The sequence below is a fragment of the Methylophilus sp. 13 genome, from assembly GCF_015354335.1.
Classification (GTDB): Bacteria; Pseudomonadota; Gammaproteobacteria; order Burkholderiales; family Methylophilaceae; genus Methylophilus; species Methylophilus glucosoxydans.
The window spans coordinates 1-115,022 of sequence record NZ_JADKYR010000005.1; the positions used below are offsets into that span (position 1 = coordinate 1).

Consider the following 115,022-nt stretch of genomic DNA (forward strand, 5'->3'; position numbering starts at 1 on the left):
AGCAGAGAGCTAGTTTCGGATCGGCTGGAAATTTTGAAGGTTATTGAATGGATACGAAGTTTGACTACTGAGGACTTTTGCTCAAAAAACTTACATTTATGACCTTAGAATATGGAGTCATATTCGGAAAATTGTATGGCAATCCTTAAAAGATTTAGCCAATAAGTGTTACCCAGAATAATAGTTATCTCAGTAATCACGCTAATTTAGTGTATTTGAATACATCTTACGATCAATTTATATTTGAAAGAAATAATGGCCAAATATACTTTCTCTTATGTGTAGCAATTTTGAACCGATTAAACATACTCAAGTAGCATGGGTTAAACATCACTTTGACTGTCAGTTGCCTGCGGCTGATTGGCCAGCAGAGACATATCCAACGTATGCTGCTCCATTCGTATATGTTGATCAAGGAAAACTAAAATGCGAACTGGCACAATTTGGTTTAGTGCCACACTGGGCTCAAGACAAGAAAAAATTTGGTCTCAAAACGTATAATGCGCGGTCAGAGACTGTGAGTGAAAAGCCATCGTATCGCATGGCCTGGCGTGAGCGGAGATTTGGTCTTATCTTAACTGAACGCTTCTATGAACCCTGCTACGAGTCCGGTAGAGCTGTCAGAACTGGCATCTATCGATCAGATGGGCAGCCCACAGCCATCGCCTCCATTTGGGAGCGGATTATTGACCGTGAGACTGGTGAAGTCCTCATGTCATTCTCGATGCTGACAGTGAATGCAGACGCGCACAGTTTCATGAAGCGTTTTCATAAACCCGAGGATGAAAAACGCTCTGTCGTGGTGGTAGAAAATAATCACTTCATGAACTGGCTACATGCTACAAACGAGCAAGCCAAAGGTTTGCTGATGCTTAGTCGGGATGGGTATCTGGAGGCAGATTTTTCTAATGCACCGGCAAGCTTGTTTTAGCATAAGCTTTAATTTGATATTGGGGATTCGTAATGAAAACTGTTGAATTTACGATTGAAAAATGCAGGGACACCAACCAGTACGTCGGCATCATTCCAGGTATTTCTGGGGCGCATACTCAAGGCGAGTCGATAAAATCACTATTGGATAATTTGAAAGAGGTTTGCGAGCTTTTGGAAGTGAAAGGCGTATTGCTGACAGGGCAATACGAAGGCGCTGCTTACAGAGTGGCTCTATGAATCTGAGCTATTCATCATTCATTTGACTAATTATCCAAACTACTTTTACAAGACTATCAATCATGTAACATGATCGTGCACAACTTTTTACTTTATAGAAGAGCTATACTTAATTTCGAATTTAGTATAAATCTCGGGAGTTATTGCAGCATGATTACAACGAAGTCTTAGTTGCATACAGATAACTAAATAAAAGCTGTCACTGTGAAAAGTGAATAAAAATAACAATTCAAGGGGGCAAGGTGAGTAGTGTAACGGAAGAAAGCTATCCAGATAGTGCAGTATCCTCATGGAGCGGCTTCGTCTATCAAGGAAAAGTTGCGCTATATCACTGCTTATGCCTAATCAATAAAGGTGATACGGATTTCGAACTTCAATTAGATAGCAGTGACGACTTCGCAATTTATAAAAATAGTGCATTGGTAAGCGCTCACCAGGTAAAGGCAAAGATAGGAAGGTACCGAAGCGGTTACGTCGCCGCTTTAGAGAAATCGTCCCTTATAGAGTTTGATAGAATCAAGGGCGTTTCTCGTTTTTTCCATGTATCCATTCAACTGGACGACACTAGCGACTACTCGGGCGGGAATGGTGAGCTTGTCAAATTTTATGAATACGGCAGCAATAAATTCTGCGGTCTGGGAGAAATAGAAGTCCTGACAAAAGAAATTATTGAACAGATCTGTAGGAGCAAGTCGATTCTACTAAGTGCAAACCTCCTAGATTACAATTATTGCCTTCTGTCTGAGAAAATAAGCACAAAGGCTTTAGAAATACATCGCTTAGTACAAGAAGATCGCGTGCAGGCTAACCAAGCTGCTTACCAGAGCCGAATTACAGCACAGAGCATAATTGATGACATTTTGGCTCAGAATCCTCACGAAGATGTGGAGTACTATGCTGCTGATCTAAAATCCAAGTTGTGCAGCCATTTAGAAGACAGGCTTGATCAGGCTTTACCAAGCTTGAATGATGAATTGTACGCCCGATCCCGACGTCTTTTTGACTATATCCGTGAAAAAAAAGCCAGCGAACTGAAAACGTTATGTCAGCTAATTAAACCGTCCGAGCGATTTTCAAGCATTCAGAAGGCAGATATAAGGCGTTATTCAGGCCTGATTGATTCCATGAATATAGAGCCTATATTGATACAATTTCCTCACTATCTAGATTCCGATAATAAATTCTACTTGCCCACTGCTCTTGATCTACCAGAACTAGCAGACGAGGAAGGGTGCACTGCAGATCTATTGGGTGAAATGCAAAGTAATGGAGATCTTCTCAATCTTCTCTATGAATACAATCATCTTATCGCGAGCAGATCTATACAGACTTTCGTTGTCAATACTAAATATACACGTCCTGACGACCTAACCAATCCAGATCTAGTAGATCGCATTGATAGTAAAATTACCAAATCACTCTGCCTTAGCATAATGACTAAGGCGGATGCAGAGGCTAAACTTAATGATAAATAAGATAATTGATGAGGCTCTGATAGCCCATGGCTTTAAAAAAGAAAATGTGAACGAGGTCACAAGCTTCTACATACGTGAATCAGGTTCTGAGATTAGATTTGCGATTCTGCATCAACTTTCCACACTTCTCACACCAGCTGAACTTAATACTGCTATCAACAAATCGGCGCCCTCTGCATTTCTTGGTCACCCCGCATTCAAGAAAAATTGTGACTTAATTTGTATCCATCGACTGAACAAGCTGGCAGAGTTTAAAAATTACGAAGAGCAAATTTTTGCGATCGAAGAAGATCCTCACTTCTTTAAAAAGTACATTTTGTATTACAGCGATACCGAAGAAGAGGCTATTAAGACTTATACCTATGATGATCTAAAAGCAACTATCTCGGATAAAAGCCAATTCAACAGCTACAAGAATGATCCACTTGCTGCAACACAATATAGCGTGGCAGCAAAGATCTACATTAAGCTTCCCTTCCTTGAGCTTCCCTTTAAGCGAAGTGATCTAGTTTCATTACGTCTTCAAGCAAATGAAGCAGTAGCTGAAGCAGGTCTCGATACGACATACTCAACTATTCAAAGGCTGACCCCGAAAAATATAGATGAACTTATGAAGGAGCTAATCGGCAATGAGCTGGAAAATAACGCGAATTGAAGTTTCTAGCTTCAAAGCTTTCAAATATATAAATTTGGATTTAGGCACAGCCTCTCTTTTGACCCTTGATGGTCCAAATGGATATGGAAAGACAAGTATCTTTGATGCATTAGAGTTGCTGCTGACCGGACAAATCAAAAGAGTTCATAATCTTTTCTCAACGCTGATGACAGCGAACAAAAAAAATTATGATGACAATTTGCTGTGGAATACACGTTCCGGAAAAAAAGACCTTTCAATCAAAATCGAGTTTGTAAGTGGCGACCGTAGGCTAGTTCTAGCCAGGTATGCGCCAGTCAGTACACTCGAAACGAAAGCGAATAACCGAGCAGACAAATTCCAGCATTTCTCGCTACACGAGCTGCCCAACTTTGAATCTGAGGACTATACCTCCTCCAATAAAAGAGATAATGAGTTTCTGGATAAAACCTTTGGAAAGAATTTTAGAGAGAATTTCTCATTCTTAAATTACCTCGAACAAGGGCAAAACAAATTGCTCCACACTAGAGTAGATGAGCGGAAGGATGCCCTCGGAAACCTATTTAACATTAGTGATGTTGCCGCAGAAATTGAAAATTGTCGCTCGTTAGAGGCAAGACTTACCAAGTACATACGTGATGACACTCGTGTAGCAATAGCGACCTCATTAGAAGACGAGTGCGTTGCTTTGCGTGAAATGGTTCAGGCTGACCTCTCAAATGTTGAATATAAAAAAATAACTAATGTTGAACTTGAGCCAAGTTGGGACAAGGAAAATCCATTTCCCACTTACGATGCAGGTTTGTATGCCCAATATATTGAGTCAATTCGTAAACTGAATGAAATACTTCCACTAAAAGCAGCGATACGCACCAGAGCCGGCAATGAAGCTATCGAAGCTGAAATCAGGATTCATGCAGAGTCAATTGCCGCTCTGGCTAAGTTGGGGTCGAATATAAGTGACTTAGATGATTTGGATCAAGCCAAAAAAGAAATTGACCAACTGGGCAAAGCCTTGTCCGTCATTAAAAAGGGTGCTTTGGCCATTACAATTGAGCAACTTCACACGCTACCAGGATTGGGGAGTGAACGGCTGAAGTGGTTTGAAGAGCAGATTACGGCGCGGAATAAACTTCAGACACAAAACACTGCCAATGAGAGCGCGGCAGCCGAACTTGCTCGATTGAAACAACAGCTTTTGGAAGAGCATTCCAGAATTTATCCTGATGATGAGTTTTGCCCCCTTTGCGGTACTGATTGGAATTCTCATGCATCCCTACTCGAAGCTGTTGAAGTCAGAGCGCATAAGATTGGTGAGGCATTGAGCAAGGATGGTCGAGACTTAGTAGCTCTGACTACGTCGTTGTCCTCAGAACTCTCCGTGATAGAAGCGTATATCCATGAGCGCGAGGCCGAATTCAACGTTGGGTATAACGATGCGCTGCATAAAGCGCTTATAGAAGTTAGAAGCCGTCTATCTACAATTCAGCAAATGGGTGAACGTCTCAAGTCTGAAGGCATCGAGACAAACTTCATATTCAGCGACGACCAAACAGTCATTGCGGCTCGCATTGAATTTCTACGTAGTTCGATGCAAGCCAAAAAAACGAGCGAAACCGTAGATCTCCCAGATGATTGGCACCAAATCATTGGAGCAGCCTTCAGGGATTTGGAGAGCTTTTACATTCTTGATCCTCAAGATCTCAAAGACAAAGAACTTTATATAAACATTAAAGCTAATGAAGCCCAAAGCACCAAGCTTCAGAAATGTTTGGTTGAGTTACAGAAAATTCGACGCGAAAATGAGGCGGCCAACAAAGCAAAAGATAAGTTGACTAAGCTCCGTACAACTTTAGAGAAGGCTGAACAAAAGTATGCCGATCAAACTATCTCAGAAATTGAGCTTATTTTTCATATCTACAGTGGTCGGCTCATCCAAAACTACCAACGTGGCCTCGGATTATTTATTGAGAGCCGTGACGGCAAGCAATTACGGTTCCTGACAGCAGAAAAGTCTGACCACGATGCAGTGATGTCAATGAGTTCTGGCCAAGTGTCAGCCCTCAGTCTTGCCTTTTTCCTATCATTAAATAAAGTTTATGCGGACGTTCCTCTAATCCTTATTGATGATCCATCTCAGTCTCTAGACGATGTAAATATTGCCTCTCTTACAGACTTACTCCGCTGTGAACTAAAGCATTGCCAACTAATTGTATCGTCCCACGAAGAAGATATTTCAGCTTACATGCGATATCGCTTTGATCGGGCTGGATTGACAACGACCTCGCTTAATATGCAGCTCTTAGCAAAAGAAGGAACATAATGCAGCTGCCTTCAGTAATTCAATGAATACCTAAGGTGATATAACTAGCTGAAGGCGAGTCGATAAAATCGCTATTGGATAATTTAAAAGAGGTTTGCGAGCTTTTGGAAGTGAGAGGTGTATTGCTGAGAGGGCAATACGAAGGCCCTGCTTACAAAATGACTCTATAAATCTGAGCTATTCATCATTCATTTGACTCTTAACAGGTCATTCCAATTTCCAGTGTAATTCGGGCTGAGATAGTTACGCTGCATCTTCCATGATTGCACCTCTCCTTCAGCAGCAGTTTTAACGGTCCCTTTAGAATATTTTTTATTAATTTGGTCCATGACGGTCATCAGTGCTTGAGATTTCGGGTCGTCACTGGAAAAGCCAAACATATCATTCTGCAATCCCTTACTTGAGACAGTCTCAAGCATCATCACGCCGCATTTCTGATAATAAATCCCAGGCCGGTATATTTTCTTCAAAATCCACAAGGCGGCTTTAGTGATCTTGGGCGTAGAGTTGGTCGGTGCAGGAAAGCCAATTGAGAGGCTATTCGCGTAATAAGGTGCTTGGTCGTGCGGGCTATTCATGATGAATACGTATACACCATTCGCATGCAACCCTTTACTGCGCATGCGTTCTGCTGCAATGCCCGCATGAAAAGCTACTGCCTGACTGAGATCTTCGAGAGTAGAGGCTCGCACGCCAAACGAGCGTGAACTCATCACCTGTTTGGCCTCGGGTAGCTCGTCTTCCATTTCTATCCAAACTTCACCACTCAGTTCTCGCGCAGTACGCTCCAGTAGCACCCCAAACTTGTCGCGGATTCGCTTGTGGTCGGCTTTCTTTAACCGTAGTGCGGTAAAGACACCTACCTCATTTAATTTTGCCTCAAGCCGTCTACCCACGCCCCAGACTTTAGACACAGGCAAATCAGCAAGGATGCCATCCACTTCAGATTCTGACAGGGAGGTGAAATCGCATACTCCGTTCCACTGGGGCTGCTTTTTGGCGCAATGATTGGCGAGTTTTGCCAGGGTTTTACTATGGCCAAAGCCTACGCAAATGGGTAAGCCGGTCGAATCACGGACATCTCGCCTAATTTCCTGACCATAGTCAGTGTAGTTGGCTTTGATGCCGGTCATTTCCAAGAATACCTCATCAATGGAATATTTCTCCATGCGAGGTGAATATCTTGATAGCACTGCCGTAAAGCGATTGCTCATATTGGCATAGAGTTCATAATTGGACGAAAACACGACTGTACCCAGCTTTTCCGCCACTTCCTTAATCTCAAACCAGGGGCGCGCCATATAAATATCCAGAGTTTCTTTGGCGAGCTTATTTTGTGCGATTACGCATCCATCATTATTGGATAGGACAACTACAGGTTTTCCCTGGATATCAGGACGGAACACCTCCTCGCAGGAGGCATACATGGAATTCACGTCAGCGAGCGCAAAAACGCGTTTACGTGAATGAATTGATGACATGTTGCACTACACCCCAGATAACCAGCTCTTGCCCTTCAGTAAACTCAATAGGTGGGTACGCCTTAGCCTTGTTCTCAGACAGGAGGCGGACAATTTTAAAGCGTTTGTATAGCCGCTTTACGACGAACTCGCCATCAACAATGGCAATAACAATATTCGATGATTTGGCTTTAGGTCCCAGCGCCCGGTTCACCACGAGTTTAGAACCAGGAAGAATGCCAGCATCGATCATGGAGTCGCAGTCGTGATCCACTTGTACAATAAACGTGGCGGGTGGGTCCGTGACTAAAAGCTCGTTCAAATCGAGCTCTTTCATTTCATAATCCTGCGCGGCAGACGCAAAACGTGACTGCCCAGCACGCACTTTACCCTCATAAAAAGGGATTCGGACGATAGACGGGTTTTGGCTAATTGGAACAGGCTGGTTAATCATGAAAAATCATGCCTCAACTTTAATCGCTATCTGATTATTGTAACAACAATCAAATTATTATTGTTACAGAAATAAGGTTGTATTTTTTGTAAAAGAATTGAATGCGAGCTTGTTTCCACAAGATCTGTGGATAAGGTCGTGGATGAGGTCTTGGTAAAATAAATAACTACTTGAATGTAAAGCATTTTGGCAGGCTGCTCAAATAATGAACTTTCAAATTAATCAGCCATGTATTTCAAGCCATCAAAAGGTCCGTGAAGGACCTTTAATGGCTAATGGGCTTACCCAAAGGGCGCTCTCACTAAAAATTACGTGAGAGCATAAAAAGGGTTTAAAGGTTTAAGGGAAACAAGCCAAAGGATAATCAAAGGTAATGGAGCCTACAAAATTTAAACTTTATGCTGGATAACGAAAATGGCATCTAGATCATGATATTGCTTGTTTGAATTGACCAGAAATGACTTTGAAGGATAAATGAAGCTACAATGTGGCTACTAAACACTTAGAGATTTTTATGGTAACAAGTGCTGTCTTTAGTGCTCAGATTTACTGGAAAAACAAAGAGGAAACTATCAACGTACTGTCTGGGATGGATTGGTGCATGTCAGATGTGATCCGGATGTTGCTGACGAGAGTAGCGATCGATAGGGCTCTTACAATTGATGTAAATCATGCACAACATCATTTTGATACCTAATAAGCCATAAGGTATAACCTGAAAATAACTAAAAAATAAATATTGGGCCAGAATCCATGGATCGCATACAGCAACTCAACTTCGAAAAAGACTTTCGGATTGCCTTTTTAGAGTCTAAGGGAGATAGTTTTCAACGTCTGTTCGAGAAACTGATGTCGAAAGCGCATCCCAATGACTTCATGGCGTGCCGCCCATGGGGAAATGTTGGAGACCGGAAGAATGATGGATACCTGCCCTCGGCGCGCATCCTGTACCAAAGCTATGCCCCCAATGAATTGACTGCCGCCGAAGCGGTCAAGAAAATCAACGAGGATTTCGACGGCGCTAAAGAGCACTGGGAAAAGTATTTCGACGAGTGGACCTTTGTCCACAATGCGCCCGATGGCCGCTTGGGTCCTCACATCATCAAAGCATTGGCGAGACTCGGACAAGAAAACCCAAAAATCAAAATCGGCCACTGCGGGTATGAGGAAATGCTGGCGAAGTTTCGCAAGTTGAGCTTGCTGGATCTCGAATCTTGGTTCGGCCCGTCGCTGACGATGGAAGCGAATGTCAATTTGGGATTTGGCGACTTGGTGGCCGTCCTCACCCACATCAGCATCACGCCCGTGCCCACGGCCAGCGAAGTGAAGGATGTGTCGCGCGGCAAGATCGAGGCAAACCTGCTGTCTCTGGCCGTCGCCGAATTTCTGAAGATCGGTATGCAGAAGTCAACGCTCGTGGCGCAGTTCTTCAATAACTGGAGGAACCCGACCTATGGCGAGCAGATCGCGCAGGCGTTCAAAAGTGAATACGTGACGCTGCGAGACCAAGTTCCCGCACTGCACCCCGATGAGATATTCGGCCGGCTCGAAACGTGGGCCGGGGGCACGGCCAACACCACGCCGACACATAAGGCGGCAGTGCTGGCCGTCATGGCATATCTTTTCGATAAATGCGAGATTTTTGAAGACGCTCAAGCGGTGGGGGCTGCATGATCCTGCCCTCCAAACATCTTCAACAGGATCGCGCGCTGTTGACCGTCGGCGCCCATGTATTGACCTACCTTGTGCGGCCGAAGACCGTCTCTGCATTGTGGGAGGAACTGAACAAGCATGACGCAAGCGTAGCCACAATGCCTCGGAAAATAACCTACGACTGGTTCTTGCTCGCGCTCGACCTTCTTTATGCCATGGGGACCATTGAACTCGAAAGCGGCCTCGTGGCACGGAGGGCGCCTTGATTCATCACATTTTCAGCACGCTGCCCAGCTTTAAGAGCCTTGAAGACCTGAAACCTGGTCTGAATGTCTTGCTTGCTCAGAAAACCGAGGGTGCAAGCAGCAAGCAGACGCGCAATCGGGCAGGAAAAACCAGCTTCGTAGAGTTGGTGCATTTCCTGCTCGGTGCCGACGCTGGTCCTGAATCAATTTTTCGCACCAAGGAACTGGTTGATCAATCCTTTGGAATGGACTTCGACTTGAAGTCGGAGCGCACCGTCGTTGATCGCAGCGGCGGCACCAAAGCCAAAATTTTTGTGACTGCCCCGCCTGCGGCGAAGGTCAAGTTTTCGGCTACCGAGTGGTGCGCATTCCTCGGCGAGCAGATGTTTGGTTTAAGCAGCTTAGAGGCCGCCGGTAGTAAGCCGCCATCGTTCCGGTCGCTGTTCGCCTACTTCGTGCGCCGGCAAGCGAGTGGAGCCTTCATGACGCCGGAAAAGCAGGCCACAATGCAGGGCACCGGCGATATGCAAATGGCACTCATGTTCCTGCTCGGATTGGACTGGCAGATCGCCCGTGATTGGCAAGCTGTTCGTGATCGAGAGAAAACGCTGGAAGAGCTTAAGAAGGCGGCAGGGAATGGCGCGTTCGGCTCGATCATCGGCAAGGCGGCCGACTTGCGCACTGAGCTGACGCTGCAGGAGGCCCGCCTCAAGAAGCTCTATGCTGAAGTCGAGACTTTCCACGTCCTGCCTGAATACCGTGAGCTGGAAGTTGAAAGTGCCGCGCTTACGCGCCAGCTCAGTGAATTGGCCAACGCCAACACCATCGACTTTTCAGCGATACGGGATCTGGAAGGCGCGCTCGCGTCCGAGGTTCCCCCTGACCTTGAAGATCTGCAGGCCGTCTACCAAGAAGCGGGCGTAGTGCTTCCCGGCTTGGTGAAGCGCCGCTATGAGGACGTGAAGAGTTTTCATGAATCGGTGGTGCGCAACCGCAAGGACTACCTATCCAGCGAACTGGAGGCTGCAAAGCTGCGGGTCGAACTGCGCGACGGCAAAAAGGCGCAGCTCGACCATCGCCGTAGCGAGGTGCTGGGCATCCTGAAGAGCCATGGCGCGCTAGAACAATTCCTCAAGTTGCAGGGAGAGCTGGGTCGCCTGGAGTCAGAAGTGGAATCGTTGCGGCAACGCTTCGAAGCAGCAGAACAGCTTGAAGGCATCAAGAACGAATTGGAGATTGAGCGTAACCGCCTCACCATACGCTTGCGGCGCGACTTTGCAGAGCAGAAGGATCGACTAGCGGAAGCCATCGTTGCTTTTGAAGAGACTTCGCAGCGGCTTTACGAATCCGCCGGCAGCATGACGGTGGACGAAACATCCAACGGCCCAATGTTCAAGTTTCCGATGCAGGGGCAACGTAGCAAGGGCATCAAGAATATGCAGATTTTCTGCTTCGACATGATGCTGATGCGCTTGTGCGCCAAGCGGCAAATGGGGCCCGGATTCTTGATTCATGACAGCCATCTATTTGATGGCGTCGATGGGCGCCAGGTAATTAGCGCGTTGCGCCTAGGCTCGGAGATCGCACAGGAGCTTGGTTTTCAGTACATCGTTACGATGAATGAAGATGATGCCTTCAAAGAGACCATTGATGGTTTTGATTTGAACCAATTTGTGTTAACTAAACGCCTGACTGATGCCACTGAAGACGGAGGCTTGTTTGGCATCAGGTTTGGTTGACGCAATAATAAACACGGATTTATCTATCTAATCATTGGAATCTCGCATCTCGCAATATGAAAGTCTGACTGCGAAGAGCTGAGGGAAGTATTGATGCAACAAAAACAACAAGACCAAAGCCAGATCAAGTGGATTTCTGACTTCATCTGGAACATCGCTGACGACCGCCTGCGCGACGTTTACGTGCGCGGCAAGTACCGTGACGTCATACTGCCCTTTACCGTGTTGAGGCGGCTTGATGCCGTGCTCGAAGCGACGAAAGACGCAGTGTTGGAGCGCAAGAAGTTCCTAGACACCCACAACGTGGCCGAGCAGGATGGCGCGCTGCGGATGGCGGCTGGCCAAGCCTTCTACAATGTCTCGGAATTCACCCTAGCCAAGCTGAAGGCCAGCGCGGCAGGCCAGCGCCTTCGCGATGACTTCATTGCGTACCTGGACGGCTTCTCGCCGAACGTGCAGGAAATCCTCACCAAGTTCAACTTTCGCAACCAGATCCAGAAACTGGTGGATTCCCACGTTCTCGGCTACCTGATCGACGACTTTCTCGACCCCGAGGTCAATCTCGCGCCGCTGCCCGTAAAGGATGCCGACGGCCGCATCAAGCTGCCTGCGCTGGATAACCACGGCATGGGTACTGTGTTCGAGGAGCTGATCCGCCGCTTCAACGAGGAAAACAACGAAGAAGCGGGCGAGCACTTTACCCCGCGCGACGTGGTCAGCCTCATGGCCAAGCTGCTGTTTCTGCCGGTGGCCGACCGGATCGAGTCCAGCACCTATTCGCTCTACGACGGCTCCTGCGGCACCGGCGGGATGCTCACCGTGGCCGAGGAAGCGCTACACGAACTGGCTGAGCAGCACGGCAAGGAGGTGTCGATCCACCTGTTCGGGCAGGAGATCAGCGACGAAACCTACGCCATCTGCAAGGCCGACCTGCTCTTGAAGGGTGAAGGCGCGGAGGCTGAGAACATTGTCGGCGGCGCAGACAAATCCACCCTGTCCGCCGACCAATTCCGCAGCCGCGAATTCGATTTCATGATCTCCAACCCGCCCTACGGCAAGAGTTGGAAGACCGATCTGGATCGCATGGGCGGCAAGAAGGAATTCAACGATTCGCGCTTCATCGTCAGCCACGCGGGCAATGCCGAGTTCAAGCTCATCACCCGCTCCAGCGACGGGCAGCTCATGTTCCAGGTGAACAAGCTGCAAAAGATGAAGCACAACACGCCGCTGGGCAGCCGCATTGCGTTGGTGCATAACGGCTCGGCGCTGTTCACCGGCGACGCAGGCCAGGGCGAGAGCAATATCCGCCGCTGGGTGCTGGAGAACGACTGGCTCGAAGCCATCATCGCCCTGCCGCTCAACATCTTCTACAACACCGGCATCGCCACCTACATCTGGGTACTGGCCAACAAGAAGGCCGAAGCGCGGCGTGGCAAAGTGCAGTTGATCGATGCATCGCAGTGGTTCCAGCCGCTGCGCCGCAACCTCGGCAAGAAGAACTGCGAACTCTCGGATGGAGACATCCAGCGAATCCTCGATCTCTACCTCGGCGATGCGCAGGAAACCGCGCAGTCCAAATGGTTCGACACCCAGGACTTCGGCTACTGGAAGATCACCGTCGAGCGCCCGTTACGCCTGAAAAGTCAGCTCTCTGACGAACGCATCGAGCCCCTGCGGTTTGCCACCGGCGACGAAGCGCTGCGCGCCGAGATCTACGCCACCCACGGCGAGGCGCTCTACAGCGAGTTCGCCAAGCGCAAACCGGCCATCGAGGCGTGGCTGAAAGGCGAGGACGAAAACGAAGACGACGACGGCGAAGACAGCGGCGATGACGGTGAAGCCCCCGCCGCCCGTAAGGCCGTGCCCGCCAAGCGCCGCAAGAAGTTGCTCGATGCATCGACCTGGCAGCGTGACAAGGGGCTGATGGAGGTGGCGCAACGGGCGCAGAAGGCACTGGGCAGCGCCGTGTTCGACGACCACAACGAATTCCGCTCCCGCTTCGATGCGGCGCTGAAGGCGCAGGGCGACAAGCTCGGCGCGCCGGAGAAGAAGGCCATCTATAAGGCGGTGAGCTGGCGCGTCGAAACCGCACCGCCGGTCGTCGCCAAGCGCAGCAAGCTCAAGGCAGGGGAACACTTCGAGCCCGGCTTCGACGGCGCGTACCTGGAAACCATGGGCAAGGATCGATTCATGGTCGAGTACGAACCCGACAGCGAGCTGCGCGATACCGAGCAGGTGCCGTTGAAGGAACCGGGCGGCATCGACGCCTTCTTTGCACGCGAAGTGCTGCCGCATGCGCCGGATGCCTGGATTGCCACCGACAAGACTCAGATCGGCTACGAGATTTCCTTCGCCCGCTATTTCTACAAGCCCGTGCCGCTGCGCACGCTGGCAGAAATCCGCGCCGATATCCTCGCGCTGGAGCGCCAGAGCGAAGGGTTGCTGCACAAGATCGTGTGGGGTGCGTAATGACGGTGGCGAGCGCGTACCCGAACTACCGGCAACCGAAGATGCGCTGGTTGCCCGCTGTGCCGGAACACTGGAACGAGCAACGCGCCAAGACCTTTTTCCGCGAGGTGGATGAGCGCTCGAAGACCGGACAGGAAGAACTGCTGTCGGTGTCTCACCTCACTGGCGTTACCCCGCGCAGTCAAAAGAAGGTCACGATGTTCAAGGCTGCGAGCTACGTTGGCTCCAAACTGTGCCGTCCCGGTGACATCGTGATCAACACGCTGTGGGCGTGGATGGCGGCGCTTGGTGCGAGCAGGCACGTGGGCATCGTCAGTCCGGCCTATGGCGTCTACCGCCCGCACCACGCCGACAGCTTCAACCCGGCCTATCTCGATTACCTGTTGCGCACCCGCGCCTACGTCGCCGAATACATCGGGCGTTCGACTGGCATCCGATCCTCGCGCCTGCGCCTGTACCCCAACCAGTTCCTCGACATTGCGCTGATCCAGCCCCCGCGCCCCGAGCAAGACCAGATCGTCGCCTACCTGCGCGCGCAGGACGCGCACATTGCCCGCTTCATCAAGACCAAGCGTGATCTGATCAAGCTGCTCACCGAACAGAAGCTGCGCATCATCGACCAAGCAATCACTCGCGGTTTTGATTCATCTGCCCCTCTAAAACCATCTGGAGTCGAATGGTTGGAAAAGGTGCCGCTTGATTGGACCGTTTGTCGGTTGAAGACCCAACTCGCGGCTAATGATGGCGGCTGCTGGGGTGATGACCCGGTCGGCAGCGGCGGCACTCCCGTATTGCGTTCGACGGAACAAGCGGTAGATGGCAGCTGGCGGATTGATTCACCGGCATTGAGGCAATTGTCTGGGGATGAAATACGCTCGAAAAAACTTCGAGTTGGCGATCTTGTAATTACAAAATCTAGCGGCAGTGAGAAACATATTGGAAAAACCAGCTTGGTCACGAAAGAGGTCGAAGAGCTTGGCTGCTGTTTCTCTAATTTCATGCAACGCTTACGCCCCAAACCTTCAGTGTCCTCAAAGTGGGTTTGGTATCTATTGAATAGTCGAATTGGACGCGATCAGATGGCGTTCGGTTCGAATAGCACTACCGGGCTGGGAAATCTTACTCGAGAGGTTATTGGCAACGTCTGGTTCGCTCTTCCACCTCAAGAAGTTCAGGATCAATTGATCGACCTGTTAGAGAACGAGTTACACCCGATTGACGCTGCAATAGAACGAGAGCAGAAGCAAATTCAGCTTGCTCGTGAATACCGCGACCGCCTGATTGCCGATGTGGTCACCGGTCAAGTGGACGTGCGCGGCTGGCAGCCCGGCCCGGACGACGTGGTGGACGACGCGGCACTGGCCGCGCTGGGCGATGAAAACGAAGATGTGACCGAAGAGGAGGATGGCGATGGCGAAGACTGACACCAGCGAGCGCTGGTTCGAGGCGCGCGTGGTGCGCGGCTTGACCGGTGTGCCGCAGCCCGAGTACAGCCATGCGCTAGCTCCCATGGACTTCGCCGCCACCCATAACGGCTACGTGCAGGGCAAACCCACAGACTACAACCGCGACGTGGCGCTGGATGTGGCGCAGTTGCTCGCCTTCTTGCAGGCCACCCAGCCTAAGGCGGTGGACACGCTGGAACTTGCGGCGGAGGGCATCAAGCGCACCCAGTTCCTACATCGGCTGCAGGGCGAGATCACCAAGCGCGGGGTCGTGGACGTGCTGCGCAAGGGCGTCAGCCACGGGCCGGTACACGTCGATCTCTACAAGCTGCTGCCCACGCCGGGCAATGCCGCCGCAGCGGATGCCTTCGGCAAGAACATCTTCAGCGTCACCCGGCAGGTGCGCTACAGCAACGATTCCGGCAATGAGCTGGACTTGGCTATCTTCATCAACGGTCTGCCGGTACTGACGTTCGAGTTGAAGAATTCGCTGACCAAACAGACTCTGGCCGACGCCATCGTCCAGTACCAAACCACGCGCAGCCAACAGGAGCTGCTGTTCCAGTTGGGGCGTTGCGTGGCGCACATCGCAGTCGATGACGCGGAGGCCGCGTTCTGCACTGAGTTGAAGGGCAAAGCCTCTTGGTTTCTGCCGTTCAACCAGGGCTGGAACAGCGGCGCAGGCAACCCGCCCAACCCGGATGGTCTGAAGTCCGATTACCTGTGGAAGCAGGTGCTGACCCGCGAGTCGCTGGCCAACATCATCGAAAGTTACGCGCAGGTGGTGGAGGAAGAAGAAGCAGACGCCAGCGGCAAAAAGAAGAAAAAGCGTAAGCAGATTTTCCCGCGCTTCCATCAGCTGCGCACGGTGCGCGCCCTGCTTCGACGCTCCCATACCGACGGGGTGGGTAAGCGTTATCTGATCCAGCATTCGGCAGGCAGCGGCAAGAGCAACACCATTGCCTGGCTGGCGCACCAACTGGTGGAGCTACGCCGCAAAGACGACCCGATGACGGCGCAGTTCGATTCCGTCATCGTCATCACCGACCGGCGCGCGCTGGACACACAGATTGCCCGCACCATCAAGGGTTACGACCATGTGGCGGCTATCTTTGGCCACTCCGACAACGCGCAGGAGCTGCGTGAGTACCTGCGCCGTGGCAAGAAGATCATCGTTACCACGGTGCAGAAGTTCCCGTTTATTCTCGATGAGCTGGGCGACTTGAGCGACCGGAAGTTCGCGCTGTTGATCGACGAAGCGCATTCCAGCCAAGGCGGCAAGACCACGGCGCGGATGCACGAAGCTCTCGGCGGCAAGGTGGCCGAGGAGGAGTTCGAAGAGGACAGCACGCAGGATGCGGTGAACGCGGAAATTGAGAAGCGTATCGCCTCGCGCAAGCTGCTGGCCAACGCCAGCTACTTCGCATTCACGGCCACACCCAAGAACAAGACGCTGGAGTTGTTCGGCGAGAAGACCCTGGTCGGCGACAAGGTGCAGTTCTGCTCGCCCGAAGAACTGACCTACACCACTAAGCAGGCCATCCAGGAGAAGTTCATCCTCGACGTAGTGGAGAACTACACCACCTACGACAGCTTCTACCAAGTGGCCAAGACGGTGGCGGACGATCCGGAATTCGACAAGGTGAAGGCGCTGAAGAAGATTCGCCACTACGTCGAATCGCACGACAAGGCCATCCGCCGCAAGGCCGAGATTATGGTCGATCACTTCATCGCGCAGGTGGCGGGCAAGCAGAAGATCGGAGGCAAGGCGCGGGCGATGATCGTGTGCAACGGAATCGCGCGGGCCATCGACTACTGGCGCGAGGTGTCGGACTACCTCACCCAGATCAAGAGCCCATACAAGGCCATCGTGGCGTACTCGGGCGACTTCGAGATTGGCGGGCAGAAGAAGACCGAGGCCGATCTCAATGGGTTTCCGAGCAAGGACATCCCGCCCAATCTCAAGCAAGACCCGTATCGATTCCTGATCGTTGCCAACAAGTTCGTCACCGGCTTTGACGAACCTTTGCTGCACACGATGTACGTGGACAAGCCGCTAGCGGGCGTGCTGGCGGTGCAGACCCTGTCACGCCTGAACCGGGCTCATCCACAGAAGCACGACACCTTCGTGCTCGACTTCGCCGACAACGCCGAGGCGGTGAAGGCGGCCTTCCAGGACTACTACCGCGCCACCATACAGACCGGCGAAACCGACGCCAACAAGCTGCACGACCTGAAGGCTGAACTAGACGGGCAGCAGGTGTACAGCTGGCAACAGGTTGAAGACTTGGTTACGCTTTACTTGAGCGGCGCAGACCGGGACAAGCTCGACCCCATCCTCGATGCGTGCGTGGCCGAATACACAGACAAGCTCGGCGAGGACGATCAGGTCAAGTTCAAGGGCAAAGCCAAGGCCTTCGTGCGCAGCTACGGTTTCCTCGCAGCGATCCTGAGTTACGGTCACCCGACGTGGGAGAAGCTGTCGATCTTCCTGAACTTTCTCATTCCCAAGTTGCCCGCGCCCAAGGAGGAAGACCTCTCCAAAGGGGTGCTGGAAACCATCGACATGGACAGCTACCGGGTGGAGGCCAAAGCAGCGCTGAAGATGGCTATGGCAGATTCCGATGCCACAGTTGAGCCAATACCGCCTGCCAGCGCTGGCGGCAAAGGCGAAGCCGAGATCGACAGGCTCTCTGCGATCATCAAGACCTTCAACGACCTCTTCGGCAACATCGAGTGGAAGGACGAGGACAAGATCCGCAAAGTCATCGCCGTGGATATACCGTCGCGAGTTGCGCAGGATAAGGCGTACCAAAACGCGCAGGCGAACTCCGACAAGCAAAACGCAAAACTGGAGCACGATAAGGCCCTAAACCGCGTGGTGTTGGAGTTACTGTCTGACCACACCGAACTCTTCAAGCAGTTCAGTGATAACCCCAATTTTAAGCGCTGGCTGACTGAAACAGTCTTCGACGCGACCTACAAGTCGAGCGCGTTTACTTCAAATGAGCCGTCGTTTAATAGCTCTTCCGCTTAAATTTTGTCCTCCGGCTCTAGGAGCTACTTTTGTTGGAGTAATGTTATCCAGAATTACTTTGGTTAAAATATGGGTTAAAACTAGTTAGGGCATCATTTCTTTAATTTAACCCATTGATATTTATGCTTTATTTTACTTGTCATGTTATGTCATAGCACTATGATTTGTATTTCAAAACACAATAGTCAATATTTCAAAACTCGTTAACTGCCAATTAGATTTATATTTCAAAACACAATACCCATTTTTCTTAAGGGCGTATGAAATTTACTACAAACATCTGCGGATTTAAGTGTTGTCGTTGGTAATTCAACTAGAGATTTTTTGCAATTCAAGTTGAGAGTGTCGTTTCAATAAAATCATATATTTAATAATGCAGTTGTCGTTTGTAATTCAACTTGAGATTTTTGTAATTCAAGTCGAGAGTGTTATTTAAATTAAATCATATAGTTAATGAAGCTCTTATCCTAACCAATTCATAAAAGGGGCTTTTTACTAAATTTGAGATCTAAGTTAATAAATAGGTTAATTGCAATCCGACATCAATCAGATCGCATTGGGCAATCCATGATACGGTATCGATTAACTTACGCTAATTTAGGTACCACTACACAAAGGACAAGTCGAAATAGGCTCTCATATAGCGCATGATCTTTGCCATCTGCATCCTAGAAGACTGGGGCCACTTTCATTTGCGACCATGCTAGACGGGAGACTAGATTGGGGGCCATTGATGAGAGAACAGCTTTCACTGCTTCGAAGTAGTAGCCGGGAGCGTATGGATCAACGAATATCTGCTCGGCGAAAGCTTCGATGTCCCATGGTATCGATAGGCTGGATGGAGGGCTATCGGGCTCTGGCGGCGACCCCCAGTACCAAACCAGTCTCACTTCTCGCTCGTGAGCGAACGAAGCTCTTTTGTGCATGACCGGATAGAAGGCATTCGCGTCAGGAAACCAGGCAGTGGAGTAGTCAATGTAGCGAACAAGACCGATATAGACTTCGCCCACTTGTTCAATTGACTGGACCAACTTTGCGTAGGTCGTTTGTATTGCCACCCCGCCGCTTAGCCCACCATAGAGTCGCCACATTGCCTCGGACTCGTGCTCGTTCGCATGCCAACACGATACGAAGGTTGACTGCCGCGACTTTCGATAGAAGCCTTTGAGGTCCTTGTAGCCATTCTCTGAGCCGACATTCTTGAGAAATCTGTCGATTCCAGTTGCTGTGAGTTGAGTAGTAGATCCTTCGTACGGATCTGCTAACTGATCAAGTCGCGCTAAGTATAGCTTTCGCGATTGAATGAGAGAGATGAGCTTGGCAAGATCCATATAGCGCCAGACCTTGACGTTCGCATCTCGCGGCTGAGGAAAGCACGGATGGGAGAGCCGTTTCGGCAGAGCATGCGACTCTGGAATGGGTGGTGCAGATTGACTCATAGATGGCTGAAAATAATTATAGAGACAAAAATTAACCTAACTGTATTTCAAAACACAATAGACCACTTTATTTTCGTTTCACATGAACAAGCTCACCATTAATTTTCCATGACTCTAAGAAATCGACTTTTACAAGTAGATTTAGTGCAATTTCAAGATTTTGTCTCAAAGATGATTTGCTCTGAGTTGTCAGGCCTGCGCCTCTTTTTAATGTACAGATTTTTACTGGAAATGGTTTATTATGGCTTGCATAATAACAATGTAGCCATGTTGATAAACCTTCTGGCAATGCCAACCGTTGAGCCCACTCAATCCGTGTGTAATAAACTTCTCCAAATAGATTAACTAATTCTGGCGCAATTCTAACTTCATACTGACAAAGCGTATTACCAGCTTCATCACTCCATCTAAAAAACGGAAGCATTGATAGGCTTACACCTTTTTTGAGCCGTGTTGACGTAATTGATAACGAGGTTGCTTGCATACGGTTGAGACATAATCTAAGTCTGATGTAGCTCTTTCCATTGACAGACCATCCAAGATTTTTGCAGAACCAATAGGGTGTGAATTTGACAATGCTCCCTATCGGATACTCGCGGGCTAAGTGTAGTAGTTGCAACCAAACTGTTTGATCATCTTGCCTTAACTCTTCGCCAGTAAATGAAATACTTCCCGCACCAATTAACCCAATTTCAGCTTGTCTTAAATAAGCACGGGGTTGATTTCGATTCTTTGCTGAGAAAAGTGAAGATTGGGCGATTTCATTTGGAATGCAGCGAAAGTTATCCCTCCAAAAAGGAATTAACTTATTTTTATGGGGAATTGGCTCTAAAGTCTGATTTTTTGTGGAGTGAGTTGAGCGCCCACTAAATATATCTATGTAATATCTAGTTGAAGGGAGTCGATTATTCATTTGGCATCCTTCAAATTCGGGATGCGATTTCTTCGAGCTATTTGATCTGCTTTAGTTGGTCGCCCTGGCCTAGACTTAATATCACTGGGTGTTTGGTTGTTAGTCGATAAATCTGGCTCCAAATTTATGTATTTTCGAATCCACGATTCAACATCCTCTTCACGCCAAAGCAACCTCTTAGTGCCAGGTAATTTGCAGATTGGAGGTAGAGCCTTGGGGTTACGCGTTCTGTCGCTGCGAATGCTTGTTACAGATTTATTAATGAGTAGAGATAATTCCTCAATTGTGATCAGGCTTTTCATGGGCGAAGTCTTTCGTTCCGCATCAGGTTTGATACGGTTCGAATGAGTCCGCGGCAGCCATGCAATGTTATTGTTTAAACTTCCACCAGCTCCGCCAAGTGGTGAGAACTATCGCATGACGGGGTTGTGCCCCTATTCGCCCTGCTCTCCTAATATTTTGTACACTTTATACTCCAGCCTCATTCTGACTGGTTGTAAAAACATTAGGCGATTGCTTTGCAGCATCCTTTCTTTTCACCTAACTATGCTCGCTTATAGAATAAGTGAATACTGGACAGCGCGCGCCTTCGTTATGTTGAATAAAATTTGTTTGCGATCAAATTTTAAACTTTGTTTTTTTACGAAGATCTTCTTACGTTTCCCCAGTGCATTAGGGTTAATGTACTTGAAAAACATACCAATGTCTAGCATTGTTATGGCACAAATCTGGCACAATAAGTGTGCTTAACTGTGCAATAGTGTGCAATGAAGTGCAATTAATTTATATTTTAACTCATTGATTTTAAATGATTATGTGGTGCGCCCGGCGGGAGTCGAACCCACGACCCTTGGCTTCGGAAACCAATACTCTATCCAGCTGAGCTACGGGCGCAATCCTGCCATTATATCAAATTAAGTGCGGCTGGCTTCGCTTGTCGCCGCTCAATTTTTAGGTGTGTTTGATTCAAAGCGTTTCTCGCTGTTACTTAAACTTGATCTTTTTGATCAAGTTAGTTTCGCCTCTGTAGTAATAGGCTTCGTATGAGATTTTCTTCAGAGAGTAGACTTTTTCAATGACAATCTTGTCAGCGCCTATATTCTGCGCGTTTACATGGGCTTGTCTTGGCGCGTCCAGCGCTGTGAATGGAATAATCCTTTCAAATTCAAAGCCTTCGCCGTATTTGAACTCGATGGTGTAGATTAAATCATCCCAGTTTAGCGTGGCGTCATAGCCCTTGGAGACGCGGACGATATGTACGTTGGGGTCATGTGCTTCTTGAATGCGGATGATGGCACTGTTGAGCAAGACGACGCCTGACAAGACCATGGCACCGTAGCCAACTTTGCTGAAGAGGCTGATGGAGATTTTAGGCAGCACGTATTTCATCAGGTAGGTGGCTGCGACGGCGGCAATGGCAACAAGCAAGCCGATGGTTAGTGCTTTTAGCGTAAATAATCCGAAATAGGCATATAGGCCCAGTTTGACGATGTGCAGAAAAATCTCATTGGCTGCGCGGGTGGCGATGATTTCTTCTTTGCTGAGCCCGTATCTGAGGTAAACACCATTGAACAAGACGCCGACTGCGCCGGTGAGGGCGGAGATAAAGCCTGCGAGAAAACCGATGAATTTAAGAAAGTGGTTGGATAGCGCGGGTTTGTCTGCACTGGGGGCGGCGGTTTTTTTGAAGAGGTAGGGCAGGTTGCAGACCAGAAAAATGGCCATGCACAGCTCGATGTACATCGGCGCCAGGTAGCTGAGTAGCCAGGCGCCGACGATCACCCCCAGTAAGGCGAGGGGCAGAAAGTGCCTGACGATGCGCCAGTTAATGTGCTGGAAGAACAAATAGAGCTTGGTCAGTGAACTCACTGAGGTGCCTACCGATAGCGCCGCTGGCACCTGAGACGCCGGGAGCACGTGGCCCAGAATGGGGATCAGTAGCAGGCCTGCTCCGCCGCCGCAAACCATACTGATTGCAAATGCGATGAAGGCAATGAGGAAAACATTTAAATAAATCATGTGGGGCAGGGCAGGCGTTATGTTTGTGGTTGCATTTGAAACGCTTAAATCATAGCCCAAATGCCTGGGCTTTTAGTAAGCATCACTAAAAAAGCGGCAGTCGTTTGGCGGGCAGGGGGGTAGCGCTCACCTTGCCTTGACCCGGGGAGCGTACTAAAGGTTGCAATAATCGTGTCATAGAGCGTGACTATGCTTGGCTGATAAATCTAAACATATGAGGATATAGCACGATGAAAGCCATGATTTTAGCAGCGGGGAAGGGCACTCGCGTTCGGCCACTGACTTATGATTTACCCAAGCCGATGATTCCGGTGCTGGGCAAGCCGGTGATGGCTTATCTGGTGGAGCACCTGGCATTGCATGGGGTGGCGGATATTATGGTCAATGTCAGTTATCTGCACAAAAAGATTCAGGATTACTTTGAGGATGGTCATCGTTTTGGCGTGAATATCGGCTACTCGTTTGAGGGGGATATTGTGGATGGCCAGGTGGTGCCGCATGCAGTGGGCTCAGCCGGTGGCATGCGCAAGATTCAGGACTTTAGCGGTTTTTTTGATGAAACGACGATCGTGTTGTGCGGGGATGCGATTATTGACCTGGACATTACGCGTGCGGTGAAAGAGCACAAGGAAAAAGGCGCACTGGCGAGCCTGGTGACCATGCAGGTGTCTATGGACAAGGTGTCTGGCTATGGCGTGGTGGTGACCAACAATGAAGGGCGCATTATTTCGTTTCAGGAGAAGCCTAGCCAGCTGGAGGCGCGCTCTAACTGGGCGAGCACTGGCATTTATATTTTTGAGCCGGAGGTGCTGGACTTGATCCCTTCTGGCAGCGAGTTTGATATTGGCTCGGATTTGTTTCCATTATTGGTGCAAAAAGGCTTGCCGTTTTATGCGATCCAGCATCCGTTTAACTGGATTGATATTGGCGTGGTGACCGATTACTGGCTGGTGATGCAGCAAATGATGCAAGGCTTCTTCCCGTCGATGCCGATTCCGGGCACGCAGGTGAAACCGGGTGTGTGGGTGGGCCTCAATGTGCATATTGACTGGGAGCACACGCAGATTGAGGGGCCGGTATACATTGGTTCTGGTAGCCGGATTGATAAAAATACCCGCATTGTTGGCCCAACCTGGATTAACTCGGGTTGCCATATCCAGCGCGACAGTACCGTGATCCGCTCCATTTTGTTTGATTACACCCGTATTGCGCAGGGCTATGAAATTGTTGAGCGCATCGTCTGTGGCGAGTATTGCGTAGACCGTAATGGCCGCATGGTGCATATGGATGATGATAGCTGCGACATTATCTGGACTGATGCACGGGAAAAAGTGGTGTATCCGCAAAACTACGCTTATGCGAGGTTGTAATTTCAGCGCGGTTTGATTTTAAATGACTAGTCCGTTTTCATTTGATTGACATTTAACTGTCAAGGATTTGTCATGCATGATGCCTATGCTTTTCTCACTTTATGAGGAGAGTATACACATGAAAAAAATGACTTTAATGATTGGCTTGCTAGTGGGCAGCATGGGCGTGGCTGAGGCTGCAACCAGTTACCAGATTAGCAAAGAATGGACCTTTAGCCATAGTGGGAGTGGTTATTTGTCTGAAATTCCGGCATTTGATGCCATGACCAATACTTTATGGGTCGCAGGCGTCAAAGGCGTAGATGTTTTGAATGCGGCTACTGGCAGCCTGGTGCAGCATATTGACACCAGTAGCTTCGGTAACATCAATAGCGTCAGCATCAGCAATGGCATGGCGGCATTTGCCATCGAAAACAGTGCACGTACTCAACCGGGGATCGTGCAGTTATATAACACCACAACCAGAAGCCTTGCGTCTGGGACTAACACATTTACGGTCGGTGCATTGCCAGATATGCTGACTTTTACGCCGGATGGCAGCAAGATTTTGGTTGCCAATGAAGGAACCCCAGATGTGTATGGCACACGTAAAGGCAGCACGGTGCCACGCGTATTCAATCCGGCAGCCAATGATCCAGTCGGTAGCGTGACTATTATTGATGTAGCCAAGCGTAGCGTGGCGGCCACTGCCACGTTGTCTGGAGTGCCTACTTCTGGTAGCCATATTCGCAATAATACTGGCATGGATTATGAGCCTGAGTATATTGCCGTCAGTGCAGATGGCAGCAAGGCTTACGTGACCCTTCAAGAGGCGAATGCCATCGGCATTTTGGATATGCACACCAATTCGTTTACCCAGGTGGTTGGCTTGGGTGCCAAAGACTTCAGCCTGCCAGGCAACAGCATAGACCCGCTTAACAATGGTAGCGTTAATTTTATTAGTGCCAACGTAAAAGGGTTGTACATGCCTGACGGGATCGCGACTTACAACGTCGCTGGCAAGGACTACTTGGTGACTGCGAACGAAGGTGATTTCCGTGAGGATGATGGCGATCGTTCTAATGCCAGTTCATTAGGCGCGACTGGGGATTTGGCCAATATCCGCGTATCAAACACCGATTCATCTGCAGGCGATCTGTACGCCGCGGGCGCGCGTTCTTTCAGCATCCGTAATGCCGATGGTAGTCTGGTTTACGACAGTGGCGATATCCTTGATAAAGAAGCTTTTGCACGTGGGATTTATGATGACGCCCGTAGCCGCGACAAAGGGGTTGAGCCAGAAGGTGTGGACTTGTTTACCCTGGGTGGCCGTACCATCGCTGCTATCGGTTTGGAGCGAACTCTAAAAGGGGCCGTAGCGCTGTTTGATATCACTGATCCTACCAAAGTCAGCTTTATTGATATGATTGTCTCAGACGGCGACAAAGCGCCAGAAGGCTTGGTTGCGTTTGAAAAAGCCGGACAGATTTTCCTGGCGTTCTCGAATGAAAGCTCCAACACCACTTCCTTGTTCAAGGTCAGTGCTGTCCCTGAACCCGGCTCCGCAGCGATGCTGGGGATGGGCTTGCTCTCATTGGCGATGTTGCGTCGTCGACAAAAGTAGTACGGTTTTATCTGTGCGAATGTCAGCCGGGTCTGGGAATCAGCCCGGCTGTTTGTTTTGCATGGCAGTAAATACCGGTGCGCGTTTCCTGTCTGGCGGTTCTGCGCTATAATCACGTGGAAAATTTTTCTAACGCAACGGGATGCAGATATGTCGGGTTACAATCAGAGTTCAAGCATTAAAGAGTTAATTATTGCCATTCCAGGCGCCATTATTGCTTTCACATTGCTGGTTTCGCTGCTGGCATATCTTTTTGGCGTGTTTGGTGCCGAAAAAGCGGCCCCAAGCAAAGAAGCGGCTGAAGCAGCAGAGCAAAAAGTGCTGGCCAATATTGCCCCGGTTGCGACAGTGGCCGTGGCTGAAGCAGGTGGCGCGCACGTTGAAAAGAGCGGTGAAGAGATTGTTAAAGGCGTGTGTATCGCTTGCCACGGTGTGGGTGCCTTGGGTGCGCCAAAAATCGGTAATGCCGGTGACTGGGGTCCACGTATTGCACAAGGCTATGAAACCTTGGTAAAACATGCCATCGAAGGGATTCGTAGCATGCCAGCGCGCGGCGGTAACGCAGAGTTGACTGACCACGAAGTCGCGGATGCGGTGGCCTATATGGCGAATCAGGCAGGGGCCAAATTTGATCCTGCCAGCTTGAAAAAATAAACAGCAATATTGCGATAAGCCGCTTGAATCTCAAGCGGCTTTTTTATTGGTCAGGGCGCTTCTACACCTTCAAATCGCTAAGCCAGACAAGGCGCGCATGAAAAAATTTGATGCTGCATATAGTTGATATGGCAGGAGAAATTTCTTGATGAGCAACGCCGTATTGCGACGGAAGTTGTGTGTGTAGCAGTGCCCGTAAATCGATTTCAGATAGGTGCATAGCCATGGCGAGATACGCAATTGGCGACCTGCAAGGTTGCTATCATTCTTTTATGCAGTTGCTGGCAAAGCTAAACTTTGCGCCTGGGCGCGACCAGTTGTGGCTGGTTGGCGATTTGATCAACCGCGGCACGGGATCACTACCGGTATTGCGCTGGTTATATGCGCATCGCGAGCATATCAAGGTGGTGCTGGGTAACCATGATTTGCATGCCATTGCCGTCGCACACGCCGTGCGGCCACCGCATCGCTTTGACACTTTAGCGCCTTTATTGGCAGCCGAGGATGGCGAAGCGTTATTGCACTGGTTGCGGCATCAACCATTGATGGTGCTGGAAGATGACTATGCCATGATACATGCCGGCTTGTATCCGCAGTGGTCGTTGCTGCAAGCCAAGGCGCTGGCTGCCGAGGTTGAGGCGGTGTTGCAATCGCCCGACTATCTGGGCTTTTTGCAACAGATGTACGGTAATCAGCCTGCCGCCTGGCACGCGGACTTGACCGGCATGGACCGCTTGCGGGCGATTACCAATGCGCTGACCCGCATGCGTGTGGTGGATGCGGCTGGCGCGATGGAGTTTGCGTTTAAAGGCGAACTGTCTGAGCTACCGGCCGGGTATCTGCCCTGGTTTCAGGCGGCCGGTCGCCAGTCCGCCCAGGCCAAGCAGCCCATCCTGTGTGGGCACTGGTCGGCGTTGGGCCTGTATCAAGCGCATGGCGTGATCGCGCTGGACACCGGTTGTTTATGGGGGCGAGAACTGACGGCATACGCCCTGGACACTGGCGAGGCGACGCAGGTGGCGCTGGATCCGCGTGATCAGCCGCCCGGCCTGGGTGGCGATTAGTCCGGAGACGGGGGTGGAGCTCTGGTGGGTGATCCTGGCCGCTTTTGGGGCGGGCGTGGTGGATGCCATGGTGGGCGGCGGTGGACTGGTGACCGTCCCCGCTTTGCTAACCAGCTTTCCGAATACCGCGCCCGTGCTGTTGCTTGGCACCAATAAATGTTCCAGCGTGTTTGGCACCAGTGTTGCCGCCTGGCGCTATAGTCGGCATGTGCGTCTGGATTGGGCCTGGTTAGTCCCTGCAACGCTGGCTGCATTTTTAGGCGCTTGCCTGGGGGCATGGACCTTGACCTGGGTCGCGCCAGATTTTTTGCGCAAGCTATTGCCAGCGGTGTTGTTGCTGGTGTTGGTGTATACGCTCAAGTCTCCGCAGTTTGGGGTCGAACAGGGTGCCCGGGGCCACAGTGTGCGGCAGCGATGGATGATTGCGTTGGCCATTGGGGTCAGCATCGGCTGGTATGACGGTTTCTTTGGACCAGGCACCGGCAGCTTTTTTATTTTTATGCTGGTGCGTTTTCTCGGCCAGGATTTTTTGCATGCTTCTGCCTCTGCTAAAGTGTTAAACGCCAGTACGAATCTGGCAACGTTAGCGGTGCTGGGCTGGAGCGGTGCAGTCTGGTGGCAACTGGGCTTGGCCATGGCGGCCGCCAATATCGCGGGCAGCCTGTTAGGCAGTGCACTGGCGCTAAAGCATGGAACCACGCTGGTGCGCCGGGTGTTTGTGGCAGTTGTGACGCTTTTGCTGCTTAAAACGGCCTGGCAGGCATATGTCTAACGATGGGCTGAGCCATCACAGTCAGGCTTGCTTTTGCACCGCTGGTTCGCTGACGGTTTCAGGCACGGTCGCCCAGGGTAAGCGCGCCATGATTTCATTTCTTGCCTGGCTGGCCAGCGTTTGCCGGTCCAGCAGGCGCGCCTCTATCGGCGTACAAAAATGCAAATGCACTTTGGGTGACTGCATGTTCAGAAAAGACAGCATGGATTCGATCATGCTGGTTTCGCCGGCATACGCTGCCGCCAGGTTAGGGCTGCCGTCAGGCATGGGATAGTGGATCGCAATCGGGATCACCGTCGCCTCTGCATCAATCGCGGCCTGAATCAGGCTACTTTTAAACGGTAATACTTGCTGTCCATCGGTGGTGGTGCCTTCGGGAAACACGCACAGATTGTCCCCCAGTTTCATCGCCTGCGTGACTACTTTCAGCACGCGTGCCGCATCACGTTGGCGTGTCCGGTTAATAAAAATGGTGCCAGACTTTTTGACCAGATAGCCAAACACTGGCCAATCCTTAATTTCAACTTTTGCGACAAAACGCACTGGAATCAGGCTGTTCAAGGCATGGATATCTGACCAGGAAATATGGTTGGCAACAAACAGCACATGCTTGGACTGCGGCGCCGGGCGTACGCCGCTCACCGATAACTGCAGGTTAAAACAGCGCAATAGTTTGGCACACCACCAGCGAATCAGCTGCTCGCGGCCACGACGGCCACACACAGGCAACACGAGCGTTGCCAATGTGAGTCCGGTGAGTGTGTGGAGAAAAATGCGGGCGGTGCGCCAGCAGAAGGTAAGAAAATTTGTTTTTGGCAAGTTATTTCAAGAAATGCGCAGCATATCTGGGATTGATTCTGGATAAAGGTAACAATACCAGCATATCGGCCGTATTAAAAGCCGGATCCCAGGCAGGTTCGCCACAAATATAAGCCCCCAGGCGCAAATAGCCTTTCACCAATGGTGGGCAGGTCACTTCGAGTGACTGATCCAGGGCCTCGATCGGCAATGGATGGTGCGGAAACACACGATATTCCGCGGGAGACAGATAGTCTTCGCGCAGGCTGTTGAACAGCGAGGCAGCGGTGTGGCCACCATCGTGCATGGAAATACTGGCGCAACCAATCATGTATTCATACTGACGGGCCATCATGTATTTGGCCAGGCCTGCCCACAACATGGTGATGGTGCCACCGGTGCGGTAATCGGCATGCACACAGGCGCGGCCCACTTCTACCATCCGGTCAGACAAGGGGGCCAGACGACTCAAATCAAACTCTCCGGCAGAGTAGTAACCGCCTGCCAGCATGGCCTGCATCGGGTTCAGGATGCGGTAAGTGCCCACCACTTGCTGCGTGGCATCATCGCGGACCAGCAAGTGATCGCAAAAGGCATCGAAGCCGTCTACATCAAGACCATTCTGGCTCTTGATCTGCGCGCCCATTTCTTCAGCAAACACCTGATAGCGCAGGCGTTGCGCTTCCATGATTTCTTCTGCGGTTGTTGCCAGAGCAACACTCAGCGTTGAGTTGACTTTACGGTTGTTCTCGGTCGTTGGCTGAATTTCGGCTTGATATAGGCCATGTTCCTGCAAATTGCGTTCTAACATCACGCGACTCCTTGGTTGAGGTTTAGGGTGATATTAGAAGTGTCACATGAATGATTGGTGACGTTCACATGACAATTCTGTGACGTTGACTATGGTGGCGGACATGCCCCATGCACTAATAAAAAGAGCAGCCTAGGCTGCTCTTTTTAAGGACCACACCCCAGAAGGGGATGGTTGCCATGCGGCGCTTAACGCCAGCTTCTGTTAGTGGGAAACGCGTGAGGTGCCGCCGTTTTCAACGATGCGTACACGGTCGCCCGCATTAAACTGTTCGTCCGCTTCCTGCACGATGGCCACCAGGCCGCCGCCATCCAGTTTGACGGTGATTTCCAGTGCGTTTTTGCGGGTAACGGCTTCTTCGGCGGCTGAACCAGCCAGGCCACCGGCGACGGCACCAATGACAGCTGCAATCGCGCTGCCGCGACCACCGCCCACTGAGCTGCCAGCAATCCCACCAATTGCCCCCCCTGCAATCGTGCCGACAGGGGACTTGGTGCCTTCAAGTTTGACGGCACGCACGCTTTCCACTACCCCGGTTTTCACCGTTTGTGCTCTGCGTGCTTCATCACGCGAATACACACTACCAGAGTTAGAGCTCGCGCACGCGGCCAGAATGCCGGTGACCAATACGACAGCAAGCCATTGCAATACACGTGTTTTCATTTTTTTCTCCAATATTGAACAAGCTTCTTTTAATGGGTAGCCTGGCCCAGACTAGGATCCTCTTTCAAGGCATCCTGTACCAGGGCGTGACTGTAAATGTTTTCAATCTCGGCCCGGCTCGGCTGATGATTTTGCCCGCCACGGCTCGCAATCTTGATCGCGCCCATGGTAGACGCCAGCCGGCCACAGGCTTTCCAGTCCCAGCCACGCACAATGCCATACAGCAGGCCAGCACGGTAAGCATCGCCACATCCTGTTGGGTCTACAACCTTATCTGCTCTAACGCACGGAATGTCATGGCGTTGACCATCAGCATAAATATGCGAGCCCTCGCTACCCAGGGTCACAATCAAGGCTTTGACCTTGGCCGCCAGTTGTTCCAGACTGAGCCCTGTTTTGTCTTGGATGACTTGAGACTCGTAATCGTTCACTGCCAGATAGTCAGCCATTTCAATAAAGTGCATGAGCTCTTCGCCATTAAACATCGGCAAGCCCTGGCCCGGATCAAACATGAAGGGAATCCCGGCCTCATGGCACTCTTTTGCGTGCTGGAACATGGCATCGCGACCATCCGGGGCAATGATAGCCAAGGCAATATCTTTGGCGTCGTTCACGCTGTTGGTATGCGCATATTGCATGGCCCCGGGGTGAAACGCGGTAATCTGGTTATCATCCATGTCGGTGGTGATAAATGCTTGAGCAGTGTAGGTGCCGGCAATCGCCTTGATGTGCTGCGTATCAATATGATGTTGGTTCAGCCATGCCTCATAGGGGGCAAAGTCATCCCCGGTTGTCGCCATGATCTGCGGCTGGCCTTCGAGCAATTGCAGGTTGTAGGCAATATTGCCCGCGGTGCCGCCAAATTCGCGGCGCATTTCAGGGACCAGAAATGCCACGCTCAGTTTATGGATTTTGTCTGCCAGAATATGATTTTTAAACTGGTCAGGGAACACCATGATGGTGTCGTAGGCGAGTGAGCCGCAAATAAGAATTTTCATTAAGTGAACACGGGGTTGGATAAAAGTAGGGCTATTATTGCTGTGCGCCAGCAGTGTGGCAAGTGTTACGAGCGGCGAAGAGTGGTCACGACTGCTTGATGGCCAGATCAATCAGCGTTTTGGCGGCCTTTTTGGCAGACTTGATGGCGCCTGAGCCGCGTTTGATTTGCTCGGCCTGTACGGCACCTTCAAACAGAATGGAGAGTTGCAGCGCCAGGCCTTCGGCATCTTTGATATTGGCTTCTTGTGCCAGCTTGGTAATAAATTGCCTGAATTCACGGGACTGTTGCGAAGACAGCTGATGAATCCGGTTTTCTTCATTGGGGAACTCGGCGGAAGCCTTGATAAAAGCGATCCCGGTGAACGAGGGGGAAGTCACCCACTCTTCAATAAACTCAAACAGTTTCTGGATTTTTTCATTTGGGCTGCCACCAAGGCCGCCCAGTTTTTCATTCATCCAGTCCTGAAAGTCCTGATGGCTCTGTTGCAACACGGCCAGGATCAGTTCTTCCTTGTTTTCAAAATACTTATAAAGCGTCATTTTGGTGGTGCCTGCGACAGCCACAATCGTGTCTACCCCCGTGGAATTAATGCCACGCGTCTGGAACAGATCCGTCGATACCTGCAAAATTTTTTGCTTAAGCGCATTCATGCCTAAAATTATAACACCCTATACAAGTTTGTATACCCCCAGAACTTTCAGCCAGGGAACAAATCCTATTGTTTGACTTTGCTTGTCGTGTTAAATATACTATACCGTATAGTATACATTTATGGTCAATTTATTTACAATGTACTTCATCTACAACAAGGAGAAAATCATGCGTCAATTATTATTAGCTAGCCTGTTCGCCCTCTCAAGCACGGCATTTGCGGCCGAGCCACTGTATGTCGTTAAATCTGTGGAGCTGAATCAGCCGGTAGACGTGGTCTGGAAAAAAGTCTCTGACTTTGGCGATTTGGGTGCCTGGCATCCCGCTGTAGCGAAAACCGAGATCGTTTCGGGTAAAAATAACAGCGTGGGCGCCAAGCGCGTGTTGACGCTCAAGGATGGCGGCAAAGTGAATGAAACACTGACTGCTTACAATCCAAAACAGAAAAGCTATGGCTACAAAATCACTGATGGCGTGTTGCCTGTGAATGACTACGCATCCACCGTGAGTGTGCATAGCAATGGGGATGGCAAGTCTGTGGTGGTGTGGGAAAGCCATTTCTTGCCAAAAGCGCCTGCAGATGAAAAAGCAGCCTCTGACGCGATTAAAGGCGTTTACGATGGTGGTTTGAATCAGCTTAAAACCCTGTTCCAATAAATCAGCGTTTGCTGTAAAAAAGCCGTCACGAGCAGTGGCGGCTTTTTTGTTATGCAACGACGGCCTGTTTTATTGTCAGGCAGTCTACTGTCTGGAGTTGGCCATCAGTTTGGGCGTGTAATTGCACTGCACCTGATCAAGCAGCTGGTTGACCAGTACTTGCTCGTCACGGTTGGTTGTGACGTGACCATTGATGATGTTTTCGATGTAAACGCTTTTCAAGCGTTCTGGCAGTTGAATCGCTTCGATCAGTCGGCAATCGCCATGTTTCATGGTTTCGAGGCGGCTGTAAATGGCTGCGGTTTCGGTGGGACTGGCCTCGAATGATAAGGGGTGGGGCGGAGGCTGATGCACCGCTGCGGTCTGGAGGCTGGACGCTGATTCGAGCTGCATATGCCAGTAATAACCACCCAAGACGCCACAGACCAAGGTCACCGCCACCACGCCATAGTTGCGGATGGCCAGCCAGTTGATTTGCAGTTTGGTTTGCTCGTCGATAAGTGCTTTTGCTGCCTGTTTTGCATGTTGCAGGGCGCTGGATTGTCTGTGTGCCAGCTTTTCCTGACAGGCGCTGAGTGCCATGAAATATAACTGGTTAGCGAGCATGTCAGGCAGGCGCGCGCCTGCCAGTTGTGCCTGTGTGCTCAGGTATGCCTGCAGTCGTCCAGGCTGGGTCGATGTTGTCGCGGGCGTGGTTTGCGCCTCTGCGAGCGGGCTGGAGAGCAAGTCATCCAGAATATTGAATAAGCCTAGCAGCTTGTGCGCGGCCTGCTTGCCGGACTTGTCCAGCATGGTTATCAGCCAATCTGATTGTAATAATGCGTGCAACATACCTGCTTAAAATGGCTTGACGACCACCAGAATCACCACGGCGAACAGGATCAGCACCGGGACTTCATTAAACCAGCGAAACCAGACATGACTACGCTTGTTTTGCTGCGCAAGAAATTGTTTAAGCAGTTTGCCGCAATAGTGATGGTAGCCAATCAGCAGGATGACCAGGGTCAGTTTGGCATGCATCCAGCCGCCGGTGATGCCGTAACCCAGCCATAACCATAAGCCAAATGCGAGCGCCAGCAGCATGAGGGGCTGCATGAAACGGTAAAGTTTTTGCGCCATGAGCAGCAAGCGCGCATAGGCGTGAGTTTCTGTTTCCATCGCCAGGTTGACGTAGATACGGGGCAGGTAAAACAGGCCGGCGAACCAACTGGTGACAAAAATAATATGTAGCGCTTTGACCCACAACATTTAGCTGGCTTTCTGATTCAGGAGTTTGCGTAATTCGGCAAAGTTAAGTTCGCCTATGGTTTTCTGGATGCGGTTGCCGTTGCCGTCAAAGATAAAGGTGGTCGGGGTCAGGTTGACATTACCAAACGCCTTGACCATTTCGCCGTAACCATCATGCATGACGGCAAACGGCAGCGCTTTTTCCTTGGTGTAATTGAGCACTTGCGCAGGCGGGTCATACGGCATCGCCACGGCAATCACCACCAGGTTTTTGTCTTTGTACTGCTGGTAAGTGTGGATGAGGTCAGGCATCTCCTTGATGCAGCCAGAGCAGTCTGTTGCCCAGAAGTTGACCAGCACCGTTTTACCGCGCAGGCTTTGCATGCTGATTTTCTGGCCATCCAGCGTGGTGAAGGTGACTTCTGGAGCCTGCGGTTTTTGCATGACAGCAAATACCAGGCCTGCGATGAGCGCCAATGCAACTATTGCTACGCCCCATGTTCTGAATATTGATTTCAACTTAGCCTCTTAAAAAACGGATGACTCAAAAATGCACGCTAAAAACCATAGGCCGTGTAACGTGTTTGTGCTGTATACGACATGGTATAATTGACTTTTGTTTTTGATAAATTATCAATGAACGCACCTGTCAACGCAGATTTGTTAAAGCGCAATTCTACCCCTCTCGCACGATTACGCGAAATTCCGTACAACTATACCTCCTTCTCTGACCGCGAAATCGTCATCCGGTTTCTCGGCGAAGAAATCTGGGAGATCCTCAATGTGCTGCGCGCCGAGCGTAAAACAGGCCGCAGTGCGCGCATGCTGTTTGAGGTGTTGGGCGATTTGTGGGTGGTGTCACGCAACCCTTATCTGCAAGATGACCTGCTGGAAAACCCCAAGCGTCGCAAGGCCTTGATCGAGGCGCTATATCATCGTATTTCTGCCATTCAAGAACGTAGCGGTGGCAATGAAAAAGTACAAAAACTGGTCTCTGCTGCGACCAAAGCGGTAGAGAAGTTTGCCGATGATTTCAAGCAAACGGCCGACTTACGCAAAAAAGCCCTGGCCAAACTGACCAAGTACACTCGCAAAGACAATGTGCAGTTTGATGGCTTGGCACGTGTCTCACATGTGACAGACGCCACCGACTGGCGCGTCGAATATCCATTTGTGGTGATCAACCCGGATACTGAAGCCGAGATCTCTTATCTGGTGCGCGCCTGTATCGAATTGGGTCTAACCATTATTCCACGTGGGGGCGGAACGGGTTACACGGGCGGCGCGGTACCTTTGACGCCATTGTCTGCAGTCATCAACACCGAAAAACTGGACCAACACACAGGTGTGCAAATGCGCACCTTGCCCGGCGTCTCCCGTCAGGTGGCTACGATTGAGTGCGGCGCGGGTGTGGTGACCCGTCGCGCCATGGATGCGGCCACGGCTGCCGGCCTGGAATTCGCCTGCGACCCGACCTCTGCCGATGCCTGTTGCATTGGCGGTAACGTCGCCATGAACGCCGGTGGTAAAAAAGCCGTGCTGTGGGGGACTGCGCTGGATAACCTCGCCTCATGGCGCATGGTGACGCCAGATGCGACCTGGCTGGAAGTGGAGCGTCTGGATCACAACCTGGGCAAAATTCACGATATTGACATGGCGCGCTTTAAAATCAGCCGCTACGACATCGACCATAAAAACCTGCTGTCAGAGCCTGAGATTCTTGAAATTCCGGGGCCGAGCTTCCGTAAGGTTGGCCTGGGTAAAGACGTGACCGACAAGTTCCTGTCTGGCTTGCCTGGTGTGCAAAAAGAGGGCTGTGACGGCCTGATTACCTCTGCGACCTTTATTTTGCACCGCATGCCCAAACATGTACGCACCATTGCGCTGGAGTTTTTTGGCAATGTGTCGCATGCCGTGCCCGCGATTGTCGAGATCAAGGATTATCTGGACGCTACTGCCAAGCAAGACCCGTCGGTGATCATGGCCGGTCTGGAGCACATGGATGAGCGCTATGTGAAAGCCGTCGGCTATGCGACCAAGGCCGCACGTCAGCAACGGCCAAAAATGGTGTTGTTGTGCGATATCGCGTCTGATGATGAAAACGCCGTCGGTGAAGTGGCTTCTGCCGTGGTGCGCATGTGTAATGCACGTAACGGCGAAGGCTTTATTGCCGTCTCGGCCGAGGCCCGTAAAAAATTCTGGCTGGACCGTTCACGCACGGCGGCAATTGCCCGCCATACCAACGCCTTCAAGATTAACGAAGACGTGGTGATTCCATTGCCGCGCCTGGGCGAATACTCCGACGGCATTGAGCGGATTAATATCGAGCTGTCTATCAATAACAAGCTGCGTCTGGTGGATGCGCTGGAAGCCTTTGTCGCTGGCGACCTGCCTTTGCAGCCGGATGAAGACGGCAACTCCGACCCCGAAGGTGTCAAATCCAAACAAAACATTGCCTTGCAGTTGTTGCGTGATGTGCGTGCCAAATGGCGTCTGATTTTGAATACCCTGGACGAGCCTGTCACCGTGCTGGGCGAGATGGGCAAGGCCTATGCCCAATATGAAAATGTGTTCCGCGCCGTGCAGTCTTACGATTTGCGCGTTTCCTGGAAGCGCGAGCTCAAGCGGCCAATGGCGGATATTTTTGCTGGCCGTGAATACCAGAAGATTCTGGACAAGCTGGATGAGATTCAGAAAACCGTGTTGAAGAGCCGCGTGTTTATCGCGCTGCACATGCACGCCGGTGACGGTAACGTGCATACCAATATCCCGGTTAACTCTGACGACTACGGCATGATGCAAGACGCCCACGCCGCTGTGGCTCGTGTGATGGCCCTGGCACGTAGCCTCAATGGCGTGATTTCTGGCGAGCATGGGATCGGTATCACCAAGATGGAGTTCCTGGATCAGGCCACCATTGATACCTTTGCCGCTTACAAAGCCAAGGTAGACCCCGAAGGCCGTTTCAACAAAGGCAAACTGATGATGGGTTCCGGGCTGGAAAACGCCTATACCCCCAGCTTTGGTCTGCTCGAGCAAGAGTCCATCATCATGGAGCAGTCTGCCATAGGCGAGATTGCCGATGATATTTCTGACTGCTTGCGTTGCGGCAAGTGTAAGCCCGTGTGTTCTACCCACGTGCCACGCGCCAATTTGCTGTATTCCCCACGTAACAAGATTCTCGGCACCTCCTTGCTGATCGAGGCCTTCTTGTACGAAGAGCAAACCCGTCGTGGCATTTCGCTCAAGCACTTTGACGAGTTCAACGATGTGGCTGACCACTGCACGGTCTGCCACCGTTGTGAAAAACCTTGCCCGGTCAATATTGACTTTGGTGATGTGTCCGTCAAGATGCGTAACTTCCTGCGCGAGCAAGGCAAGAAGAAATTCAACCCTGGCACGGCTGCGGGTATGCTGTATCTGAATGCCAAAGATCCGGCCACCATCAAGTTCTTGCGTGCAACCATGATAGGCATGGGCTATAAGGCGATTAATCTTGCTAACAGCCTGGCCAAGAAATTTGGCCTGCTCAAGGACAAAAAAGCACCACCGGCGACGGTGGGCAAGCCAGAGATCAAGGCGCAGGTGATTCACTTCATCAACCGGCCGATGCCGAAGAAAATGCAGTCCAAGACCTCACGCGCCATGCTGGGCGTGGAAGATGACACCATGATTCCGGTCATCCGCAACCCGCAAAAGGTGAACGAGGATTCCGAAGCCGTGTTCTACTTCCCGGGCTGCGGCTCCGAGCGCCTGTTCTCCAACGTTGGCCTGGCGACTCAAGCCATGTTGTACGAGGTGGGCGCGATTACGGTCTTGCCGCCAGGCTACCTGTGCTGCGGTTACCCGCAAACAGCCTCAGGCAACCACGACAAGGGCCAGGAAATCACGGCGGACAACCGCGTGCTGTTCCACCGTGTCGCCAATACCTTGAACTACCTGGATATCAAGACCGTGATCGTGTCTTGCGGCACCTGTATGGATCAGTTGCAGAAATACGAGTTCGAGAAAATTTTCCCGGGCTGCCGTCTGCTCGACATCCACGAGTACCTGATGGAAAAAGACATGCGCCTGCAAAGCGTGACCGGTACGCGTTATATGTATCATGACCCATGCCACTCGCCGATGAAGACGTACAAGCCATTGGAAGTCACCAACAAGCTGATGGGCACCGAGGTGGCGTTGAATGACCGTTGCTGCGGTGAGTCAGGCACTTTTGCTGCGGCGCGTCCTGACATTGCCACCCAGGTCAAATTCCGCAAACAGGAAGAGCTGGAAAAAGGCATGGAGAAAATGGGCTTGACCGTGGGCGCCCCCGAGCAGCCAGTCAAAATCCTGACGTCTTGCCCAAGCTGCCTGCAAGGTCTGTCACGCTATGGTGATGACACTGGCATTGAAGCTGACTATATTGTGGTGGAAATGGCCAAGCACGTGCTGGGTGAGAACTGGATGGAAAATTACATCCAGAAGGCCAATAACGGTGGCATTGAGAAAGTATTGCTGTAAACCCGCAAACCCCGCGCAAGCGGGGTTTGTTCAAGTGGCGGCGTATCGTGTCAGTGCAGAGAATTTATGATTGTCGCGCTTTGACATAGACATAAATCCCCGCCCAAATCATGACCACTAAAATCACAGCAATCACGATAAAACTCATTAAACCGTAGTCAGTCGATAACAAATCAATCAAAATTTTCATGGGTTTCCTCCAGTAAGCGAATCATGTTGCACGCAATGAATCTGTAGAGGATTTTGAACCCTTATGACATCATGGTTTTTGATGTAACGCAAAAGTCATGTCAGCGACACCTGGTGACTGTATTGTCCAGTAGTCACTGCTGGCAAAATGCAACGATAGAGTTGGAAAATTAAAAGTTCAGGAATCAAACGGATGAATGTTTACTCGATGCTTAAACCTCTGCTGTTTCAACTGGATGCAGAGCAAGCACACGATATTACTTTGCAATCGCTCAAACGTGCAGAAAAGCTCGGCCTGCTCACGCTCGCCGCCTGCCGTTTACCTGCACAACCGACGCAGGTCATGGGCCTCACGTTTCCCAACCCGGTCGGCCTGGCGGCCGGGCTGGATAAAAATGCCGCTGTGATTGACGGCATGGCCGCGCTAGGCTTTGGCTTTATTGAGGTGGGCACCGTCACGCCACGCCCGCAGCCTGGCAACCCCAAACCACGCTTGTTCCGTTTGCCACAAGCCGAGGCCATTATTAACCGCTTTGGCTTTAACAACCTCGGTGTCGATCAACTGATCCAGAATGTGAAGGCGTCCAAATTCAAAGGCATCCTGGGCATCAATATCGGCAAAAATTTCGATACGCCGAACGACCGTGCCGCTGAAGACTACCTGAGCTGCATGCGGAAGGTGTATAACTATGCCAGCTATATCACGGTAAATATTTCCTCACCCAACACCAAAAACCTGCGCGCCCTGCAAGAAAAAGAGGCGCTGGGCCAACTGCTCGCGACGCTCAAAGCTGAGCAAAAAATCCTCTCGCAACTGCATGGCAAATATGTCCCCGTTGTGCTCAAAATCGCCCCCGACTTAACCACCGAACAAGCACAAGAAATCGCTGAACTGCTTATGCAGCACCAAATGGACGGCGTGATTGCCACCAACACTACCTTGTCGCGCGATGCTGTGGCCGGCTTGCCAAACTCGGAAGAGGCGGGTGGGCTGTCAGGCGCACCGGTAAAAGCGGGTTCTACACGCGTGATTCAAACACTGGCGGCCAGCTTGCAAGGCAGCCTGCCGATTATCGGCGTCGGTGGTATTCTGAATGGCGACGATGCCAAAGAGAAAATGGCGGCCGGTGCCAGCCTGGTTCAACTCTACAGCGGACTCATCTATAAAGGCCCGCAACTGATTAAAGACTGCCGCAAAGCCTTGCTCTAATGGCATTGCCCATCCTCTACTCCTACCGCCGCTGCCCGTACGCCATGCGCGCCCGTATGGCGATCTGGGCGGCAAATATTCAGGTAGAAGTGCGAGAGATTTCCCTGCGAGAGAAACCTGCGCATTTGCTACAGATTTCCCCCAAAGGCACCGTGCCGGTATTACAACTGCCAGATGGCACCGTGCTAGAGCAAAGCCTGGATATTATGCAGTGGGCACTTGTCCAGAGCGATCCGCAAGGTTGGCTGAATGCAGACCCTGAAGCAGTCAACGCGCTGATTACGATCAACGACGGTGACTTTAAAAAAGCGCTGGACCGCTATAAATATCCCGACCGTTACCCCGAGCAAGCACAACTGGTTTATCGCGAACAAGGTGAGCAGTTTTTGCAGAGGTTAGAAGCTGCATTAGAGCAGCATGACTATTTGCTTGGCGATTCTGCCAGCATGGCCGATGTAGCGATTTTTCCGTTTATCCGGCAGTTTGCAGCGGTCGATGCGGAGTGGTTTGCCAGCAGTCCTTATCCGAAACTGCGCATATGGTTAGAGGGGTGGTTGGAAAGCGCGCTATTTGCAGAAGTGATGCAAAAGTTTCCAACTTATATTGGATAGCATTTGTCAGGGAGGCTACATTTTAATGCAGCTTTCAAGGTCATTCTTTATCTCTGAGCCATTCCGGCGGTGGCGGGTATCTAGACGAGGTTAATACTTGGCTTGGTTACAATCGAGCGCCACAGCCACATTTGCTGCAAGTACTTGGAAATGTTTTTTGAACTCGAACATTCTTTTTCGCCCTAGGCGAGGTACTTTTCTTTGCTTGCACAAAGATAAAGTAACCAAAAGAAAGTGCACCCCAGCTTCCGCTTGTTTCCTGTGCTACTCGGCTTGCCGGGCGGCCATCGAAACTCGCCCTGGCGGCTTGCATAAGACGCAAGCCACTGCGGAACTCGAACAGCCGATGGCCGAGTGCTCCCGTCAACCCTGCGTTGCTCGGCGCGGCAGATGGGGACCCCGAACACCATGCGAGCGCAACCGTAATTTGTTTCAACAAAAGAATTGGATTTTCAAACCGTCCAAATTTTAACGATGCAACTTTGGCGAGATAAATCCCATTCCATCACGCTGAGTAGCGGAGACAAAATAAGAGTAGAGGGAGCGACTGTCCGAATCCCGCAGCAGCTCACGTAGTGTGTGAGCTGCTAGGATGAGTTTCGTGACCGGCTTATTTTGTCGAGCAACGCAAGGGAGCCGAAGGCCTTGATGGCTGGGTGTCGTCCTCTTTGGTTACTTTCTGGGGGACAAGCACCAGAAAGTAACTCGCCTAGAGGCGAAAGATGCCGTCAAATTAACGCAAAAAAGTAGTCAATAAATCATTAAAGAATAACTTTTTCTACTTTTTTGGACTGTCTCAACTTGGCAAATAAACTGCTAAATTCAGAATGATTAGTCACTTTTTTGCGTATTCTGCTCAAACCTTTCATACGCATTAATAATCTTCTGCACCAACGGATGTCTTACCACGTCTTGGGACATAAACTGAGTAAAAGCGATGCCTTTGACGTCTTTGAGAATTTTCTGCGCTTCTACCAAGCCACTTTTCTGGTGACGTTGCAGGTCAATCTGTGTCACGTCGCCGGTAATCACGGCTTTAGTGCCAAAACCAATGCGGGTTAAGAACATTTTCATTTGCTCGGGCGTGGTGTTTTGCGCTTCGTCCAGAATAATAAAACTCTGGTTGAGCGTGCGGCCGCGCATATAGGCGAGCGGGGCGACTTCAATTGCGCCGCGTTCGAACATTTTGTTCACGGTGTCGTAACCGGCCAAGTCATAAAGTGCGTCATAAAGCGGGCGCAGGTAGGGGTCGACTTTCTGGTTGAGGTCGCCGGGCAAAAAGCCCAAGCGTTCGCCTGCTTCTACGGCCGGGCGAACTAACACGATTCTTTTCACGCGGTCACGTGTCATGGCATCCACTGCACTGGCGACAGCCAGATAGGTTTTACCTGTACCCGCTGGGCCGATGCCAAAGGTGATGTCATGGTCTTGTATCTGTTGCAAGTAGCTGACCTGACGCGGGGTGCGACCATGCAGGTCGCCGCGGCGCGTCATCAGTACAGGCATGGCACTGCTGCTGACTTCTTCGGGTTTGAGTTTGTCGATTTCTACCAGGCCGAGTTGAATATCTTCGAGCTCAATTGGCTTTTTTGAGCGGGCGTAGAAGTTTTCCAGCATTTGCGCGCCCAGCCGCATATTGGTTTGGTTGCCGCTCAAGTAAAACGTGCTGCCGCGGCGGTTGATGTCGATATCGAGACCATTCGCCAGTTGGCGGATATTTTCATCAAGCGGGCCGCACAGGTTGGCCAGCATCAGGTTGTCTTCGGGGCTGAGGGTAATTTCCATGCTTAATTCACAATTTCGCCAACCAGGCGTTTTGGGTTGTAGACGTCGGTGATTTTGACTTGTACCATCTGGTGGATATAGCGGGCATCGGCAGCGATATCCACCACGCGGCCGTTATCGGTTTTGCCTGCCAACAAATTGGGGTCTTTCCACGACGGGCCATCGATCAGCACGCGTTGCACGGTCCCCAGCATGGCGCGGCTGATGGCGTCACCATTGGTTTCGTTCTCGGTTTGCAGTTGCTTGAGCCAGGCCGCTTTGTCGGCTTGCGGGGTTTCGTCGGGCAGGTAGCTGGCCGGTGTGCCGGGGCGCGGGCTGTATAAAAAGCTGAAACTGTAATCAAAACCGACATCGCGCATGAGTTTGAGCGTGGCCTGAAAGTCTTTTTCGGTTTCACCGGGGAAGCCGACAATGATGTCGCTGGTGATGGTCAGGGCCGGATTGGCAGCTTTCAGTTTGCGGATCAGGCCTTTGTATTGCAGCGCGGTGTAGTTGCGCTTCATTGCCATCAAGATACGGTCACTGCCTGCCTGCACTGGCAGGTGCAATTGGTTGGCCAGCTTGGGCACCGTTGCATGGCACGCAATCAGGCGCTCACTCATTTCGTTGGGGTGGCTGGTGGTGTAGCGGATACGCTCGATTTGCGGGATTTCTGCGATGGTTTCAATCAACAGTGGCAAATCGGCTTCGATGCCTTGATAAGGCACGCGGTAGGCGTTCACGTTCTGGCCGAGCAGCGTGATCTCTTTGACGCCTTGCTCAGCCAACTGGACCGCCTCGGTGATGATGTCTTCAAACGGGCGCGAGAACTCTTCACCGCGGGTGTAAGGCACTACGCAAAAGCTACAATATTTGCTGCAGCCTTCCATAATGCTCAAAAATGCAGTCGCCCCTTCGACGCGGGGCGGCGGCAAATGGTCAAACTTTTCAATCTCGGGGAAGGCAATGTCTACCTGTGGCTTGTCGGCAGCCTGTTTTGCTTTGATCAGCTCGGGCAGGCGGTGCAGGGTTTGCGGACCAAACACGACATCGACATAGGGCGCGCGCTGAATGATGGCTTCGCCTTCCTGGCTGGCCACGCAACCGCCAACCCCAATCACCAGGTTGGGATTTTTTTCTTTGAGCGGAATCATGCGGCCCAGGTGGCTAAAGACTTTTTCTTCGGCTTTTTCACGGACTGAACAGGTGTTGAGCAAGATCACATCTGCTTCTTCCATGTTCTCGGTTTGCGTCATGCCTTCATGCTCGCGCATCAGGTCTATCATGCGTGATGCATCGTATTCGTTCATTTGGCAACCAAACGATTTAATGAATATCTTTTTTCCGCTTTCGTGCTTCATCGAACGCTAAATTTCTCACAAAAACAGTATTTTAGCGTATTTGCAAGGGAAACCCCAGCTAACACTGGGGACTGCGGTAAAATACACTTTTCTTGTCGAAGCCTTCTTTGCATGCAAGCTTTACCGATTTTTTTCAATATTGCACAACGCCCTTGTATCGTCATCGGCGGTGGCGATGTCGCGACGCGCAAGGTGATCATGCTACGCAAGGCGCAAGGGCAGGTCACCGTGATCTCGCCCGAGTTGTGCGATGAGTTACGCGAGATGCATGCGCAGGGCGAGATTGACTATGTGGCTGCCGAGTTTCAGGCCGAACAATTGACCAGTGCTTGCCTGGTGATTGCAGCCACGGATGATGAAGCGGTGAATGAAGCGGTGTCGGTGGCGGCAAAGCGGCTGAATATTCCGGTCAACGTCGTCGATGCGCCTGCGCTGTGCACGTTTACCATGGGCTCGGTGATCGACCGTAGTCCGGTGGTGATTGCGATTTCGAGTGAAGGCAATGCGCCGGTGCTGGCAAGGCATATCCGTAGCAAAATCGAAACCATGCTGCCCGCGGCTTATGGCCGAATTGCCGCCATTGCGGGTGAGTTTCGTGACCAGGTGAAAGCCAAATTTTCCAATCTGCCCGCGCGGCGCCGATTCTGGGAGGATGTGTTGAATGGTCCGCTGGTGGAGCGCGTGTTGTCCGGGCAGGAACAGGCAGCGCGGACCTTGCTGGCCGAGTTGCTCAATCAGCGTGAAGATGCGCCTACGCGTGGCGAGGTTTATCTGGTGGGCGGTGGGCCGGGTGACCCGGATCTACTGACATTCAGGGCATTGCGACTGATGCAGCAATGCGATGTCTGTGTCTATGACAAGCTGGTGAGCAAAGAGGTGATGGAGTTGGTGCGTCGCGATGCCGAGCTGATTTACGTGGGTAAATCACGTGACCAGCACACCTTGCCGCAAGAAGAAATCAATGCCTTGCTGGCCAGGCTGGCGCTGGAAGGCAAGCGCGTATTACGGCTTAAAGGCGGCGACCCGTTTATCTTTGGGCGTGGCGGCGAAGAGATCGAAACCCTGATGCAGCATGGGGTGCCATTTCAAGTGGTGCCCGGCATTACCGCGGCCAACGGTGTCTCTAGCTATGCCGGGATTCCGCTCACGCACAGGGATTACGCCCAGGCCTGTTTATTTATTACCGGCCACCTTAAAGATGGCACCATTGATCTGGACTGGCAGGCCATGGCCAGACCCAAGCAGACGGTGGTGATTTATATGGGCCTGGTAGGGCTGGAGCAGATTTGCAGCAAGCTGATGGCACAAGGCGTGTCGCCGGACATGCCGGCGGCAGTGATCCAGCAGGGGACAACGCAGAAGCAACGCGTGGTGGAATCAACCTTGCAGCATCTGGCAGCAGAGGTGGCGGCCGCGGGCTTGAAGCCGCCCAGTTTGACGATTATTGGCGAAGTGGTGAAATTGCGCGAGCGACTGAACTGGTTTACGCCGTCGGCGGATTAATCGCTGCGCTCAACCAGCTTAAGTGTTGGGCCAGATTAAGTGTTAGGTAGGATAGGCAGTGAAAGCCTGGCTTCCAGCCCGCCTTCCGGGCGGTTGAGCAAGGCCAGTTGGCCGCTATGTAAAGCGGCAATGCGGTTGCAAATCGCCAGCCCCAGGCCGCTGCCGCCTTCGTATTTGTTGCGTGCGCTGTCCATGCGCTCAAAAGGTCGCAGCAAGCGGTCTGCATGTTCAGGCGGGATGCCTGGGCCGTTATCCAGCACACTGATGACGATCTTGTCGGCCATGACCTGACTGCGCACCTCGACCTTGCCTTTGCCATAGTTGTAAGCATTGCCAACCAGGTTGTCGAGCAGGCGTTGCATGGCTAGCGGACGGATGGGAATAAAGTATTTGGGCCCCAGCGAAATTTTGAGCTCGCGGCCCGCGCGACGCTGACGTTCTGCCAGTGCATTGAGCAAATCGTTAATATCCATCATGCGCGTGGGCTCGCCCTCTACGCCGCGCACAAAGTCCAGAAACTGGTGAATGATATTGTCCATATCGGAGATGTCTTCAATCATGCCCTGTTTCATATAATCGGCTTCTTGCGGCAGCATTTCTACCGCTAGCCGCAACCGCGCCAGCGGCGTGCGGATGTCATGTGAGACCCCTGCCAGCAGCAGCGTGCGTTCCGCATCGAGGCGGGCCAGGGATTCCGCCATCTCGTTAAAGGTCTGCGTCACTTCGCGTAACTCTTCGACGCTGTCCACCGGCAGTTTAGGCGCGGGCTCGCCATTACGCAGCCGTTCTGCGGCATGCACCAGCATGGTCAGCGGCCGGTTGATGCGGGCCGTCAGTAAATAGCCACCCACGAGTGAGAGCAAGCCGACTACGGCCGCCCAGCCCAGCCAGTGCCAGGGGAAAGGGCGGTCTACCTGAATTTTGGGGATCACAACCCAGAAGTCATCCTGGCCGACATTAAAGCTGATCCACAAGCCAGGGATATCATAATGATTGACCGTGATAATGGTTTCTTCGCCCAGCCGTTCGCGGATTTTGAGTGCGACCAGATTAATAAAAGGGTCTGCGGGTAAGGGCTCGATGTCTTCAAGAAAGTCGGCGGCATAGACTCGCACGCCTTCACGGCCCGATAACTCGGACAACAAGGCCAGGCGGCGGTTTTCGTGCGAGGCGATCAGTGAGGCGCGGGTGTAATTGACGATGGTGACGGCTTGCAGGGCAGCGGCGGTTGCGCGTGGTTCGCGGTCAAAATAATCAAAGATTTTGAGCGATGCATAGATACTGACCGCCAGTAAGATGGCGATCAGCAACATGATGCGGGACAGCAGTCGGCGGGGCAGTAAGCGCACGGGGATTAAAGCTTGGCCGGATTATTGTGGTGCTTCACCATCTGGAATAAAGACATAACCAAAGCCCCACATGGTTTGCAGGTAGCGAGGATGTGCCGGATCAGGCTCGATAATGCGGCGCAGGCGAGAGACCTGCACGTCTATGCTGCGATCAAATACATCCAGCTCACGGCCACGCGCCAGTTGCATGAGTCGGTCACGTGACAGCGGTTGGCGTGGGTGTTCGGTGAAGACTTTCAGCAAGGTGAATTCACCACTGGTAATCGTAATGGGTACGCCGTTTTTACTTAGGCTGCGGGTACTGGTGTCGAACACAAACTCGCCAAATTGGAACGCAGCGGATTTTTCTTCAACTGCCTGTTTGGGCGAAATCTCGTGACGGCGAAGGACCGCATTGATTCTGGCCAGCAGTTCACGTGGGTTGAAAGGTTTAGGCAAGTAGTCATCTGCTCCCATTTCCAGGCCGACAATGCGGTCCACTTCATCGCCGCGCGCTGTCAGCATAATGATGGGGGTTATGTGGTTGGCTCCACGCAGTCGGCGGCAAATGGCGAGGCCATCTTCGCCCGGCAGCATCAGGTCCAGAATCAGCAGGTCGAAATGTTCATTGGCCAGCGTTTTGTCCATCTCCTTGCCATCTGATACGGACTTGATATTAAAACCTTGTTCAGTCAGGTAGCGCTGTAACAGCTCGCGCATACGTAAATCATCATCGACCATCAAGATTTTTTTTAACTGTTCTGACATACGGACCTTTGTTATTTGAAGCAAGTGTTTGCTTAACGCATTTTATTGCGATCAGGATGACCGCAGGAAGATAAATACGGCAAGGCCAAAAACTTATCCTTGATAATTATACTCCAAGCATTGGAGCGCATGAAGTGTGCCAGTTACAACTTCGTTACAAATAGCGTTGGGGATGAAATATTGCAGTTACAATCCTGATGCATGATTGCCTTCTGCTATCGGCAGGGGCATCCGAAAACGCTATTTTTTGTTAAATTTGTTGCCGCTAAAGTTGCAATTGCGTTAATGTGATCGACCTGATTTTAAAATCGGTCCCTCGTTTGCCATGAGATTCATGCTTGAGAGCACCCAATAATAGCTTAAACACAAGTGCTTTCGATGGAACAGGAATAAAGGTATTGCGTTTGGATGTGTAGAGCGATTAAACATTTGAAACGAATTGTATTGCTGACAACCTCCATGTTGCTGGCATTCCCTGCTTTGGCTGATCTTAAATTGCCAGTCCGATTGACAGAGATCCGTCTGGCTGACAATGATGATGCCGGCCTTTCCAAAACGCTAGAGCACAATTTTAGCCCTGAAGACCGTGCACGTTTGCGCAAGGCCCTTTCTGATTACGCCCGTAACACCGATCCCGACCACCAGTTGATGTTGCAAAAGCGCAAGGCCATGCATGACAGCATCGCGCAGCGGTTCAATGAGTGTAACCGCGACAATGACGACTCGCTAGACCGCGAAGAGGCGACGCTGTGTTTGCCACAGGTAGCCCGCCATTTTTCCTACGTTGATCTTGATGGCAATGGCGTGATTACGCTAGACGAACTTGAAACCGCCTATGCCAAAATGGTCGAGCGTCAACGTGAAGCCGAAGCCAGAACCGAAGCAAAAATCGAAAACCAGCAAAATATCGTCAGCGACTCAGAGCCTGATGCCAAGTCCAGAAACAAATCCAAAGCAAGCTCGGCAGTGATTCCTGCCAATAGCCCTGTCAATTCAAGCGGTAAAGACGTTTCGGTCATACGCAAACGTCCCAGTTAATTTCCTTTGTCTCAACATGCACATGCCATTCAGCGTTTCGGCGTGTCAAACCAGCAGATTGCCTTCATTATTTTTGCTGTTTAGTGGCTTTGTCGCTGACTCTGGACCCGCTTGATGCTGCTCTCGCAATTATCCTTTGTCTGGTCCCGTGGCTTGCAGGAGATAGACCCTGCCGACTGGCAGCGCCTGGCGGGCATGCATCCCATGCTCGACTACCAGTTTTTGCTGGCGTTTGAGGCCACCGCTTGTGTCGGTGCGCAGACGGGCTGGATGCCCTATCATTTAACTGCGTTTGACCAGGGGCTGTTGGTGGCAGCCATGCCTTGTTATCTCAAAACGCACTCTTACGGCGAATATGTCTTTGACTGGTCATGGGCCGAGGCCTATGAGCAAGCGGGTGGGCAGTATTACCCCAAGCTGATCTCCGCCATTCCTTTCTCACCCGTCACTGGCCCACGCCTGCTGATAGACCCGGCCTGTGACGTACCTGAAGCAATCGCCGAGGCCATGCTCAAGCAGCTGCAGGCTTTTTGTCAGGAACATGCCCTGTCCGGCGCGCATCTGTTGTTTCCCGATGCGATGTCGGCTGACTTTTGTGAACAGCAGGGGTGGTTGAGGCGTGAGGGCGTGCAGTTCCGCTGGGAAAATGCGGGATATGCCGACTGGGACGCTTTTATGGCCGTATTGAGCCGGGACAAGCGCAAAAAAATCCGGCAAGAACGCCAAAAAGTTGCGCAACAGGGCGTGACCTGCCGCGTGGTGAGTGGTCATGACATGACTGCGCAAGATTTGGCCTTGTTTTATCAATGCTATTGCCAGACGTATCTCCGCCACCATAGTTCACCTTATCTGACCCTGGCATTTTTCGAGCATTTGCAGCGCTACCTGCCCGGGCATTTGCAGTTATTTATTGCTTCGCAGCATGGCGAGGATGTGGCGGCCAGTCTGTGTGTGCTGGGTGAAGCGACGCTATATGGCCGTTACTGGGGGAGTTTGCGCGATATTTCTTGTCTGCATTTCGAGTTGTGCTATTACCAGCCGCAGCAATTCTGTATCCGCGAGCAGATCCGCTATTTTGAAGGCGGTGCACAAGGCGAGCATAAGCTTGCCCGAGGCTTTGTCGCTTACCCCACCTGTTCTTACCACTGGCTCAGCCATCCCGATTTTCACCAGAGTGTGGCGCGCTTTCTGCGCCGCGAGGCAGAGGGCATGCAGCAATATGTCAATGAGCTAGAGGAGCGCAGTCCATACAAAAACATGCCGGATATCAATGACACTGGCCTGCCGCATATCCCTTTATCGACGTGATTGCGTTACCAGGGAATCGGTTTGCCATCATAGGCGATAAACTGGCCCGATTGTGCAGGGGTTAAACTGGCAATCACCTGGCGCAGGCCTTGCACGCTGGTTTCGGTATCAATCAGGCCGTTTGGACCGCCCATGTCTGTGCGCACCCAGCCCGGATGCAGTGCAGCAACTACAATGTTAAAGCCGCGCAAATCGATAGACAGGCTTTTGACAACCATATTCAGCGCAGTTTTGCTGCTGCGATAGATATATTCACCGCCACTGCCATTGTCTTCTATGCTGCCCATTTTGCTGGTCATGGCGATCAGCTTTGCCTGCGGGGCACGTCGCAGCTGCGGCAAGAAAGCCTCTGCAAGATAGTAAGTGCTCAGCGTGTTGACCTGAAAAGCCTGTAACCAGGCTTGCACGTCGGTCTGGCCAAAGCTGCTCTCAGGATAGGTGCCCGCATTGCTGATCAGAATGTCCAGCGGCAGTGCTGACAGCTGGCTTGCCAGCGCCCGGATTGAATCGACATCGGCCACATCCAGCGCAAGCAGCTGCAGGTTGCTATGTTGACTGGCCAGTTGTTGTAACGCGGGAGCCTGGGCGGGATCGCGTACCGTGACGTAGACCTGCTGGCCGCTTTCGGCATATTGCCTGGCATATTCGAGGCCGAGGCCGCGATTGCCGCCAGTGATTAAGATGGTTTGTGTATTCATGCTGTGAACCTCGCCTTCTTGCAGTGGTTTAATTTAAGTTATGATGTCATTCTACGCGGGTTGAAATGACAGGCGTAGTATCTTTGCAATCGCAATGGAGTGTTGAGTTGAAGGCAGTAAAGCAGTGGCTGATCAGTCAGTGGGGGGCAGTGGGTATCTGCCTGCTTTTTATGGTGAGCAGTGTTGCTGGCGCGGTAGACCTCAGCAAGCAAATCCCGTTGCGGCCCTCATTATTAAAGCCGGAAGATGTGGCAGTGGTGTATAACCTCAATGACGCGCAAAGCGAAGAGGTCGCCCGTTACTACCTGCAAGCTAGGCAAGTCCCTGCGGAAAATCTGATCGGGGTGGAATTGCCCCGCCATTTTAAAGATGCGCTGACGGTTCCCGAGTTTGAGTCACTCAAAGCCCAGTTGGACGCCAAGTTGACCACGCAGCAAGTGGTCTTGCTGGTCTGGCGCACCCCGTTTGCCGTGCAATGTAACAGCCTTACCAGTGCGCTGACGCTCGGGCTGGATCTCAATCAATGCCGCAAGACCTGTGACCCTGGCCGCGACAGCCCTTACTTTAACAGCCCCTCATTGCGGCCATGGACGGATCACCATTTGCGTTTGTCCATGTTGTTGCCCATCACCAGTGTCGCTGCGGCCAAGGCACTCATAGACCGTGGCGTCATGAGTGAATTCAGTTTAAATGACGCGAATGGGTTTTTTCTAAAAACCCAGGATGCGGCACGCTCCAAGCCACGTGAACCTTTTTTCCCGCAAGAGGGCATGACGGTCAAATCCAAAAAACTGACCTTGCATACCTTGAGTCAGGAGACGATAGAAAAACAGCCCTCAGTCATGTTTTATTTCACCGGGCAAAAATCGGTCGATTATCTGCTTACCAACAATTATTTGCCCGGCGCCATTGCCGATCATTTGACCTCGACCGGAGGCATTTTGTCTAATTACAATCCGCAAATGCCCGCCTCGCGTTGGCTGGATGCGGGGGTTACCGGCAGTTATGGCACTGTGTCTGAGCCTTGTAATTATTGGCAAAAATTCCCCAACCCGCAGGTGTTAATTGGCCATTATCTGGCCGGTGAAACCCTGATTGAGGCCTACTGGAAAAGCGTGAAATGGCCGATGCAGGGCGTGTTTATTGGCGAGCCGCTGGCCAAACCCTACGCCAAAAGCGTCCAGGTGGTGGATGAGTGAGCGATGGTCATTGCACCTGCGCTTACGTCATTTTCCTGTCATTGTGCCTGCATCGTTGTGTCGTATAATCGCTGCCATCTATCCGGTGAGATTGGCTTGTGCAAGATATTCGTTTAAAAGCGTTTTGGACTTTGTTTCTGTGGGCATTTGGTTGCCTGCTCCTTGGCTGGTTCACAAATGCGCATCTGGCGTGGTTGACTTATTTATGTGGTGTGCTGGCCTATCTGGCCGGACATTTATACTGGATACACCGTCTGTACCAGTGGGCCCTTAAGCCCAGCCTGAATTTCATCCCCAACGGCAAAGGTATCTGGGAAGACATTTTTGCCAATCTCTATCATGAAATGCGCCGCCATTCGCGTAGCCAGAGCCAGTTAAGCAGTACCTTGGAGCGCTTGCGTCATGCTACCAGTGCTTTGCCGGATGGCGTGGTCGTGCTCAATAATCGTAATGAAATCGAATGGTTTAATGAGCCTGCCGTACAACGCCTGGGTCTCAAGCGCCACCATGACGAAAGTCAGCCGATTTATTATTTATTACGCCAGGCCGAGTTCGTGGAATACCTGCAAGCCGAAGAGTACAGCGAACCACTCAAGCTTAAATCCTGGCGCAGTCCCGATATCACGCTGGAGTTGCAGATTATTCCGTTTGCCAGCAAGCAGCGACTGCTGATTTGCCGAGATGTATCCGCCATTGAGAAAACCGAAGTCATGCGCCGCGATTTCATCGCCAACGTGTCACATGAGTTGCGTACACCGCTCACCGTGATTGGTGGCTTTCTGGAAACCATCAGTGACATGCAGGGGGAGATTTCTCCCGATATCCAGCCTTATTTTGACATGATGCAGGCGCAAACGACGCGCATGCGCCGCATTATCGAGGACTTGCTGACCTTGTCACGCCTGGAGAATAATGTCACGCTCAAGGATGAAACCGAGATTGACATGAAGGCCATGCTGCAGCAGTTGCATCGCGATGCCCAGGCATTGAGCCAGGGGCAGCATCAGGTCACCTTGCATATGGAGGCGAACGTTAACCTGACGGGCAGTTATAATGAACTCATGAGTGCCATGAGCAACCTGACCACCAATGCTGTACGCTATACCCCGCCACAAGGCAAGATTGATATTTATTGGCAAATGCGGGGGGAGGACGTGGTGTTCAGCGTCCAAGATAATGGCATCGGTATTGAAGCTCACCATTTACCCAGACTGACCGAGCGTTTTTACCGTGTGGACAGTGGCCGGAGCCGCGACACAGGCGGCACAGGTTTGGGCTTGTCTATCGTCAAACATATTCTGCATCATCATCAGGCCAGCTTGCAGGTGGAGAGTGAGCCTGGGCTGGGGAGCTGTTTCCGTATTGTGTTTCCTGCGCAAAGGATCTTGCCTGCATGAGTTGCATCGGCTGCAGTGGCCTGATGTTGCTATTGCTGCTGGTCGCCTGTACGACCTCCCCTCATTCAGGTTATGTCGATTCGCCGAATGGACGTCCGGTGCCAGTGCGGCAAGACCGGAATGCCTTGCATCAACTGGTGAAAACCGATCTGGATCGCCTGGCGGATATTGAATATGCCGAAAACGTCAGCACCTTGCGCTTGCTGATGCTCAAACTGTATAAACGCAACCCGGCTGAAGCGCAGAAATCTGGCTTGGGCGGGCCCGAACAGATCGCCACCTATGTGTTTGAGCAGGCTCACGTGCATGGCTGGCAACTGGAGGCGCTTGGGCATGCGCAAGACACCGCTGCGATCAAGCTGGCATTAAACCCGCAATTTGGTGGCGATCGCGTACTGGCACTGGTGGTGGGTATCCAGTCCATGCTTTACCGCGCGCATGGCAGCAAGGCGTCTTTTTTCTTGCTGGATAGCATAGATCCGCAAAACCTATACAATGCCGCCAGAAATATTGAAATCGCCATGTGGAAACTGGCGAATGCCAAAAATGCCCAGGGCGAACTGTTGTTGCTGACCAATAGCCTGACAGGTGAAGTACAGAATCTGAGCTTTGAGCGCGAGTTTAGCAAGCTGGTTGCCCGCACAGATTTGCTGGCCTTGACCTTGGCCGAGAAGTCGCAGCGCTTGATCTCGCGGCTGACACAAAGCATCACGACCGCCCCTTTTCTTCCTTTTAGATAATCTTCATCATCATGCATCAAGCCCTGACCCTACTGAACGGATTAAGCCCTGCGCAATTCATGGCAGACTACTGGCAAAAGAAACCATTATTAATCCGGGGTGCTATCCCTGGTTTTGAGGGATTGCTGACGCCAAGCGAGCTGGCGGGGCTGGCCTGTGAGGCTGAGGTGCCGGCCAGATTGATACAGTTTGATTCTGAGCGCATGAACCAGGGAGATGGCTGGCAGGTCAGGCAAGGCCCTTTTGATGATGAAGACTTTACCAGTTTGCCTGCACGCGACTGGACCCTGCTGGTGCAGGGGGTGAACCATGTGCTGCCAGAGGCGCAAGCCTTGCTGTCGCAGTTTAGCTTTGTCCCCAACGCCAGACTCGATGATGTCATGGTCAGTTATGCGCCGACTGGTGGTGGCGTCGGGCCACATATCGACAGCTATGATGTCTTCTTGCTGCAGGGCGCGGGGCACCGCCGCTGGCGTATCAGCCAGCAAACGGATTTAAGATTGATTGCCGATGCACCCTTGCGCATTTTGTCGCACTTTGAATGCGAGCAGGAGTGGGTGCTGGCGCCGGGCGACATGCTCTATCTGCCGCCCAATGTCGCGCATTGGGGCATTGCAGAAGATGATGATTGCATGACCTACTCCATCGGCTTCCGGGCGCCCGCCGCGCGTGAACTGGCCATTGAGTTTCTTGAGGCCTGCCGCCAGGAGATGCTGCCTGACGAACTGTATCGCGACCCCGAGTTGCAACCCGTTCAAGATGCCGCAGCGATTAACCCGCAGATGGTCAGTCAAGTGGCTGGCATGTTGCGCCGCTTGCCCTGGGAGGCTGAGCAACTGGGACCGTTTCTGGCAAAATATTTTTCAGAGCCCAAAGCTTATGTTGTGTTTTCGCCCAACCGCAAACTGAGTGCAGAGAAGTTTTTGCAACGCGCCCAGCAATCTGGACTGGTGATGGACTTGCAGACACAGATGTTGCATTGGCAAGGCCAGTACTTTATCAATGGCGAGCGCGTGAGTGTGTCAGCGGAGGCGGGGCCTTTGCTCAATACATTGGCTAACCAGCGGCTGTTGACGGCCGCAGACTGCCAAACAGCAGCCATTCATCCCTTGTTGCCCTGGTTACAGGGGATTTACCTGTCTGGATACGTGCATTTTTCTGATTGAGCCGGTTAATTTTGCATTGATTGCAAAGGATTTGGCGGATTTTTTGTGAAAAAAACACAGAGTTGTTGTTCTGACACAAAAAAATCCTTTCTTTTTCACTGGTTTTTCGTTCTTTTTTTAATCAATTGCTGATACAATTTTTTCACTCGGTTGATTCTGCACCCGCAGCGTTACCCGTACATAATTTTTTGCTCATACATACTAAGGAAATAAAGATGACACGTTCTGCATTGTTGGCTGCATTGTTGGCTTTGGCTTTGACTGCTTGTGGTGAAAAACCAGCTGAAGAAGCACCTGCTGCTGAAGCGCCTGCTGCTGAAGCCCCAGCTGCTGAAGCTCCTGCTGCTGAAGCTCCTGCTGCTGAAGCTGCTCCTGCTGAAGCTGCACCTGCTGAAGCTGCACCTGCTGAAGCTGCTCCTGCTGAAGAAGCTAAGTAATCCAGACATCCGTAATCTGGTTTTACTTGGATGTAGAAAAGCCGACGAAAGTCGGCTTTTTTATTGGCTGCGCGCTGAGCACCTCAACCACTCAGGGGCGGGACGGTACGTGTTTTCAGGCAGCTGACTTGAGGGAGGATAACTCGTTGGCAATCTGGCAGATTTGAATAAAGTCTTCGACGATCAGCGATGCACCGCCGATCAGCCCGCCATCGACATCTGGCATGCTCATTAATTGCGCAGCATTACCGGGATTGACGCTGCCACCATAGAGCAAGGTTATCTGTTCTGCAACCTGTTCATCCAGTAGCCCAATGTGGCCGCGGATGAAAGACAAAATTGCTTGGGCATGTTGCGGACTGGCGGCTTTACCCGTGCCGATGGCCCATATCGGCTCATAGGCAATGACGCCTTTGGCGAGCGCTTGGATGCCTACATGTGAAATGACGGGGTTCAACTGCCTCACTACCACGAGATCGGTTTCGCCCAGTTCGTATTCTTCCAAGGTTTCGCCTATACAAAGGATGGGCGTCAGCCCAGCCTTGAGGGCTGCTTCAAAACGCTCTCCGCAGCTTTCATCGCTTTCGTGCCCACGTAAGCGGCGTTCAGAGTGGCCGATAATGACGTAGGTGCAGCCAAACTCTTTGAGCATGAGCGGCGACACGGAACCTGTGTAGGCACCACGCTCAAAGCGGCTCATGTTTTGTCCGCCCCAGGCCACATGGCTGTGTTGCAGTAATTGTTGCGCCTGCTGCAAATAGGGATGTGGCGGGCACACCGCATAGCGCGCCCGGTGATGGCGCGTCTCTTGCAACACACTTTGCATAAAGCGGGCATTGTCTGGCAGGTTGCCGTTCATTTTGCGGTTGGCAACCACCAGCTTGGGGCGATTTGTCATCACACCATTTCCTTTGAGGGTTTTCTTTCTATAATGTCGGATATTGTACATAAAACTTGATGCTATGCCTCAACTCGATTTTTCATTACAAGTGGCGACACCTGCGGAAGATGTGCCCAGCGCGTCGCAATTCAAGCGCTGGATCCGCGCCAGCTTGCGCGTAGATACCAGCCTGACGATCCGTATTGTCGATGCTGAAGAAGGCCAGCAACTGAATGCGAGTTACCGCGGCAAGGATTATGCGACCAATGTGCTCACCTTCCCGTTGGCGGAGGAGCCCTGCCTGATGGGCGACATTGTGATCTGCGCGCCGGTGATTAGCAGAGAGGCTGCTGAGCAGGGCAAGTCCGTGCTGGCGCATTATGCGCACATGACGGTGCATGGCGTCCTGCACATGCATGGCTACGACCATGAGGTTGAGGCGCAGGCGGCGCTGATGGAGGCGCTGGAGATCGGCATCCTGCAAAAGCTGGGCTTCCCCAACCCTTATGCAGAATAAGCTTTAAGCGCCGGCGACAAGTCGCTACAATCCGTGCATGGAGCTTTCCGTCAACAGCACCCAGATCAGAATCAATGGCGAGCCGCTCTCGGCTTTGCCGCAAGATTTGTATATTCCGCCGGATGCGCTGGAAGTGTATCTGGAGACCTTTGAAGGGCCACTGGATTTGCTGCTGTACCTGATCCGCAAGCACAATCTGGATATTCTCGACATCCCCATGGCTGAGCTGACCACGCAGTACATGGGCTATGTGGAAAAAATGAAAGCGGTGAATCTGGAGTTGGCTGCCGACTATTTGCTCATGTCAGCCATGCTGATTGAGATTAAGTCACGCATGCTGTTGCCCAAGCCGCAAGAGCTGGAGGAGGAAGACGACCCGCGCGCTGAGTTGGTCAAACGGCTGATGGAGTATGAGGCGATCAAGCAAGCTGCACAGCGGCTGGATGCCTTGCCCAAAGTCGGCGTAGACATTGAGGTGGCTGCGGCGTATTACGAGCGGCTGTCACTGGTCAAGCCGCCTGAAGTCAGTCTGGACGATCTGGTAGAGGCGTGGCGCAATGTGCTCAAGCGTGCCAGGCTCAATCAGCACCATAAACTGGGGCGGGCGGAACTCTCTGTACGCGAGCATATGAGTCTGTTGTTGCGGCGCTTGTCGGCAACGCCGGTATTGCGGTTTGACGAGCTGTTCGATGTGGGGACTGAGGGCGTGCCCAAGCTGGTGGTGAATTTCCTGGCCATGCTGGAGCTGGCCAAAGAAGGCTTGATTCTGATCACGCAGCAGGAGGCTTTTGGTACCATTTACCTGCAAGCCAATACCACTGGCCGGGAGACTTGACGTGCATACTCCGGAAAACATTACCGAGATGAAACAAGTGCTGGAGGCTGCCTTGCTCACCTCGCCGCAGCCGCTGTCTCTGGACGATTTGCTCAAATTGTTTGCCGGACGCATGGAGCGTGCGACATTGCGCATGTTGCTCGATGAACTCAAGGCCGACTGGTCGGATAAAACGCTGGATCTGGTACAAGTGGCCAGCGGCTACCGCTTTCAGGCCAAAGCTCAATACAGCGAATACCTGGCGCGTCTGAATCCTGAGCGGCAGCCAAAATACTCACGCGCAGTGATGGAAACACTGGCGATTATTGCCTATCGTCAACCGGTGACGCGGGGCGATATCGAGCAGATCCGCGGCGTGGCGGTGAATCCGAATGTGATTCGGCAATTGCAGGAGCGTGACTGGATAGATGTGGTCGGCCAGCGTGAAGTCCCCGGACGCCCGTCACTGTATGCCACGACCAAACATTTTCTCGATGATTTGAACTTGCGTTCGCTGGCCGAGTTGCCGCCTTTTGAAACCTTTGTGCAAACAGATATTCAGTCAGAGTAGTTTACCTATGTCCGCCTCACTGCTTAAAATCAGGATCAGCCATCAAGGCCACATCGCGCTCGGTCCAGGCAAAATCGAGTTGTTGCGGCACATTGTGCAATACGGTTCCATTTCGGCCGCTGCCAAGCAAATGCGCATGTCTTATCGCCGGGCATGGGAGCTTGTTGATTTGATGAATCATTGTTTTGACGAGGCGGTCGTCATCAGTGCCGCTGGAGGCGCGCACGGCGGCGGCGCACAGGTCACGGCCTTCGGCTTGGCGCTGATCCAGGCCTATGAGCACATCCTGCAAAAGTCTGCGCAAGCGGCGGCGGATGAGCTTGGCTTTATCACCCAGCACCTGCAAAAAAACTGATTTTTTCAAAAAAACCGTATTTTTCAAGTTTCGTAACATTCATTTGAATATAACGATGACAGCATCACAGCCTTGCTTTATCGCCTGCCATCAATCAGGCGCGCATGATTAATATCTGGGATGCGGCACACTCTACAGGAATAAAGTGCTATGGCTGGTCGCCGGCCTCATCCGCTTGATGACACATGTATTGCTCAGCAGGGCTGAAGAAAAAACGCATGATATTCATGGCAGCCAGCCTGACGGATGCATGAACCAGTTTTTAGACAATATAGCCAGTAAATAGGTATGCGAGTTATGACGATATAGAGGGGTCGGGACTTTGGTCAAACAGCTGGCACTCGCGCGGTATCCTGCCCGTTCCGGTTGGAATTTATGTCAAACAGTCGCTGACCAGCCTGGGCTGGTGGGATAAGCTTAAAAATCGCCTGGGCTGAATTAGCAGAGATTGCCGATGATGTGCTGGCGCAGGGGCAGTTGCGCCAGCCAGAAGCGATAGGCCAGCTTGCGCTGGCGGGTTGATTAGTGGTGATGACCACCGGCACCATGCACATGCTGGTGCTCGATTTCTTCTTGATTGGCTGAGCGTACGCTGGCAATCGTTGCCGTGAACAGCAGGCGCTGGCCGGCCCAGGGATGGTTGCCATCGACCACGACTTTACCATCTGCAATATCGGTGATGGTGTAAAGGATCACGTCGCCGGTTTCGTCTTCGCCTTCAAACTGCATACCGACTTTAAGGTCTTTGCTCGGAAAGGCGCTGGCCGGTTCAATTTGCACCAGATTGTCGTCGTACTCACCAAAGGCGTCTTCAGGGTCCAGGCTCACTTCTACCTTGTCACCGACATTTTTGCCATGCATGGCTTCTTCTACTTTGGGGAAAATGTTGTCATAACCGCCGTGCAGGTAGGCCACCGGCTCCTGGCTTTCTTCCAGAATGTCGCCATCGCTATTTTGCAGTTTATAGGTCATGGAGACCACGGTGTTCATTGCTACTTGCATGTGTTGAATCCTAAAGTTCGCTGTTAAAACAATATTCTAAAGGATATTGTGGCGACAGTGTCAGTCTTGGTGACGATAATGTTGACCGTATAATTTTCGCCATTGCCAGGGTGGCATCGCCTCGCTTGATTGCCACAACCCCAAGCCTTGTTGTTGTGCCTGCTGTTGCAGGGCCTGCAAGTCGGTGCGTTTGGAGTAGCGCGCATTAAACCAGGCCATCCCTTGCGCCACCTGAAACTGGCTGGCTTCCGTGCCATCGCAGTAGAGGTGGCCCAGTTGCCTGCCGTATTGATCTTGGTCTTGGGTGTTGACCGTAATCTTTGCGCCGGTACACAGTTGACTCAGGCTGCGGCGGGATTGCTTGCCAAATGCTTGGTGCAGCTCAGGCGCATCAATGTCCAGCAAACGCAAGCGATAATGGCTGCCTTGCGCCTGTATCAATACCGTGTCGCCATCAATGATTTTTTCAAGTTCTGGGGCGGCAATACTGCTATTGCAGAGCATGAGCCACAGGCAGGGGGCCAGCCATCTGCACAACACACGAACGCGAGTGGCCATACGCTAATCAAGCAAGCTGGTATAGTTGTCCGGGGTGAGGACGGTAGGAATGGCTTCGGGCAACAGGTCTGGGTAGTCTTTGCTGTAATGCAAGCCACGGCTTTCATGGCGTTCGATGGCGCTGCGGACAATCAATTCCGCCACCTGTAACAGGTTACGTAGTTCGATGAGGTCGTGACTGACTTTAAAGTTACTGTAAAACTCATGTACTTCATCGCGCAGCATATGGATGCGATGCAGTGCGCGGCTCAGGCGTTTGGTGGTCCGCACAATCCCTACGTAGTTCCACATGAACCGGCGCAACTCGTCCCAGGTGTGGGTGATCAGTACTTCTTCATCGGCGTCGGTAACGCGGCTTTCGTCCCAGTCCGGCAAGGAAATGGTCGGTTGCTGACCCTGTGACCGGATATCTTCGGCGCAGCTGCGACTGAAGGCCAGACACTCCAGCAAGGAGTTGCTGGCCAGGCGGTTGGCGCCGTGCAGGCCGGTGCAGGCGGTCTCGCCAATGGCATACAGGCAGTCAATATCGGTGCGGCCATGGATGTCGGTCATGACGCCGCCACAGGTGTAATGCGCTGCAGGCACCACGGGAATCGGTTGCTTGCTGATATCAATGCCCAATTGCAGGCAGCGCTGGTAAATATTCGGGAAGTGGGACTGGATGAAATCCAGTGGTTTATGGCTGATGTCCAGGTAAACGCAATCCAGTCCGCGCTTTTTCATCTCGAAGTCGATGGCGCGCGCAACTACATCGCGCGGGGCCAGTTCCGCACGCTCGTCATGCCAAGGCATAAAGCGGGTGCCATCAGGCAATAATAGCAAGCCGCCTTCGCCACGCAGCACTTCTGAAATCAAAAATGATTTGGCGTGCGGGTGATAGAGGCAAGTAGGGTGAAACTGCACAAACTCCAGGTTAGCCACGCGGCAACCCGCACGCCAGGCCATGGCAATACCGTCGCCGGTGCTGATGTCAGGGTTGGTGGTATACAAATAGACTTTACCCGCGCCCCCTGTGGCCGTCACTGTGTATTGGGCAGACAGTGTGATTACTTTGCCGGTCTGGTTGTTCAGCACATAGGCCCCCAGGCAACGGTTGGGGCCATCATTCTCGGTTTGCTTGAACAGTTTGTGTGTGGTGATCAGGTCCACCGCAATATGGTGTTCCAGAATGGTAATGTTGGGGTGGGCACGTACGCGATCGGTCAGCGTAGTTTGCACCGCCTGGCCCGTGGCATCGGCCACGTGGACGACGCGCCGGTGGCTGTGCCCCCCCTCGCGGGTGAGATGCAGGCGGTCATCTTGAGCTTCACGCGTAAAATTCACGCCTTGCTGCAATAACCAGTCTATGCTGTCGCGGCCACTGGTCACCACCATGCGGGTGACTTCGCTGTCGCACAGGCCCGCGCCAGCGTCCAGCGTGTCTTTGATATGCGCCTCTACCGAATCTTCGCTATTGAGTACCGCCGCTATGCCGCCCTGTGCCCAGTTGCTGGCACTCATGGTCAGTTCGCGTTTGCTCAAGATACATACCCGGTATTGATCGGCCAGTCGTAAGGCCAGCGATTGGCCAGCCAGGCCACTACCAATAATCAAGACATCAAACACTTTATTCATAAACGGGCGTGGTCAACGGAACTTTTGAAGAGGGCGGTCAGTCGTACTAGTGTTCGCATTGCGTGTTGCAACTGCAAACAATACTAAGGGATGAGACGATGTTACACACAGCAAATTTAGAGGCGTTAACGCGCACTGGGTTCGTCGAAAATAACACAAAAGCGTATACTACTCCCAATCATAAAATTACCCAAGGGAGTCATCGCGATATGACTGTTCAGGCGGCGAGCGCCAAACAGCAAGAGAATAAAGAGTTTGACCAGATGCTGGTTGAACGCGCTCAACAAGGCGATAAACGCGCCTTTGGATTGCTGGTGGAAAAATACCATCGCAAGTTGGGCCGCTTGCTGTCGCGTATGATCCGCGATCAGGCAGAAGTGGAAGATGTGGTGCAGGAGTCTTTTATCAAGGCTTATCGTGCGCTGCACAGCTTCCGTGGGGACAGTGCGTTTTATACCTGGCTGTACCGGATTGGCATTAACACGGCCAAGAATTATCTGGTGTCCATGGGGCGCAAGCCGCAGGTGATGCAGGATGTCGAAATTGAGGATGTCGAGAATTTTGATGAAGGTGAAGACATGCGTACGATGGAGACGCCTGAAACATCCCTGATGACCAAGGAGATTGCGCAAACCGTGAATGATGCGATTGCTGCGTTGCCAGATGAGTTGCGCACTGCGATCACCTTGCGTGAGCTAGAGGGTTTGAGTTATGAGGACATTGCCAGTGTCATGCAGTGCCCGATTGGCACGGTGCGATCCCGTATTTTCCGTGCCCGTGAGACCATTGCCGCGAAATTGAGGCCGTTGTTGGATACGCCACACAATAAACGCTGGTAGTGGCATGATTTGTTATAAAAATTTGATTGGGTGTGTAGGTGTTATGACAAATTTTTTGTTAAATGCTAACATAAAAACATTGATTGATTTGGGGTTATTATGAAGCAGCAATTATCTGCCTTGGTCGACGGTGAGGTCGATGTTGAACGCTGTGAACATATATTCTTGGCGGCCAAATCTACTGGCGAGGTTGCACAAGCCTGGCGCGAGTATCACGTGATCCGTGACGTCATGCGCGATGAGCTGTGGATGCAGTCAGACATGACCAGCCGCATTATGACCGCACTTGAAGATGAACCGACACTATTGGCGCCGCAAGCCATCGCCAATGCCGACAAAGTGACGCGTATCCGCCCGCGTTTTGACAAGTACACCTGGTCTATTGCCGCGTCTGTGGCTGCTGCCTTTTTTGTTGGCATGTTTGTGCTTAATCAACCTGAGGCGCCTGCCCCTGCGCAGATTGCCGACAATGATACCGAGCAATATGTATTGGCTCATCATAATTATGCGCCGAGTAGTGTGACTTATTACACGCATAATGTTGCCTATACGGCTGGCGAATAAAATTTCTTTCACTCATCATTTGGTTGTTGCTACTGCTATGTTTTGGCGGATTGTTGCTTCGATTTCATGCCTGTTCATGGTGCAGCAGGCAGCCTTTGCTGAAGAAGATTTATGGTCAACCATGCAGAAAACCGCCTCTGCTGCCAGAGAGCTCAATTATCAGGGGCTGTTTGTCTATCACAATGGCTCCATGATCCGTTCGGTTCAAATCACCCACATTTATGAAGGTGGCCGCGAATTCACACGTAATGTGGTGCTGGATGGCCGCCCGCGTGAAGTATTCAGTGAAGGCGATGATATCGTCATTTTTAATGCCAAAAATGACAAGGTCGTGATCGAGAAACGCCGTGGCCAAAACCTGTTCCCGGCCATGCTGCCCACACAGCTGTATCCCCTCAAGCAAAATTACAAGCTCAAGTTTGTCGGACAGGAACGCATTGCCGGGCGTCTGGCACAGGTCATCGACATGGTGCCGAATGACAATTTGCGTTACCAGTACCGCATTTGGTCGGATACTGAATATGGCTTGTTGCTCAAAATGAGCATGATGGATATGCAAGGGCATACCTTGGAGCAAATTGGGTTTAACCAGGTGTCTATGCTGCATACCAAAGATCTGGATTGGTTTCAGCCCAAGATTGATGCGACCAAGCCTTATGTGATGGATGACACCACCGAGCTTACGCACGTAGAAGATAACGTGGTGGTGCCGAATTTACCGACGGGCTATAAAAAAATTGACCAGATCAGTTTAAAAGTGCCCGGCAGGACTGCCCCCGTGCAGCAATGGATTTTTTCTGATGGATTGGCTTCGGTGTCACTGTTTGTCGAGCCGATGGTAAAAGGCATGCAGCCCCGCGTCGGTAAGAAAAATATGGGCTCTACCAATGTGTACGCCCATGTCCTCAATGGCTACCAGCTGGTGGTGGTGGGGGAAGTTCCGGCGCAAACCGTGGAACAGATTGCGCAGCAAGTGACCTTCAAAAAGTAATGGCTGCCTGTCTGTTTGTGCCTGCCTTGGTCCCGCCTCCTTGAAATCATGCCGCAATATTTCGTTGCTATCCTCTTTCATTCGCTGTTATGGTGTGCTTTGGCGCGTGTGAGTTGGCGCTTGTATTTATCAGCAATGGCACCATTTACATGCAATAGCAAACGCATGCTGGTCAGGGATGTTCGGCGTGTACAATCAACAACTTAATTTTTAATAATCATTAAATGATAGGAATAATCATGATGAGACGATGGATGTCTGGCCTCATGTTCGCGTGTGCCATCACATTGACCCAACCAATCTTGCATGCCCATGCTAAGGACTTGCCTGATTTTACCGAACTTGCAGAAAAACAAGGTCCGGCAGTCGTGAATATCAGCATTACTTCGGTGGTGCACGGCGGCGGTACCATCGGTTTTCCAGGCATGCCCAACGATGAGAACTTGCAAGAATTTTTGCGCCGCTTCGGCATTCCAGGCATGCCCGGGATGCCAGGTCAGGAAGGTGGGCAGGATTATAAAACCCAGTCACTGGGCTCGGGCTTCATCCTGAGTAGCGATGGCTATATTTTAACCAACGCGCATGTGGTGAACGAGGCCGATGAAGTGCTGGTGAAGCTGTATGACAAGCGTGAATTCAAAGCCAAGATTATTGGTGCTGACAAGCGCACCGATGTGGCCTTGATTAAGATCGAGGCGACCGGCTTGCCCAAGGTGACTGTAGGTGACCCGAATGCGTTGAAAGTCGGGGAATGGGTGGCAGCGATTGGTTCGCCATTTGGTCTCGAAAACACGATGACGGCCGGTATTGTCAGTGCCAAGGGTCGCGCCTTACCGCAAGAAAACTATGTCCCGTTTATTCAAACCGATGTCGCCATTAACCCGGGTAACTCGGGGGGGCCATTATTTAACTTGCGCGGTGAAGTGGTCGGCATCAACTCGCAAATCTACAGCAAGAATGGCGGTTCCATGGGCTTGTCATTCAGTATTCCGATTGATGTTGCCATTGATATTTCCAACCAGCTCAAGGCCAATGGCCGCATTTCACGCGGCTGGCTCGGGATTGGTATTCAGGAAGTGACCAAGGACCTGGCTGAGTCCTTTGGCCTCAAGCAAACCAGCGGTGCCTTGATTGCCGGCGTCGAGAAAAACAGCCCGGCCGACAAAGGCGGGCTGGAAGCCGGTGACATTATTCTCAAGTTTGACGGCAAGCCGATTACGACATCGAGTGATTTGCCTCGTGTGGTGGCAGCCACCAAACCGGGTAAAGTGGTGCCGGTAGAAATCCTGCGTAAAGGCGCCAGTAAAACCTTGCAGCTGGGCGTTGGTGAAATGCCGAGCGAGCAACCTGAAGCTGCCGCAACCAGCAAAGAACCCACTAAGGCAGAGTCCAACAAGATAGGCTTGACCTTGCGTGAATTGACGCCACAGCAAAAGAAAAAGCTCAACGGCAAGAATGGCCTGCTTGTGATTGAAAGTGTGGGTGCGGCTGCACAGGCCGGGATCCGTCGCGGTGATGTCATTCTCGGTCTGAATAACAATGAAAGCCAGAGCGTGGATGCCTTTAACAAGCAGATCAATGCGGTTGCCAGTGGCAAAACGATTGCTGTGCTGGTGCAGCGTGGAGATAGCACGCTGTATGTACCGATTAAAGTAAAATAAGGTACGGCTGCTTGCAGTGAACAAAAAAAGACAGGTCGCCCTGTCTTTTTTTGTTTTTGAGGCGGGGGTTAGTAGGCGAGCATGGAAATATTGTCACTGCTGAGTTTTAATTGATTCAGCGCTTCAATCACACTGCGAATATTTTCATGGATGGCACCCTCGTTAGCAATTTTGATGCGAATAAAGCCAATCGCTGAGTCGCTAAACGTCGCAGTGTAGGGCGTAGAAATGATTTTTGAGTAAAGGACTTTTTGGGTTGCGCGTTCTGTCAGGGTGTACTCCACGGCAGCTGTCACTGTCATGTCCAGCCCGGCAACCGGTTGATCCAGGCTTAGTAATTTGGCGTCCAGTGTGTATTTGCTGCTTTGTCCTGAGTTGCTCAGTAACAGTGCATTACGCAAAGACTCCTCAAGTGCCTGCTTGAATCCATCATTGCCCACCTTGGAAACCCACAGGGGATTGGTCGATTTTCCGCCAGAAACTGATTGAATGGTGACGTTTTCTTTAAGTTGAGCATTAGGCAAAGAGCTGTTATTAGCCGGTTTGACTGTCATTTTGTCAATGGCGGCGGGTGAGGCACAACCAGCCAAGAGTGCTGAAGTGAGTACAAGCACGACTTTGTACATAAGATTAACTCCCTGAAATATGTTTTTAGTGAATGCAGCGTCCCCATAAGCGTGGACGTTTGCAAACTTTAATGCAGAACGGTCAGGCGAGCATGCTGTTCGCATTAAAAAGCGATTAATTGGGAAATTTTCCTGGGTTTGGCTGTGCGCTTTACAGGGCCGCCCGCACTTGCCGCAAACAAAATAAATCACTGATATTCATGCATTTGCTGTAAAATACGCACGATTTGAAAGGCGCTTCAAGCGCCTTTCTTGCTTGTAAATAACGCATAACAGAACATGAAAAATATTCGTAATTTTTCGATCATTGCCCACATTGACCACGGCAAATCCACCTTGGCTGACCGCATTATCCAGTTGTGCGGTGGCCTGGAAGCACGCGAGATGGAAGCGCAAGTGCTTGATAGCATGGATATCGAGCGTGAACGCGGCATTACGATCAAGGCACAAACAGCGGCGTTGCAATACAAAGCCAATAATGGCGAAACCTATTTCCTCAACCTGATTGATACCCCTGGACACGTTGACTTCAGCTATGAAGTCAGCCGCTCCTTATCGGCCTGTGAAGGTGCATTGCTGGTGGTGGATGCTTCGCAAGGCGTGGAAGCGCAAAGTGTGGCTAACTGCTATACCGCGATTGATCTCGGCGTGGAAGTGACGCCCGTCCTGAACAAGATCGACTTGCCATCGGCAGACCCTGCGCGCGTGTCACAGGAAATTGAAGATGTGATTGGGGTGGATGCCACTGATGCGGTGCGTTGCTCAGCCAAAACCGGCGAGGGTGTGCGCGATGTGCTGGAAGAAGTGGTCGCCAAAGTGCCACCCCCTAGAGGCGATGTTTCTGCACCCTTGAAAGCGCTGGTGATCGATGCCTGGTTTGATAACTATGTGGGTGTGGTCATGCTGGTGCGCGTGGTGGATGGTGTGTTGCGCGCCAAGGAAAAAATCCGCCTGATGGCCACCGGTGCGGAATACCTGTGTGAGCAGGTGGGGGTGTTTACGCCCAAGTCTCTGCAGCGCCAGCAACTGAGTGCGGGTGAGGTAGGCTTTATCATTGCCGGGATTAAAGAGCTGGCGGCGGCCAAAGTCGGTGATACGGTGACGCTTGCCGGGGCCGGGAAATCTGCCACTGAACCACTGCCAGGCTTTAAAGAAGTGAAGCCACAAGTGTTTGCGGGGCTGTACCCGGTCGAATCCAATCAATTTGAGTCATTGCGTACTGCGCTGGAAAAATTGAGCCTGAATGACTCCAGCTTGCAGTTTGAGCCAGAAAATTCCACAGCACTGGGGTTTGGTTTCCGCTGCGGATTCCTCGGTTTGTTGCATATGGAAATCGTACAAGAGCGCCTGGAGCGTGAGTACGATATGGACCTGATTACGACCGCGCCCACCGTGATTTATGAGCTATTGCTCAAAAGTGGCGAGGTCATACAAATCGAAAACCCGTCACGTCTGCCTGAGCCTTCACGCATTGAAGAAATTCGTGAGCCCATGATTGTAGTCAATCTGCTCATGCCGCAAGACTATGTCGGGCCGGTGATGACCTTGTGTAATAACAAGCGCGGTGTCCAGCGTAATATGCAGTATATGGGCCGCCAGGTGATGTTGAGTTATGAAATGCCGCTGAATGAGGTGGTGCTCGATTTCTTTGATAAACTGAAGTCGGTTTCGCGTGGCTATGCCTCGATGGATTACGAGTTTCTCGAGTTCCGTGCGGCCGATCTGGTCAAGCTGGATATCATGGTGAACGGTGAGCGTGTGGATGCATTGAGCCTGATTGTGCACCGCGCCAACAGCATTTACCGTGGCCGCGAACTGGTTTCTAAAATGCGCGAGCTGATTCCACGGCAAATGTTTGATATTGCCATCCAGGCCTCTATCGGCGCCAATATTATTGCGCGTGAAACTGTGAAGGCGATGCGTAAAAACGTGCTGGCTAAATGTTACGGCGGCGATATTACGCGTAAGCGCAAGTTGCTGGAAAAACAAAAAGAAGGTAAAAAGCGTATGAAGCAGGTGGGCAATGTGGAAATTCCACAAGAAGCCTTCCTGGCGATCTTGCGTGTAGAAGATAAATAATCACGATTCATCATCACCGCGCGTGATGGTGCTTACTCAGGAAACAAGCATGTATTTTGCAATTTTTATGTTGGTGATTTTGCTGGTGTCAGGGGTGATCTGGCTGCTGGATATCCTGGTGCTGCGCAAGCAGCGCCAAGCCGGTGCGCTCGGAGAGGTGCCTGATCCATGGTATGTGGAATACAGTAAAAGCTTTTTCCCGGTCATTCTGCTGGTATTTACCGTCCGCTCATTTATCGTCGAGCCATTCAAGATTCCTTCCGGCTCGATGATGCCGACGCTGTTGGCGGGTGACTATATTCTGGTCAATAAATTCACCTATGGCCTGCGTGTACCCATCCTCAATAATGTGTTTTACCCCATGGGTAAGCCGCAGCGTGGTGACGTATTTGTGTTTCATTATCCGCCAGACCCATCAATCGACTATATCAAGCGTGTGGTTGGTCTGCCCGGCGACAAGATTCAGTACCGTGACAAACAGCTGACTATTAACGGCAAGGTGATTAGCCTGGATTTTATCGCGCCTTACCAATATGCCTTGAGCGTTAACGACGAAAGCGGCAACGCCCGTGCGGTGGATGTCACCGCCTCACGCCTGAGCGAGCAACTGGGCGACGTCAAGCATGATGTACTGATTCATGACATCATGAACCAATATGGCCCAGGTAGTCTGGGTGACCGCTTCATGCAGGGCGAAACCATTACCGTGCCTGAAGGCGAATACTTTGCCATGGGCGATAACCGTGACAATAGTTCTGACAGCCGTGTCTGGGGCTTTGTCGCCGAAAAACATCTGGTGGGTAAAGCCTTCTTTATCTGGTTCAATTTTGACCAGTGGCGCCGTATCGGGCAACGCATCGGCTAATGCTGCGGTCAGCCGTGGCGAGACGTCTCTTTTTGAGGAAAGCATCTATGAAATACTCAAAGATTTCTGATCAACACGGGATCGGCTTTATCGGTTTTTTACTGGTACTGACGGCATTTGGCATTTTGGGCCTAGTCGCCTTGAAAGCCTTGCCTGCCTATATGGAGTATTTCTCGATTCAATCCACCATTAACCGGATTGCGCATGACCCGCTGTTGCAAAGCGAGCAGGACATGCGTACGGCGTTTGATCGTCAGATGCAGGTCGATAGTATTAAAGACGTTTCCAGCCGTGAGCTCGAAATCAGTGCAGGGGCGGTGGCCATGCGCTACCAGAAAAAGATCCCGCTCACTGAGACCATGTCTCTGTTGATTGATTTTGATGCTGCCAGCAAACCCTAGTGGCAAAAGGGATCGTCATTCAATGAGCGTACTGCCTGTCTTACAAACCAGAATTGGTTACCAATTTTTGCAACCTGACTTGCTGCAGCAGGCGCTCACGCACCGCAGCTTTTCGGCCACCAATAATGAGCGGCTGGAGTTTTTAGGCGATAGCGTTTTAAACTTTATTATTGCGCACCAGCTGTTCAATTTGTTTCCTGATATCCCCGAAGGCGATTTAAGCCGACTGCGTGCCAAGCTGGTCAAAGAATCCAGCCTGGCCGAGATTGCCATCAGCCTGCATTTGGGCGATGCGCTCAAGTTGGGCGAGGGAGAGTTGAAAAGTGCTGGTTGGCGTCGCCCGTCTATTCTGGCCGATGCGCTGGAGGCGATTGTCGGTGCTGTCTATCTGGATGGCGGGTTTGACGCTGCGCAGCAGGTGGTGGCGTTGTTGTATCGCGACAAGCTGCAGACCATAGATCCAACATCGATCGACAAGGATGCCAAATCGCAGTTGCAAGAATATCTGCAAAGCAAAAAAATGGATTTGCCTGAATATCAGGTGGTGTCTATCGAAGGCGAAGCACATGCACAAACGTTTACCGTGCAATGTGAAATTAAAAAACTCAAGTTGACGACCACAGGTGTGGGCACCAGCCGCCGCGTGGCTGAGCAACAAGCGGCCAAATTGGCCATGGACAAGATACAATCATGACAGAACAGACAACAGCCTCAGACCATTTCCGTTGTGGCACCATTGCCATCGTGGGCAGACCCAATGTGGGCAAATCGACCTTGCTCAACCATATTCTGGGCATGAAGCTGGCGATTACTTCGCGCAAGGCGCAGACCACCCGTCACCGCCTGCTCGGAATTCATACCACTGAAGACACGCAGTTTCTGTTTGTCGATACCCCGGGTTTTCAGCAAAAGCATATTAACGCGCTCAATAAGTCGCTTAACAAGACCGTCACCCAGGTATTAACCGAGGTCGATGTGGTACTGTTTGTGATCGAGCCGATGAAACTGGGCGAGGCCGATGAGCTGGTGCTTAAACTGTTGCCTAAAAACAAACCGGTATTGCTAGTGGTGAATAAAGCCGACCTCATGGGCGACAAAGGCAACTTGCTGCCCCTGATTCAGGACTTTGACTTGCTGTTTGACTTTGCGGGCATTATCCCGGTTAGTGCTAAAAAGAATCTTTATCTGGATGAGCTGTTAGCCGCGATTCGCGAGCATCTGCCCGAGCAAGCTGCCATGTATGCCGAAGATGAACTGACGGATAAAAACGAGCGCTTTCTGGCCGCCGAACTGGTCCGCGAAAAGGTGTTCCGCCTGTTGGGTGATGAAGTGCCTTACTCGGTGACGGTAGAAATTGAAAAGTTTGAAACGGTGAAAAACCTGCGCCGCATTTTTGCCGCGATCATTGTCGATAAAGAAAGCCAGAAGCCCATGATCATTGGCAAGGGTGGCGAAAAATTAAAACAGATTTCAACCGAAGCGCGCCAGGACATGGAAAAGCTGTTTGGCTCCAAAGTCTATCTTGAAACCTGGGTCAAGGTAAAAGGTGGTTGGGCAGACGATGCGCGCGCGCTAAAAAGCCTGGGTTTCTAGCCTGGCAGGTTCTTATCTACTGGCATCCACATGGCAGTAAAACCTTCTGATTCAGGCAGCCACAAACAAAGCCTGCAACCGGTTTTCATTCTTCATACCTATCCCTTTAAAGAAACCAGCCTGGTCGTCGAAATGTTCAGTCGCGACCTGGGCCGCATTGCCGCCGTGGCTAAAGGCGCGCGCCGCCCGCTTTCAGCCATGCGTGGCATGCTGCAATCTTTTCAGCAACTGGCTGGCACCTGGTCGGGTAAAAATGAACTCAAAACCCTGCATGACTTGGAGTGGATGACCGGCCTCACCTTGCTCAGGGGCGATGCGCTGATGTGCGGCTTTTACATGAACGAGCTGTTGCTGCGGCTGCTGCCGCGCGACGATGCCCATGTGCAGCTATTTGAATATTACGCACAAACCGTACAGACACTGTCGGCCCTGCCGATGCCGGTAGATGGCACGCAACTGGCCATGGTCATGCGCAAGTTTGAACTCAAAATGTTGCAAGAACTCGGCTACGCCGTTCCGCTCACCCATGATGAACATGGTGAAATCATCCATGCCGATAGCACCTACCGTTTTGAGGCAGATTATGGCGCCTGTGATCCGTCTGCCACTAAAAACGGCCTGCTGATTCTGGGCAATACGCTGCTACAAATGGCGCGTGGCGACTACAGCGATAGCACCACTCAAGCGCAAAGCAAGCAGTTGATGCGTTATTTATTACAGCATTATCTGGGTGAAAAGCCCTTGCATACCCGGCAATTGCTGGTGGATTTACAAGGGTTCTGAGTCCGTCATTGGCGCGATCTCGCGTTCGACTGGGAATGATCTCGGGGGGTGCAAGGTGAGTGACAGATCAGCACTCACCTTGGCTTGGTGTCCAGTCATAAGCTGACCGGCAGCGCTAGATTCGGCCTTGCTTAATACGTCTCACAAAGCCGGCCTGAATTTAGGCGGCTTTCTGTTGGCGACGTGCCAGCAAGCCAAACACAGCCAAGCCAGCCAGGAGCATGGCGTTGGTTTCTGGCTCAGGAACGGCAGTTGCTTGCTGAACAAAACTGAAATAGCCCGAATTGCTGACCGTGGATAGTCCCTGTGCGGTGAACTCAGAGAAATAGCTATTATCAGGATACAACGTCAGGATAAACGTCGACGCGCCGTTATTGGCTGCAAACGTAAACCCCTGTTTGTCTATGCTAATGCTGGAATCGCTAGAGCGATAGCTGACGTTGTCCAAGGGGTCATTCAGGACAAAGTCCAGCACGCTGAAATGATAGTTTAATGAAAATGGCGCGCTGGTGGTCATGCTGCCAGAGAAGGTTGGGTCGCCATTCACATCATCGACCGCCACAATGTTGTAACGATAATCGGCCAGTGCTACACCGCTACCAGCAAAGGTGAGCGCCAGAAACACTACTAAATATTTAATCAATTGCATCACAAATCCTAAAAAAGTTAAATCAATCAAACGCCCGTCATGTGTCGATGAAGAGGCGCGTCTTGCGCCTCCTCTTTCATCTTAACGAACGGAAACGAACACCGGGTTGGAGTAAAACCAGAGGCTGCTGTAGTTGCGGTCGTTAATCGCGTTGACACGACCATTGTTATCCACGCCGCCCTGATTGTTCAGTACCCAGGTTTTCTGGTCTGCCAGCGGTTCGCCGTTGTAGCTGAATCCAGGCGCATCCACCGCCAGATTGGTGCCGCGCAATCTGAAGTACTGGTTTTTGTTGGCGACCAGCTGCACAGTCACCGAGGCAAACCCATCTTTGCCTACTTTCCAGTCGGCTGCGGTGAATCGCTTCAGCACGCGTGTAGACGGGTTGGTGGCAACGTTGTAAGCCGCAGAGTCCGGGCTGGCTTTGGGCGTGACATCACCGACAATTAAGTCCACATGGTTGACCACAGGCTTCATGTTGGCGAGGGTGTTACCATCAACCGGCTTCAGGTAATTGTTAAGATCCGGGCTCTTGAAGCGGATGGTCAATTTGATTTTTTCACCCGCACCAACCTTGATTTCCTGGCCCATAAATGCGGTGCCAGACGAACCGACGACGCGGAAGTCCAGGGCATTGATCAAGTCACCAAACACGCCAAACATGCGGCCTTCACGCAGACTGGCGATCAAGCCGGTGGCTGTACCTTTGCCGCTTTCTGGCATCCACACGTAGTTCTTGGCATATTCGCCTGGATAGTAGCCGCTGCTATTGCTGGCCGCATCAATCTTGAAGTGTGAATCGGAGTCTGCGATGTTCCAAACGTGGCGACCTTCGCCTAAAAGCGCATCCCATACGCCGCCCACTTTGGCAACAACGGCGTCCACGCCGCCATAGGTGCGGTTAGGCAGGTTCGCGTCAATATAGGCAGAGGTATAGCCGCCACGGTCAGGCTCCATCTGGTTACCGACCATGCCTTCAATCATAAACACGATATCCGGGGCCAAGTCATTCATTTGACGAAAGTCCTTGATCGTATACTTGTTTGGATTGCGAGACGGGTGGTTGATGGTGGCAAAGCTGGTGGTCGGATAATGGGCTTTTAACCAGGCGATTGCTGATAATGCGTCTGCCCCGGTTTGGTTCGGGCGCACCGAACCGTTCCTGTTTTTCCAGGCCGCGACATCCTGCGGGTTAAACAACGATTCAGACAGGGTGGTAAACAGGTACTGGAATTCTTTGGCGCCATCGGTAGACGTCTCCAGCGTCGATTCATTCTGGAACATGACCACGTTGGCATGGTCGTGGGTAGGCATATCCCATTCTGCCGCCGAAAGTATCATCTTGTCTGCGTAAGTGCCGCCTGCCTGCATGTCTTTCACGTGCGGAATCTCAATCGACTCCATCGCATAGGCAAATGGCACGGGTTTGGCCAGCAAATTGCCGTTCTGATCATATTTGGAAGAGCGCAAATGATTGCTCAGAATCATCCAGTCCAGTTTGTAAGTGCCCAGCGCCTTGTCCAGCAAAAAGTCCAGCGTCTGCGTCGTACGAGAGTCATCAGACTCCACGGTATGGGTATGCAGATCACCAGCCATCCAGGAACCTTTACCTTCGGTAGGGGCGGGCATAGGCTTGACTTCCAGGCCAGAGACTAACGACACGGCACCGAATGACAGGCCCGCGACAGCGGCCACCATGGCCGTTGATTTAAATACTTTTGATTTATTCACAATTATCCCGCTTGATTAACATCCCCTGGCAGGGGCATGGTAGTGTTGAAAGTGTTTACTACGCGGGCATGATGGCGGACGCGGGTTAATCTTTGATGACGGCCGAGATATATTCGCGTGACAGCGGCCTAGGCATGCACTGTGGTCCCATTTGCTGGTGATCTACACAGACTGCTCCGCAGATTGATGGTTGATGGCAGCGCTTAATGGTATGGTTTTACACTGTCAGCAGGTAAAATAGGGCTTTGTCCGTTCTCTTATCAGTTAACTATGTTAAAACTAGGCGTCAATATCGATCACGTGGCCACCATCCGTCAGGCGCGTGGCACCAAATACCCCAGCGTGGTGCAGGCTGCATTGCGTGCAGAACAATCCGGCGCTGACAGCATCACGCTACATTTGCGCGAGGATAGGCGCCACATGCAGGATGCGGATATTTTTGCCTTGCGGCCGTTACTGCAAACCAAAATGAACCTGGAGTGTGCGGTAACGAGTGAGATGATCGATATCGCCATCCAGGTCAATCCACAGGATGTGTGCCTGGTACCAGAGCGCCGTGAAGAACGCACGACAGAGGGCGGGCTGGATGTGTTAACGCACTTTAGCAAGGTTGAGCATGCGGTGAAGAAGCTGTCTGATCAGGGTGTCCGCGTCTCGCTGTTTATTGCGCCCGACCTGGCACAGATTGATGCTGCTGCTAAGATGGGTGCACCTGTGATTGAAATTCACACGGGTACGTTTGCTGATGCAGAAACAGAAAAAACACAGCAAGACGAGCTGGAAAAAATTCAAACGGCGTTGCAACATGCGAAATCTGCTGGATTAGTGGTGAATGCAGGACATGGTTTGCATTACCACAATGTGCATCATATTGCGCGTTTGCCTGGCTTTGAGGAGCTCAATATCGGCCATGCCATTGTGGCGCATGCCTTGTTTGTGGGCTGGGATAGTGCAGTGCGTGAGATGAAAGCGCTTATGAAGGAGTTTTCACCAAGATGAACACAGGAAAAAATTGCCCTCAATGTGGCAATACTTTATTCCTTACAAAAACAATGACCTTTAACTGGTTTCAGGTAGTGCTAGCATTAATACCAACAGCAGCCATATTTTATTCTCTTAAGCTTTTTTTTGAGTCAAAGAATGGTTATCAATATGGAAAGCTAACTTTCTACATCATATTAGCGGCTGTTGGTTTGGTCGGCCTGATTTTTGCAAGAGGGGTCAGCAAACGCAGGTTCCATGTTGAATCATGTACACGTTGTGATTATGTAAATACTCAAGAGCAAGTAAATACATAGGAAATTAAAAAATGATATTTGGCATAGGCACAGACATTGTTGAGGTCGAGCGGATCCAGTCTTCGCTTGACCAGTTCGGTGATGCCTTTGCCAAACGCATTCTCGCTGATTCAGAATGGGCCGATTACCAGGCCAGCCAACTGAAGGCACGGTTCCTGGCCAAGCGTTTCGCGGCCAAGGAGGCCTTTGCCAAAGCCATCGGCACCGGTATCCGTGGCGATGTGAGTTTCCACAATATCGCCGTCACGCATGACGCTCTGGGGCGGCCTTTATTGCAATTATCTGCCACCTTGCAAGGCTTTCTTAAGCAACATCATATTCATCAGTCCCATATCAGTATTAGCGACGAAAAAAACCTGGCACTTGCTTTTGTTACCCTTGAAATGATAGCCGAGTGATAGTTTATGGTGGTTGGTAACAGATTAATTGTCGGATTTTTAATTAGCGTAATCAATATTTTCATCGCAACATTTTCTTTTGCTGGGACAGAAATCTTTCCTGCGGAATACATCGTGCTGCCTGCGGGGACGCGATTAATCTCTGCATTTTATTTTCACCGTGAGTTTTCAGACTACTATGTGGGAGGCAAACGAGCCTATGATGGTCAGCTGAGAGGGCAGGCTCTGGTCTTTGCCTATACCCAATACGGGGAAATATTAGGCCATCCCAACTCTTGGTCAATCACCTTGCCTTACATCAAGGCAGAACAGACAGCGGGTGCTTTGCCTCCCGGATTTGGCGAAAGCGCAGTAGGCTTGAGTGACCTTCGCGTTACATACAACTTCTGGCCAATTTACTCGCCTGATAAAGGCTATTCCTTGGCGGTTTCAACAAATGTGACACCACCTACTGGCCGTTATGATCATGATCAGGCCCTTAATGCAGGTGATAATCGCTGGATACTTTCAATGCAGCTGGGGTGGGTAGAAAAGCTATCAGAGTCCCTTTACTGGGACTTCACGCCTGAATGGAAGCGATTTTCAACCAACACAGATTATGTTGCCAACTACAGACTCAGGCAATCAGACGTTTACTCTCTCACCACCTACTTGCGCTGGCAACCCATTGCGGGCTGGGAATTCAGTAGTGGCATGCAATTAAACAGGGGAGGGGCACAACGTGTCGATGAGTTTGATCTGGACAACCCAACCAATCAGCAACGCTATTTTCTTGCGGCGCGTAAAATGCTTACCCCCCTCACTTTTTTCTCATTACGCTATTCTCAAGATAGTCGGGTGGATAACGACCTGAAAATCAATTCTGATCTGGTATTTCGGTTGGGCTGGTTTTTCTAGCCACCGATATAATATAGGGGCCGCCTGGCTCCTTAATACAAAGTCACTGCACAATCACTGCAAATAAGAAGAACCGGTAACCTATCTTTGAAAGAGCTGGCTTCTGCTTTAGGTGTTTTGCTTGCGACGCACCACGCCTGTCATCAAGCCTAAACCTGCAAACAGCAGTATGAAGCTGCCAGGCTCAGGTACTGCTGATATTTGTGATGGAGGAATCAACAGTGAGGGATCAAGAGGCTCACCCCAGTGCGCTGCGGAGGTATTCACCGCTAAAATACCATCTTTCTTTCCGTTAATGCTCGCATCCCAATTTGCGTTCAAAGTGACTTCTGAAAAATCACCACGTGTTTCAAGCTTAATGTTGGTTGAGAGACTAATATTACACATCTGTGACAATAAACCTCCTGCAGCATCTAAACAACTGCGAGACTTCGCACTATTATCTCCGTCAACTGGGTAGACAATGCCACCACCTGCACTACCACCAATAGTCCAATACTCCATTAACTTATCAATACTTTCATTTATGGTGAAAGTCTGCTGATTGGGAGAGTTGCCGTCGATATTGTAAGTATAAGTCATTGTTTTTACGGCTGGCCTGCCATCGCTTGTCGTCGAAATATTGGCTGGTTGCCAAGCAAGATTGGATAAAATAAATTCAACTATCAGAACACTGCTACCAGTTGACGCTGGCAGAAAAGCATTATCATGATTGGGACCAGGTAAAAATCTGGAATTCACATCCAAGGTAAGTTGAAAGTCTAATGGATGTGTTGTCAGTTCCGCTGTGCTCCGGCTAGATGGGTCTAGAATGAAGCTCCACTCGTTCTTTAATTCAGCAGATGCATAACCAATTGCCCCTGCACTATCAACTTGCCATACAGCACCTGGAGTCATTCTAAAAATGTTGGTCCCACTCGTTTTTGTTATTATTTGCCCAGACCGCGCACTCGCCACTGAGAATGCACTGGCTTCATATGTACGTGCGATATTATCTGAAAATATAATCTGCCCAGACGATTTCGTCTCTCTGGAAACGCCTGCACCACCAACGTAGTAATTATCACGAATGACTTGGCTACCAGTACTATTAAAGCCAAAAGTCTCGATAGGTGGTAGGCTACTAGTGACAGCTGGTGCAGGGTCCGCTAAAAAAACTAATCGCGAAACTTGCGCATTCGCTTGTTGTACTGCGTCTAAACTACCATCAACAACATAGGCACCAGCATTAGGTGAACTTAATCCCACAAAAAGTAATGCCAGAGTTGATAGAAGTTTGCTTCTATTTTTTAAGCACATAATAAAATTTTCCAAATAGATTTTTTCAGAATATCCATCGCCAACTGGCATCCCTGACAGTCGTCTGCTTCATAGCAACAAGTGTTTATTTTTTTGCAAATGATTTTTGCTTACGGCGCACCACCCCTGCCATCAAGCCTAAACCGGCCAGCAGCAATGCAACGTTTTCAGGTTCAGGCACCGCTGCGATTTGTCCGGGGCTTACAGCCCACGCAGAGAAATGGTAGCCCTTACCGCCGCGATACTGGAAGCCAGAGCTGCTACCGAAGCCCCACGCGACAACAGGATCCGGCGCGTACTCCGTGCCAGACCAGTAAACAGAAGATTTATCGTTAATAAACTTGTTATCGGGGTCTTGAATGCCATAGTCAGGTTGATAATCGCCGTTGGCATCATAAATGGCTTTGCTGCCCAGCTCTTGATAATACAGCTCTGCCAGCTCATCACTCTTGGCCGTGCCGTTGGTGGCGGAGTTATATCCGCAGTCTGTGCCGTTGTTTGAATAATTACAGCCTGCTGTGCCTGTATCAGTCACGGTGGGCAAACGCCATTGGTTGCTGCCAGCGTAGTTGATGCTATTTAAGTAGTTGACATAGGCCATGGCGCCAAACCATGAAGTTTGTCCATTGCTACTAAAGTCACTGGCTGTAATCCTGTAACTGCCTGTGGGGCTAAAAAAGTTAGGGGTGTTGGTGATGGTGGGGCTGGCAGCAATAATGTTGTTGACTACGGTGTTAAAACCTTGGCTGGCAAACAAACTGCCTAACAGGTTAGCGTCTTTCGTCCAAGTGACATTACTCACTGAGCTATAGACTAAATCTGCACCCGCATTGGTGTAGCTGGTGAGCGCGGCTTGGGCGTTGAGGCTAAAGGCATTCAGCGCAAGCGTGATGGCAATTAGCGTAGATTTAATTGCAGGAAGTGCTAACTTCATATCCATCGTCTTTCAGTAAAGTTAAAAAAGATTTCAAAGATGGCGCTTAGCGTTTAACACTTAATCCGCTTGTTTACGACGACGCAAGCCCATCACACCCAACAACCCACTGCCCGCCAGCAACATTGCTACGCTATCAGGCTCAGGCACTGCCGCGATTTGGCCTGGTGTAATCGCCCATGTATAGTATCTGACACTCTTCCAAGCCAGGCCTTGGTTGCCATTGAAAGTCTCAAAGCCCCAAGCGATATTATTATTTGAATCCCGCTCTGTGGCAGACCAGTATCCTGCAAATTGCTCGTTATCGAAAATGGCTCTGTTTGGCATAGGGCTGCCAGCCGTCCCATTTAACTCTTGGTAAAACAACTCCGGCAATTCATTTCCGGCTGTTGTGCCATTGCTTGGTGTGTTAAAGCCAGACACTGTTCTGGTAAAAGTGGGCAAACGCCATTGATTGCTGCCTGCATAGTTAATGCTGTTGAGGTAATGCACAAAAGACACTGCGCCAAACCAGCTCGCGCTACCATTATTAGCAAAATCGTTTGCGGTGAGGGTGTATGCGCTAGTCCCATGTGTGATGCCTGCGTTGGCGTTAATAATGGCATTCACTACTGTACTAAACCCTTGGTTTGCAAAAAGGCTACCCAACAGATTGGCGTCTTTGGTCCAGGTGACGCCACTCTCTGAGCTAAAGACCACCTCTTTACCATTGGCAGTGTAGCTTGTTAATGCCGCATGAGCGGTTAAGTTAAAACTCGCTAATGTAATAGCGGTACCTAGTAATGCGGATTTGAAAAGAGAAGTTTGCAACATAAAAAGTCCTTTCTGAAATTAACATGAAAAAAACTAACTGTTTACGAGATCATAGCGATTGCTTTAACACCGAATTACGGTGGTACTCTTTTAACGGTTGCTCATGCTTGAGGTACGAGTTTTTGCTTGCGACGAACCACCCCAGCCATCAAGCCTAAACCGGCCAGTAGCAATGCAACGTTTTCAGGTTCAGGCACCGCCGCGACTTGTCCGGGGGTCACAGCCCAAGCATAGAATCCGAGTTTCTTTATGTTGAAGAATTGGCGGCCAAAGTTATTGAAAAAGAGCCATGCACCATCTGGATTCGGTGCGTACTCCGTGCTTGACCAATAAATATCCAATTGCTCATTTTTGAAGCTGTTGTCGCGGTCTACAATGCCAAAATCAGGTTGAATGTAGCCGCTAGGATTTAAATACCCTGTACTCCGCAGTTCGATGTAGTAAAGCTCTGCTAGCTCATCCCCCTTTATTTTGCCGTTTGTCCGAGTGTTGAATCCAGACGATGTGTTAGCCACACTTGGTAGATACCATTGATTGCTACCACCGTAGTTAATTTTGTTTAAATAGTTGATATAGGCTATTGCACCAAACCATGTGGTTTGTCCATTGCTAGAGAAATCGCTGGCCTTGAGGAAGTAGTTGCTCGTTGGACTATAAAAGTTTGGCGTATTGCTGATGGTGGGGCTGGCAGCAATGATGGCATTCACTACATTGTTGAAGCCTTTAGTTGCAAACAAAGTACCAAGCAAGTTGCCATCTTTTGTCCAAGTCACATCGCTCACTGAGCTATACACCAGTTCTGTGCCATCACTGGTAGTGATGGAGGTAAGCTTGGCTTGCGCGTTGAGGCTAAACGCGCTGAGGCTGAGTGTAGTGGCTAACATGATCAATTTAGCCGTTTTTGCAATTTGAGGGTTAGGCATAGTGCTTCCTTAAAGATAAATCAATGATTAAAAATTCTTATTCAAAGCGTGTTTTTATCTGACCACAAATAAATATTGCCGCCCCCGCTTTTGCCACTGGCATCTAGCTTGGCTTGCTCAGTGAGCGCAACATGCTGGCCTGTGACCTGAATCTCACCCCCTTTATCACCTTGTTTGGCTGTGAGTGTGCCACCCACGCTTGCAGTGCCTGACTTGGCATTGATAATGATTTTGTCGCCTACGTTATCGATGCTGATGGCACTGAGATTGCCACCCGTGTTTACAGCTAAAGCATAAGGGTTACCGCCTGCGGCTTTGAGTTCGACTTGAGCGGCAGCAATTAGCCTTTGATGTTCTACACTGCTCATATCTTTAAGGACTGTGGGTTTGATGAGATTTTTTTCGTTGCTAGAGGGCATCAACATCAAGCCGGTGGCGCTTACCATGCCGACTGTGCCCGTATCAGCTTTAATGTTGCCCTGGTTGCTCACATTGTTTGCAATTAAAAACACATTGCCGCTACTGGCGTTGATGGAACCAAGATTGGTGATGCTGGCGAGCGAGTTACCAAAAAAGTTTAAGGTGCCGCCCAGTGAAAATTCGCTGTCTTTAATGTCTCGGGTACTGGCGATAAAGGCGGCTGAGTTGATGGTGGCGCCGTTGCCCACCAAAGTCCCGTTCGGCTTGATGAGATACACTTGACCATTAGAGCTGAGCTTGCCATAAATTTCAGACGGGTTGCCGCCAACCACGCGGTTTAACACGGCTGATGACGCACTCGGCATTTGAAACTGCGTTGTTTCACCCGGGGCGATTGAAAACTCTAGCCATTGGATGATGGCTTTTTGGCTGGATTGCTCAATATGGGTGAGTGCACCTTGTTGTTGAATGATCGCCGAACCAGAAATGACCTGACCATCTGTTGGGCCTGCGATGAGCGTGTATGCGTAGCACAGCGATACGAATGCGTAAACTTTTTTTAATTTAGGGGTGAACATGATTGATGTTAGGTCTTATTGGTGTTACTCGAATCATAAACATACGATAATTGTTTGTATGTCACCCAATCGTGCGACATGGGCTAAATTTTTTTAGGGTAAGATGCCACCGATAAAAATAAAGCAATCACTCTAATGACCAAATACAAAATAGGCATCATTGAAGACGACGCATTGCTCGCTCAAGCGCTCAAAGTGCTTTTGGAAAGCGATGAACGTGTACATTCCGTTTTTTCAACGCATGCACTGGCTAGCGGTCTGGGGTTGATAGAGTCTGAGCCGTTAGACTTTTTGATAGTAGATATTGGTCTCCCTGACGGTGATGGTGTCAGTGCCATCTATCAGGCACGGTCCTGTCAGCCAGCCTGCAAAATCATCGTGTATAGTGTTTTTGAGGACGATGCCCGTTTGTTTAGGGCATTGCAGGCTGGGGCGCATGGTTATATTGAGAAGCAGGATACGCATCATGACCTGCTGACAACGCTATTAAATGTTCAAGAAGGGGCCACGGTAAGCCCGGCCATTGCAAAACGGATGCTGGCTTTTTTTTCGAGTATGTCGGATCCATTTGCGCCAGTGGATGCCCCTAAAGGCTTGTTATCTGCCAGGGAAACGCAAGTATTAAAGCATGTCAGTCAGGGCAGGAGCTTGTCAGAAATTTCGGTAATGATGGAGCTATCGCATCATACGGTGAAAACTTACCTCCGACGTGTTTATGAAAAATTAGAAGTCAACTCAAAGTTGCATGCGATTGAAAAGGCGAAAAATAATTTTTGGATTTAATGTTGCATGTATCTGTTAGGCACTAGATATTTTAGTTAATCACGTGATTTGATGAACAACCAGCTCATTAATATGGCCGATAGCCAGGGAAGAAAAAAGTGGCGAATATTACTTTTTCTTTTCTGGTTTTGGTTGACATGGCTTGGGGGAGTAAATGCGCATGCTGCATTACTGCCTGATCATGTTGAGTTGGCAAAAGCCAAAAGCGTCGGTGCGGATTCTGTCAATGATCTTGCTGTGTCGTCATTGCCATTACGGTGGCAAACAGTCAAACTGCCCTTTTATCAGCCACGAAATATTGCAGCAAACCCTCATGCTAATGAGCGAGTCAGCTATTTTTTTAGAGTGAACCCTGCCATTGCCCAAGCAGGTTCTAATCACAGCTATGCGCTATATATTCCCCGTTGGCAAACAATAGGCTTGATAAAAGTCTATGCAGACAATCAGTTGGTATATGTCTCTAAAACCGGAGCGGTCTGGAATGGTTACAATCATCCAATCTGGTTAACCTTTGAATCAAAGGCCGTCCCCAAGCAATTGCTGATTCGCGTAGACGCCAGCCATCAGGCGGGTATGGCTATTTCGCGTGTTTACTTTGACGAGGAGCGCAAGCTATATCCTGATTATCTTGTTCGGGCGAGTTTGCAAACCCGATTACCAGAGACCATCAGCAGTGCCTTGTTGTTGTCTGGTTTATTCGCGTTCACCATATGGATGAGAAAACGCGATGAATGGGTATATCTGCTTTTTTTTGCAGTCTCAGTATTTTCACATTTGCGCTGTTTACAGTATTTCGTTGGCGAGCATCCTCTCCTTATTACTGAAGACTGGTTCAGTTGGATGGTGGTCAATGCCTCTGGCTGGACTATTGTGTTTACCTACGCCGTTTGCTCCTATTTGTATCAATTAAAACTGAAGAAGTTGCAATGTTGTTTAGGCGCATTGATGCTATTGATCAGTTTGCTTACGTTGCCAATATTGCCTTGGTCGGCTGATTTTGGTCAGGTATGGTCTATGGCTAGCTTGGTGATTTTTATCGTCCTGCTCATGTACATATGCATGATGGTGGTGGTTGCATGGAAAAGCAGATCTAAGGAAGGGGGGGGGTTAACAGGGGTATTCATTTTAAATATTCCCTTTGGTATCCACGATCTGATGTTACAAAACTATCAGTTGAGTATCGAAAGTTTGTACTTGCTGCCTTATACTTCAATCGGCTCACTGGTTATACTGCTATTAATTGTGCGATCACGATACTTGCAAGCTATGACAGATATTCAGCTTGCTAATCAACATCTGGAGTCAAAACTCACTCAACGCGAACAAGAATTACATCAAGTGTATGAGAGCAAAAAATTGCAAGAGAAGCAGAGGCTTCTTTTACAGGAGCGAGAGCGTTTGATGAAAGATATGCACGATGGGTTTGGATCCACGCTGTCAACCACACTTATTCTTTTAAAAAGTGGCCAAATTACGCCCAAGCAAGTGCAGGATTACCTGGAAGAGTGCATCAGTGACTTGAGATTGGTGATTGATTCTATAGAGCCTGATGAAAATACACTGGAAGCAGCGCTTTTGAATTATGCCTACCGCATTCATCAAAAGTTCTCGCAGGCCGGTATCAGCTTCCATCGGGAAATAGATGCCATTCCAGTCATATCATGGATCACCCCTACTCATATCCTGAATGTTCTTCGTATTTTGCAAGAGGTGTTTGTGAATATACTCAAACATGCTTCAGCGACGAGGGTGACGTGTTCGTGTGGGGTGATTGACGCACATTTATTTTTTTCGATTCATGACAATGGTGTGGGTTTTGATATCACTCAAATAAAACAAGGACGTGGCATCGGTAATATCCAGATGCGTGCAGAACTGCTGCAAGCTCAGGTAAAATGGCAACAGCAAGCGGGGGGGATGCTTTTTACCCTGGCGATTCCTTTATCTTTTAATTAGTTCACAGATCCCTGCCAATTCAATGCGTTTCTCATCATGACTCTTGATTTAGACAATAGAAGACGCTTTTCCGGCGTGCGTCGCTTATACGGCGAGCAGAGTCTGGCCTGTTTGCATCAGGCTCACGTAATGGTGATAGGGATTGGTGGCGTCGGCTCGTGGGCAGTAGAAGCTTTGGCACGCAATGCCGTCGGCAAGTTAACGCTGGTGGATCTGGATAATATTGCCGAGTCGAACATGAACCGCCAGATTCATGCGCTTGAAGAAAACCTGGGCAAGGCCAAAGTAACCGCCATGCGTGAGCGGATTGCAGCAATTAATCCAGAGTGTGAGGTGATTGAAGTCGAAGACTTCGTCACGCCGGATAATTTGCCACAAGTGCTGGCAGGCTTGCCGGATATTGTGGTGGACTGCATGGATGACACCAAAGCCAAAATTGCGCTGGCGGCTTATTGCAAACAGCACAGCTTACCGCTGGTGATGGTGGGCAGCGCCGGGGGCAAGCTTGATGCGACGCGGTTGCGCCTGGCGGACCTCGCACATGTGCAGGGCGACCGCATGCTGTCAAAAGTGCGTAACCAATTGCGCCGTGACCATGGCTTTCCCAAAGCCTCGGATCACAAAAAATCAAGCAAGTTTGGCCTCATGGCCGTGTATTCAGATGAGCCCGTGGAGCGCCCGCAAGAGGCTTGCGAGACGCCTCAAGCGGGCCTGACTGGCCTGCATTGTGCGGGCTATGGTTCCAGTATCTGCGTGACGGCGAGTGCGGGCTTTATTGCCGCGCAGCAGGCGATTCAACAGCTACTTTCTGCAGTAGCTTCCACTCTGCCAACTTAACTATTCGCCGCTGCGACAGCATGGCTGTCATCAATTGGGTTGAACATTGTCAGTGTGAGGGCGTCTACCAGATAGCAGGCATAAACATTGCATGCAATTCTTTATAGCCTTTGCGGAATAACTGCACTGGATTTCAGTGCGTCATCGCTCTTTTAATGACGGCTATCAATGTTACAGTGTGACATGGCCTAACAATATTCAACCTGAAGGTGATTGCCATGCAATTAGAGGTGTTCTTAGAAAAAGTCTCAGTAAATCACCGCCTGAATGTGCTGGTCTCTCATTTGGCCCAGGCGGGCATTGAGATTGCGGCGCTGATCCGGCAAGGGGCGCTGCAGGGCGTGACCGAAAAAATGACCAGCACCAATGTGCAGGGCGAAACCCAGATGAAGCTGGATATCCGCAGCCATGAACTGGCGGTGGCGCAACTGCGCGCTTCTGCGGTGGTGGCTGGGGTGCTGTCTGAAGAAGAAGATCATCCGGTGCTGTTTGAAACGCTGGATGCACCATTTTTGGTCAGTATGGATCCGCTGGATGGCTCTTCTAATCTGGCGATTAACGGCGTGGTCGGCAGTATTTTTTCGGTGCTGCCGAATATTGGGGTCTCTACCCTCGGTGAGCAGGCCTTTTTACAACCGGGCCAGGACCAGCGTGCTGCAGCCTATCTCATGTATGGGCCGGCAACGTTGATGGTTCTGACGCTGGGGCAAGGCACCCATGTGTTTACGCTGGATCATGACAGCAATACCTTTATGTTGACCCAGCAAACGGTACAAATCGCCGAGGAGACCTCGGAATTTGCCATCAATGCCAGTAACCAGCGCTACTGGGCGCCTGCCATGCAGCGTTATATCAATGAATGCCTGCAAGGCGCCGATGGTCCGCGCGGTCGCGACTTCAATATGCGCTGGTGCGCCAGCATGGTCATGGATGTGCACCGGATTTTAACCCGGGGTGGCGTGTTTCTTTATCCGCACGACCGTAAGCAACCTGTCAGGGCCGGGCGGTTAAGATTACTTTATGAAGCAAACCCGATGAGCTTGCTGGTAAGTCAGGCCGGGGGCGAGAGCATAGACGGCAAGCAGCCGATTCTGGCTATCCAGCCGGATAGTTGTCATCAACGCGTGCCGGTGTTGTTAGGCGCCAAACAGGAAATACAGCGCTTGCGAGAGTATCATTGGCAAGACAGTGATCATCCGCAAGCCACTGATTAAAAGGAGTGTGACATATGGCATTAATTTCGCTCAGACAATTATTGGACCACGCGGCCGAACACAGTTATGGACTGCCCGCATTCAATATCAACAATATGGAGCAGATTCTCTCCATCATGAAGGCGGCAGATGAAGTGGATAGCCCGGTGATTTTACAGGCCTCTGCCGGTGCGCGCGGTTATGCGGGCGAGTCTTTTCTGCGCAAAATGGTGGAAGCAGCGATTGAGCAGTATCCGCATATTCCGGTGTGTATGCACCAGGACCATGGCGCTTCGCCCAAGGTCTGCCAGATGGCGATCCGTAGTGGTTTTTCCAGCGTGATGATGGATGGTTCGCTCAAAGAGGACGGCAAAACGCCAGCCAGTTATGAATACAATGTCGAGATGACCCGGCGCGTGGTCGAATTTGCGCATGCGGTGGGTGTCTCGGTGGAAGGTGAGCTGGGGGTGTTGGGCTCGCTTGAAACCGGCATGGCTGGCGAGGAAGATGGCGTCGGCGCGGAAGGCAAGCTGGACGAGTCACAGCTGCTGACGGACCCCGATGAAGCGGCTGCCTTTGTCGCGGCCACCAAGGTCGATGCGCTGGCGATTGCTATTGGGACCAGCCATGGCGCCTATAAATTTACACGGCCGCCTTCAGCCGAAACCTTGTCGATTAAACGCATTCGCGAGATTCACGCCAAAATCCCCAATACGCATCTGGTGATGCATGGTTCCTCCAGCGTGCCACAGTCTTTACTGGAGCAGATCCGGCAATATGGTGGCAACATCAAGGAAACCTATGGTGTGCCGGTGTCTCAAATTGTCGAGGGCATTAAAAACGGGGTGCGCAAGGTCAATATTGATACCGATATTCGTCTGGCAATGACTGCGGCGATCCGTGCACATATGGCCGAACATCCTGAAGAGTTCGATCCGCGCAAATACTTCAAGGAAGCGATTACCGCGGCGCAGCATTTGTGCAAAGAGCGGTTTGAGGCTTTTGGCAGTGCCGGTCAGGCCAGCAAAATCAAGGTGATTTCACTGGAAAAAATGGCGGCTATTTATTAACCGCCGGTGACACCGGGTTGAACGCATTATTAACGCAAGCAACAAGGTCAGTAAAAAGACAAGTAAAAACATAAGTTGAGCACATCAACAATCCGCACGAGGGGGCATGAATAAAGGAAACATCATGCGACAAAAATTAGTGGTTGGTAACTGGAAGCTACACGGTGGGTTGCTCGAAAACCAGGGCTTGCTCAACCGACTCAAGCAAGAACTGCACGATCTGCAGGGCATGGATGCGGCGGTCTGCCTGCCCTATGTCTACCTGTTTCAGGCGCAAGCCCTGTTGCAGGATTCGGCCATTGCCTGGGGCGCGCAAAATGTCAGCCAGTATACAGAGGGCGCATTTACCTCCTGTATTTCGGCCAAAATGGTCGCCGAATTTGGGTGCAGCTACACCATTATCGGGCATTCCGAGCGCCGTGCGCTCAAGCTGGAAAGCAACCAGGTTGCCACCAAGCGCATGCTCAATGCCCTGCATGCCGGGCTGACGCCGATTTTTTGTGTGGGTGAAACCCTGGATGAGCGCGATGGCGATATGGCCGAATTGATTGTGCGTAACCAGATGCTGAATGTGGTGTATGGCCTGGATGACGAAGCATTTGCGCTGGCCAAAAAATTCAACATGGTGATCGCCTATGAACCGGTGTGGGCGATCGGCACCGGCGAGCACGCCAGCCCGGATCAGGCGCAGCGGATGCATGCATTTATCCGCATGATGATTGCCGAGCGGGATCGCGAATTTGCCGACCAAATCCGCATTGTGTATGGCGGCAGCATGACCCCGCAAAATGCCCACAGCCTGTTGAGCATGCCCGATATTGATGGCGGCTTGCTCGGGCGTGCGGCGCTGGTGGCGGAAGACTTTATCGAAATCTGCAAGATTGCTAGCCGCTGCTATCAGCAAAAAAAGGTATTTAAGGAACCATCGGACGCCATTCCAGTCTTTGAGGCATGATTTCAGACTTCAAAGGCAACAAGACACAGCTACCAAGCAAGCTTTGCCAGCAATGTGGCAAGCCCATGACCTGGCGTAAGGCCTGGGCTAAAAATTGGGAACAGGTCAAATATTGTTCTGAACGTTGTCGCCGCCAGCCTCGCACAACACCGTCATGAGGCATCTGGTGATTATTTTGGGTGACCAGCTGACACTGGATAACCCGGCCCTGCTGGATTTTGATCCTGCACAAGACCATATTGTAATGGCCGAGGTCAGACAAGAGTCTACCCATGTTTGGTCACACCGTCAGCGCATTACCCTGTTTCTTTCTGCCATGCGGCATTTTGCCGAGTGCTTGCGTGCGCAATCCTTTCCGCTGACCTATTTTGCGCTGGATGATCAGGCCCATCACGATTTGCCAGCCGTTTGGCAAGCGATGGTGCAACAGCATCGGCCACTCGCCCTCAAAGTATGCGAGCCCGGTGACTGGCGCATCTGGCAGCAATTACAGGCCGTGGCTGATCAATCTGCCACGCCACTGCAGGTGCTGCAAGACACCCACTTTATGTGCAGCATCGACCAGTTCAAGCGCTGGGCGGATCACTACGGTGAAAAAAATACTTCTTTGCGCATGGAGTTTTTTTACCGCAGCATGCGTAAAAAATACCAGATTCTGATGGCGGGGGATGCGCCCGAGGGCGGCGACTGGAACTATGACCAGGACAATCGTCAGTCTTTGGGCAAGCAGGGGCCACAAGACCTGCGGCCGCCACCCACTTTTGCACCCGATGCTGTGACCCAGGCCGTGATGACCCTGGTCAATCAGACCTTTCATGATCATCCGGGAGCCTTGGATGACTTTCAATGGCCGGTCACCCGTGAGCAAGCACTCACCTTGCTGGCACATTTTGTTGCAGAAAAGCTGGCGCGGTTTGGCCCATATCAAGATGCGATGTGGCAAGCAGAGCCATACTTGTGGCATTCACTGCTGGCCTCGGCCTTAAACCTCAAATTGCTCAATCCGCGCGAAGTGATTGCTGCCGCTGAGCAGGCGTATCGGCAGGGGCAAGCGCCATTGGCCAGTGTGGAGGGATTTATCCGGCAGATTTTGGGCTGGCGCGAGTTTATCCGTGGCGTATATTGGCTGGAAATGCCCGCGCTGGAAAAGGCCAATTATTTTAACCATCAAGGGGCGCTGCCCGCCTGGTTCTGGACGGGGCAAACTGGCATGCATTGTTTAGCGCAGTGCATCGGGCAAACTTTGCAGCATGGTTACGCGCATCATATTCAGCGTCTTATGGTGCTCGGCTTGTTTGCCACGCTGGCAGAATTGTCCCCGCAACAGGTTTCGGACTGGTTTTTGGCGGTGTATGTTGATGCAGTGGCGTGGGTGGAGTTACCCAATGTCGCGGGTATGGCCCTGTTTGCCAACGGCGGCCGCTTTACCAGCAAGCCGTATGTGGCCAGTGGTGCATACATCCAGCGCATGAGCAATTATTGCCAGCACTGCAAATATGACCCTAAACAAAAAACGGGGGCGCAGGCTTGCCCGTTCACCACCTTGTATTGGGCATTTTTAATCAAGCATGAGGCATTGTTTGCACGCAATCCGCGGACCAGTTTGATGGTGAAACATGTGGCAAAACTTTCCGCGGCAGAAAAGAACGAGATCACCACGGCTGCCCGGTTGCGATTGCAACACATCGCGCAGCTATAAGCGGCTGGCGTGAATTAAGAAAGATGTAATTTCATAAAACTGTCACAATTGAAAGCATTGCAGCCGATACAATATCCGCCATGAAAAATAACACGCCCGCCCTGCTAGACAGAGACCAAAGTATCCTCAGTTTTAATGCCCGAGTGTTGTCTCTGGCTCAGCGAGAGGACTATCCCTTGCTGGAGCGTTTACGCTTTTTGTGTATCGTCACCAATAACCTTGACGAGTTTTTCGAAGTCCGCATGCCTTTGCAGATGGAGGCATATCAGCAAGGCGTGACCAGTGGCCCGGTCACTGCGTCGACCTGCGAGCAAGTAGCGACCATGGCGCATGCGCTGGTGGCCCAGCAATACCAGCTATTTAACGATGCGCTGATGCCGGCGCTGGCAAAAGAGCACGTACATCTGGTCTCGGGTGGGGTCAGGACCCCAGAGCAAACCACCTGGGTGTCCAATTACTTCAAGCGTGAAGTGTTGCCGTTCTTGATGCCAGTGTCGCTGGACCCTTCGCATCCTTTTCCGCAAGTGGCCAATAAATCGCTCAACTTTATTGTGCGCATTGCCGTCGATGGTGAAGAGAAAATCGCCATCGTACGTGCGCCGCGTGTGGTTCCGCGCCTGGTGCAATTGCCACCGTCTATCAGCAAGGGTGAACAGTGCTTTGTCTCATTGACCAGCATTATCCGCGCCAATCTGGAAGTGTTGTTTGAAGGCGCTAGCATCCTGCATTTTTCCCAGTTCCGCGTCACCCGTAACAGTGACCTTGAGGTGGATGAAGATGATGTGATCAACTTGCGCACAGCGTTACGTGAAGAGCTGGCGCATCGGCAGTATGGTGAAGCGGTGCGGCTTGAGGTGACACAAGAATGCGACGACACGCTGGCTGAGTTTTTACTCAAGCAATTTAACCTCCCGCCACTGGCGTTATACCGCGTGAACGGTCCGGTGAATCTGGGCCGCCTGATTCAGCTGCCAGACATGGCCAAAGGGGATCATCTCAAGTTTGTGCCATTCCAGCCGCACTGGCCGCAGCACATCAAAAAGAATGTTTCGCTGCTGACGCAAATGCGCGAAAAAGATTTGCTGATCCACCAGCCTTACGAGAGTTTTGAAGTGGTGATCCAGCTACTGGAAGAAGCGGTCAAGGATGAGCATGTACTAGCCATTCGCATGACCATTTACCGGACTGGGGCGGATCCACGCATGTTGCGCTTGCTGCAAGAGGCGGTGCGCCGTGGCAAGGAAGTGCTGGTGGTGGTTGAACTCAAGGCCCGTTTTGACGAAGAAGCCAACATCAACTGGGCAGAAGCATTGGAGTCGGTGGGCGCGCAGGTGGTGTATGGCGTGGTCGGCCTCAAAACACACGCCAAGATGCTGTTGATTATGCGCCGCGAGGGCAAGGTGATACACCGCTACGGGCATCTTTCCACCGGCAACTACAACCCGAAAACCACGCGTTTGTATACCGACTGGAGTATGCTCACCGCGGATGCCAATCTGACCAAGGAAATGGAAGCTGTCTTCCGTCACTTGACCAGTGAGCTACCGATCCCAACCATGCGTCATCTGCTGGTGGCGCCGTTTACCCTGCAAAACAGCATGATCCGGCAGCTGGAAAAGGCGCAGCGTCTGGCCAGACTGGGCAAGCCCGCCAAGGTGATTGCCAAAATGAATGCGCTGACTGATGTCCCGTTGGTCAATGCACTCATGAAGGCCGCCAGTGCCGGCGTTGAGATTGATTTGATTGTGCGGGGTGCCTGCATCTTGCCGGTGGATGCGCCGTCGGTTAAAGGCCGCATTCGGGTCAGATCCATTGTCGGTCGACTGCTCGAGCATTCACGCGTGTTTTACTTTGAGCTGGATGGTCAGGTGCAGATGTGGCTGTCGAGCGCAGACTGGATGAGCCGCAACATGATCCGTCGCGTAGAATTGGCCTGGCCAATCAAAGACCCCGCCATGCAGCAACGCATTTATCGCGAAAGTCTGCAGCTTTACCTGCAAGATAATCTGGATGCCTGGCAACTGAGTGAGAATGGGCAATATCAACAGGCCGCGCGGACTGATGCTGCCGAGCCCTTGTCTTGCCAGCACCTGTTACTACGCCAGTATCATTCTTTATAAAAGTGTGTGATGCCCGTTAAAAACCTGATTTTATGGCGACATGCAGAAGCAGAGGTGCTCATGCATGGGGCCTCTGACCTCGAGCGGCCGTTGACCGCCAAGGGACACAAACAAGCCAAGCAAATGTCCGCCTGGCTCAAAAAATACTTGCCCAAACAAACGTATGTGCTGGTGAGTCCTGCCGTGCGTACGCGTGAAACCGTGGATTACTGGGGAGAGGACTGGCAGGAAGATACGCGTCTGGCGCCGGAAAGGCCGCTAGAGCCGCTACTGCAAATCCTGGCGCAAAGCCCGTTTGAATCGATGATGCTGGTCGGTCATCAGCCCTGGATAGGCGAATTGGTTGCGCATGCCTTGGGCTTGCCAGAGGGGCAGGTCAGCATCAAGAAGGGCGCGGTCTGGTGGCTGCGCTTGCCCAAATCGGGGCCGCCCTACAAATTATATAGCGTGCAAAGCCCCGAGCTGATCAAGTAAGCGCGTAGTGGCTTGCCGCCACTGCAGGCGCCGCGTGTGAACTAACTTATTTTTTTGGTCTGCCGGTTTTAATCACTGGAATGCTGGCCAGTGTCGCTTTCAATGCTGCATCATCCATGGCGGACAGCAGTTTCAGGCCAGCGCGTAACAATTCGCTTTTCTTGACAGGTTTATCCAGCGCTTCAAGGCGTTTTTTCAAAGTCGCGATTTGTGCGTACTCTTCTTTGGGCATGGTAAAGCTGTCACGTTCCATTTTGACCTTGTTGGTTTTTGGTTTGTCCTTGTCGGCCTTGTCTTTTGCAGGTGCCGTGGCGACTTTGTTCACGACCTTGATCGCTGGTGTGCCGCTCGCTTTTTTAGGCGCTGCAGCCGTTTTTAATACCGGTTTGGCGGCTGGCTTGGCTGCTACGGGTGCCACGGGTTTTGCAGCCGTTTTATTGGCAACAGGCGCCTTGGCGGTGGTAGCCGGTTTCGCTGGCGTCGTGGCCGGTTTGTTCTGGATCAAGGGTTTGTTATTTGGTTTGCTGGCCATGAGATTCTCCTGGTTGGGTTCAGTGAAAACAGTTTATACTGTTTTTATTCAAAATCAATTGTCATAAAAATTTCATATTGATATGGTGTGATATCAGCTGGTTTTCATGACAGAATTCAACACCTTGAAACGGGGAGCGAAGCATGCGCAGGGTATTGGTGGCAAATACCAAAGGCGGCAGCGGTAAAACCACTTTAGCCACGAATCTTGCGGGCTATCTGGCGCAGCTGGGCCATAAGATTGTGCTCGAAGACATAGACCGGCAGCAATCAACCACAGATTGGCTTGCGCGTCGGCCCGCACATGTCGCCACTGTTTACAATGCCGATGATCTTGGCAAGTCCGCCCTGCAAAAGGCCGACTGGGTAATTACCGATTCCCCTGGTGGTTTGCGGGACAAAAAAATTTCTGATGCAGTGACTGAAGCCGACCTGGTACTGGTACCCGTGGCGCCTTCTGCATTTGATATCGGCGCGACGCAAGACTTTTTGCAATTGCTGGCAGAAGAAAAAGCCGTCCGTAAACATAAAACATTTGTGGGTCTGGTTGGCATGCGGGTGATGCCGCGTACGCGCTCCGCAGAGCGTCTGTTGACCTTTATGGATGAGTCAGGCTTTTCTGTGCTGTCCATGCTGCGTTCTTCGCAGATTTATGTCACTGCCGCCGAAGAAGGCCTCAGTATTTTTGAATTGTCGAATACCTTGAAAGAGGTCGACATTGCACAGTGGAATCCGGTCACCGACTGGATTCTGCAAAACAGCTAAATCCGGTCTGTTTAAACAGCCGGATAGTAGACAATCAAAGGGAGTCCTATGAAAGACAAGGTCAATCCAGTGTATCTGGACAAAGTCAAACAATTACCTGCCGATGAGGCTGAGCGTATTCTGTCCCGCATGGGAGGTAAATTACCCAAACGCTTCATCAAGGAAAAACTGAGCCAGGAAGAAGCCCTGGCCTTGCAGCTTGAAATTGAAGACGAGCAATTGCAAGAGTGGCGCGAAAAAATGGCCAAGCTCAAGGAAGAAGACGAGAAGAAAGAGAAAAAGAAAAAAGATTAAGTTGTGATCAAAAAAAACGGGCCTGGTGCCCGTTTTTTTACGTGTGTCGAATCTCTAATTGCCAGCCCAGTTTTTGCCACAGCAGGCACTCTTCCTCCAGCAGGTAATGGGTCTGCGGATGCTGGTTCGCCCATTGCGTAGACAGCGCCAGGATAAACTGCTGTTTATGGCGCTCCAGCTGCAGGTGCTTGAGCGAGGGCATGCGGCGGGAATGGCAAAAGATTACGGCCAGACGCAATGCCATGAGCTGGCAAACCAAATCCTGATTATCAAAGTCTGCATCCAGTTTGCGTAACTTGCCTTGATGGCCGAGCACCAGCAGGCTGATGGTATGCAGTTCACTTTGCGCAAAGCCCATCAATTCGGTGTTATCCAGAATATAGGCACCATGCTTGTTGCAATCGGTATGTGAAATCGCCCAGCCAATTTCATGGCATAGCGCCGCCCAATGCAGCAGCGGCTTCTGCGTATCACAGGCCAGCATGGCGTCGTAAAAATACAGCGCCATTTTGCTGACGTTGTTGGCATGTTCCATTTCAACACCAAATTGCTTGCACAATCTGGCAATCGACGCGGTACGCAAATCTTCGGTGACATCTTCCGGGTTTAGCATGTCATAAAGCACGCCATGCCTTAACGCGCCGTTAGCCACCATCAGCGTGTCAATTTTCAAGGTATCAAATACTGCGGTCAGTACGGCCAGGCCACCGCCAATCACTGCACGCCGGTCATCCTTGAGGCCTTCCATGTTCAGCCGGTCTGGAGATTTGGCTTTGATCAGTGTCTGCTTTAGCCACTCCAGCTGCGCGCGTTCAATGCGGTCAGCCGCGAAGCCTGCGCCTGCCAACACATCGGCGACCGCGCCCACCGTGCCCGAGGCACCATAGGCCACTTCTGCTTTTCCGACATAGCGGTTGGCAATCATGTCGATAATCGACTCGGCGGCAATTTCGGCGCGTTCAAAATTACGTTCGCTAAACTGGCCATCGGCAAAATATTTTTGTGACCAGCCCACCGAGCCCAGGCGCAAGGATTCCGTTACCGTGGCGCGGAAGTGTTGACCCAAAATAAACTCGGTAGAGCGTCCGCCAATATCCACCACCAGACGCTTTTCGTCCGATTGCGGCAACATGCGGCTGACGCCCTGATAAATCAGCCTGGCCTCTTCGACGCCAGAAATAATCTCAATCGGATAGCCCAGGACTTTTTGTGCCTGGCGGATAAAATCTTCGCTATTGGTTGCCTCACGCAGGGTTTGGGTCGCGACAGCGCGCACATGTTCTACCGGGAAATCTTTCAGACGCTCGCCAAAGCGGGCCAGGCATTTCAGGCCGCGCTCAAACGCCTGCGGTTTCAGATTTCGGTCTTCGTCCAGGTCCCCGCCCTGGCGGACCGCCTCTTTCAAATAATCCACGCGCAGAATCTGGCCATCGACCACGCGCCCGATCTCGAGACGAAAACTGTTGGAGCCCAAATCTACAGCGGCGAGCTGGGTGTCATGATTAATATTTAGCATGCGTTAATACGGAGGTGATTACTTAAGATAGCGTTGTATGGCCTGTGGGTACTCTGGAAAATAGCGCTCAATCACGCTTAAATCAAAGCTTCTCAAAATGCTGGTGTTTGATTCCCGGTCAAGCAAAAACTGAAACGAGGCACTGACCAGTTCTGCCACCGTTTGGCTGGCATCAAGCAATGGTTGGGCATAATCTGGCTTGACATTCACTTGATGTGAGGTGGTTTGTGTCCCATGCACCGTGACAGAAAATGAATTGGGACTGGTCTCAGTCACCTCAATTGTTGCCATCATTGCCTCCCCAGACACATCGTTCAAACAGTATAAATTGTTATGTTGGCAGAGGCCAGTGAAAGTAATATGAAAAAATCAGCGATGACCAGCGCGCTGGCGTGCGCCTTTCGTAAAGGCGAGCAAATACAAGGCTCTGCCCGGTCATGACGGTGGTTCGCATTCTAAAAGAATAAAAATTTAATCGCGATCCTGGGTATTTTTGTATTTTTTCTGCTGCACTCCCCTACGTCCATGCCATAGCACACAGCAATAAACGGGGTGGGTGGTAGTGATTAAGGGCCGCCAGCGGCAATGCACACTCACCGCCTGCCATGCTTTGGAGCACTTTAATCTTGCAGGCAAGCGGCGAAGGCGCTCGCCTTTGCTTATTTCAACAAAATGATACGGTTGATCTGCCCCAATCGATACGCGGTTTTGCTCAATTTGCCCCCTTTCAGTGCAAGGGGCCGAATCGGGCAGGGCGGGATACGCCGTCCATCTTCGAGCAAGGTGTCGTCCTCAGCCGTAGATTGCCAGACACCGCCATTGACGGGCCGGAATTGCCAGCGAATATACCCAACTTTGGCACCGAGATGCAACATTTCGTCACGGTCTGGGGCATCGCTGACCAGTAGTTCGTCTTCCAGCACTTCATCATATTTACCAAACGCCTGTTTGCATGCCAGCGCTTCCTGCTCGCTGGCGCCGACCCAGGTGCAAGCGCGGTGCTCTTCACGTTGCACGTCCCAGGCGCCCAGTTGCCAGGCCGCGTCCAGCACGGCTTCATCGACCACTTCCGGTTGCCGCCAGCGGTCATTGATTTGCAAGGCCGAGCCAGGCACTGGCTGCAGCGTCGGTTTAAGCATGGGGAGGGCGGGCGTCGGCTGTTTGCGAAAGCCATGCCAATGCAACATGAGCAACACCGGGGTATCTGCCCGCGGGACGGCGGTCAAGGTGACTGCATATAGCGGCAGTTTCATGACCTGCATTTGCTCGATTAACGTGTGAAATAAATTCATACACTACGCTCCTTACCTGACATCAGAACAAAGAATGCTGCGTTACAAAATAACTAGCAAAAACTATGCAAATAAATCAGTTTTAATTGGCTGAATAACGCCTTGTTTATTGGCCTCAACGCCGCAATCCGCTTGCCAGTCATGGTTTTAAATGATGGTTTGTCATAGATCCCCGCCTGTTTCACAATCTCCCCTCTTGAAAAACGGTTTTTGCTTCCCCATCTAGGGTTAAATTTTGTGTTTAACCCTGTTTTTTGGAGGATCTGTCATGACAACTGCGACAGCAGAATCGCAATCCAAGCAGACCATGGGCTTTCAGGCCGAGGTCAAACAATTACTGCAATTGATGATTCATTCGCTCTACAGCAATAAAGAAATTGTGTTGCGCGAATTGATTTCCAACGCTTCTGACGCGGCTGACAAGTTGCGTTTTGAAGCCATCTCAAATGCTGCTTTGTATGAAAATGACAGCGAGTTAAATATTCGAGTTTCATTTGATAAAGCTGCCCGCACGCTGACCATTTCTGATAATGGTATCGGCATGCGCCGTGAAGAAGTGATCAACAACATTGGTACGATTGCCAAATCTGGCACCAAGGAATTCTTCCAGAACCTGACCGGTGACCAAGCCAAAGATGCCAACCTGATTGGCCAGTTTGGTGTGGGTTTTTACTCCAGCTTTATCATTGCCGATAAAGTCACCCTGATTACCCGCCGCGCAGGCGAGACTGAAGCCGTCAAGTGGGAGTCGCACGGTGAAGGCGATTTCACCATTGAAGCGACTGAAAAAGCAGGCCGCGGCACCGATGTGATTTTGCATCTGCGCGAAGGTGAAGACGAGTTTTTAAACGACTGGAAACTGAAAACCATCGTCCGCAAATACTCTGACCACATCACCCTGCCGATTGTGATGAAAAAATCGGAATGGAAAGACGGCGAACAAGTCCCCACCGATGAGGACGAAACCGTCAACAAAGCTTCTGCCTTGTGGGCGCGCAGCAAAAACGATATTAGCGAAGAAGAGTACAACGAGTTTTACAAACACGTTTCGCACGACTTTGAAAATCCGCTGGCCTATACCCACAGTCGCGTAGAAGGCAAGCAAGAATACATCTCGCTGCTCTACGTGCCAGCCAAAGCGCCGTTTGATTTATACGACCGAGATCGCCGCCAGGGCATCAAACTGTATGTGAAACGTGTGTTTATCATGGAAGACGCCGAAAAACTCATGCCACAATACCTGCGCTTTGTGCGCGGCGTGATTGACTCCGCTGACCTGCCACTCAACGTCTCGCGCGAGATTCTGCAAGACAGCCGCGACGTAGAAGCGATTAAAAACGGCTCTGTTAAAAAAGTGCTGGGCCTGCTCGAAGACTTGGCTGAAAACAAACCCGAAGACTACGCCAAGTTCTGGGAACAGTTTGGTCGCGTGCTTAAAGAAGGCCCCGGCGAAGACTTTGCCAACAAAGACAAGATCGCCAGCCTGTTGCGTTTTGCCTCTACGCACACTGACAGCGAAACCCAAAACGTATCGCTCAAAGCTTACATCGAACGCATGAAGCCCGAGCAAGAAGCGATTTACTACATCACGGCCGATACCTTTGCTGCTGCGAAGAACTCGCCACACCTGGAAATCTTCCGCAAAAAAGGCATTGAAGTGTTGTTGATGTCTGACAAGGTAGATGAATGGTTGCTGGGCAGCCTGACTGAGTTTGAAGGCAAAAAACTGCAGTCGATTGCCAAGGGTGACTTAGACCTCGGCAAGCTGGAAGACGAAGCCGACAAAGAAGCGCAAAAACAGGTTGAAGAGCAAGCCAAAGACCTGGTCGAGCGCATTAAAACCGCGCTGGGCGAGAGCGTGAAAGAAGTGAAGGTCACGCATCGCCTGACTGACTCCCCCGCGTGTTTGGTGGCTGGCGAGCATGACTTGTCCGGCAACCTGGCGCGTATCCTCAAAGCGGCTGGTCAAAAAGCGCCTGACAGCAAACCGATTTTAGAGATTAACCCGACCCACCGTTTGGTTGAAAAGCTGAAAGCTGAAAGCGACGATGCCAAATTTGCTGATTATGCGCATGTGCTGTTTGACCAAGCGCTGTTGGCAGAAGGCGGCCAATTGGAAGATCCTGCTAGCTTTGTGAAGCGTATGAATAGTTTGATTTTATAACTTCGGGAATTTGTGTCATCTGAAAAGCCACCTTTAAAGGTGGCTTTTTTGTTTTACACTGAGAAATATCCTGTCGGAAAACGAATTTTTGCAGATTTTTAACGGCTGTGGCATTATCTTTTGTTAGAAGTTAAGCAAATGTTGGAATTTGGCTATAAGTCTCTTTAATACGTCCTCTATTCCTAAATCAATTGATTGTATTTAAATGTAAATGAAAAAATCAATGCTTTGTTACATACCGTAATTTGAACCGCGACTTAATATTTTAGGCGCACCTAATGTTCAATCGAGGAGTCACAATATGAGCAAACCAGATATCGAGAAATTGATCTTGAATGCACTTGCGGACAACAGATATAAGTGGCGCACACCCCATGGTGTGGCTTCCCAAATTGGTGTCACTGAGAATGATGTCTTTCAGGTTATTGCAAAAAACAGTGATAAGGTTGTGCAGTCGAGCGTACACTCAACTGAGGGTTCTCCTTTATTCACGACAAGAGAGCACTTTCACAAAATGAGCAGCCCTTTTGACAAGATTTTAGGTGCATTCAAGGGGAGAGTCAGATGAGCATGGAGCTATTGGTGCACCCTTCAGTTCTTTTTGCTTTTTTTGGTGCATTTGCAATGCAGCTTCTTAGTCTGATGGAAATTAGAAATATTCCAAAAACTCAGCGCCCAGATTTCAAGGATTTATTTTATTGGTTGCCGTTTATTGTTGCGCCACTTCTTGGAGCGGGGCTTGCACTTGCTTACGTCTTCCCATCAGACGTACTGAAGCCCCTTGTGGCCATCAACATAGGTGTTTCTGCGCCTTTGATTCTACGGTCAATGGCAAACATTAACCCGCTAGACAAGAGTGGCATCAATCCTGGAGAGGGGGCTTGAGATTGTATTTAGTCATATGCCCAACAATGCTTTCCATCGGACAGCCAAAAGCTTCGCTTTTGTCGCCCGCTGAACTATTACGTTAGACTTGCCAATTAGCTTAAAGGAGAGTTGTATGAAATGCGTATCTCAGATGAGACAAGCCTTTGTATTATTATTAACAGCAGGGCTCAGTGCGTGTTCATCCATTCCTGCAAACACTGCTGTTTTGCTTGACAAAACATCCGAGCGCATCGAGACTAGAAGTGAAGTAATTAGTCAAACGCTTCGAACTGTGCTTGATGAATCTACCTTTGCTAAAGGTGATGTTGAAGATGTGCTGAAATTGCTAAAAAATATTGATATTTCAACACTTTCTGACGATAACAAGAAAGCTATGTCTAAAGCAATTGGCACATTGACGCAGCTAGAGACTTCTCTTGGAAAGAATGCTTCATATTCCAAAGTTCCTGAAGAAAGTAAACGAATATTTTCGGAATCTGTTACCAATCTAAAACTAGTAAAGCAAATTATTGCCACAGAAGTGAACAAGAAAGCTCTTGTTCAAAACATGATTGATATAGTTGATAAAGATCTGGCCAAAGGAGAGTCAAAATGAATGAGGAAGTCAAATCTTTATCTATGGCACTGAATGTCCTTCGAGAAAAACTCATAGCGACACCTAGAACTGCTCCAGGATTCGGTGAAATGCGTCTTCTTTACCATGATTTAACAAACGCATTGATTGTTGCTGGAGACAAATCCGATGCAGAACTTGCTAAAGAGATCGAACTAGTGTCAACGGCAGTTACTGAAGAATGGGCAACAAGCAAGGACAAAATTCAACCTTGGATTGATGTTCTTGAGCCTGTAATTTCTGCAGTTGGGGCTATATTATCTATCAGCAATCTGGGCAATCCATTGTTAGCTCTTCTTGCTTAAAAAGACAAGTAGCGTGGGCAGCTGCGGTCAATACCGCGCAAAATGGATTCATCTCTCGCCATCGTCGGGTAAACACTACCAGAGTTAACTACTTTTTATACTAGTCATCTATCGCAGGCGACAATTTTTATGTGACGATGATGTGCGCCTTGTCCTGCTGCATGTCACTCAGAAAGTTCGTGCGACTTATCCTTTTACCAGCGCGCAAGCCAAGTAGATACCGTTATAAAGAACAAGTTTTTTGATACATTTCTTTATCGAAAGGCTTGTTTGCTTTGAGCCGAGTAGGGTGGGCAACTTGTTGCCCACGCGTTAAATCCAGTCTCAAAAAGAGGCAATGTTCCATTAGGTAAATTGTCATTTATAAAGGCCCGTCTCTCGGGCTTTTATATTTTTAAGTTATAAATATATTTATATATATTATTTATTGGAATTTTAATCGCTTGATATATTGCAATCCAACAAGGTTATTGAAGGATTGAGATGTATCAGTGGTCAAAAATTATTCCGGTAGCGGTCGCTTTTTCGTTTGGTAATGCTTGGGCGACGGATGGTTATTTTTCGCATGGCTATAGTGTTCGCTCTCAAGGCGTTGGTGGCGTGGGCATCGCTTTGCCACAAGATGCGCTGGCGGCAGCGGCCAACCCGGCTGGGATGGGTAAAGTCGGGAGCCGTGTGGATGCGGGCGTGACTTGGTTTAGGCCGGTGCGTGAATCGGAGATTGAAGGCAGTGGTGCGCCAGGAGCCAATGGGACTTATAAAGGCAATGATAGCCAGAATTTCTTTATTCCAGAGTTCGGCTACAACACGCAATACTCTGAGGACGTAACGCTGGGCGTGAGTGTTTACGGTAATGGCGGCATGAATACCGATTACAAAAAAGGTATTCCGCTGTTTAACAGTAATGGTCGACGCACGGGGGTGGATTTGGCGCAGGTGTTTGTGGCGCCGACCGTCACCTGGAAGGTGCAAGAGCATCACACCCTAGGAGTTTCCCTGAATCTGGCTTATCAGCGGTTTGAAGCCAAGGGACTGCAAAACTTTAGCAATGCCAGTAGTTCAGCTGCTAATCTGACCAACAATGGTCATGATGATTCTTATGGGGCGGGTGTGCATATTGGCTGGCTGGGTGAGATCACGGATGCCGTGACGCTGGGGGCCACTTATCAGAGCCGTACTTACATGAGCCGGTTTGACAAGTACAAGGGCTTGTTTGCCGAGCAGGGGGATTTTGATATTCCCTCCACCTATGGCGTAGGTGTGGCGGTCAAAGTCACGCCGGCATTGACGCTGGCCGCGGATTTTCAGCGCATCAATTACAGTGAGGTCGATGCGGTGGGTAACGCCTCTTTATCTAACTTGAGCAATGGCTTGGGTAACGATAATGGCGCCGGGTTTAACTGGCAGGATGCCAAGGTGTATAAGATCGGTGCGTTGTATCAATATAGCCCGGCGTTGATTTTGCGTGCAGGCTATAACCATGTCGATCAGCCGATTCGAGCAGGCGATACGCTGTTTAATATCCTGGCGCCGGGCGTGGTGAAAGATCATGTGTCGATTGGGGCGACTTGGGTGTTGAGTCCTGCGTCGGAAGTGTCGTTTGCTTACACGCATGCCTTTGAAAATACGGTGCGTGGTCAAAACTCGATTCCTGCTGGATTTGGTGGAGGGGACGCCAATGTGCGCATGTATCAGGATGCACTAGGCGTTGCTTATACCTGGAAACTTTAGTTTTCGTGCTTCTCTCTGCCGGGGTCGGCAGTATAATTCAAAGCCACAATGAGAATTTTGTGGCTTTTTTTATGTCTGACACATTCTTGCTGTAGGCTTGCTTTTTGCTTTTGCTAACTGAAAGCAATTCGATGAATCAAACTCAAGGGGAAGATGCATGACTGCCAATGTGAAAAAAACACCTAAATCCAAGACACCCGTAGAGACTGCGCAACCGGTTGAAGAGTTTTTGTTAGAGCAATTGCCCATCCCCCAGGCGTTGCGTAACCACCTGACTTTTTCTATTGGTAAATCAAACTCTTGGGCCACGGCACGGGACTGGTATCAGACCGCCGCTTTTACCGTGCGCGACCACTTGATGAGCCGCTGGGTGAATACACGTGATGCTTATCGCGACGCCAATACCAAGCGCGTTTATTATTTATCTCTGGAGTTTTTGATTGGCCGCATGCTGTCAAACGCCGCACTGAATTTGGGCATTGCACCCGATCTAAGCGGCGGCTTGCAGGAGATTGGCCAAAAGCTGGAAGGCGTGGCCGAGATGGAGCCCGATGCGGCGTTGGGTAATGGCGGCCTGGGCCGCTTGGCTGCCTGTTTTGTCGACTCGATGGCGACCATGGATATTCCCGCTACCGGCTATGGCATCCGTTACGACTACGGCATGTTTAGGCAAACCATCGAGAAAGGCCAGCAAAAAGAAAATCCTGATAACTGGTTGCGTTATCAGAATATCTGGGAGATTCAGCGCCCCGAGCATACTTGCGAGGTGAAGTTTTATGGCCGCGTGTTGCATGTACACACCGAGCGTGGCGTGGAACATCACTGGGTTGATCATGAAACGGTGGTGGCCATGCCTTATGATGTGCCTGTGCCTGGCTATGGCACGCAGACTGTGAATAATCTGCGCTTATGGTCTGCCAAGGCTACCAATGAGTTTGACTTGAAATCGTTTAACGAAGGTAACTACGAAAAATCGGTAGAAGGCCGTCACGGTGCCGAAACCATCTCGCAAGTGCTCTATCCAAATGACACCTCCGAGTCGGGCAAGGTGTTGCGCCTCAAGCAGCAATACTTCTTTGTTTCGGCCTCTACACAGGATATTTTGCATCGCTTTACCAATTACAACTCGGATTGGAACACCTTGCCTGAAAAGGTCTCCATTCAGTTGAATGATACCCACCCAGCGATTGCAGTGGCCGAAATGATGCATCAATTGGTGGATCATTATCACTTGCCTTGGGACCGTGCCTGGACGCTGGTCACCAAAATGTTTGCCTACACCAACCACACTTTGATGCCAGAAGCCCTGGAAACCTGGTCGGTGGACATGTTTGGACAATTGTTGCCACGCCATCTTGAAATCATTTACGAGATCAATCACCAGTTCCTGCAAATGGTGAATCAGCACTTCCCTGGCGATACCGGCTTGTTGCAGCGTGTGTCCATCATCGATGAAACTCACGGCCGTCGTGTGCGCATGGCGCATCTGGCGATTGTTGGTAGCCATACCGTGAACGGCGTGGCCGAGCTGCACAGCGAGTTGTTGAAAACCACGCTGTTTGCTGACTTCAACAAAATTTATCCTGGCAAGTTCACCAATGTGACCAATGGCATCACGCCACGCCGCTGGTTGAACCAGGCCAACCCTTTGCTGACAGAATTGCTGACCAAGCAAATCGGCACCGGCTTTCAGAAGGACCTGAGCCTGATCAAGCAGATTGAGCCGTTTGCCGAGAATGCGGCGTTTAGAAAAGCGTTCCGCGAAGTGAAAAAAGCCAACAAGCAGCGCCTGGCCGACAAGATTTTGCAGAAGACGGGTATTGCAGTCAGCGCGGATGCCTTGTTTGACGTGCAAATCAAGCGTATTCATGAGTACAAGCGCCAGTTGCTCAATGTGCTGCACGTGATCACGCTGTATAACCGGATTCGTAGCGGTCATGCCAGCCATCACACACCGCGTGTGATCATTTTTGCGGGCAAGGCAGCACCGGGCTACTGGTTGGCCAAGCAGATCATCCGCCTGATCAACGATGTGGCGGTGATGATCAATAACGACCCGGCGGTCAAAGACCAGTTAAAAGTGGTGTTTTATCCTAACTACGAGGTCAGTGCGGCAGAAATCCTGTTCCCGGGCGCCGACTTATCCGAGCAGATTTCGACCGCAGGCACCGAGGCCAGTGGCACCGGCAATATGAAAATGGCGCTCAATGGGGCATTGACCATAGGTACGCTGGATGGCGCCAATGTGGAGATCATGGAAGAGGTCGGCAGTGAAAATATCTTTATTTTTGGCCTGACCACACCAGAAGTGGCGCAGCTGAAAGCCAGCGGCTACAACCCGTGGGATTATTACCACGGCAATGCCGAACTCAAGCAGGTGATTGATATGATCGCCAATGGCTATTTTTCGGTAGAGGAGCCATCACGCTACCAAGCGATTATTGATACCCTGTTGCACAAAGGCGATCAATATTTGTTACTGGCCGATTATGCCGCGTATGTTACCGCGCAGGAGAAAGTGGCTGCCCTGTATCAAGATCAGGAAGCCTGGTCGCGTATGGCGATTTTGAATGTGGCGCGGATGGCTAAATTCTCCAGTGACCGCACCATCGGTGAATATGCCGAACGTATCTGGAATGTGAAACCGTTCAAAGCCTAAGCGCCCGGCTTTTGCGCAAGCCCACACAAAGCAAGTCCGCTGGACTTGCTTTGTGTTTTCTGGGTACACTGCGCTCAACTTGATGAGAGAACGAACAGCATGAAAATGAAAGCCAAGGTGATATTGACTGCACTGCTCCTGAGCAATGCAATCGGGATGCAGGCGCAGGCATTGGACCTGAAGGCGCTGGGCGACATGGTGGAAAAAGAGGTCAATAGTGCTGCCAGTGGCCGTAGCGAGAGCGGGGCGGTGAGCCAGCTCAGCGAAAAGGAAACCAGTGATGGCTTGAAACTGGCGCTGAGTCAGGGCGCCAGCAAGGCGGTGAGCATGCTGGGGGCGACGGATGGCTTTATGGGTAACCAGGAGGTCAAAATTCCGCTGCCGGATTCGTTAAAGAAAATCGAAAAAGGCATGCGCATGGTAGGCATGGGCAAACAGGCGGATGAGTTGGTGCTTAAAATGAACCGCGCCGCCGAACAAGCAGTGCCCGAGGCAAAGGCCTTGTTGCTAAATTCGGTCAAGCAAATGTCACTGGCTGATGCCAAGGGGATTTTGACTGGTCCGCAAGATGCTGCCACGCAATATTTCAAGAAAACCACCGCGACTGATATGGCGGCCAAGTTTTTGCCCATCGTGCAAAAAGCCACTGCCAACGTGAAGCTGGCAGATACTTATAACAAGTATGCTGAAATGGGCAGCCAGTTTGGCCTGATCAAAAAAGAAGATGCCAATATCAACCAGTATGTGACACAAAAGGCACTGGACGGCGTCTACCTGATGATTGCCAAAGAAGAGGCTGCGATCCGTCAGGATCCGGTGGGTCAAGCCAGCAATCTGCTGAAAAAGGTCTTTGGCGCGGTCGCGCAATAACTCTGTTTGGTCCGGCCTAGCGGTTATGGGGCTGGGCTGACACAATTTGTTCATCTTGGCTTAATCAAGTCGTCATGATCTGCATCTATCCTGCGTATTAGTCGCAGGTGATGCATATGATCAGAGAAACTCATTCAACTCAAACATTCGTGGTTTGGCGTTTGCTGGATGGCAAACCAGGACATCAGCATCAGTCGCAAGGACTGGTTCAGGCCTTGCAGGCCAGATTGGCGCTGCAGGTCTTTGATCTCCAGATCAAGGACGCGGGTCACGGCTGGTTGTCGTGGTTGCTGGGGCAATGGCCGGCAGGCGAGGGCTTGCCAGCACCGGATATTATTATCGGCGCCGGTCATGCGACCCATGCCCATATGCTGGCTGCCAAGCGGGCCTATGGTGGCAAAACTGTTTGCATGATGCAGCCTAGCCTGCCAGCCGAATTGTTTGATGTGTGTCTGATCCCCGAGCATGACCAATATCGCGGATTTGCCAGCTTTATTGAGACCCGTGGGGTGATCAACCATATCCAGCCTGCTAGAAAAGTGCAGCAAACCGAGCAGGTTCTGATCATGGTCGGCGGGCCTAGCAAGCATTTTGAATGGGATGAGCTGGGCGTGGTGGCGCAAGTCTACGACCTGGTACGCAAGCATCCTGATCAGCATTACGTATTGACAACCTCCAGACGCACGCCGGCCAGTTTTATTTCGGCCATGCAGCGTGTCCGCCTTGCCAATCTCGAAATTGTGGCGATCACAGACACCGGGCCAGGTTGGTTGCCCGCCAAGTTGGCAACGGTTTCTGCGGCCTGGGTGACCGAGGATTCTGTTTCCATGGTGTATGAGGCGCTGACGGCACTGGTTGCCGTCGGCATCATTAATCTGACCGCCAAACGTGCCAGCCGGGTGAGCCGCGGCATCGAAAAACTCATAGACCGCCAATTGGTCACGCGTTATGACCCTTATGGCTTGTATCGCCAATTTATGCGTCCGGTGCTGGGGTTTAATGAAGCCAGCCGTTGCTGCGATTTGTTACTGGCCCATTTCAACCGTCCTGCATCCAGCCGTCTGGTCTCACGATTAATCTAGTTGTTGAAGTCTGCTTTTGCGAAAACTCACGGTTTTACAAGTGCTGCCCGCCTTGCAATCTGGCGGTGTGGAGCGCGGCACCCTCGAGGTGGCCGCAGCACTGGTGGCACAAGGGCACCGCTCGCTGGTGATGTCTGCGGGCGGGCGCATGGTGGCCGAGCTGGAAGCGGCTGGCAGTACGCACCTGACCTGTCCGGTCGGGCGTAAATCATTACTGACCTTGTTATGGATTCCCAAATTACAACGCATTTGGCGGCAAATGCAGGTGGATATTGTGCATGTCCGTTCGCGCTTTCCAGCCTGGGTGGTCTATTGGGCCTGGAAAACCATGCCACGTGCACAGCGTCCGCGCTTGGTGACGACAGTGCATGGCTATTATCGGCCTGGCCGCTATAGCCGGATCATGACCGCGGGCGAGCAAGTGATAGTGATCTCAAAAACCATACAAGCCTATGCGCAAACGCACTACCAGCTTGAAAACCATAAAATGACGCTGATCTACCGCGGGGTGGATACCACTCAGTATTTCCCGGGCTACCAGCCAGAGGCGGACTGGAAGCAGCAATGGTTTGCCCAATATCCGCAGACCCAGGGCAAACGCCTGCTATTACTCCCGGCCAGAATTTCGCGCTGGAAAGGCGCGGAGGATTTTGTCGAGCTGGTGGGGGTGGTTTGTCGTCAACATAAAGATATTCATGCTTTGCTGGTGGGGGAGGTCGATACTGGCAAGCAGGCATTCGCAGCGACTTTGCAACATCAGATTGCGCTGGCCGGCCTGAGCGATTGCGTGACGATGACGGGTTATCGCAAAGACGTGAAAAATATCATGGCGATTTCCGAGATCGTTTATTCACTGTCTTTGGCGCCTGAGGCGTTTGGACGGACCACGCTGGAGGCATTGAGTCTGGGTGTGCCGGTGATTGCGTATGATCATGGCGGCGTGGCGGAGCAAATGGCTGCCTTCTTACCGGAAGGGGCTGTGCAAGTGGGCAATATTGCTGAAGCGGCGATTCTGACCCTGAATTGGCTGGAAGAGCGGCCTGCGGTGCGCCCGAACACCCTGTTTACCTTATCCGAGATGCAACAGAAAACGCTGGACGTTTACCAGCACGTCATGTCTCAGCCTTTGGATGTGAACTCATGATGTTTACCCGGACAATGTTTAAAGCCAGGCCTTCAGGATGGGCAGACAGCACTGCGGTGCGGATGCCGTCGGGCTTGGCTTGGGCTTGTACCTTGCTGGCGGTGATGATGATCGCCTGGAGTCCGTTTTCTGGCGGGGCCCGTTTGCCCACCGCTGTGCTGGCCATGGTAGGCGTGTTTTTATGCTTTAGGTCGGGAGTGGCAATATTCAGGCAGTCTGTAGTGCGTCGCTGGAGTGCGGTCTTCATGCTGTTGTGGTTGCCGATGTGGCTGTCATGCCTGCAGGCCGAACATCCCCAAGCCAGTTTGGTGGCGATTGCCTGGTTTAGCCTGCTGTATTTTGCAGCGCTCCCATTATTGCTGACATTCCAGGTGACCCGCTATCGCCAGCTGTTTGCGCAATGGGTGACGGGCATCATGCTGTTGTGGATGCTGGATAGCAGTATTCAATATCTTTTCGGCGTCGATCTGCTTGGCATTGCCAAAACACCGGAAGGCCGCATTACCGGCATGTTTCATGACTTGCACCAAGGGATTCTGATGTTGCCCATGTTGCCGCTGCTGTTTTATCACTGGCTGCCCAAGCGCCCCCGGTTGGCGTGGGCACTGGTGCTAGGCGTTGGCGTGGTGGTGACGCTCTCTGGTGCCAGAGGATACTTGTATATATTTTTGCTGATGTTGTTACTGGCCTTGTCGCAGCAGCGTGCAAGCTGGAAAGTGTGGGCCGCGGTACTTTGTATGCCCTTGCTGGCCGTGGCATTGGCTGGTGCGCTCAGTCCGCAACTGGCCAAATATAAACTGCAGCATACGCAGGCGATTGCGGATACGCAGCAGTCGACGTTTGACCGCGTGAATCATGCGTTAAGCTACCGTCTCAATTTGTGGGAAACCGGGCTACACATGTGGCAGGCGCACCCGCTGACCGGTGTCGGCAGCAATCACTTCAAGCGTGTTTATGCCGAGTATGCCACGCGCAGTGATGACCCTTTTGTGGCTCACCCTACCCATACGCATAATATTTATGTTGAGTGGGTGGCCGAAACCGGCCTGATGGGTGGCATCGGCCTGATCGCGATCATGGGGTTATGTGTGGCCTGGTTCAGGCAAGCGGCGCGTCCGCTACAGCAGCAAGCCTGGCCTTATGCCTTAACGCTGATGGTGATTTATTTTCCACTCAACACCACGCAACCCATGCTGGTGCCTTGGTGGTTTCCGGTGCTCATGCTATTGGCCTGCCTCATGATTGCAAGTCTGCAAAGGGATCAGGATGCACAAGCAAGCTAGGCTGAACACATATTTGGATGCTGACTGCCTGTCGGAGTCACTCGATCAGACCGTGGTCTGCGATTTGCCCGCCCGGCAGGAGATCAAACGCATCCTGATCATCAAGTGGGGCGGCATGGGCGATATTGTCATGAGCACAGCCGCCATCGAAGATATTCACCAGGCGTTTCCACAGGCTGTCTTGCATTTAAATACCTTGCCAGCCTGGCAGTCCCTGTTTGCAGATGATCATCGCTTTGAGCGCATCTGGTGTTTGAATCTGCAGCAAAAATCAGGGCGCTGGCGTATTTACCGGCAGTGGCTGGCTGAAGTGGCAGCCATGCAGTATGACTTGATTATTGATTTGCAAACCAATGATAAAAGCCGGCTGTTACTGAGCCTGTTGCGATTGAGTGGTCGCGCGCCCAAGTGGCTGTTGGGCAATCATGCGCGCTTTCCCTACACGGTCCGTCAAATTCATGCATTGCCGCAAGCGCATAGTTTTCAAATCTTGCAGCAGACCTTAATCACAGCAGGCATCCCCGCCCTGACCACCGGACCAACATTGGCTGTGAGTGCTGCTGCGCAAACGGCTGCCCAGCAGTTGTTAAGCCAGCATGGGCTGGCATCTCAGCCTTTTGCGGTGTTTTTATGTGGTAGCCACGCCGGGATGGCGACCAAGCGCTGGGGCGCCGAACACTATGCTGCGCTGGTGGCACATTGTATTGCGCGTGGGGAGCGTGTGGTATTGCTGGGCGGGCAAGATGAGGCCGAGACGTGTCAGCAGATTGCCAGCCGTCATCCTGCGCAGGTGGTGAATTTATGCGGGCAAACCAGCTTGCTGGCCGTGCCCGCTATTTGTGCGCGGGCGCAATATATTGTTGCTAACGATACCGGAACTGCGCATTTGGCGGCAACCACCAACACGCCCATAGTGGTGCTTTGTGGGCCAACCAATCCACTGCGGGTCAAACCGGTAGGTGCGCAAGTTGTCGCCCTGCAACTCGATTTGCCTTGTAAAAACTGCTATGCCAAGCAATGCAGCCACCACTCTTGCATGCGACAGTTGACGCCCGCGCAAGTATTCCCTTATTTGCCGGAAGTGAAGCGCCATCATGCCTAAAGTGATTTGGTGGGGGCGTTCAGACCTCAATTATTCCCGCAACCGTATCAGTCGGCAATTGCTGCAGGCCTTGGGCTGCCAGCTCATCGACTTCAGGCCACATCTGAGTGGCTGGGGGGATGTTGAAGCGCAGTTAAAAGGCCTGCCTACGCCCGACCTGGTGTGGGTGCCCTGTTTCAGGCACCGAGATGTTGAAGCCGCCAGCCGCTGGGCGCGCAGACGCGGTGTGCCGCTCGTATTTGACCCCTTGATCAGTGCCTGGCAAAAGCAGGTGTATGAACGGAACAAGTTTGCTGAGCAGAGCCCGCAAGCACAGCGCTTGCTCAGCACCGAGACAAAGTGCTTGCAGTTGGCGGATATGGTGTTGCTGGATACGGCGCTGCAACAGCAGATGTTTATTGAACGTTTTGGATTGTCAGCAGAAAAAACCGCGGTGGTCTATGTAGGCGCGGAGCAGCCACTGTTTTCGCCGGTGTCGCTGGTTAAGCCCCGACCCCTGAGCACAGAAGTCTTGTTTTATGGCAGCTTTATTGCGCTACATGGGATAGAAACGGTGATTGAAGCCGCCAGACTGACGGCGGCTCAACCGCATCTGCGTTGGGTGTTGTTGGGCGATGGCCCGACCAAGGCGGCGGCACGGCAGCAAGCGGCGGGCTTGGCTAATGTGCATTTTGAAGACAGTTTGGCCTATCCCAATTTGCCAGGCCGGATCGCCAAAGCGGATATCGTGCTGGGCGTGTTTGGCGGCTCGCAAAAGGCCGCGCAGGTCATTCCTAATAAAGTGTTTCAGGGCCTAGCCTGTGGCCGTCCCGTCATTACGCGCAACAGTGACGCTTATCCGGCGGCGATGCCCAACGGACCATTGAGCGGTTTATGGCAGATCGAGGCAGCCAATCCTGCCGCCCTGGCCGATGCGGTCATACAATGCGTGAATAGTCAGCAGGACAAAAAATTGGCAGCACGTACTTTATATACGCAATACTTTTCGCCTGCGCAGTTAGAACAGCAACTCAAAGAGGCGCTGGTCAGACTCGGCTTGTCCTTTGAGTGCAGGTAGACCAACCCGATGACCAGCGCTCAACCCCGTATCCTCATGATTACGCTGTCCAACATTGGAGACGCCATCCTGACGACACCGGTACTGGCAGCCCTGCATGCGCACCTGCCAGAAGCGCGCATAGACCTCGTGAGTGATGTCCGTTCTTCAGCCTTGTTTGACCCCTGTCCTTATATTGACCGTATTTTCGTGCGCGACAAACGTTCAGGCTGGGCGGGCTATATGCAGTTGATTCGCTTGTTGAGAAAAACCCGGTATGACGTTCTGGTTGATCTGCGCACGGATTTTTTGCCTTATCTGCTGCGGGCAAAGCAAGTGTTTAAAAAACGTTCCAATGCCAGCACCATGCACCTGCACTCAGCAGAAAAACATTTGGCGGCCGTGCAGACGTTAGTCGGCGATCTGCGGCCCAACGCAACCTTGTGGGCCAGCGAGCAAGATCATGCCTTGGTCGCAGACCTATTTCCCATGCTGGGGCAAGGGCGCTGGCTGGCGATCGGGCTGGGCGCAAATTTTGCCGGTAAAATCTGGCCTGTCGAGCGTTATGCGGCGGTGGCCAATGCGCTTGCAAATGCAGTCTCTGGCGTGGTGTTGCTGGGTTCGCAGGCGGATGCCGCCCTCGCACAACGCTTTGTTGCACTGGCTCAGCTGCCTGTGCAGGTGGCGTGCGGACGATTAAGCTTGCCGCAGTCTTATGCCTTGCTGCAAAAGTGTGATGGCTATCTTGGCAATGACTCCGGGCTCGGGCATATGGCCGCCGCGGCGGGTTTGACGAGCCTGACCTTGTTTGGCCCGGGTTCGCCGGTCCGTTATTTGCCCTGGTCTCCACAAGCGCACTTTATTCAAGATGCACAACAGGATATTCTCGGGATTGGTGTAGAAGCCGTGGTGGCTCGTCTGCAGGGCTTGTTGGCCGAGATGACTGTCGATGCCCAAGTCGAATCCCATACCGGCTCCTCTCATTCAAGGTCGCCCAGCGCTCATAAAAACCATTAGTCTTTACCATGATCAATCACACTCCCAGCGCGTATGCGCAACTGACCAGGCTCATGGCCTATCTCAAACCTTATTGGGCCACTTTTTGTCTGGCGCTGGTTTGTCTGGTGATCTTGTCAGCCAGTAATACCGGTTTTCTCAGTACCATCAAGCATGTGACGGATGAAGGCTTCACCACGCAGACACAGACCTATGCGCGCTTGACGCTGGCGGCGATGCTGGGTGGCTTGTTGCTGGTGCGTGCATTGGCAGGCTTTGGTTCCAATTACCTGATCAGGATTGTCGGCCGCCGCGTTATCGAGGATGTACGCAATCAGGTTTTTGCACACATGCTTAAGTTGCCTGCCAGTTTTTTTGATCAGCACGCCATTGCCAATATCACCACCAAAATGACGTTTGATTGCGAGCAGTTATATAGTGCGGTCACCAAAGTCATCATCTCCTCCATTCGCGATAGCTTGACCATTATTGGCATCGTCTCTTATATGCTTTATCTGGACTGGAAACTGACGCTGGTGTTTTTGCTGCTGTCGCCGCTGATTGCCAGATATCTGAAAAAAATGACGCCAAAATTGCGTAACTCGGGCCGACAGGTGCAAGCCAGCATGTCAGACATGACGCAGGTGATTGAAGAGGCCGCCAGTGGACAGCGCGTGGTCAAGGTGTTCAGTGGCGAGCAGTATGAGTATGAACGCTTTAGCCATATCGTTGCCACTAACCGGCAAATGATGGTCAGGTTAGGGCGCATCTCTGGTTTAAACAGTATGTTTGTCGAGATGTTAGCGGCCGTTGCATTAGCCATGGTGATCTATTACTCCGCTGGCCAGTTTACCGCCGGTGAGTTTGCGGCTTTTATTGGCGCCTTGCTCATGCTGATTGGTCCGGTGAAAGCGATTACTTCTGTGAATGAAGATGTGCAAATTGCGATTGCCGCCTGCCAAAGTGTGTTTGCCGTGCTGGATACGCCTGCCGAAAACAATCAGGGGCAGGTGGTTTTGGCTGAGCCCATCCGCCAAATTCGCTTTGAGCAGGTCACTTTTCAGTATCCGCACGCGAACAGTCCGGCGCTAAAAGAGCTCAACCTGACCATCCATGCTGGTGAAACGGTGGCCTTGGTTGGCATGTCAGGGGGCGGCAAGTCTACACTGGCGCATTTGTTGCCCCGTTTTCATGAGGTGCAACAAGGGCAGTTACTGATCAATGATCTCCCTATCCAGCAACTGGCGCTGGCTGAGCTGCGCCAGCAGTTTGCATTCGTCACTCAGGAAACCGTCTTGTTCAATGACAGCATTTACCACAACATTGCCTACGGCAGTTTACGTGGGGCCTCTAAAGAGGCGGTGATTGCAGCAGCAAAGGCGGCACATGCCTGGGAGTTCATCGAAAAACTGCCACAACAACTGGACACGCATATTGGTGACAGGGGCTTGCGGCTCTCCGGCGGCCAACGTCAAAGACTGTCCATTGCGCGCGCCATGCTTAAAAATGCCCCCATATTAATTTTGGATGAAGCGACGTCCGCACTCGATAATGAATCCGAACATAACGTGCAGGCCGCACTGACCCAGCTCATGCAGGGCCGAACCACCATCATGATTGCGCACCGCCTCTCCACCATTCAGCATGCCAGTCGCATTATCGTCATGGATGGTGGTCGTATCGTTGAAGAAGGTGTGCACGAGCAACTCATGCAGGCCGGCGGCAAATATGCCACGCTCTACCATCTCTATGGAAAAAGCAAATAACAGTTGACACTGTTTTTGAAAGTTTGCTATAGTCTCACCTCTCGACGCAACACATGTTTTACAAGTCGATTCGGACGCGGGATGGAGCAGTCTGGCAGCTCGTCGGGCTCATAACCCGAAGGTCACAGGTTCAAATCCTGTTCCCGCAACCAAGCAAAAATACGTTTTAAAATTAAATGAATTTGATGCTTGACCGAACGAAAAACCTCTGTATAATGCGCGCTTCGCTTGAAACGTTGGAAGTTAAAACGGAAGAGCGAAAAGCCTTCGAGGCACT

At 51.3% G+C, this 115,022-nt stretch carries 108 protein-coding genes and 2 tRNA genes; 75 read left to right on the top strand and 35 right to left on the bottom strand.

The genetic code is table 11. The features are described from left to right. The first annotated feature begins 277 nt into the window (after window positions 1-277). From INP77_RS12585 to INP77_RS12605, 5 genes are all read left to right on the top strand, one after another. Complete coding sequence (locus INP77_RS12585) at window positions 278-931, top strand: SOS response-associated peptidase (protein WP_194749425.1); 654 nt, start codon at window positions 278-280, stop codon at window positions 929-931. Window positions 932-963: 32 nt separating this feature from the next. Next, entirely contained in the window at window positions 964-1,170 is a 207-nt protein-coding gene (locus INP77_RS12590) for a type II toxin-antitoxin system HicB family antitoxin (RefSeq protein WP_194749426.1), read from the top strand. A 242-nt stretch (window positions 1,171-1,412) separates the two neighbouring features. Further along, the gene (locus INP77_RS12595) at window positions 1,413-2,645 is read left to right on the top strand and encodes an ABC-three component system protein (RefSeq protein WP_194749427.1); all 1,233 of its coding nucleotides are present in this window, start codon (window positions 1,413-1,415) and stop codon (window positions 2,643-2,645) included. Next, complete coding sequence (locus INP77_RS12600) at window positions 2,635-3,300, top strand: ABC-three component system middle component 1 (protein WP_194749428.1); 666 nt, start codon at window positions 2,635-2,637, stop codon at window positions 3,298-3,300. The genes INP77_RS12595 and INP77_RS12600 overlap by 11 nt, the downstream gene beginning before the upstream one ends. Next, window positions 3,275-5,602: an AAA family ATPase gene (locus tag INP77_RS12605; RefSeq protein WP_194749429.1), complete on the top strand. Its 2,328-nt coding sequence runs from the start codon at window positions 3,275-3,277 to the stop codon at window positions 5,600-5,602. Before INP77_RS12600 ends, INP77_RS12605 begins: the two co-directional genes overlap by 26 nt. Window positions 5,603-5,790: 188 nt before the next feature. Here the strand turns inward: INP77_RS12605 and umuC are convergent, their stop codons facing one another. Together umuC and INP77_RS12615 are read right to left on the bottom strand one after the other, a co-directional pair. After that, the gene (umuC, locus tag INP77_RS12610) at window positions 5,791-7,083 is read right to left on the bottom strand and encodes a translesion error-prone DNA polymerase V subunit UmuC (RefSeq protein WP_194749430.1); all 1,293 of its coding nucleotides are present in this window, start codon (window positions 7,081-7,083) and stop codon (window positions 5,791-5,793) included. Further along, entirely contained in the window at window positions 7,061-7,516 is a 456-nt protein-coding gene (locus tag INP77_RS12615) for a LexA family transcriptional regulator (RefSeq protein ID WP_194749431.1), read from the bottom strand. Before INP77_RS12615 ends, umuC begins: the two co-directional genes overlap by 23 nt. A 514-nt stretch (window positions 7,517-8,030) precedes the next feature. Between INP77_RS12615 and INP77_RS12620 the strand changes: the two genes are divergently transcribed. The 7 genes from INP77_RS12620 (at window position 8,031) to INP77_RS12650 (ending at window position 18,104) form a co-directional block, all read left to right on the top strand. Further along, a complete protein-coding gene (locus tag INP77_RS12620; RefSeq protein ID WP_194749520.1) occupies window positions 8,031-8,213 on the top strand; it encodes a type II toxin-antitoxin system RelB/DinJ family antitoxin in 183 nt (60 codons plus the stop codon). Window positions 8,214-8,269: 56 nt separating this feature from the next. After that, window positions 8,270-9,190: an ABC-three component system protein gene (locus tag INP77_RS12625; RefSeq protein ID WP_194749432.1), complete on the top strand. Its 921-nt coding sequence runs from the start codon at window positions 8,270-8,272 to the stop codon at window positions 9,188-9,190. Then, the gene (locus INP77_RS12630; protein WP_016725762.1) at window positions 9,187-9,435 is read left to right on the top strand and encodes an ABC-three component system middle component 6; all 249 of its coding nucleotides are present in this window, start codon (window positions 9,187-9,189) and stop codon (window positions 9,433-9,435) included. The genes INP77_RS12625 and INP77_RS12630 overlap by 4 nt, the downstream gene beginning before the upstream one ends. Further along, window positions 9,432-11,153, top strand: a complete 1,722-nt coding sequence (locus INP77_RS12635) for an ABC-three component system protein (protein ID WP_194749433.1) — start codon at window positions 9,432-9,434, stop codon at window positions 11,151-11,153. The genes INP77_RS12630 and INP77_RS12635 overlap by 4 nt, the downstream gene beginning before the upstream one ends. A 93-nt stretch (window positions 11,154-11,246) precedes the next feature. Then, a complete protein-coding gene (locus INP77_RS12640; protein WP_194749434.1) occupies window positions 11,247-13,622 on the top strand; it encodes a class I SAM-dependent DNA methyltransferase in 2,376 nt (791 codons plus the stop codon). A gap of 41 nt (window positions 13,623-13,663) precedes the next feature. Next, window positions 13,664-15,046: a restriction endonuclease subunit S gene (locus INP77_RS12645; RefSeq protein ID WP_228518926.1), complete on the top strand. Its 1,383-nt coding sequence runs from the start codon at window positions 13,664-13,666 to the stop codon at window positions 15,044-15,046. Next, window positions 15,033-18,104, top strand: a complete 3,072-nt coding sequence (locus INP77_RS12650; protein ID WP_194749436.1) for a type I restriction endonuclease subunit R — start codon at window positions 15,033-15,035, stop codon at window positions 18,102-18,104. The genes INP77_RS12645 and INP77_RS12650 overlap by 14 nt, the downstream gene beginning before the upstream one ends. A gap of 1,506 nt (window positions 18,105-19,610) precedes the next feature. On the opposite strand, the gene trfA is transcribed toward INP77_RS12650, so the two are convergent. From trfA to INP77_RS12665, 3 genes are all read right to left on the bottom strand, one after another. After that, complete coding sequence (gene trfA / locus INP77_RS12655; protein ID WP_194749437.1) at window positions 19,611-20,456, bottom strand: plasmid replication initiator TrfA; 846 nt, start codon at window positions 20,454-20,456, stop codon at window positions 19,611-19,613. 817 nt (window positions 20,457-21,273) lie between these two features. Beyond that, window positions 21,274-21,350: transfer RNA gene (locus tag INP77_RS12660), tRNA-Arg, on the bottom strand. Between the two features lie 90 nt (window positions 21,351-21,440). Then, window positions 21,441-22,475 carry a sulfite exporter TauE/SafE family protein gene (locus tag INP77_RS12665; protein WP_194749438.1) on the bottom strand — a complete coding sequence of 345 codons (1,035 nt, stop codon included), beginning with the start codon at window positions 22,473-22,475 and terminating at the stop codon, window positions 21,441-21,443. Window positions 22,476-22,705: 230 nt separating this feature from the next. Here INP77_RS12665 and INP77_RS12670 point away from each other — a divergent pair, with 230 nt between their 5' ends. The 5 genes from INP77_RS12670 to INP77_RS12690 all read left to right on the top strand — a co-directional run bounded on the left by INP77_RS12670 (window position 22,706) and on the right by INP77_RS12690 (window position 27,938). Continuing rightward, a complete protein-coding gene (locus tag INP77_RS12670; protein WP_194749439.1) occupies window positions 22,706-23,845 on the top strand; it encodes a sugar phosphate nucleotidyltransferase in 1,140 nt (379 codons plus the stop codon). Between the two features lie 118 nt (window positions 23,846-23,963). Continuing rightward, the gene (locus INP77_RS12675) at window positions 23,964-25,448 is read left to right on the top strand and encodes a choice-of-anchor I family protein (protein ID WP_194749440.1); all 1,485 of its coding nucleotides are present in this window, start codon (window positions 23,964-23,966) and stop codon (window positions 25,446-25,448) included. 150 nt (window positions 25,449-25,598) lie between these two features. Continuing rightward, entirely contained in the window at window positions 25,599-26,102 is a 504-nt protein-coding gene (locus INP77_RS12680) for a cytochrome c5 family protein (protein WP_194749441.1), read from the top strand. A gap of 224 nt (window positions 26,103-26,326) precedes the next feature. Continuing rightward, entirely contained in the window at window positions 26,327-27,166 is an 840-nt protein-coding gene (locus tag INP77_RS12685; RefSeq protein ID WP_194749442.1) for a symmetrical bis(5'-nucleosyl)-tetraphosphatase, read from the top strand. Beyond that, window positions 27,135-27,938, top strand: a complete 804-nt coding sequence (locus INP77_RS12690) for a sulfite exporter TauE/SafE family protein (RefSeq protein WP_368667944.1) — start codon at window positions 27,135-27,137, stop codon at window positions 27,936-27,938. The genes INP77_RS12685 and INP77_RS12690 overlap by 32 nt, the downstream gene beginning before the upstream one ends. Window positions 27,939-27,959: 21 nt before the next feature. Here the strand turns inward: INP77_RS12690 and INP77_RS12695 are convergent, their stop codons facing one another. The 5 genes from INP77_RS12695 to INP77_RS12715 all read right to left on the bottom strand — a co-directional run bounded on the left by INP77_RS12695 (window position 27,960) and on the right by INP77_RS12715 (window position 31,860). After that, the gene (locus INP77_RS12695) at window positions 27,960-28,682 is read right to left on the bottom strand and encodes a 1-acyl-sn-glycerol-3-phosphate acyltransferase (protein ID WP_228518927.1); all 723 of its coding nucleotides are present in this window, start codon (window positions 28,680-28,682) and stop codon (window positions 27,960-27,962) included. Window positions 28,683-28,758: 76 nt separating this feature from the next. Beyond that, the gene (locus INP77_RS12700) at window positions 28,759-29,547 is read right to left on the bottom strand and encodes a GNAT family N-acetyltransferase (RefSeq protein WP_194749443.1); all 789 of its coding nucleotides are present in this window, start codon (window positions 29,545-29,547) and stop codon (window positions 28,759-28,761) included. A 204-nt stretch (window positions 29,548-29,751) separates the two neighbouring features. Beyond that, window positions 29,752-30,210, bottom strand: coding sequence for a glycine zipper 2TM domain-containing protein (locus INP77_RS12705; RefSeq protein ID WP_194749444.1), 459 nt, complete (start codon window positions 30,208-30,210; stop codon window positions 29,752-29,754). Between the two features lie 29 nt (window positions 30,211-30,239). Then, window positions 30,240-31,208, bottom strand: a complete 969-nt coding sequence (locus INP77_RS12710; RefSeq protein ID WP_194749445.1) for a carbohydrate kinase family protein — start codon at window positions 31,206-31,208, stop codon at window positions 30,240-30,242. Between the two features lie 85 nt (window positions 31,209-31,293). Beyond that, on the bottom strand, window positions 31,294-31,860 hold the full coding sequence (locus tag INP77_RS12715) for a TetR/AcrR family transcriptional regulator (RefSeq protein WP_194749446.1): 567 nt from the start codon (window positions 31,858-31,860) through the stop codon (window positions 31,294-31,296). 169 nt (window positions 31,861-32,029) lie between these two features. On the opposite strand from INP77_RS12715, the gene INP77_RS12720 reads away from it, so the two are divergent. After that, window positions 32,030-32,518: an SRPBCC family protein gene (locus INP77_RS12720; protein WP_194749447.1), complete on the top strand. Its 489-nt coding sequence runs from the start codon at window positions 32,030-32,032 to the stop codon at window positions 32,516-32,518. An 84-nt stretch (window positions 32,519-32,602) separates the two neighbouring features. On the opposite strand, the gene INP77_RS12725 is transcribed toward INP77_RS12720, so the two are convergent. Genes INP77_RS12725 through INP77_RS12735 form a run of 3 tightly spaced genes read right to left on the bottom strand, consistent with a single transcriptional unit; the run spans window position 32,603 to window position 34,264 of the window. Further along, window positions 32,603-33,349 (bottom strand): hypothetical protein, encoded by a 747-nt coding sequence (locus tag INP77_RS12725; protein ID WP_194749448.1) that lies wholly within the window; start codon window positions 33,347-33,349, stop codon window positions 32,603-32,605. Window positions 33,350-33,355: 6 nt separating this feature from the next. Beyond that, the gene (locus tag INP77_RS12730) at window positions 33,356-33,766 is read right to left on the bottom strand and encodes a CopD family protein (RefSeq protein ID WP_194749449.1); all 411 of its coding nucleotides are present in this window, start codon (window positions 33,764-33,766) and stop codon (window positions 33,356-33,358) included. Beyond that, window positions 33,767-34,264 carry a TlpA disulfide reductase family protein gene (locus tag INP77_RS12735; RefSeq protein WP_194749450.1) on the bottom strand — a complete coding sequence of 166 codons (498 nt, stop codon included), beginning with the start codon at window positions 34,262-34,264 and terminating at the stop codon, window positions 33,767-33,769. It abuts the gene before it with no gap. Between the two features lie 117 nt (window positions 34,265-34,381). Here INP77_RS12735 and INP77_RS12740 point away from each other — a divergent pair, with 117 nt between their 5' ends. Further along, window positions 34,382-38,251, top strand: coding sequence for a DUF3683 domain-containing protein (locus tag INP77_RS12740; RefSeq protein WP_194749451.1), 3,870 nt, complete (start codon window positions 34,382-34,384; stop codon window positions 38,249-38,251). Between the two features lie 64 nt (window positions 38,252-38,315). Here INP77_RS12740 and INP77_RS12745 read toward each other — a convergent pair whose 3' ends face one another. Then, entirely contained in the window at window positions 38,316-38,441 is a 126-nt protein-coding gene (locus tag INP77_RS12745) for a DUF3149 domain-containing protein (protein ID WP_194749452.1), read from the bottom strand. A 192-nt stretch (window positions 38,442-38,633) separates the two neighbouring features. Here INP77_RS12745 and INP77_RS12750 point away from each other — a divergent pair, with 192 nt between their 5' ends. Both INP77_RS12750 and INP77_RS12755 read left to right on the top strand, forming a co-directional pair. Next, window positions 38,634-39,650, top strand: a complete 1,017-nt coding sequence (locus INP77_RS12750; protein WP_194749453.1) for a quinone-dependent dihydroorotate dehydrogenase — start codon at window positions 38,634-38,636, stop codon at window positions 39,648-39,650. Then, a complete protein-coding gene (locus INP77_RS12755; RefSeq protein ID WP_194749454.1) occupies window positions 39,650-40,261 on the top strand; it encodes a glutathione S-transferase in 612 nt (203 codons plus the stop codon). The genes INP77_RS12750 and INP77_RS12755 overlap by 1 nt, the downstream gene beginning before the upstream one ends. An 831-nt stretch (window positions 40,262-41,092) precedes the next feature. Here the strand turns inward: INP77_RS12755 and INP77_RS12760 are convergent. Continuing rightward, window positions 41,093-42,046 (bottom strand): PhoH family protein, encoded by a 954-nt coding sequence (locus INP77_RS12760; RefSeq protein ID WP_194749455.1) that lies wholly within the window; start codon window positions 42,044-42,046, stop codon window positions 41,093-41,095. Between the two features lie 2 nt (window positions 42,047-42,048). Further along, window positions 42,049-43,386 carry a tRNA (N6-isopentenyl adenosine(37)-C2)-methylthiotransferase MiaB gene (gene miaB, locus INP77_RS12765; RefSeq protein WP_194749456.1) on the bottom strand — a complete coding sequence of 446 codons (1,338 nt, stop codon included), beginning with the start codon at window positions 43,384-43,386 and terminating at the stop codon, window positions 42,049-42,051. Between the two features lie 111 nt (window positions 43,387-43,497). On the opposite strand from miaB, the gene cysG reads away from it, so the two are divergent. Next, complete coding sequence (cysG, locus tag INP77_RS12770) at window positions 43,498-44,889, top strand: siroheme synthase CysG (protein ID WP_194749457.1); 1,392 nt, start codon at window positions 43,498-43,500, stop codon at window positions 44,887-44,889. Between the two features lie 35 nt (window positions 44,890-44,924). Here the strand turns inward: cysG and INP77_RS12775 are convergent, their stop codons facing one another. Both INP77_RS12775 and ompR read right to left on the bottom strand, forming a co-directional pair. Next, on the bottom strand, window positions 44,925-46,238 hold the full coding sequence (locus INP77_RS12775; RefSeq protein WP_313987167.1) for an ATP-binding protein: 1,314 nt from the start codon (window positions 46,236-46,238) through the stop codon (window positions 44,925-44,927). 21 nt (window positions 46,239-46,259) lie between these two features. Beyond that, window positions 46,260-46,985 (bottom strand): two-component system response regulator OmpR, encoded by a 726-nt coding sequence (gene ompR / locus INP77_RS12780; protein ID WP_194749458.1) that lies wholly within the window; start codon window positions 46,983-46,985, stop codon window positions 46,260-46,262. Between the two features lie 429 nt (window positions 46,986-47,414). Here ompR and INP77_RS12785 point away from each other — a divergent pair, with 429 nt between their 5' ends. Both INP77_RS12785 and INP77_RS12790 read left to right on the top strand, forming a co-directional pair. Further along, complete coding sequence (locus INP77_RS12785) at window positions 47,415-48,023, top strand: EF-hand domain-containing protein (protein WP_228518928.1); 609 nt, start codon at window positions 47,415-47,417, stop codon at window positions 48,021-48,023. Between the two features lie 114 nt (window positions 48,024-48,137). Beyond that, entirely contained in the window at window positions 48,138-49,331 is a 1,194-nt protein-coding gene (locus INP77_RS12790) for a GNAT family N-acetyltransferase (RefSeq protein WP_194749460.1), read from the top strand. A 5-nt stretch (window positions 49,332-49,336) separates the two neighbouring features. Here the strand turns inward: INP77_RS12790 and INP77_RS12795 are convergent, their stop codons facing one another. After that, window positions 49,337-50,029, bottom strand: a complete 693-nt coding sequence (locus tag INP77_RS12795; protein WP_194749461.1) for an SDR family oxidoreductase — start codon at window positions 50,027-50,029, stop codon at window positions 49,337-49,339. A 65-nt stretch (window positions 50,030-50,094) separates the two neighbouring features. Between INP77_RS12795 and INP77_RS12800 the strand changes: the two genes are divergently transcribed. The 5 genes from INP77_RS12800 to INP77_RS12820 all read left to right on the top strand — a co-directional run bounded on the left by INP77_RS12800 (window position 50,095) and on the right by INP77_RS12820 (window position 55,095). After that, window positions 50,095-51,228, top strand: a complete 1,134-nt coding sequence (locus tag INP77_RS12800) for a TIGR03790 family protein (RefSeq protein WP_194749462.1) — start codon at window positions 50,095-50,097, stop codon at window positions 51,226-51,228. Window positions 51,229-51,326: 98 nt separating this feature from the next. Beyond that, window positions 51,327-52,625: a phosphate regulon sensor histidine kinase PhoR gene (phoR, locus tag INP77_RS12805; protein WP_194749463.1), complete on the top strand. Its 1,299-nt coding sequence runs from the start codon at window positions 51,327-51,329 to the stop codon at window positions 52,623-52,625. Next, entirely contained in the window at window positions 52,622-53,365 is a 744-nt protein-coding gene (locus INP77_RS12810; RefSeq protein WP_228518929.1) for a hypothetical protein, read from the top strand. Before phoR ends, INP77_RS12810 begins: the two co-directional genes overlap by 4 nt. 11 nt (window positions 53,366-53,376) lie before the next feature. Further along, window positions 53,377-54,531: a cupin domain-containing protein gene (locus INP77_RS12815; protein WP_194749464.1), complete on the top strand. Its 1,155-nt coding sequence runs from the start codon at window positions 53,377-53,379 to the stop codon at window positions 54,529-54,531. Between the two features lie 270 nt (window positions 54,532-54,801). Beyond that, the gene (locus tag INP77_RS12820; protein WP_194749465.1) at window positions 54,802-55,095 is read left to right on the top strand and encodes a hypothetical protein; all 294 of its coding nucleotides are present in this window, start codon (window positions 54,802-54,804) and stop codon (window positions 55,093-55,095) included. Here INP77_RS12820 and tpiA (INP77_RS12825) read toward each other — a convergent pair. Continuing rightward, window positions 55,084-55,866 (bottom strand): triose-phosphate isomerase, encoded by a 783-nt coding sequence (gene tpiA, locus INP77_RS12825; protein WP_194749466.1) that lies wholly within the window; start codon window positions 55,864-55,866, stop codon window positions 55,084-55,086. The genes INP77_RS12820 and tpiA (INP77_RS12825) overlap by 12 nt on opposite strands. Window positions 55,867-55,930: 64 nt before the next feature. Here tpiA (INP77_RS12825) and ybeY point away from each other — a divergent pair, with 64 nt between their 5' ends. The 4 genes from ybeY to INP77_RS12845 are packed head-to-tail and all read left to right on the top strand — an operon-like array spanning window position 55,931 to window position 58,105. Continuing rightward, window positions 55,931-56,365, top strand: a complete 435-nt coding sequence (gene ybeY / locus INP77_RS12830) for an rRNA maturation RNase YbeY (RefSeq protein WP_194749467.1) — start codon at window positions 55,931-55,933, stop codon at window positions 56,363-56,365. A 37-nt stretch (window positions 56,366-56,402) separates the two neighbouring features. Next, window positions 56,403-57,200, top strand: a complete 798-nt coding sequence (locus INP77_RS12835; protein WP_194749468.1) for a ScpA family protein — start codon at window positions 56,403-56,405, stop codon at window positions 57,198-57,200. 1 nt (window position 57,201) lies between these two features. After that, entirely contained in the window at window positions 57,202-57,750 is a 549-nt protein-coding gene (gene scpB / locus INP77_RS12840; RefSeq protein WP_194749469.1) for an SMC-Scp complex subunit ScpB, read from the top strand. A gap of 7 nt (window positions 57,751-57,757) precedes the next feature. After that, the gene (locus tag INP77_RS12845; RefSeq protein ID WP_194749470.1) at window positions 57,758-58,105 is read left to right on the top strand and encodes a winged helix-turn-helix domain-containing protein; all 348 of its coding nucleotides are present in this window, start codon (window positions 57,758-57,760) and stop codon (window positions 58,103-58,105) included. Window positions 58,106-58,627: 522 nt separating this feature from the next. Here the strand turns inward: INP77_RS12845 and INP77_RS12850 are convergent. The 3 genes from INP77_RS12850 to nadB are packed head-to-tail and all read right to left on the bottom strand — an operon-like array spanning window position 58,628 to window position 61,279. Beyond that, the gene (locus INP77_RS12850) at window positions 58,628-59,107 is read right to left on the bottom strand and encodes a peptidylprolyl isomerase (protein ID WP_194749471.1); all 480 of its coding nucleotides are present in this window, start codon (window positions 59,105-59,107) and stop codon (window positions 58,628-58,630) included. Between the two features lie 60 nt (window positions 59,108-59,167). Continuing rightward, window positions 59,168-59,665, bottom strand: coding sequence for a thermonuclease family protein (locus tag INP77_RS12855; protein WP_228518930.1), 498 nt, complete (start codon window positions 59,663-59,665; stop codon window positions 59,168-59,170). A gap of 3 nt (window positions 59,666-59,668) precedes the next feature. Beyond that, complete coding sequence (gene nadB, locus INP77_RS12860) at window positions 59,669-61,279, bottom strand: L-aspartate oxidase (protein ID WP_194749472.1); 1,611 nt, start codon at window positions 61,277-61,279, stop codon at window positions 59,669-59,671. A 209-nt stretch (window positions 61,280-61,488) separates the two neighbouring features. Here nadB and rpoE point away from each other — a divergent pair, with 209 nt between their 5' ends. The 4 genes from rpoE to INP77_RS12880 all read left to right on the top strand — a co-directional run bounded on the left by rpoE (window position 61,489) and on the right by INP77_RS12880 (window position 65,334). Continuing rightward, a complete protein-coding gene (gene rpoE / locus INP77_RS12865) occupies window positions 61,489-62,118 on the top strand; it encodes an RNA polymerase sigma factor RpoE (protein WP_194749473.1) in 630 nt (209 codons plus the stop codon). 99 nt (window positions 62,119-62,217) lie between these two features. Next, on the top strand, window positions 62,218-62,682 hold the full coding sequence (locus INP77_RS12870) for a sigma-E factor negative regulatory protein (RefSeq protein ID WP_194749474.1): 465 nt from the start codon (window positions 62,218-62,220) through the stop codon (window positions 62,680-62,682). A 37-nt stretch (window positions 62,683-62,719) separates the two neighbouring features. Continuing rightward, the gene (locus INP77_RS12875; protein ID WP_228518931.1) at window positions 62,720-63,673 is read left to right on the top strand and encodes a MucB/RseB C-terminal domain-containing protein; all 954 of its coding nucleotides are present in this window, start codon (window positions 62,720-62,722) and stop codon (window positions 63,671-63,673) included. A gap of 239 nt (window positions 63,674-63,912) precedes the next feature. Next, on the top strand, window positions 63,913-65,334 hold the full coding sequence (locus INP77_RS12880; protein WP_194749475.1) for a DegQ family serine endoprotease: 1,422 nt from the start codon (window positions 63,913-63,915) through the stop codon (window positions 65,332-65,334). A gap of 68 nt (window positions 65,335-65,402) precedes the next feature. Here INP77_RS12880 and INP77_RS12885 read toward each other — a convergent pair whose 3' ends face one another. After that, window positions 65,403-65,960: a hypothetical protein gene (locus INP77_RS12885; RefSeq protein ID WP_194749476.1), complete on the bottom strand. Its 558-nt coding sequence runs from the start codon at window positions 65,958-65,960 to the stop codon at window positions 65,403-65,405. Between the two features lie 279 nt (window positions 65,961-66,239). Between INP77_RS12885 and lepA the strand changes: the two genes are divergently transcribed. From lepA to recO, 6 genes are read left to right on the top strand one after another with little or no spacing between them, the layout of a single operon-like run. After that, on the top strand, window positions 66,240-68,039 hold the full coding sequence (gene lepA / locus INP77_RS12890) for a translation elongation factor 4 (RefSeq protein ID WP_194749477.1): 1,800 nt from the start codon (window positions 66,240-66,242) through the stop codon (window positions 68,037-68,039). A 49-nt stretch (window positions 68,040-68,088) separates the two neighbouring features. Further along, window positions 68,089-68,904: a signal peptidase I gene (lepB, locus tag INP77_RS12895; RefSeq protein WP_194749478.1), complete on the top strand. Its 816-nt coding sequence runs from the start codon at window positions 68,089-68,091 to the stop codon at window positions 68,902-68,904. Window positions 68,905-68,951: 47 nt separating this feature from the next. Beyond that, on the top strand, window positions 68,952-69,305 hold the full coding sequence (locus INP77_RS12900) for a DUF4845 domain-containing protein (RefSeq protein WP_194749479.1): 354 nt from the start codon (window positions 68,952-68,954) through the stop codon (window positions 69,303-69,305). Window positions 69,306-69,327: 22 nt separating this feature from the next. Then, window positions 69,328-69,999, top strand: coding sequence for a ribonuclease III (gene rnc, locus INP77_RS12905; protein WP_194749480.1), 672 nt, complete (start codon window positions 69,328-69,330; stop codon window positions 69,997-69,999). Further along, the gene (gene era, locus INP77_RS12910) at window positions 69,996-70,898 is read left to right on the top strand and encodes a GTPase Era (RefSeq protein ID WP_194749481.1); all 903 of its coding nucleotides are present in this window, start codon (window positions 69,996-69,998) and stop codon (window positions 70,896-70,898) included. Before rnc ends, era begins: the two co-directional genes overlap by 4 nt. A 30-nt stretch (window positions 70,899-70,928) precedes the next feature. Beyond that, a complete protein-coding gene (recO, locus tag INP77_RS12915) occupies window positions 70,929-71,681 on the top strand; it encodes a DNA repair protein RecO (protein WP_194749482.1) in 753 nt (250 codons plus the stop codon). A gap of 160 nt (window positions 71,682-71,841) precedes the next feature. Here recO and INP77_RS12920 read toward each other — a convergent pair whose 3' ends face one another. Beyond that, window positions 71,842-72,330, bottom strand: a complete 489-nt coding sequence (locus tag INP77_RS12920; RefSeq protein ID WP_194749483.1) for a PEP-CTERM sorting domain-containing protein — start codon at window positions 72,328-72,330, stop codon at window positions 71,842-71,844. Between the two features lie 81 nt (window positions 72,331-72,411). After that, window positions 72,412-74,061: a hypothetical protein gene (locus INP77_RS12925; RefSeq protein WP_228518932.1), complete on the bottom strand. Its 1,650-nt coding sequence runs from the start codon at window positions 74,059-74,061 to the stop codon at window positions 72,412-72,414. Window positions 74,062-74,331: 270 nt separating this feature from the next. Here INP77_RS12925 and pdxJ point away from each other — a divergent pair, with 270 nt between their 5' ends. From pdxJ to INP77_RS12945, 4 genes are read left to right on the top strand one after another with little or no spacing between them, the layout of a single operon-like run. After that, the gene (pdxJ, locus tag INP77_RS12930) at window positions 74,332-75,060 is read left to right on the top strand and encodes a pyridoxine 5'-phosphate synthase (RefSeq protein WP_194749484.1); all 729 of its coding nucleotides are present in this window, start codon (window positions 74,332-74,334) and stop codon (window positions 75,058-75,060) included. Then, window positions 75,057-75,359 (top strand): hypothetical protein, encoded by a 303-nt coding sequence (locus tag INP77_RS12935; protein WP_194749485.1) that lies wholly within the window; start codon window positions 75,057-75,059, stop codon window positions 75,357-75,359. Before pdxJ ends, INP77_RS12935 begins: the two co-directional genes overlap by 4 nt. Before the next feature lie 11 nt (window positions 75,360-75,370). Then, window positions 75,371-75,757, top strand: coding sequence for a holo-ACP synthase (acpS, locus tag INP77_RS12940; RefSeq protein ID WP_194749486.1), 387 nt, complete (start codon window positions 75,371-75,373; stop codon window positions 75,755-75,757). A gap of 6 nt (window positions 75,758-75,763) precedes the next feature. Then, complete coding sequence (locus INP77_RS12945) at window positions 75,764-76,654, top strand: transporter (protein WP_194749487.1); 891 nt, start codon at window positions 75,764-75,766, stop codon at window positions 76,652-76,654. Between the two features lie 108 nt (window positions 76,655-76,762). On the opposite strand, the gene INP77_RS12950 is transcribed toward INP77_RS12945, so the two are convergent. From INP77_RS12950 to INP77_RS12970, 5 genes are all read right to left on the bottom strand, one after another. After that, window positions 76,763-78,004: a PEP-CTERM sorting domain-containing protein gene (locus tag INP77_RS12950; protein WP_194749488.1), complete on the bottom strand. Its 1,242-nt coding sequence runs from the start codon at window positions 78,002-78,004 to the stop codon at window positions 76,763-76,765. A 34-nt stretch (window positions 78,005-78,038) separates the two neighbouring features. Next, window positions 78,039-78,887 carry a DUF1566 domain-containing protein gene (locus INP77_RS12955; RefSeq protein ID WP_194749489.1) on the bottom strand — a complete coding sequence of 283 codons (849 nt, stop codon included), beginning with the start codon at window positions 78,885-78,887 and terminating at the stop codon, window positions 78,039-78,041. A gap of 60 nt (window positions 78,888-78,947) precedes the next feature. After that, on the bottom strand, window positions 78,948-79,700 hold the full coding sequence (locus INP77_RS12960) for a DUF1566 domain-containing protein (RefSeq protein WP_194749490.1): 753 nt from the start codon (window positions 79,698-79,700) through the stop codon (window positions 78,948-78,950). A 101-nt stretch (window positions 79,701-79,801) separates the two neighbouring features. Then, window positions 79,802-80,623 carry a DUF1566 domain-containing protein gene (locus INP77_RS12965; RefSeq protein WP_228518933.1) on the bottom strand — a complete coding sequence of 274 codons (822 nt, stop codon included), beginning with the start codon at window positions 80,621-80,623 and terminating at the stop codon, window positions 79,802-79,804. Between the two features lie 41 nt (window positions 80,624-80,664). After that, window positions 80,665-81,621 carry a filamentous hemagglutinin N-terminal domain-containing protein gene (locus INP77_RS12970; RefSeq protein ID WP_194749491.1) on the bottom strand — a complete coding sequence of 319 codons (957 nt, stop codon included), beginning with the start codon at window positions 81,619-81,621 and terminating at the stop codon, window positions 80,665-80,667. Window positions 81,622-81,756: 135 nt separating this feature from the next. On the opposite strand from INP77_RS12970, the gene INP77_RS12975 reads away from it, so the two are divergent. The 10 genes from INP77_RS12975 (at window position 81,757) to INP77_RS13020 (ending at window position 92,708) form a co-directional block, all read left to right on the top strand. Next, window positions 81,757-82,404 carry a response regulator transcription factor gene (locus INP77_RS12975; protein ID WP_194749492.1) on the top strand — a complete coding sequence of 216 codons (648 nt, stop codon included), beginning with the start codon at window positions 81,757-81,759 and terminating at the stop codon, window positions 82,402-82,404. Between the two features lie 51 nt (window positions 82,405-82,455). Continuing rightward, complete coding sequence (locus INP77_RS12980; protein WP_194749493.1) at window positions 82,456-84,360, top strand: sensor histidine kinase; 1,905 nt, start codon at window positions 82,456-82,458, stop codon at window positions 84,358-84,360. 36 nt (window positions 84,361-84,396) lie between these two features. Further along, complete coding sequence (locus INP77_RS12985) at window positions 84,397-85,197, top strand: ThiF family adenylyltransferase (RefSeq protein WP_194749494.1); 801 nt, start codon at window positions 84,397-84,399, stop codon at window positions 85,195-85,197. Between the two features lie 218 nt (window positions 85,198-85,415). Then, entirely contained in the window at window positions 85,416-86,411 is a 996-nt protein-coding gene (locus tag INP77_RS12990) for a class 1 fructose-bisphosphatase (RefSeq protein WP_194749495.1), read from the top strand. A gap of 14 nt (window positions 86,412-86,425) precedes the next feature. Next, entirely contained in the window at window positions 86,426-87,460 is a 1,035-nt protein-coding gene (gene fba, locus INP77_RS12995; protein WP_194749496.1) for a class II fructose-bisphosphate aldolase, read from the top strand. Between the two features lie 124 nt (window positions 87,461-87,584). After that, window positions 87,585-88,415, top strand: a complete 831-nt coding sequence (tpiA, locus tag INP77_RS13000) for a triose-phosphate isomerase (RefSeq protein WP_194749497.1) — start codon at window positions 87,585-87,587, stop codon at window positions 88,413-88,415. 65 nt (window positions 88,416-88,480) lie between these two features. Further along, window positions 88,481-88,573 carry a DUF2256 domain-containing protein gene (locus INP77_RS14985; RefSeq protein WP_255521191.1) on the top strand — a complete coding sequence of 31 codons (93 nt, stop codon included), beginning with the start codon at window positions 88,481-88,483 and terminating at the stop codon, window positions 88,571-88,573. Continuing rightward, window positions 88,570-90,114, top strand: a complete 1,545-nt coding sequence (locus tag INP77_RS13010; protein WP_194749499.1) for a cryptochrome/photolyase family protein — start codon at window positions 88,570-88,572, stop codon at window positions 90,112-90,114. Before INP77_RS14985 ends, INP77_RS13010 begins: the two co-directional genes overlap by 4 nt. 80 nt (window positions 90,115-90,194) lie before the next feature. After that, window positions 90,195-92,234, top strand: a complete 2,040-nt coding sequence (ppk1, locus tag INP77_RS13015; protein ID WP_194749500.1) for a polyphosphate kinase 1 — start codon at window positions 90,195-90,197, stop codon at window positions 92,232-92,234. 9 nt (window positions 92,235-92,243) lie between these two features. Then, entirely contained in the window at window positions 92,244-92,708 is a 465-nt protein-coding gene (locus INP77_RS13020; protein ID WP_194749501.1) for a histidine phosphatase family protein, read from the top strand. 46 nt (window positions 92,709-92,754) lie between these two features. On the opposite strand, the gene INP77_RS13025 is transcribed toward INP77_RS13020, so the two are convergent. Further along, window positions 92,755-93,240: a hypothetical protein gene (locus tag INP77_RS13025; protein ID WP_194749502.1), complete on the bottom strand. Its 486-nt coding sequence runs from the start codon at window positions 93,238-93,240 to the stop codon at window positions 92,755-92,757. A 143-nt stretch (window positions 93,241-93,383) separates the two neighbouring features. Between INP77_RS13025 and INP77_RS13030 the strand changes: the two genes are divergently transcribed. Together INP77_RS13030 and INP77_RS13035 are read left to right on the top strand one after the other, a co-directional pair. Beyond that, window positions 93,384-94,004 (top strand): ParA family protein, encoded by a 621-nt coding sequence (locus INP77_RS13030; RefSeq protein ID WP_194749503.1) that lies wholly within the window; start codon window positions 93,384-93,386, stop codon window positions 94,002-94,004. Window positions 94,005-94,052: 48 nt separating this feature from the next. Further along, the gene (locus INP77_RS13035; protein WP_194749504.1) at window positions 94,053-94,298 is read left to right on the top strand and encodes a hypothetical protein; all 246 of its coding nucleotides are present in this window, start codon (window positions 94,053-94,055) and stop codon (window positions 94,296-94,298) included. A gap of 37 nt (window positions 94,299-94,335) precedes the next feature. Here the strand turns inward: INP77_RS13035 and ppx are convergent, their stop codons facing one another. The 3 genes from ppx to INP77_RS13050 all read right to left on the bottom strand — a co-directional run bounded on the left by ppx (window position 94,336) and on the right by INP77_RS13050 (window position 97,106). Further along, the gene (gene ppx, locus INP77_RS13040) at window positions 94,336-95,814 is read right to left on the bottom strand and encodes an exopolyphosphatase (RefSeq protein ID WP_194749505.1); all 1,479 of its coding nucleotides are present in this window, start codon (window positions 95,812-95,814) and stop codon (window positions 94,336-94,338) included. 18 nt (window positions 95,815-95,832) lie between these two features. Next, complete coding sequence (locus INP77_RS13045; RefSeq protein ID WP_228518934.1) at window positions 95,833-96,108, bottom strand: hypothetical protein; 276 nt, start codon at window positions 96,106-96,108, stop codon at window positions 95,833-95,835. Between the two features lie 365 nt (window positions 96,109-96,473). Beyond that, complete coding sequence (locus tag INP77_RS13050; protein WP_194749506.1) at window positions 96,474-97,106, bottom strand: diguanylate cyclase; 633 nt, start codon at window positions 97,104-97,106, stop codon at window positions 96,474-96,476. Window positions 97,107-97,374: 268 nt separating this feature from the next. On the opposite strand from INP77_RS13050, the gene htpG reads away from it, so the two are divergent. From htpG to INP77_RS13130, 16 genes are all read left to right on the top strand, one after another. Next, a complete protein-coding gene (gene htpG / locus INP77_RS13055) occupies window positions 97,375-99,270 on the top strand; it encodes a molecular chaperone HtpG (RefSeq protein ID WP_194749507.1) in 1,896 nt (631 codons plus the stop codon). A 301-nt stretch (window positions 99,271-99,571) separates the two neighbouring features. Further along, window positions 99,572-99,838, top strand: a complete 267-nt coding sequence (locus INP77_RS13060) for a hypothetical protein (RefSeq protein ID WP_194749508.1) — start codon at window positions 99,572-99,574, stop codon at window positions 99,836-99,838. Beyond that, a complete protein-coding gene (locus INP77_RS13065; protein ID WP_194749509.1) occupies window positions 99,835-100,155 on the top strand; it encodes a hypothetical protein in 321 nt (106 codons plus the stop codon). The genes INP77_RS13060 and INP77_RS13065 overlap by 4 nt, the downstream gene beginning before the upstream one ends. A gap of 115 nt (window positions 100,156-100,270) precedes the next feature. Next, window positions 100,271-100,753, top strand: a complete 483-nt coding sequence (locus tag INP77_RS13070) for a hypothetical protein (protein WP_194749510.1) — start codon at window positions 100,271-100,273, stop codon at window positions 100,751-100,753. Beyond that, window positions 100,750-101,076, top strand: coding sequence for a hypothetical protein (locus INP77_RS13075; RefSeq protein ID WP_194749511.1), 327 nt, complete (start codon window positions 100,750-100,752; stop codon window positions 101,074-101,076). Before INP77_RS13070 ends, INP77_RS13075 begins: the two co-directional genes overlap by 4 nt. Before the next feature lie 483 nt (window positions 101,077-101,559). After that, window positions 101,560-102,807, top strand: coding sequence for an OmpP1/FadL family transporter (locus INP77_RS13080; protein ID WP_194749512.1), 1,248 nt, complete (start codon window positions 101,560-101,562; stop codon window positions 102,805-102,807). A 157-nt stretch (window positions 102,808-102,964) separates the two neighbouring features. Next, window positions 102,965-105,466 carry a glycogen/starch/alpha-glucan phosphorylase gene (locus INP77_RS13085; protein WP_194749513.1) on the top strand — a complete coding sequence of 834 codons (2,502 nt, stop codon included), beginning with the start codon at window positions 102,965-102,967 and terminating at the stop codon, window positions 105,464-105,466. A 99-nt stretch (window positions 105,467-105,565) separates the two neighbouring features. Next, entirely contained in the window at window positions 105,566-106,336 is a 771-nt protein-coding gene (locus INP77_RS13090; protein ID WP_194749514.1) for a DUF4197 domain-containing protein, read from the top strand. 116 nt (window positions 106,337-106,452) lie between these two features. Next, a complete protein-coding gene (locus INP77_RS13095; RefSeq protein ID WP_228518935.1) occupies window positions 106,453-107,418 on the top strand; it encodes a mitochondrial fission ELM1 family protein in 966 nt (321 codons plus the stop codon). Window positions 107,419-107,434: 16 nt separating this feature from the next. Beyond that, window positions 107,435-108,562, top strand: coding sequence for a glycosyltransferase family 4 protein (locus tag INP77_RS13100; protein ID WP_194749516.1), 1,128 nt, complete (start codon window positions 107,435-107,437; stop codon window positions 108,560-108,562). Beyond that, window positions 108,559-109,845, top strand: a complete 1,287-nt coding sequence (locus tag INP77_RS13105) for an O-antigen ligase (RefSeq protein WP_228518936.1) — start codon at window positions 108,559-108,561, stop codon at window positions 109,843-109,845. Before INP77_RS13100 ends, INP77_RS13105 begins: the two co-directional genes overlap by 4 nt. Then, complete coding sequence (locus tag INP77_RS13110) at window positions 109,829-110,947, top strand: glycosyltransferase family 9 protein (protein WP_194749517.1); 1,119 nt, start codon at window positions 109,829-109,831, stop codon at window positions 110,945-110,947. The genes INP77_RS13105 and INP77_RS13110 overlap by 17 nt, the downstream gene beginning before the upstream one ends. Beyond that, complete coding sequence (locus INP77_RS13115; protein WP_194749518.1) at window positions 110,940-112,004, top strand: glycosyltransferase; 1,065 nt, start codon at window positions 110,940-110,942, stop codon at window positions 112,002-112,004. The genes INP77_RS13110 and INP77_RS13115 overlap by 8 nt, the downstream gene beginning before the upstream one ends. 9 nt (window positions 112,005-112,013) lie before the next feature. After that, window positions 112,014-113,000, top strand: coding sequence for a glycosyltransferase family 9 protein (locus INP77_RS13120; protein WP_194749519.1), 987 nt, complete (start codon window positions 112,014-112,016; stop codon window positions 112,998-113,000). 8 nt (window positions 113,001-113,008) lie between these two features. After that, a complete protein-coding gene (msbA, locus tag INP77_RS13125; protein ID WP_228518937.1) occupies window positions 113,009-114,745 on the top strand; it encodes a lipid A export permease/ATP-binding protein MsbA in 1,737 nt (578 codons plus the stop codon). Between the two features lie 75 nt (window positions 114,746-114,820). Continuing rightward, window positions 114,821-114,897 (top strand) — tRNA-Met (locus INP77_RS13130). The last annotated feature ends 125 nt before the right edge of the window (window positions 114,898-115,022 follow it).

Excerpts from the sequence above, each read along its gene's own strand:
- INP77_RS12585 (WP_194749425.1), top strand. The coding sequence starts at position 278 with ATGTGTAGCAATTTTGAACCGATTAAACATACTCAAGTAGCATGGGTT.
- INP77_RS12590 (WP_194749426.1), top strand. The coding sequence starts at position 964 with ATGAAAACTGTTGAATTTACGATTGAAAAATGCAGGGACACCAACCAG.
- INP77_RS12600 (WP_194749428.1), top strand. The coding sequence starts at position 2,635 with ATGATAAATAAGATAATTGATGAGGCTCTGATAGCCCATGGCTTTAAA.
- INP77_RS12605 (WP_194749429.1), top strand. The coding sequence starts at position 3,275 with ATGAGCTGGAAAATAACGCGAATTGAAGTTTCTAGCTTCAAAGCTTTC.
- umuC (WP_194749430.1), bottom strand. The coding sequence starts at position 7,083 with ATGTCATCAATTCATTCACGTAAACGCGTTTTTGCGCTCGCTGACGTG.
- INP77_RS12615 (WP_194749431.1), bottom strand. The coding sequence starts at position 7,516 with ATGATTAACCAGCCTGTTCCAATTAGCCAAAACCCGTCTATCGTCCGA.
- INP77_RS12620 (WP_194749520.1), top strand. The coding sequence starts at position 8,031 with ATGGTAACAAGTGCTGTCTTTAGTGCTCAGATTTACTGGAAAAACAAA.
- INP77_RS12625 (WP_194749432.1), top strand. The coding sequence starts at position 8,270 with ATGGATCGCATACAGCAACTCAACTTCGAAAAAGACTTTCGGATTGCC.
- INP77_RS12630 (WP_016725762.1), top strand. The coding sequence starts at position 9,187 with ATGATCCTGCCCTCCAAACATCTTCAACAGGATCGCGCGCTGTTGACC.
- INP77_RS12640 (WP_194749434.1), top strand. The coding sequence starts at position 11,247 with ATGCAACAAAAACAACAAGACCAAAGCCAGATCAAGTGGATTTCTGAC.
- INP77_RS12645 (WP_228518926.1), top strand. The coding sequence starts at position 13,664 with ATGCGCTGGTTGCCCGCTGTGCCGGAACACTGGAACGAGCAACGCGCC.
- INP77_RS12650 (WP_194749436.1), top strand. The coding sequence starts at position 15,033 with ATGGCGAAGACTGACACCAGCGAGCGCTGGTTCGAGGCGCGCGTGGTG.
- trfA (WP_194749437.1), bottom strand. The coding sequence starts at position 20,456 with ATGAATAATCGACTCCCTTCAACTAGATATTACATAGATATATTTAGT.
- INP77_RS12665 (WP_194749438.1), bottom strand. The coding sequence starts at position 22,475 with ATGATTTATTTAAATGTTTTCCTCATTGCCTTCATCGCATTTGCAATC.
- INP77_RS12670 (WP_194749439.1), top strand. The coding sequence starts at position 22,706 with ATGAAAGCCATGATTTTAGCAGCGGGGAAGGGCACTCGCGTTCGGCCA.
- INP77_RS12675 (WP_194749440.1), top strand. The coding sequence starts at position 23,964 with ATGAAAAAAATGACTTTAATGATTGGCTTGCTAGTGGGCAGCATGGGC.
- INP77_RS12680 (WP_194749441.1), top strand. The coding sequence starts at position 25,599 with ATGTCGGGTTACAATCAGAGTTCAAGCATTAAAGAGTTAATTATTGCC.
- INP77_RS12685 (WP_194749442.1), top strand. The coding sequence starts at position 26,327 with ATGGCGAGATACGCAATTGGCGACCTGCAAGGTTGCTATCATTCTTTT.
- INP77_RS12700 (WP_194749443.1), bottom strand. The coding sequence starts at position 29,547 with ATGTTAGAACGCAATTTGCAGGAACATGGCCTATATCAAGCCGAAATT.
- INP77_RS12705 (WP_194749444.1), bottom strand. The coding sequence starts at position 30,210 with ATGAAAACACGTGTATTGCAATGGCTTGCTGTCGTATTGGTCACCGGC.
- INP77_RS12710 (WP_194749445.1), bottom strand. The coding sequence starts at position 31,208 with ATGAAAATTCTTATTTGCGGCTCACTCGCCTACGACACCATCATGGTG.
- INP77_RS12715 (WP_194749446.1), bottom strand. The coding sequence starts at position 31,860 with ATGAATGCGCTTAAGCAAAAAATTTTGCAGGTATCGACGGATCTGTTC.
- INP77_RS12720 (WP_194749447.1), top strand. The coding sequence starts at position 32,030 with ATGCGTCAATTATTATTAGCTAGCCTGTTCGCCCTCTCAAGCACGGCA.
- INP77_RS12725 (WP_194749448.1), bottom strand. The coding sequence starts at position 33,349 with ATGTTGCACGCATTATTACAATCAGATTGGCTGATAACCATGCTGGAC.
- INP77_RS12730 (WP_194749449.1), bottom strand. The coding sequence starts at position 33,766 with ATGTTGTGGGTCAAAGCGCTACATATTATTTTTGTCACCAGTTGGTTC.
- INP77_RS12740 (WP_194749451.1), top strand. The coding sequence starts at position 34,382 with ATGAACGCACCTGTCAACGCAGATTTGTTAAAGCGCAATTCTACCCCT.
- INP77_RS12745 (WP_194749452.1), bottom strand. The coding sequence starts at position 38,441 with ATGAAAATTTTGATTGATTTGTTATCGACTGACTACGGTTTAATGAGT.
- INP77_RS12750 (WP_194749453.1), top strand. The coding sequence starts at position 38,634 with ATGAATGTTTACTCGATGCTTAAACCTCTGCTGTTTCAACTGGATGCA.
- INP77_RS12755 (WP_194749454.1), top strand. The coding sequence starts at position 39,650 with ATGGCATTGCCCATCCTCTACTCCTACCGCCGCTGCCCGTACGCCATG.
- INP77_RS12760 (WP_194749455.1), bottom strand. The coding sequence starts at position 42,046 with ATGGAAATTACCCTCAGCCCCGAAGACAACCTGATGCTGGCCAACCTG.
- miaB (WP_194749456.1), bottom strand. The coding sequence starts at position 43,386 with ATGAAGCACGAAAGCGGAAAAAAGATATTCATTAAATCGTTTGGTTGC.
- cysG (WP_194749457.1), top strand. The coding sequence starts at position 43,498 with ATGCAAGCTTTACCGATTTTTTTCAATATTGCACAACGCCCTTGTATC.
- ompR (WP_194749458.1), bottom strand. The coding sequence starts at position 46,985 with ATGTCAGAACAGTTAAAAAAAATCTTGATGGTCGATGATGATTTACGT.
- INP77_RS12790 (WP_194749460.1), top strand. The coding sequence starts at position 48,138 with ATGCTGCTCTCGCAATTATCCTTTGTCTGGTCCCGTGGCTTGCAGGAG.
- INP77_RS12795 (WP_194749461.1), bottom strand. The coding sequence starts at position 50,029 with ATGAATACACAAACCATCTTAATCACTGGCGGCAATCGCGGCCTCGGC.
- INP77_RS12800 (WP_194749462.1), top strand. The coding sequence starts at position 50,095 with ATGACAGGCGTAGTATCTTTGCAATCGCAATGGAGTGTTGAGTTGAAG.
- INP77_RS12810 (WP_228518929.1), top strand. The coding sequence starts at position 52,622 with ATGAGTTGCATCGGCTGCAGTGGCCTGATGTTGCTATTGCTGCTGGTC.
- INP77_RS12815 (WP_194749464.1), top strand. The coding sequence starts at position 53,377 with ATGCATCAAGCCCTGACCCTACTGAACGGATTAAGCCCTGCGCAATTC.
- tpiA (WP_194749466.1), bottom strand. The coding sequence starts at position 55,866 with ATGACAAATCGCCCCAAGCTGGTGGTTGCCAACCGCAAAATGAACGGC.
- ybeY (WP_194749467.1), top strand. The coding sequence starts at position 55,931 with ATGCCTCAACTCGATTTTTCATTACAAGTGGCGACACCTGCGGAAGAT.
- INP77_RS12835 (WP_194749468.1), top strand. The coding sequence starts at position 56,403 with ATGGAGCTTTCCGTCAACAGCACCCAGATCAGAATCAATGGCGAGCCG.
- INP77_RS12845 (WP_194749470.1), top strand. The coding sequence starts at position 57,758 with ATGTCCGCCTCACTGCTTAAAATCAGGATCAGCCATCAAGGCCACATC.
- INP77_RS12850 (WP_194749471.1), bottom strand. The coding sequence starts at position 59,107 with ATGCAAGTAGCAATGAACACCGTGGTCTCCATGACCTATAAACTGCAA.
- INP77_RS12855 (WP_228518930.1), bottom strand. The coding sequence starts at position 59,665 with ATGGCCACTCGCGTTCGTGTGTTGTGCAGATGGCTGGCCCCCTGCCTG.
- nadB (WP_194749472.1), bottom strand. The coding sequence starts at position 61,279 with ATGAATAAAGTGTTTGATGTCTTGATTATTGGTAGTGGCCTGGCTGGC.
- rpoE (WP_194749473.1), top strand. The coding sequence starts at position 61,489 with ATGACTGTTCAGGCGGCGAGCGCCAAACAGCAAGAGAATAAAGAGTTT.
- INP77_RS12870 (WP_194749474.1), top strand. The coding sequence starts at position 62,218 with ATGAAGCAGCAATTATCTGCCTTGGTCGACGGTGAGGTCGATGTTGAA.
- INP77_RS12875 (WP_228518931.1), top strand. The coding sequence starts at position 62,720 with ATGTTTTGGCGGATTGTTGCTTCGATTTCATGCCTGTTCATGGTGCAG.
- INP77_RS12880 (WP_194749475.1), top strand. The coding sequence starts at position 63,913 with ATGATGAGACGATGGATGTCTGGCCTCATGTTCGCGTGTGCCATCACA.
- INP77_RS12885 (WP_194749476.1), bottom strand. The coding sequence starts at position 65,960 with ATGTACAAAGTCGTGCTTGTACTCACTTCAGCACTCTTGGCTGGTTGT.
- lepA (WP_194749477.1), top strand. The coding sequence starts at position 66,240 with ATGAAAAATATTCGTAATTTTTCGATCATTGCCCACATTGACCACGGC.
- lepB (WP_194749478.1), top strand. The coding sequence starts at position 68,089 with ATGTATTTTGCAATTTTTATGTTGGTGATTTTGCTGGTGTCAGGGGTG.
- INP77_RS12900 (WP_194749479.1), top strand. The coding sequence starts at position 68,952 with ATGAAATACTCAAAGATTTCTGATCAACACGGGATCGGCTTTATCGGT.
- rnc (WP_194749480.1), top strand. The coding sequence starts at position 69,328 with ATGAGCGTACTGCCTGTCTTACAAACCAGAATTGGTTACCAATTTTTG.
- era (WP_194749481.1), top strand. The coding sequence starts at position 69,996 with ATGACAGAACAGACAACAGCCTCAGACCATTTCCGTTGTGGCACCATT.
- recO (WP_194749482.1), top strand. The coding sequence starts at position 70,929 with ATGGCAGTAAAACCTTCTGATTCAGGCAGCCACAAACAAAGCCTGCAA.
- INP77_RS12920 (WP_194749483.1), bottom strand. The coding sequence starts at position 72,330 with ATGCAATTGATTAAATATTTAGTAGTGTTTCTGGCGCTCACCTTTGCT.
- pdxJ (WP_194749484.1), top strand. The coding sequence starts at position 74,332 with ATGTTAAAACTAGGCGTCAATATCGATCACGTGGCCACCATCCGTCAG.
- INP77_RS12935 (WP_194749485.1), top strand. The coding sequence starts at position 75,057 with ATGAACACAGGAAAAAATTGCCCTCAATGTGGCAATACTTTATTCCTT.
- acpS (WP_194749486.1), top strand. The coding sequence starts at position 75,371 with ATGATATTTGGCATAGGCACAGACATTGTTGAGGTCGAGCGGATCCAG.
- INP77_RS12945 (WP_194749487.1), top strand. The coding sequence starts at position 75,764 with ATGGTGGTTGGTAACAGATTAATTGTCGGATTTTTAATTAGCGTAATC.
- INP77_RS12950 (WP_194749488.1), bottom strand. The coding sequence starts at position 78,004 with ATGCCAGTTGGCGATGGATATTCTGAAAAAATCTATTTGGAAAATTTT.
- INP77_RS12955 (WP_194749489.1), bottom strand. The coding sequence starts at position 78,887 with ATGAAGTTAGCACTTCCTGCAATTAAATCTACGCTAATTGCCATCACG.
- INP77_RS12960 (WP_194749490.1), bottom strand. The coding sequence starts at position 79,700 with ATGTTGCAAACTTCTCTTTTCAAATCCGCATTACTAGGTACCGCTATT.
- INP77_RS12965 (WP_228518933.1), bottom strand. The coding sequence starts at position 80,623 with ATGCCTAACCCTCAAATTGCAAAAACGGCTAAATTGATCATGTTAGCC.
- INP77_RS12970 (WP_194749491.1), bottom strand. The coding sequence starts at position 81,621 with ATGTTCACCCCTAAATTAAAAAAAGTTTACGCATTCGTATCGCTGTGC.
- INP77_RS12975 (WP_194749492.1), top strand. The coding sequence starts at position 81,757 with ATGACCAAATACAAAATAGGCATCATTGAAGACGACGCATTGCTCGCT.
- INP77_RS12980 (WP_194749493.1), top strand. The coding sequence starts at position 82,456 with ATGAACAACCAGCTCATTAATATGGCCGATAGCCAGGGAAGAAAAAAG.
- INP77_RS12985 (WP_194749494.1), top strand. The coding sequence starts at position 84,397 with ATGACTCTTGATTTAGACAATAGAAGACGCTTTTCCGGCGTGCGTCGC.
- INP77_RS12990 (WP_194749495.1), top strand. The coding sequence starts at position 85,416 with ATGCAATTAGAGGTGTTCTTAGAAAAAGTCTCAGTAAATCACCGCCTG.
- fba (WP_194749496.1), top strand. The coding sequence starts at position 86,426 with ATGGCATTAATTTCGCTCAGACAATTATTGGACCACGCGGCCGAACAC.
- tpiA (WP_194749497.1), top strand. The coding sequence starts at position 87,585 with ATGCGACAAAAATTAGTGGTTGGTAACTGGAAGCTACACGGTGGGTTG.
- INP77_RS14985 (WP_255521191.1), top strand. The coding sequence starts at position 88,481 with ATGACCTGGCGTAAGGCCTGGGCTAAAAATTGGGAACAGGTCAAATAT.
- INP77_RS13010 (WP_194749499.1), top strand. The coding sequence starts at position 88,570 with ATGAGGCATCTGGTGATTATTTTGGGTGACCAGCTGACACTGGATAAC.
- ppk1 (WP_194749500.1), top strand. The coding sequence starts at position 90,195 with ATGAAAAATAACACGCCCGCCCTGCTAGACAGAGACCAAAGTATCCTC.
- INP77_RS13020 (WP_194749501.1), top strand. The coding sequence starts at position 92,244 with ATGCCCGTTAAAAACCTGATTTTATGGCGACATGCAGAAGCAGAGGTG.
- INP77_RS13025 (WP_194749502.1), bottom strand. The coding sequence starts at position 93,240 with ATGGCCAGCAAACCAAATAACAAACCCTTGATCCAGAACAAACCGGCC.
- INP77_RS13030 (WP_194749503.1), top strand. The coding sequence starts at position 93,384 with ATGCGCAGGGTATTGGTGGCAAATACCAAAGGCGGCAGCGGTAAAACC.
- INP77_RS13035 (WP_194749504.1), top strand. The coding sequence starts at position 94,053 with ATGAAAGACAAGGTCAATCCAGTGTATCTGGACAAAGTCAAACAATTA.
- ppx (WP_194749505.1), bottom strand. The coding sequence starts at position 95,814 with ATGCTAAATATTAATCATGACACCCAGCTCGCCGCTGTAGATTTGGGC.
- INP77_RS13045 (WP_228518934.1), bottom strand. The coding sequence starts at position 96,108 with ATGATGGCAACAATTGAGGTGACTGAGACCAGTCCCAATTCATTTTCT.
- INP77_RS13050 (WP_194749506.1), bottom strand. The coding sequence starts at position 97,106 with ATGAATTTATTTCACACGTTAATCGAGCAAATGCAGGTCATGAAACTG.
- htpG (WP_194749507.1), top strand. The coding sequence starts at position 97,375 with ATGACAACTGCGACAGCAGAATCGCAATCCAAGCAGACCATGGGCTTT.
- INP77_RS13060 (WP_194749508.1), top strand. The coding sequence starts at position 99,572 with ATGAGCAAACCAGATATCGAGAAATTGATCTTGAATGCACTTGCGGAC.
- INP77_RS13065 (WP_194749509.1), top strand. The coding sequence starts at position 99,835 with ATGAGCATGGAGCTATTGGTGCACCCTTCAGTTCTTTTTGCTTTTTTT.
- INP77_RS13070 (WP_194749510.1), top strand. The coding sequence starts at position 100,271 with ATGAAATGCGTATCTCAGATGAGACAAGCCTTTGTATTATTATTAACA.
- INP77_RS13075 (WP_194749511.1), top strand. The coding sequence starts at position 100,750 with ATGAATGAGGAAGTCAAATCTTTATCTATGGCACTGAATGTCCTTCGA.
- INP77_RS13080 (WP_194749512.1), top strand. The coding sequence starts at position 101,560 with ATGTATCAGTGGTCAAAAATTATTCCGGTAGCGGTCGCTTTTTCGTTT.
- INP77_RS13085 (WP_194749513.1), top strand. The coding sequence starts at position 102,965 with ATGACTGCCAATGTGAAAAAAACACCTAAATCCAAGACACCCGTAGAG.
- INP77_RS13090 (WP_194749514.1), top strand. The coding sequence starts at position 105,566 with ATGAAAATGAAAGCCAAGGTGATATTGACTGCACTGCTCCTGAGCAAT.
- INP77_RS13095 (WP_228518935.1), top strand. The coding sequence starts at position 106,453 with ATGATCAGAGAAACTCATTCAACTCAAACATTCGTGGTTTGGCGTTTG.
- INP77_RS13105 (WP_228518936.1), top strand. The coding sequence starts at position 108,559 with ATGATGTTTACCCGGACAATGTTTAAAGCCAGGCCTTCAGGATGGGCA.
- INP77_RS13110 (WP_194749517.1), top strand. The coding sequence starts at position 109,829 with ATGCACAAGCAAGCTAGGCTGAACACATATTTGGATGCTGACTGCCTG.
- INP77_RS13115 (WP_194749518.1), top strand. The coding sequence starts at position 110,940 with ATGCCTAAAGTGATTTGGTGGGGGCGTTCAGACCTCAATTATTCCCGC.
- INP77_RS13120 (WP_194749519.1), top strand. The coding sequence starts at position 112,014 with ATGACCAGCGCTCAACCCCGTATCCTCATGATTACGCTGTCCAACATT.
- msbA (WP_228518937.1), top strand. The coding sequence starts at position 113,009 with ATGATCAATCACACTCCCAGCGCGTATGCGCAACTGACCAGGCTCATG.